Here is a 115,343-nt window from a genome sequence, read left to right as displayed (position 1 = left end):
CGCAGCACGGTTAGAAAGTGCCAATTTCGCCATTGCCTTCAAGTCTTCATCCGTATTTCTTAACTCTCGCCCCTGATCCTCCAGCAACACCGGAACACCTAAGAGTTCCATGGTTCCAATCGTGGCTCCCAATTGGGAACGGTTGAAGTCCGGCAGGAAGATGCTACCGCCCCCCAACTCAATTAGGCGACGTGCAAAAGCGGCATCCCGTTGAGCCAAATAGTCTCGTCCCAAGGTGAGAAAGTAATGAAGTAACAGCTTGGAGTACCAGCCTTCGTCATCCTTGGCGACCAATGGAGGCGTAACCGGGATACCATAGCGCAACTTTAACTCATGCTTGCGAAGTGCCCGTCGCTGGAATGGAGTCTTGACCAACTGTTTTTGCAGCGCTTGATACTGGCGCGCACTGAGATCTGGGGCGTAGGCGATCGCTTCACACTCGGCCTGATAGTTTTGCTCTCTCACCGCTGCGATCGCCATTGTGAGCGAATTCGTCTCCGTTTCACCTTCTTCCCCATCCGATTTTGAATGCTGGATGTTGGATGTTGGATTTTTTGCTAACCGCTCAGTCCCTACCTTTCCTAAGCCACCATCCCTCAAGGAATCTTCAACGATGTGATGACCTTCCGCTAGCAGTGCTGCCAGCACGGATTCTCGATACTTTTGCATCGAGGCGTTATGCCGAACAGCCATCTTGGCCCAACACAACAGAGATTCGGCCTGAAACCCCATCTCCAAATCATCCAAGGCATCAAAGTCCGATTGCTGTAATAACTTTATATTGAGCTGCGTCAGACTTTGCCCCGATGTGAGCAACCCAGGAATTGAAGTCGAGCCATTGCCAACCCGATTAAAACCATAAGCCGCCACCCAAAGAAACCGAGGCAAATTTTCACGCACTCGCCCCAGCGCCTGCCGCACTGAGTTCTCGCTTTGAATTCCTTGAGCGATACCCCAAACCGAGGTGAAATGCCCTCGCACATCGATACTCACTCCCGTTTCAATCGCCGGACTCGCTAAGACAATGTCATAGTTCGGCAAAACCTGATTCAGGTTGCTCATGCATCCATAAGCCGGATGAGATGGCTCGGCTAGGGATTCGGCATCAATACGCAGTATCTTGGCTGTGGGGAATCGCTGTTGCAGGTAAGCTTCCAAGGTGCAAGTCCCCCATTGGCTCCCCCGTTTCTGAGCCGAGAGACAGACAAAGGGTTTTCCCCCGTCTTGAATGTGCCGTTCCAAGTCTTGCACCAATCGTTCTGGCTTATTTTCTGTGTAGTGATGAACCTGCCAGGATTCACTCGCTCCGGGTTTCCAATCATTCTGAACAATCAAGGGTTTGACAGGAACGCCCGATAGAGAAATCAGGTAATCCATCGAGATGTCACTCAAGTCAGCATCTGCGACAAAAACCTGTCCTTCGCCCCCCAATACATTCTGCATCAAGGTTTTCAGCGATTTGAGAATGGATACCCGATTGTTACTACAGGTACTAGAGTCCAACCCATGCCACAAAACTTGCTCGACTTCATCAATAATGACCACCCCATCCGACCAGTTGAGAGCCTCGAATTGAGCTTGAGAGGTGGGATGCAGGGAGTCAATGCAAAGACCGTACCCTAATGCTGTACTGGAGTCTGAGCTACGCACCTCAGTAATATAGTTGAGTCCGAAACGTTGGCATAGAGACTCCACCAGTCGCACTCGATGACCAATCACCAAAACCCACTGCTTGCGCTTTAAGGCTTCTTTGACGATACCTTCTAAAAACTGGGTTTTACCCGTGCCTTTGGGAGATTTGATGCCAATGAGTTTGGCGTCTCTGGGTAGGGAAAGTTCTCCCAGATAGCGTTGGTTCACCTGTATATCGGCTAGATAAGTTAGGCGAGACAAAGACTGCGCTTTCCAAGTATCGAGCGGTACTGCCCTCTGGTAAGCTTCGTCTAATGCCGCCTGACCGTTTTCCGCAATGAGGTCATCGATTCCTTTCCCTTGTTCTGGGTTCCAAGTGATAATCTTGACGGAACAGCATTTTTGTGTTAATAAATAGCCCAGTTGTCGGACGGCGGCGTTGACGGCCTTGATAGTGGTGGGTTTTGAGTCTTGGTCGAAGGCAATATAAATGGTTCTCCCTTGGGTTGCCAGTTTGAGTAACTGGGGGATGAGGCGAGACTTGCCGATGCGATTTCCCTGTTCGTCTCGTGGCACGCGATAGCCACCGAATACTCCCGGTAATGCGATCGCTGCATAACCTCCTGTGAGTAATGACCCAGCCTTTTTGGCTCCTTCGGTAATGCACAAGGGAATTTCCGGGTGTTCGATCAGCCACTGCCAGAAGCCAAAATCCGGTTGCTTGGCGTCAATTGCTGCGGGTAGCACGGGGATTTTGTAGCGATCGGCAATGCGCTGCCATAGGTGAAGCGGAACGCGCAGAGCAAACAGTCCTGTGGGTGCTAGGGGAGGATGTTCATACTTAATTAACTTTCCAGCATTCCCACTACGACGAGGAACACTGGGTTTGAAACAGCCCCACAGGTCATCTTCTCCCGTGAGTAGGTCAATCCCGGAACACCACCAACCCCCCTGTTCTGTGTGTTCATAACGCTTGAGGATGTGATGGCTCACTCGACCATCATTCCGTCTTTGGAGTGCGTCGGCGTAAAGTAAATAGTCTGATGGGCAAGAGCCGTTTAAAGGTATAACGTTAAGGCGGGTTAGCTGGTCATCGACACCAGCGGCGTCCCACTCTTGGAGATAATTCACAGTGTTGGCGATCGTGTTGGTCATTGAGGCTTAAGCCTAAATACACTACATCTAGTGGGTAAGCTGAAGCTTTTACAAAATGAACACTAATTATAGAGCTTGTTGAGCAACACCTGGGGCGAGGGTCGATCTCATACACGAAGATTCATCATGAGGTCGGTGCATCCTCTTATCTTGCTTTTTTAGATAAGACGTGATAATTTTCGGGTATTAATACGGTATTCCGATTGAGTTACCGTAGTTTAAATCCAGGAAATTCCCATGAGCAAGGCAGATTTGGGCCAACTAGCCTGTCGGCACTGCCGATATTACCGAATAGAAGGACGGCGGGGTGGATACTGTCAGCTTTTTTGTGGCAGAGTACGAGGCATTTGGTCAGCCTGTTCTCTCGTCGTTCCACCCTTCGCACCCTCTTGGGAAGCACTGAAAAACAGCACAAGGACAGAGCCACAACTTTAACAGAAGTAACTTTTTCTTTTTAATTCACCTGCAACAATCACCTTTACCTGAACGGAGTATGCTGCTCACTGAATTGCGAACGATTTATGAGCGTGACCCAGCGGCACGCAACTGGCTGGAAGTTTTGTTTTGTTATCCCGGAGTACAAGCACTGTTATTGCACCGAGTGGCACACTGGCTATACAACATTAATATTCCTTTTGTGCCTCGCTTCATTTCTCATCTCAATCGCTTCTTCACAGGAATTGAGATTCACCCCGGAGCCAAAATTGGCAATGGTGTGTTTATCGACCATGGTATGGGGGTCGTGATTGGTGAAACGGCGATTGTGGGGGATGGAACCGTGATTTACCAAGGCGTGACGCTGGGGGGTACGGGTAAAGAAACGGGCAAGCGCCACCCGACTTTAGGCAGAAATGTCATCGTGGGAGCAGGTGCCAAAGTGTTGGGCAATATCCAAATTGGTGATAATGTTCGGATTGGTGCAGGGTCAGTGGTCTTGCGAGAGGTGCCCTCGAATCGCACGGTTGTAGGAATTCCTGGTCGCATTGCCCATCCATCCAGGGACGCCGCGAATTTTTTCAACCCTGAACATCTACCCGATGTAGAAGCGCAGGTGATTCGAGTCTTATTTGACCGGATTAAATCTTTAGAGATGCAAATTGAGAGTTTGAAGACTCAATCGACTTCCTATTCAGCGCCGCCAAGACGGGAATATTCCCCTCATTTATTAAAAGATGCTGATCGCTTCATTGAAGACTTTCTCGATGGTGCTGGCATATAATACCTTTTGGCCTGTGAACCGCTACATCTGGCTCTCACAAGATGTGAGGATGGCAACAAACAGGTCATAATAAGATGAGATACCCCGATGAAAAGTGTATAATTATAGTTTTGGGTATACTTAGTCAGGACACAAAAGAGGGAATCATATGTCGCGATATCGAGGCCCGCGTCTGCGGGTCGTGCGCCGTCTAGGCGATCTACCGGGTTTGACTCGCAAAACGCCCCGCCGCGCCTACCCACCGGGTCAGCATGGTCAAGCTCGCAGAAAGCGCTCCGAATATGCGATTCGACTGGAAGAAAAGCAGAAACTCCGCTTTAACTACGGCATTTCCGAAAAGCAGTTGTTGCGTTACGTGCGTAAAGCGCGTCGGGCAACGGGTTCAACGGGTCAATCTTTGCTGCAAATGTTGGAAATGCGGCTAGATAACACGGTCTTCCGCATGGGCATGGCTGGCACAATTCCCGCTGCTCGTCAGCTTGTGAATCATGGTCATGTGACGGTCAATGGTCGGATGGTTAATATTGCCAGCTATCAGTGCCGTCCAGGAGATGTGATTGGGATCAAAAATACTGAACGCTCTAAGCGCTTAGCCCAACAAAACTTAGAATATCCGGGACTTGCCAACCTGCCCAGCCATTTAGAGTTTGACAAGAACAATCTCACAGGTAAGGTCAATGGTGTCATTGATCGGGAGTGGGTGGCCCTGCAAATTAACGAACTGCTGGTGGTTGAGTTCTACTCACGGAAAGCCTAATGGGTTGAAGGTTGAAAGGTTGAATGTTGAAGGTTTTTTTGTGTTGAACGTTGAAAGGATGGAATGTCGAAATTTCATCCCGAATCACCTTCAACCTGCAAACCTTCAACCTGCAACCCGATGACTATCCTCCAATTTGCGACATGGTGCGCGTGTAAGTACCCGTCGTTCCAGAGTCTCGTTGTTTGAAGTTAGTCTCTGGTTTAATCATGAGCAAATGCCTGACCTGCGCCCTGAGGTCAACGGGCTCAACTCCGCTGCGAAGGGCGGTTTTGAGGTTAATCTGATTCGACTCATTCAGCAGACAAGGGCGTAACCAACCGTCGGCAGACAGGCGCATTCGGTTGCAGCGATCGCAAAAACATTCCGACATCTGACTGATAAATCCGAGAGTTCCCAAAGCACCGGGAATCTGGAAAATATCAGCAGGGCCATTACCACAAACAGTTGATTCTGTCAAGCCAAAAACCTCACGAATGCGCTGCCGCAATTCTTCAGATGGCACCCAGGCACGTTCGCCAAAGAGTTTGTCATTGCCAATCGGCATAAACTCGATAAACCGGACGTGCCAGTGGCGGTCAATCGTGAGGGCGGCTAAATCGAGGACTTCTTGGTCATTAACGCCCGGAATGACTACGACATTCAGCTTAAGAGGGTCAAAACCGACGCGGTGGGCGGCTTGAATCCCCTCCCAGGTTTGCTGCCAACGGGAACGTCCGCGATTACCGATAATTTTGTCAAAGGTTTCTGGGTTGAGAGAGTCGAGGCTGATGTTGATGCGCCGCAAACCTGCATCATAAAGATCTTGTGCCATGTCTGCCAGGAAAAAGGCATTGGTCGTCATGGCTAAATCTTGGGTTTGGGGAAGAGAGGCGATCGCACTCACCAAGTCCACAACACCGGGACGCAGCAACGGTTCACCCCCGGTTAGGCGAAACTTTCTAAATCCCACAGGGATAAAGACTTCTTTGAGCAACGTTAGCAGTTCTTCATTCGTCAGCAATTCTTGCCGTAGGATGTAGTCAAGCTCTGCTCCCTCCGGCATACAGTACTGACATCGGAAGTTACAACGGTCGATGAGGCTGATACGGAGATAATCTACCTGGTTCATATTTGCTTTTAAGGGAGCTCGTCTGTCAACCTTCTGGGACTGGCAACACTGAGTTTATTATCGAAAATTGATCTCTAAGATTACCTCGCTCTAACTATTGATTATGCCTAAGAACGCAGATCAATAATGGTTATGCTGCATTGAGAAGGTAGAACTTTTGACGAAATCCCGATTTGCCTCAGTATGTTTCCACAGTGCCTCAAGGTGAGCTGATGAGTATGGCATTCCATCCAGACTATAACTATCAAGTTGGGGGAAGTCTTCCCGTTGATGCTCCTACCTATGTCAGGCGAAAAGCAGACTCTGAGCTTTACGAGAGCGTAAAGCGTGGTGAATTCTGTTACGTTCTCAACTCCCGGCAAATGGGCAAGTCTAGCTTGCGGGTGCAAATAATGCAGCGCCTGCAAGCGGAGGGAATTGCCTGTGCTGCCATTGACTTGACAGAGATTGGTACATCCAACACCACCCCAGAAGATGGGAGAACCGGGTTCTGGCAAAACCATGACGCTGCTGGAATTCACCCGCGACTTGATTGACCGTGCACAGCAAGATGTTAATCTACCCCTACCAGTGGTGTTTAACCTCTCATCTTGGAAAGGTGGAAAGCAAACCATTGCCGCTTGGTTAGTCCAAGAACTGAACAGTCAATATCAAGTTCCCAAACAAACGGGCAGCAACTGGGTCAAGAATGGGCAACTGCTGCTCTTACTCGATGGCTTAGATGAGGTGAGGAGTGATATTCGGGGTGCCTGCGTTCAGGCATTAAATCAATTTCATCAGGCATACGGAGACACAGAGATGGTAGTGTGTAGCCGCCTCAAGGACTACGAAGCTCTGAAACATTGCCTGCACTTTCAAGCTGCCATCTATGTGCAACCCCTCTCCAGCGAACAAATTCAGCAGTATCTCAACAGCGTCGGTACCGGACTGGCAGCCCTGAGAACGACACTGCAAACCGATACTCAGCTGCAAGAGTTGGCAAAGTCACCCCTGATGCTCAATATTATGGCAATCGCTTACCAAGGGATGTGTGTCGAAAACATCCCTAGCATGAGCTTGGAAGAACGTCGCCAACATATGTTTAATGCTTATATTGAACCATAGATTGGCGCAACGAATCGCTGATTTGTATAGATTAAAATACACAGGAACTCTTGGTGTATTGGTAAAAGCCAAACAGTCAGGATATCTCTCAACCGTAGCACCAGTTATTAACATGCTTCGCAGTAAAGGTATGTGGTTGACTGACAAAATTATCAGTGATGTTCTGCGATTGTCAGGAGAGTAGGGTTTGACTCCCAGAAAACATGGAGCGATCGCACTTTTCCCTCATCCCTCTAACAACCGATCGCCTTATCTATCTCAATCACCTAAGAATAACCTGGCAAAATCCTCAGCCGCATCCGGGTTTAGCTGCTTGAGTGCGTTCTTAATTTCTACAATCACATCACCGGCAGGGTCTCTTTGCTCGTGTACCCAGCGATGGACATTTGAGCGGTCAACTCCCATTGTGACCGCCAGTTGGTTTTGGCTAATGCCGTAGGTTTCCAACACCTGTTTAAGCGCTTTGCCTGCTTTGCCCATGCCTCAGATTCTGTCAGAGGCAGAGAAACCCGTAAATGTTGACAAACTGTCAGCGTTCATGACCATCTAAATTTGTTGACATATTGTCAACAAATAATGGCATTGGGGTGAGCCTGGGTAAGGTACTGCTCACCCCAAATCAAAGAGACTCACTCCCGATTTCATCCCTCAAAACCAGTGACTTAATATCACTCAGTCCATCTCTAGTTGACAACACCCGCAAAAAATGACAATAAATGAGCCTCGGCGTGTCAAAATCTCGCAGTAGGAACTCTTGCGAATATGAGTTCACAGAATCTGTGAGTGAGCAGCTTAAGTGTATGGAAACGATGAATCGATTGGGTAAGCCGATTAATCTGTTGGCTGTAATTGCGATCGCTACCACCGGAATGAATACTCCGGCTATGGCAGGTACTGACATCGCATCCTCTGAGGAAAACTTACAACTGGCACAAGCCTCTCTGGTAGGACAGTGCCGTGCTGCCAAACAGCAAATCCCCATTTTCAGGGGATCTAACCCCACCAGTGAGACATTAAGACTTATATCGGCCAATGATGAAGTCATATTGGCCGATACTTCAGTTGGAGCCGATGGACTCATCCGCATTAGTGGGCCTGTCACAGGGTATGTACATGCCATCAACCTTAAGCCCTGTGGTGGCAACACGGAAATCCCTGCAATTAAAGACCTTTGCCGTCAAGTAATTCGCCCCTCTCAAGGTTTAGTGATTCGCAGACAACCCAATCCCACAGCCGCTCAGGTTGGTGGGATACCCTATCAAGGACGGATTACCCTGACTAGCAATCCTGCAACTAACAAAACAGTTAATAATCGTAATTGGGTAGAAATTGCCTTACCTGCCAAGGGTTGGGTTTCCAATGGTTTGGTGACGCAGCCAGAGAACAATTTAGCTTATTGTCCTTAAAGGATAATCAATAAACTTCTGGCAAAAATACCTCTGACCCCACCCCAATCCTCATCCTCACATAAGAGCTCCGGTCGCTCCGGTCCCCTTAATCAGGGGAGGGAGTTAGTTTTTGAAACATGCGATCGCAAACAACGGGTATGGTGGTTCTTCATCCACTTTCAGATTTTATTGACGGCAATGCTGCTGTCAGCCACTCATCTCCTAGCTATTACTATGAAGGACGTTGTCCTCAAAGTGGTGAGCGATTGAAACTGCCCCGCACCCCAACAGCAGAAGCGATCGCAAAAGGTTTGATGCAGCACCTTGCCAACAATGACCGTTATGCCCATGAAGGCAAGATGTATGGAATACTGCTGGTTGAACTCCCGAATGGCGAACAACGGATACTCAAGGCTTTCTCTGGTCTTCTAAATGGTCACAGCAGGGTTGAGGGCTGGGTGCCACCGATTCCAGGACGCCATCAAGTTGCCCTAGAAGAAGCCCGCACCTTGGCTGAGTTGGAGGCTATCAAGCAGGAACTGATTAGCCTGAAGCAACTTCCACAACGGCAGCATTACGAAACGCTATCTCGCGAGTTTGAGCAGCAATTGCAACAAATGAGCGATCGCCATCGAGATGGCAAGCACCAACGACAGCGAAAACGTCAGATACTCTGCGAAACACTCACAGGAGAAGCACTCACTCTTGCCCTCGAACAACTTGACGAAGAAAGTCGTCGGCATGGAATTGAGCGGCGGCAACTCAAACGTCAACAAAATGAAGGATTGCAACCCCTCAAGCAGCAAGTTGAAGCAGCAGATGCCCGGATTCGGGAACTGAAACAACAGCGTAAAGCCCTATCTCGTCAATTGCAGGCTCAGATGCACGCTGCCTACAGCTTGACTAATTTTTCAGGGCAATCTTTATCGTTGCAGCAATTGATGCCAGGAGGCTCGATGCCCACGGGTACAGGAGACTGTTGTGCCCCCAAGCTGATCCACTATGCCGCAACACAGGGACTCAAACCACTGGCAATGGCAGAGTTTTGGTGGGGAGAGTCCTCTGGGAATAAAGTTCAGGGAGAATTCTATGAAGCTTGTGCGGAACGCTGTCAGCCATTGATGGGATTTCTGCTTTCAGGATTGAAATCTAAATCCCTAACGCCCTTTGATCCCCCCCAGCCCTCCTCATCCTCACTAAAGTCCTCGTATGAGCTCCGGCGGTCGCTCCGGCTTAAAAAGGGGGGAGTTAATGATCCCCTCTCCTTGCAGAACAGGAGCTTTACTAAGGAGGGTAGCGGAGAAGTTTCTTTACCTATTGTTTATGAAGACGAATGGCTGATTGCGGTGAATAAACCCGCAGGACTACTTTCGGTACCAGGACGTTATCGTGATTGCCAAGATAGTGTCCTCAGTCGCTTGCGTCATCGGTTGCCGGATGGCATGGCAATTATGGCGGTGCATCGCTTGGATCAGGCAACATCGGGTATCCTCTTGCTAGCGCGTAATCCACAAACTTATCGTCAACTCAGTCAGCAGTTTCAGCAACGGCAAGTTCACAAGGTTTATGAAGCGATACTTTCGGCTTGGGTGACAACTGAGCGAGGAGAGATTAAACTCCCCCTGTGGGGAAATCCGGAGAATCGACCCTATCAACAAGTAGATGAAGTTCGCGGCAAACCCAGCTTGACTCGCTTCCAGGTGATGGCAAGGGAAGGAAACTACACTCGTGTCGAGTTTATTCCCCTCACCGGACGCACCCATCAATTGAGGGTTCACGCGGCTGATGCCAGAGGAATTGGGATACCCATTTTAGGCGATCGCTTTTATGGATGCCGTGCTGCTGCGAGTCGGTTACACTTACACGCGAGGGAACTTCGTTTCGAGCATCCGCAATCAGGACAAATCCTCCATTTACAGGCCAAAACGCCCTTTTAAAGCCCGATCAGCCGCTGGGCGTTTACGCTACATAATAAACCTCATGTCATCAAAAATGCCCAAGGAGTACCTGTGACCACACAGAGCAATCTGCAAGAAGATGAGCCTAACACGATTTCTCCTGAAATCTACGATGTTGTCGTAATTGGCGCTGGGCCTGTTGGGTTAGCCACTGCCATTGGCTTACGCCAGCGTGGGATTGAAAATATTTTAGTTGTCGATCAAACTCGTGCCTTTCGTCAGGTTGGACAGGTGTTAGATCTGCTCCCTAATGGATTAAAGTCTCTTAAATATTTAGCTATTGAAGCTTACGAAGAAGTTAAAAAAACTGGCAATAGGCTATTTAATCCTAAGCCATCTAATAATGAAGAGACGGCGGAAATAGGTCAAGAACTAAAACCTCCAAAGGCTTCACCTAGATGGGTGCAGAAAAATTTTCAGGGTCAGGAAATTTCCTCTATTTCTCTTAACTTCGATGATTGGTTTCAAGAATACGGAGAGGGTCGAGTATCCATCGCTTGGTATGATTTGCAGACGACCCTGAGAAACTTGCTTCCCCAAGACCGGGTGAGAGCCAATCACCGTTGTATTAATGTAGTGGAGGAGCCAGAGCTAGGCTGTGTCCGAGTCGATTGCATCTCTGATACAGGCATAGAAGCCAACCCCTATGCTCATTGGGTAGATGGACAGAAATTAGAGGAGATGCAGCCTCAGTATGAGGAGCAGATTTCTCAACCATTACACACTCAATCCATTCGAGCTAAGTTAGTTGTTGCAGCAGACGGAATCAACTCTACAGTTCGTAGAATTCTTTACGCCGATCGTCCCTACTCTGCTTTTGCACGTCCTGAATATTCTGGGTTTGCCGCCATCGGGTGTCGAGAAATTATCGATATTCCTAAAAATTTATGTACAGAACTTGAAGAAACATACTTTCAAGAATCACGAATTCTCACAATCAGTAATGATGAACTATCCGGAGATACTGCCGATATGGAATCTCCCAGGATAATTTTATTTCACAGACCCAGCGGTCAAGTTGGGTACATCATACATTTGGCTTTATCTCTGGACTCATTGCAGGGAAAGTCTAACTGTTCGTTGATTGATTTAGCTGTGCAAGAGTTGGAGAAGGCTAACTTTCCCAATGTCCTCAAGCAATTAGTGCGTCTATCTTCCCCTGATAATATGCTCCAGCGTCCGTACTACATTCACCGTGCGACTCTTTCAGATGCCATACCACTTCCTCGCACAGCTAATCCTCATCCTCAAGGTCATTCAGTCACCCTTCAAACCCCATGGAGTGATGGGCGAGTGGTATTGGTGGGTGATGCCGCACATGGAATGCCTCCCTTCATGGCTCAAGGGGCTAATCAAGGATTGGAAGATGCACTCACGGTTGTTACATTAATCGCGAAGATTGCACAGGAGAATCATTGGGATAATACACAAGCTCTAGCCCAAGCCTTCGAGAAATATGAGCAACTTCGTCGTCCATTAATGGTTCATATCCAACAGGGAACCTTGAAACCAATGTCCTACCGATCAGAACAAGAGCGGCAAAAGTACAACCAACAGGTGTATTGTCGAAATTTTGAGCAAGTGATTGAGGCATTGTTGTAGGTGGGAATCTATCGGTGCCAGCAGGTGATCTGCCTTCACTCAAAGGCAATCAACTGAAGGAAGAATGCGGCTCGGCTCATTACCCTCTTCATTAGACTTCTTGCATAAGTGGCAAAGCTCTAGGAGATAAGTACTCGTGCTACGTCATAACCATTGACTTGTGCCAGCTTGTCTAATGCAACAACTATTACCGTACAAAACTATACTACCCAGTGAATTTATAGATACTATCGACGGCTCGGTGTCAACTGTTAAGGCAGCCCGCGATGGTACCTACCGATTGGAATGTTTCGATTTCTCTATTACAACCATCAATATTAATCATGGGACGACTGCTGTTAATTAGCTAACCGTCTAGTAAATATAAATACCTGTAGTCTATGAATCTTGCATTCCATCGTGAAGATCAGCGATTGCGTAGTTGGATAGCTAAATTAGCATTTAAGCTTATGAAATTGCGTTTCATCCATAGAGGTTGGTGGCGAATTGTCAAGTATTTTTCCTTACTCGTGCTGGCCTTATTCATGACAATATTTCTGGCTGGTCATCCTATCGCTGCAATCGCGCAAAGCACATTGCCAGAGGCAGTCATACAAGATGCAATGCCAGAGGCGATCGCACCGCAACCGTTACAGGAAATTCGCGGGGTTTGGATGACTGAAAATGACCATGACATCCTCAGAGATCGCCCCAAAATGCAAGAGGCGGTGAGTCAGCTAACACGGTTGAATCTGAATACAATCTATCCTGTGGTGTGGAATTCGGGTTACGCGCTTTATCCAAGTGCCGTCGCTCAACGGGCAGACATCCAACCCTTTGTCCGCAAAGGCTTGCAGGGACAGGATATTCTTGCTGAACTCGCAAAGGAAGCTCATCGCCAAGGGTTGCTCGTGATTCCTTGGTTTGAGTTCGGTTTCATGACTCCCCCAACCTCGGAACTGGCATTAAATCATCCGGAGTGGCTGACGCAACGACGGAATGGCAACCAAACGTGGATTGGTGCGGCAGGTGAGGTGGTATGGCTCAATCCCTTCCTACCAGAGGTGCAAAAGTTTATCACCGATCTGGTGCTGGAAGTGGTGACGCAATATGATGTGGATGGCATTCAGTTTGACGATCACACCAGTTTGCCTAATGAATTTGGCTACGATCGCTACACCCTCGCCTTGTACAAACAGGAAACCCAGAAAAATGCGCCAGCCAATCCCCAAGATCCGGCATGGGTGCGCTGGCGGGCTGATAAAATTACAGCGTTTGTGACTCAACTCAACCAAGCTGTGAAACAGAGAAAGCCGAATGCCATTTTCTCGGTTTCCCCTAATCCCTATGTCACGGCTTACAATACTTATCTGCAAGATTGGCTGACTTGGGTGCGGCAGGGTATTGTGGATGAGCTGATTGTGCAAGTTTATCGCCCTGATCTGCAAAGTTTTGTGGAACAGATTAGCCGTCCCGAAATTCAAGAAGCGCAACAAAAGATTCCTACGGGAGTTGGTGTCCTGACAGGGTTGAGAAATAAGCCCGTTCCGATGCCACTGATTCAGAATAAAGTGCGGACGGCACGCGATCGCGGATTGGGTGTATCGTTCTTTTATTACGAAAGTCTTTGGGAGAATTCACCAGAACCTATAGCGGAGCGGGTATCTAACTTTCAAGCTCTCTTCAACTTACCGGCTTCTCGCGTGGCGATGAGATAACTTTGCACATTAAGAAGGCGCGATCGCCTGATTTAAAATGCGATCACGCCTTGTTGATGCAATTCGAGCCATCCTTATTCAAGCCGCTTGGGCAAGGGGAGAATGGTCATAGTGCTTCAGCAGATCAGCCGGATCATCGTAAATGGCGATCGCTCCCGATAGTTGCTCGTCACTAAAGCCACCGCAGCGTAGGGCAATCACACTCACTCCCGCTTGGCCTGCCGATTCAATATCGTAGGGTGTATCTCCTAACATCACCACTTTGTCAGGTTCCATTTGTGCTTTGCTCAAGGCGGCTTCTACGATGTCGGGGGCCGGCTTAGAAGCCTCCGCATCACTCGATGTGGTTGCTTCTTGAAGCAAATCATCGACTTGGGCAACCTTGAGTAAAATACCAAGCTCTTGAGTCGTCGCTGAACTGGCAATGACCAGATGCAGGCCAGATTCCCGCATCTTTAACACTAAATCCCTAGTGCCATTGGCGGAGGTAAGCTGCGGGCCAAATTTGTTGATGATCAGTTCTTTGCGCCGGTTAGCGATCGCCTTTCCAGGTCCCTCCTGATCGTTCAGTTCCGGCACCATCCTGGGAAGAACTTGGTCTCCCCCCATACCGATAAGAGGTCGCACTCGCTCAAAGGGGACTTCATAGCCATGCTCGGCAAATGCCTCAACCCAGGCTTGAGCATGAGCATCATTGCTCAAAACCAGGGTGCCATCAACGTCTAAAATCACTCCCTCTAATGCCATGAAAGACCTATGGTTACGTTTAATTTTCCGAGTGTGACATAGAAAACTAATTAACTCATCTTCCAATAAGAGGAGAAGGGTAACTCTGAAATTTAATCTATTCCTACTCTAAAGTAGGATGCTAGTTCTAATACGTTGCTTAAGTATAGGAGGAACTACAAAGCTGTCTAAGAAAAGCCATGAACGCCTTGGGTTTCAGAATTGTAACGGCGATTTTTCTAGTAAGTCTTCTTTCTGTTGCAGCCATTTACTATGGCGTTATCAATCCTTGATACATAAGAGAGTCTCAAAAGTTCAGGCTCAATAAACCTGTCAACAATCCGAGATTTTTTGATAACTCAAGTGAATGAAAAGCATCTCTGCTCAGCCTTTGAGCTGATTGTCACCCTTGAACTTTGCGAGTGTTACCCAAAACAGAGATGATGGGATTATTACCTCCTTGAAATTCCTGAATTCCTTGAGCAACTACTATTCTAAACAGCCCAATGCCTTCTCTCTCACTGCTCTCAACGACTTGCGAGGAGGAATTCTGGCTTGTTCTTACCTGGCTATCAATAACCTCAACCGCGACTTTATTGGCACTAAAGGGTTTTCCGTGGTGTTCCAACGTTCAGAACTTGGGGAAGTGGAACGGCGGTTTCCCTTCTTCAAGCCTTATCTAGAACGAGCGCTACAGCCTACCTGTAATGCGTTCTACCTCAACCCCTTGCTACTCAAAGAAGGCTCTCGCGTCGATCCACATATTGATCGCTCCCTGCGCTCTTATTGCAAAACGGTTGAACCTCCTGTAGTTGTCAGTGTGCTTTATGTACAGGTACCACTTAATTTGCAAGGAGGAGAGCTAGTGTTGCGTCGGCATAAACAGCAAGTCGGGCAAATTAAGCCACAAGTTAACACATTGTTGTATTTTCAGGGCGACCTGACCCATTCGGTTAATGCTGTTAAAACAACTGGGACTCGTCTAAGTTTGGTTTGCGAACAATACACTTTGAGTGACACTGTATTGCAAGAGATTCCCGCCTTTACAGTGGAGTCTAGGGCAATGAAGGTAAAACGGAAGTAAGTTGGGGGTTCCATGAAACCAAACTTTCGTCAAACCCCTTTAGGTAGTAATCTCCCTTTTGTTGTAGAGTTCGCTGATAACAGTGATTCTGTCCCAGGATGGACGGAACAGAGATACAGACTTGTATATCGTTGTATTACGTTGACAAATACAATTCTTAACGCTGTTTTCATTGTCAGCGATACATCACAACAAACTCAAAAAAGATTTTAAGGCATCATAATATGACCGTAGCTTTGAGTCCCGATCGTCTGATTAAAGGGATAACCAAAGAATTGTCATCGGCTGCTCAATCCCCCAATTATATCGAAGCAGAACAACAATTCATTCAACTACTAACCCATGAAAATTTAGACCAACAGGTAGATACTCGCCCTGAATTAGTCCGTGATTTTGAAGCTACGGTTGCCACAGCTCTCATCCGAGCTTACACAGAACATGTAGAAGTTGAGGAAGTAGAGGCAGCGCACTTATTTTTGCAGCGCATTCTATACCACATTAATCGACTCAACTTGTTCTGGTACGACGACTTGCGACACTACAAAAACGAGCGATCGTATTATTTGCAATGGCTGCGCGATCGCATTGAGTCTGTTTGGCAAGCGTGGGAACTGGCACAAATTGATATCGCACAATTACGGCAACTAGACGCCAAACAGGCACTCATTGAGCGGTGTGAGGCTGACTTGAATCCCACGTTAACAGAAAACAAGCAATATCTGCGGCAACACATGTCGCTGGCAGGATATCGGCATCTGTTGGCGCTCGCATCTTTGGATGGATTAGTAGAAGCAAGTCGTCTATCACGGATTTTGGGCGGTGCTAGCAACGAAGTACAAGCCACTCTAATTCGTGTGTTGCTGGAGGAATACGGAAATGGTCGCTTCACCCGTAAACACTCTACTTTCTTTGCCAAAATGATGGCGGAGTTAGGGCTTAATACTCAGCCAGAAGGATACTTCGATATCGTTCCTTGGGAACTTTTAGCCTGTATCAATCACAACTTCTTACTAACAGAATGTAAGCGCCATTTTCTCCGCTACAACGGTGGACTCACCTACTTTGAAATTGCTGGCCCTTCCATCTATAAAGATTACATGAGTGCCGCAGAAAGATTACAGCTTTCAGACACCGCGATGGGTTACTGGGAACTACATATACGGGAAGATGAACGTCATGGTCAGTGGATGTTGGAGGACGTAGCCTTACCTTTAGTAGACCAATACCCTGACGATGCCTGGGAACTGGTACTCGGTTATGACCAAGAAAAATGGATGGGCGATCGTGCCGGTGCAGCGATCATTCGAGCTGTAAAACAGGCAGAGCAATCTTCTGAATTTAGCATCAGTTGAAATAGTCCCTAGGGTGGTACCCAATACCCCCTCCTTGTGAATATAAACAATAAAATTTGTACCATGCAAGAAGCCTTATTAACCTCGAACACAGCCGTTCAATCCTATTCACCCAACAAAGTTTTCTTCTGTCCTGAAGAGTCTCAATTTTATTCCCAATGTCTTGAGAAAATGGTGCTCAAGCACTGCACTCGTTTTGATTCTGTTGTCGAGTTTGGTGCCGGAGATGGTAGTCCAGTCATTAGCGGTTTGCTGAACAGTCAATTTGATGGGTTTATTCAGGGTTATGAATTGAACTCTGCGGCTTGTGAACTCGGTCGGTCTAGAATTGAGCAATATCAACTCGAAGATCAATACACGATTCACAACAAATGTTTCTTCAAAAACTTTGCCTCGAGTGCCAGTTACCTAATTGCTAATCCTCCTTACCTGCCGGCTCCCGATGACAATCTCTATATGCCTTCTCTACATGGTGGTGAGGATGGCGCAACCATTACCAAACGGCTTTTATCCCTCGGTTGTGAGAATGTGATGTTGATGATTTCGGCTTACTCCAATCCAGTCGAGACCATCGATTATGCCATTGATCAGGGTTATCACGTCGTAGATTTTATGATTTCTCCGCTGAAGTTTGGGTACTATAGCTGCGAACCCAAAGTAAAAACAGCTATTACGGAACTGCGGAAAAATCGCAAAGCTTTCTATTCCCAAAATATTTACTTTTTGGCAGGCGTCTTATTTCAAAAAAAAGATGATTCCAACATAGATTTATCAGCGGAGCTACTCAAGGTAATGACGGCGTTGTAACTCTTTGAATCAGGTTGTAACCGCGATTAGCACTCCTGAAGGAGGACTCTAGAGTCAACCAGAGCAATCCCTCTGACAGAGGAGCTCGGTGAATGGAATCACTAATATTTTTGGTGAGTTGAATAGGAAAAGTTTAGTTAGGGTGCAGGAGCTGACGACAAGCTGCTTTGCGTCTACACACCTTGCTCACTCGTAGCCCAGTTATGTAGTTTGGAGACTCTCGGTTATGCGTTGGGAATTTGGTCGTAGAAGCACGAATGTAGAGGACAGGCGCGGTACCCCAATGTCAGGTCCGATGATCGGGGGTGGCATTGGGGCGATTATTCTGTAGGTGATTGTTGCGCTTCTGGGTGGCGACCCCAGCGTGATTTGGGAGCAACAACAACAAGAAGCGCCGAGCGATCGCCCCCGCACGGAGGCTCCTCAAACCCAAGGTTCTGGGGCCAATGATCGCATGGCTGATTTCGTTTCCGTTGTCCTAGCAGATACAGAGGATACCTGGCAAACGCTGTTTCGGCAAAGGGGATCAACTTATGTAGAACCCAAGTTAGTTCTTTTTTCGGGAGCCGTGAACTCTGCCTGTGGCTATGCTCGCTCAGCCGTTGGCCCGTTCTATTGCCCCGCCGATCAAAAGCTCTACATTGACTTGAGCTTTTATCAGGATCTGAAGACTCGCCACCAGGCACCAGGAGACTTTGCCCAAGCCTATGTGATTGCTCACGAGGTTGGGCACCATGTCCAGAATCTCATGGGCATTTCCGATCAGGTGCAGGCATTGCAGCGTCGAAGCGATAAAGTAACAGCGAATCAACTTTCAGTTCGGCTAGAGTTACAGGCAGATTGTTTTGCTGGCATCTGGGCGCACAATGCCCAGCGATCGCGGCAAATCCTGGAAGAAGGCGACATTGAAGAAGCGCTGAATGCAGCCAGCAGTATTGGGGACGATCGCTTGCAACGTCAGGCCAAAGGCTATGTTGTCCCGGAGGCGTTTACACATGGTAGTTCAGCCCAGCGAGTTCGCTGGTTCAAGCAAGGTATTCAGACCGGCGATCCGAAGCAATGTAATACCTTTGCCGTAGCAAATCCTTAAAATTGTTTCCATAGAGTCTGCAAATTTAGGTGCTGGAGTAATTGCTTCCGTAGCATCACTGAGAAGAAATTTTGTTGTTTCCTTGATTCAGTAATCGTACTGAAGAATTAAATAGCCGCCTAGCTTAGGCTATTTAATTAACAACTTTATTTCTTCTGTTTCCATGCAAAAGCAAAAAAATAAATTTAGTCACCTCACGGCAATAGAAAGAGTTAAACTTTCCTTTCCCGCACAGTTTTTATTGGATAAGAATCTTCTTCAAGGTCAAATATTAGATTTTGGCTGTGGTTTCGGCAATGATACTAAATTATTACAACAAAAAGGCTTTGATATCACGGGTTATGACCCTTATCATTTGCCGCAATATCCTACTCATAAGTTTGATACAATAATTTGCTTTTATGTTTTAAACGTTTTGTTTCTTGAAGAACAAGCTAAGGTTTTAATGGAAGTTTCGTATTTATTGAAACCGGGAGGAAAAGTTTATTATGCCGTGAGAAGAGATATAAAAAAAGAAGGTTTTCGAGAACATTACATTCACAAACGGCCTACCTATCAGTGCATTGTTAAACTTCCCTTTAAATCAATCCACCTAGACGAGTCTTGCGAAATTTACGAGTATATTCATTACAATCACCAAAGAAATTCATCTAACCATTGCATATTTTGCAACCCTCATAAAAATCTAACCTTACTAACAGAATCAGCAACCGCTTATGCTATATTTGATGGTTATCCTCGAAGTAAAGGTCATGTACTGATTGTACCTAAACGTCATGTAGCTAATTATTTTGAACTGCCATTTAAAGAACAATCGGCCTGCTGGTTTATGGCTAACCAAGTGCAAGAAATTTTAAGCCAAGAATTTCACCCTGACGGGTTTAATGTGGGCATAAATATCAATAGAGATGCAGGTCAAAAGATGATGCACGCTAATATTCATATTATCCCGCGTTACCAAGGTGATACCGTCGGCGCTAAAGGTGGAATGAGATATGTGATTCCTAAAAAACAGGAGAAATTAGCAGTAAAGAATCAAGTTCTTTGAGTTCTTGCTCCAGACACGGCAAAATAATAAGGAGGTTAACAGATGGAGTGGCTATGGCTAAGGGCAAAAAGCATAATCTCCAATGGCTTAAGGAAACTCTAGAACTCAAAGAAGACCATAACTGGGAATCAAAACCAGGAACTCGGATCTTTGTCGCAGGGCGAGGAGCGTTGCGCTTCGATGTGCCCGAAGATTGGCATTTTGAACCGGATACGAAATCGTTTCGGTTTCTCGACAAAAAGCCTCCGAATGATGATTGCCGCTTAGAAGCTTCTTTCAATTTATTACCCCCTGGCAACTGGGCAGATTTTCCGCTGGTTCCGCTCTTAAAAAAGACGGTTCGAGAGGAGAAGCGGAATGTCATTGAGCGAGGAGAAGTGATTCAATTCAAACGCCAAACAGCCCGTATCGTTTGGACTCAAATCAAATTTATTGACCCCCAAGAAAACCGCGAAGCCTATTCCCGCATTGCTATTGGGTTGGGTTCTGGAGTTCAGTGTTTGATTACGTTTGACTATTGGGCAGATGATGCCGAGCGCCTGATTCCCGTATGGGACACGGTGATGGAATCGTTAGTTCTAGGGCTTTATATCCGCGATCCTCGCACAGGATTTGCCTTCCCTGATTAGACGTTGCAGGATTAGCAGGGGTTCAGCCGATGGGAGCATAATTGCGATCGCAACCAGAAAGACAAGGATCGGAATAATCTGCCCATACGCACCAAGGATGTAAATTACACTCAATCCGACTAGCGACCATTTAGCTGTTTTGCAAAGTGCTCTCATTGGCTTGCCCATAGATAGTAGAAACTTGAGACAATAAATATATTCGGCATCAGAGCTTCAAACTATGGTTCAAGTCCCTACGAAACCATTAACCCTGGCAGAGTTTTTGCAACTACCAGAAACTGAACCTGCTAGCGAATACATCAATGGTCAAATCATTCAAAAACCAATGCCTCAAGGAAAACACAGCACAATTCAGGGAGAACTGATTACAACAATTAATGCGGTAGTCAAGCCGCAACGGATTGCTTGGGCATTTCCAGAACTCCGGTGTACCTTTGGTGGACGTTCCATCGTGCCAGATATTGCTGTTTTTACTTGGAATCGCATTCCCTTGGATGAAGAAGGTGATATTGCCAATGTTTTTGCCGCTCATCCAGACTGGACACTTGAGATTTTATCTCCAGACCAAAACCAGACGAAAGTAATCAGTAATATTCTGCATTGTCTCAATTCAGGTTGTCAGATGGGTTGGCTGATCGATCCAGCAGAGAAATCTGTGTTTGCCTATCCTGCTTCTCAACAACCCATATTTTTGCAAGAGTCAGAGCAGTTACTCCCAACTCCAGAATTTCTTGCAGATTTAAAGTTAAGCGTTGGTGAGTTATTTAGCTGGCTGAAACCCGGTAATGTTTGAATTACCAGTAATATCTGATTTTGGCTATAAAAAGCCTATTGAAAAATACGTTTTTTAACCATTCACTTGCGTTTTAAAAATAAGCGGCAGAGAGGCAAGTGTGTAAGTTCTATTCTTCAAAGTCTAATCAAAGCGAGGGGGTAGTTCAGATGGGGAGAGAGTATCCGGGTCGGAAGGTGACGGCGAACCGCCAGGAGAGAGCAAGGGCGACGCTGTAGGCGAAGGAGAGGGGGAACCTGCGGGTGAGGAGGAGGGGGAACCTGCGGGTGAGGGTGACGGTAAAGGTGAGGAGGAGGGGGAACCTGCGGGTGAGGGTGACGGTAAAGGTGTTTGAGAAGTAGAGGTTGGAGAGGGAAGGAGTAACGGGGAAGGGGGTGGTGGCGCAGGAGGAGTTGGGGAGAGTGTGGGTATTCCTGGAAGACGCATGGGTATTTGTTGAGTCGGTGCTGCGGGAGTCGCGACTGGTTCGGGTTGTGGGGGGATAACCGTTTCAAACGTCACAGAACGGCTGAATTCCTGACCCGTCCCATTGGTTACTTTAAGTGTTACGGTTTCACTGGCAGGTTGCTGACTTAAAGGATATGCGATCGCACCCACAGGCGGAACCGTTCCCGGCGCAGGCAGAATCTCCACTTTCATATCTTTACCCCCCTCTACTTGCCAGGTTAAAGCGAGGGGTCTGATCGGCCTTTCTGGATTAATTGGAACCAAATATTTACCCCCCGCATCCTTACCATTGACCTTGAAGGCGACAATCTTAATCGGGACTATAGTCGGCAAAATTTTAATCGTATCTGTCTTGACTGAGATTGGCTTTTCTTCCTCTCCTTTCTTGGGAACGGCTGTGAGTTCAAAGATATAATCACCGGGTTTGCGAATGCCTGTCGGTATATTTTTGCAGATTAATTCTTGGGGGAGTTGACAAAATTCTTGCAGTTCTTTAGGAATTCCTTGACTGAAGTTGAAAGGTCGCAATCCACTAATGGCTGAGCCATCAGGTAATCGAGCAATAAGTCTTAATTCTTTGAGTTGTTCTGGGTTGTTAATCTTCCAATTCAGGAGAATCATATCTCCCGGAACAGAATTTACTCCCGGCTTCTGGGCGGGCACGGAGACACCGCCCCTACTGCTAACACTGGCTTCTTGGTAAATGGGTTTTGTTGATACAAATTCGCTAATTTTTGGGGGTTCTACGGATTGAATTTTAACCGTATTGGTTTTCACCGAATCTGCGGCGGTGTCTTTTTTCCGTTTAGAAAATACTTTGAGTTCAAATACATAATTCCCGGCTTGACGTGCTTCCGTGCGGACATGTTTGCAAATTAGCATCGCCCGGATGATGCAAAATTCTTTGAGCTGGTTGGGAACACCTTTGCTGAAATCGTAAGTTACAGGTTGCACAGAAGCTGACCCATCCGGCGACTGACCCGTTAATGCGATCGCCTGAATTTGTCGGGGGTTACGAATTTGCCAATTGAGCTGAACAAAATCACCCTCTGCTTCTTGGTAGGCTGGGTTATCTGAAGAGAATTCCACAATCTTGGGGGGGGCAGGGGGTCGAAAAAACAGCCACCAAATCAGAAATGCGATCGCAGCCAGCGTGCCAACCCCAACCAACAACACCAGCAAAAACTGCCACCAAGGACGCGGTTCCCACAGCAAAGCGCCTTGGGGCAAATCGTTCGGCACAGGCAGCAACTTTGGGTCTTCGAGTTCGACGCCAAAGTGGATCAGTCTGCCACCCCCATAAATTGGACGACGCCACCACTGAGTCGGTTCTACCTCTAGGGCAACAATTCCCACCGATCCCGGCAGTATCCGAACCTCAACCGGTTCCAAGGTATAGGTACACAGGTTGTCTTCATCAAAACTAATCGTGCGGACGATAATGTCCCGTTCCGTATTCCCCGCATTCGTCAACCGGACTTCAAATAATCCAGCCGACCGTTTCACCTGACCCAAGAGTGTGCGAAGCTCAACTGTAATCAGGTAAACCGGGAGAACCTGGAGGTAGATAACATCCAGCAGCACCGCATCCAGATGGTTGGCAGATTGTAAGCGGAGGGTGGCAAAGTAATTCCCCGCTAGCGCATTGAGTGGCGGGTGCAACAGCAGGACAATTTCGCCCTTCGCACCGGGGTTGAGGTCTAACCCATCACTCGTCGTCACTAAACCCGGTAACTGTAAGCCTTCGGGATAGCGTACCGTAAACCAGCTTTCCTGCAAATCCGAACAACCCAGCCAAAAACGGTCTACCCGATCAGAGCGGTTATCCACTAAAACCGTAACCTGTAGCGGTTGTCCGGGTTGGATGACAAGGGGTGCAACTGAGCTAGTCGCGGGGATAACCGTAAACGTGGGGTCGCTAACCGTTACCGCATCCTCAATCGCCGACAAAACTTGGAGGCGCTGGGAGTAACGAATCGGAGTATCTTCGGGATAATGTTGCGGCGCATCTACGACAAGCTGGTAGTGATAGGTACCCGCTAAAGTTTGCGGCGGTACCTGAAACTGAAACACCACCTCACTCGTCGATTTGGGGCTTAACGCCAGCCGCTCAAAAGGCGAATCACACCACTGACGCAGCATCTGCGACACTTCATCAATATAGATATCGATTAAGGCACTCTGATTCCCCTTATTACTGACAGTGACACACAGCTCAAAAGTTGACCCGGCGATTACAGCATAATCTCCCGATGGATTAGGAATCACCGCCAGCGGTTTACCCGGTGCTAGCGCTTGCTGGATAGTTTGAGGTAACTGCTTGATGCCTTCTTTGGAAGCAAGACGAATGCGGTAGAGTGTCTCACCATCTACTTCTATTTCCTGGACAAAGCCCTGCTCCATCAAATCGTACAGTGCGATCGCAGCATCTCCCTCATCCTGCTCCGTATTCGCAGCAACATCGTGCAACGCGCAGTCTCCCTGACGCATCATCCATTGCACAACTCGCCGTTGAGAGTCAGGCAACATGAGGATATCGCCCATGCTTAGACCTTTATCTTCTTGGCGTTCTGTCCCTATAGAACCGACATCGCGTGTCTTCCTCGCCATCGTTGTGACTCCTGGCTTCTGTGGCAATTAGCGAACCGCTTCACTGGTACCCCTTTAGGGCAATCGCTCCGATTGAGAGAGAATTCTCTACCTTCCGTCACTTTCCCTGTTCAAAACACAAAAAACCAACCTCCCTCTCTCTCTTTCTGTTTCTTTCTCTCCTCTGCGTTCTCTGTGCCTCTGTGGTTAATTAAAACCAAACTTCCCACCCCATCTACTTGCAACCTGTATTACTCTTTTCCACACGACGCAACCTCACCCCATGGTCATCACTACCACTCACCACGAGAATATCTTCCCCCCGTAAAATCAGATTCACATCATTAATTTTGGTGGGAAACTGATCCAGTTTTCTGCCATTCAAGAACTTGAGATCGCGTGCACCATCCATCGTCAAAGGCCAAAGCATCTCCCGTCCATCATCTCCAGCACTGGCTAAATAACACCCATCTTTGCTCAGGTTCACAGAACGCACGGGTTTACCACCATGACCCGTTGACCATTCATCTAGAATTTCACATTTAGTATCCTTCGCTAAACATTGGCGCATATCCCATAAAGTAATATTTCCCTGATTATCAGCCGTTGCCATCAGATTCGGCTTATCACCAGCGACGGCAAGACTCTGGATATAACTATTTTGGTCGCCTTGCCGATAGGGGACGCGGCGGATTTTGTTGGACGTAATATTCCACACGACTAATCGGTTATACCGTCCGCCAATCGCTAAATTTGTTCCGCCTGTACCCACTACTGCCAAATCATACACAGCAAAGTCAGATTTGAGCTTAGCCAGAGGCTTTTTGCTATTACTCAGAGCGTTTGATGCTTCACCTTCCAAATCCCACGCGAGGATTAAACCACTACCATGACTGCTAAATAGGTAGCGCGAGTCTTTCGTAAACTCCAAATCTAAAACTCGGTCATCTCTGTCATTAAAGAAGAACTCTAACGGTTCTTTGCGATTCGCCAACACATCCCACAGTTGAATCTCCCCATTCTCCAACCCAGCGGCGACAATGTCGTTGTTCACCGGTTTAAAGCGAACGACACGCACCGCTTTACCCGTCCGTCCAAACACTCCCATGGGTTTTAGCTGATTACCTTGAACAGTCCAACGGCGGATGGTTTGATCGGCAGAACCACTAATCACGCGATCGGCTAATCCATTGAAGCGCACAGAGGATACAGCCGCCGTGTGTCCCTGAAAAGGTCGAAACAACAGAAATAACAGCAGCAGTAGCAGCAGTCCTCCCAGGACTTGCAGCGCAAAAGGGATAATCGGCAAAACCCGTAATTCCAGAAATTGGGTATCATTGCGTAAATCTAACCGCCGATCTGACAAAATAGCGGTGACTTCCAACAGCAGTTTTTCTCGGATACCCCACCGGGGACGTGGTTTACTGACTAACAAAAGAGCTGTGCTCGTCTCACCGGGACGAAGTTCCGTCTCTGGCGGAATCACCTCTAAATTGCATTTCTGCCAATCCTTACCCTGAATTTGAATGCTGGCAGCGGAGCATAAGTTACTGGCATTCTCAAATTGCAGTTCATAAGTTACAGGTTCCGTGTGACGCCTGAAGCGCTTCCTGCCTTTGGCTGGGATAGTTTGCTGCTGAGGCGTGCAACTGAAATCTACATAACCTGTCGGCAGAACCTCAAGGGTGCCTTGGTCGCGCACCACAGTTCCTTTGTGGTGCGTTGCCTCAATGGTAAAGGGGTAGATTTGACAGGGAGATAGGGCGATCGCATCTGGAGGTTGGCAGTAAAAGATTACCTCAGTTTGTTCGCCTGGGTCTAATTGCAACCGTTGTTCAGCACCCTTGAGTAACCAAGATGACTCCACTCCTAAAAAACTGAGCATGACATCCATCGTCTGTTGATTCGGGTTCAGCAACCGCACGGGGATTTCCACCTGTGCTCCTGGTGCCGCCTGAAATTTTCGCACCGGCAGGTCAATTTTTAACGGTTTCGCTCCCGTACCCTCTTGTACATACAGACGCAAAACTTGCCGTTCCTCATCCCGGAGTTCTAGGGAGAAAACCCGCACCGTGAGGTTCATCATGCCGGCAAAGCCGGGTACGGGTGAATCCGTAATGGTCACCAGGAATTTGGTACTATCTCCTGGGGGTTTTTTGGAACTGACTTCCGGGGAGAGGGTGTACCAGCGAAAACTCGGAGTAGAATCAGCGCCAGCCGCCACGACTTCTAATTGAAATGAAGCAAAGCGATCGCTATCATTATCAACTGTCACTTCAAAGGTCGCCGGAGGGCCACCGGGTCTGAATTTAAGTACCTGTGCAGAGACTTTAATACTGATGGGATTGTCTGCCATTTTAATCAACTAGAGCCTTTGGTTTTGCTTCTAATCGTTTTGGATTTTTCCTGTAAAGATTTAAGGTAAGCCATTTCACTGGTTTTCGCTTGTGTCCGAGCCTGAGTTTGGTCGCTTTTATTCCGAAGTTGTTGTAATTGTTGAGCAAAGCTTTGTTCGCGCACATAGATAGAATGAGCCATCTGCTGGAACAGCCGTGCTAATTGACCTAATTCGTCAGACTTTTTAGACACTTTTTCCAGACTCGCTAGATCGACTTCTTCATTTTCTTCCATCAGGAATTGCTCGCTGCTAATTTTTTGGGCTAATCTTGCCATCGGTCGAATCGGCTGAATCACAGCCTGCTTCAACAAGAAATTAATCAGCAAAATTACCAGGGCAAAAATTCCGATAAAAATGCCCATAACTAACGATAAATTATGGCGGGCGGCTGCAAAAATTTCTTCAGAAGGAACATAAATCGTTTGGCTACCTAAAACTTTATTCAGCTCCCAACCAAACCCATGTTCCGCGCCATACGTCGCGAGTTGGCTTTTAGGTGCAGCTTCGGGTGTACTATGACAGCGTAGGCAACTCTGTTTTTTAATAGTAATCGGTTGAGCATAATAAAATACTTCTTCTCCCGATCGATTTCTAAATCCCGATACTTCTTTTAGATTTGGATCTTCCCGAAATTGCTTGACAAGGTCTACCTCAAATTCATCTACATAATCCCGCAAATTGGTAGGATTCAGTACAGCATCTTTGTAAAAATAGTCTTTATACGCTGCATCTTGGCGGAGAATTTCAAAGACTTGCCTCACCGAGTAACTCGGAATGGATTGAGGAATAAATTTTGGATTTGTTTCTACCCTAGGTGCTACGAGGGGGTTAATTTCATTATTGGTATAAGTTCTCACGGAATTCATTAATCCCATGAGAATCTTTCCTTTATATGCCACATCTGCTTCAGCTCTTTGCAGGGTGGTTTGCGATAAAATTGCTCCACTAATGGCAATAGCGCTAATAAATACCAGGGAGAGAAGTAGTGTAAATTTTGGAGCGAGTTTAAGATTAGTCAACATAAAAACTTAGCCGTCTTATTTACTCCAATTTGTCATAGATATTCTTCAATCCTCTCTGCTTCTTGGGTGGAGTAGAGGATTCTCTGCGAACACTTGCATTTTCCATCTGTAGCGCCTGCATCATTTGCCTGCGACGCCAAGCAAAATGCAGGATATTAATTCCCATTTCTTGAGCGGTTCGGATGGTTTCTCGTGGCAGAGAAAGTTCTTCATCTAATCCCCAAGCCGATGATAAATTACCGATCGCAAAGATGATTCCACCCCCAATTAAGATTTGCGTCGGTTGTTCCTCAATGGTAGGAAGCGCTGAAAATAGAAAGGGTTGTGTGCGTAAGGGATGGTTTCGGTTTAAGCGTTCCAGAGATTCTAAAGACATCTCTAGCCTTTGGGCGAAGTCTTTCAATAATACAGAGATATGGTCAATTTTTTCATCTAATTCGGTTTTTACACTGGCTAGTTCAGTCTTTAACTCCTGGCGAAGAGTTGACAGTTCAGCATCTTCTGCGGTGTTTGAGTTGAGTTCTAAATTAGCGATCGCTTTTTGTAACTCTTGCTTAACAGCCGTGAGTTCTTTAATATGACTGCCCTCCGTCGGCGCTTCCACCAAGAGAGTTCCACCGACTTCTAAATACTGTCTTAATATCTCCCATTGACGCTCTTTCAGTAGTTGGAGTTGTCGATAATTTAAGAACAGTAAGTCATAATTTAAGAGTTTGGCTCTTTCTCCCTTGTCCTCTGGTTGCAACGTGACTTGCCCAATCGCTGAATCTCCTTCTAAACCTGGGTAAAGTGCAGCTACGGACTGAAGCAAATAAGAAAGATTCGATAAACTTTTTTCATCAGTAATAGATGTGGGATTAACTTGGGCAATACTCACAACCCCTTGGGAACGCGATCGCGCTTGAGTGCGGTAACGTAAATCTAGGGAGTTAGACGCAGGAAAAAAGACATCGGTTGGATTTTGTAAGGGCGGTGATTCCACACCAGCCACAGCACCGGGTTCTAGTAGAATTCGGCACAATTCCACCTCTAAGTCACCCGGTGGATTCGTTTTTTCATCAATCCGAAACGTTTCCTGAATGATTTCACGCTGTTCTTTCCGGCGTAATTTCTCAGGATTAACGTAACTGACTACCAAGTAGACACTTATAGAGTCTGGTGTCAGATTTTCTGAGGAAATCCGAAACTCAATCGGTTCAGGAACCACAATGGGATTCCCCACCAAATCAATAGCAATTCCCGGTTGAATTTGCAACCAACGCCCATCGCGATATTGGGCAATCACCTCCGTAGGTGGGGGAATTAACCGCACCCCCAAACCGCAGACAATTCCGGGTTGATTGAGGGATTGGTAATGAATATTTTGACGTTCATGGTGGTACTCATGCGCCCGACGCCAGCGATCGGCATTCATCAACAGACCATCACGAACCTGAACACGCTCTAAAGGCTTAATCGGGGGAGTAGGAAATAGCTGAGTCATATGTTATTTATTATTTACTTCTTGTTATTTAGGCTTCCAAAAAACCACGATCAACCTAGAAAAGTCATCCAGATTTAATCAAGACTCACCAATCACAAATTCACCCTAACATCTGCTAAAACCTCAGAAAAATTCCTCTATCCCTCTCCTCCTATCTTCCTTCCTCCGTGTGCTCTGTGCCTCTGTGGTTTGTTAAAAATTAACACCCCCTAACCACCCCTTTCGATATAAAGTTCATACGTACAAAAAGCCGGTTTCTCCTGGTCAATAATGTACCGAACCAACGATTCATCCACCTGAAAACCCGAATCAGGGCGCAGGGTAACAATAAAGTGAAACGGTCGTCCCCCGCCAATAATCGAATCCTCCCCCATGCGAGTCGTACTCAAAACAAAGCCATCTCCAAAAACTTCCTCAATTCCGATGTGCTTATCCGGTTCTTGAGGAATATCCTCATCCAACGGCAAATCCGTATAGAGATGCAAATAGAGACGCAAACCCCGCCGCGTTCCTCTCCAACGGTAGATTTCCATCGCCTGACGAATCAGACGACGCTGCTTCTGGATACTCCAGCGCGGGTCCATCGGCCATGCCACCCAATGCGCCAAAAAGGGTAGCATGGCTTGGGGTGCCGTCAGAGGGTCAAGGTAAGCCCACAGAACATCCAGACTCTGGACGGCAGGTTCAAATGCCTGCTCAAAAATTTTCAAGAAGCGACCGATAAAGTCAACTTCCCGGTAAAGCGCTGGCAGAAAATTCAGGTACAGACTGCGGGGACGCACATACAAGTTGAAGCCAGCCGACTCACAAACTCTTCTATTGGTGAGAGAGGCATCCTCCCCTGCTAAATCTTCAGGTGTGTAGTAGGCAACTAAGCGACTGCGATAATCCAGTATCAGAGACTCATCCTGGAGTTGGTTATCCTCAAAGAAATCAGGAGATGCCTGAAAGTACAGCACAGCCTCCATCCTTTGCCCAGGGAGGAGTTCGCGTCCCTCCATGCCAATTTGACACCACTGGGATGGAAAGTCCCCCTCCACTTGTAAATCTAATTGCAGCGTGCGCCTGCCCACGTTTTCTAGCTGCACCAGCATTTCACTCGGTTCTCCAGGGCGCAAGAACACATTACAGCCCGTCGTCAATGTATCCGTCGCCATCGTACCCGCAAGTTCTCCGCTTGGCGTGGGTGTCGCCTCGGAGAACTGCATGGGAGTCAGCCGTAGATACAAACTTTGACCAGAACGTGCTTGAGTCATGAATGTCGGATGTTATGGCAGAAGGTAGAGGGTAGAAGGTAGAAGGCAGAAGGCAGAAGGCAGAAGGCAGAAGGCAGAAGGCAGAAGGCAGAGGGTAGAAGATTTATTACTGCTAAGTGGTCGCAAGAGCCGTTAAAGAAAGTCCTAACCTTTATGCCGACAGCTATATAAACTCACGGGCTAACCTTCAACCTACTACCCTACTCATTGGATGAGGTTGATAACATGACCGGATCGTAAGCGATTATCTGCCCAAGAGCAGACTAACCCTTGAGGGCCGGGATTAATTACAGGATCTAAAGGCAAAGTCCGCACCCAAGTCTGATCGTGTTGGCGAATCTCAAACAGTTGAATCACACCGAGATAACGTACCCCAGGCGTTTTCTGGAACAGGGTGACAATATCCGAAGGATAAACCGGACGCCCGAAAGGCCAACCCGTTCCATCGGGGCCGCCTGTTAGGGGATTGAAAAAGCGGTACAGGGCAACCCGGAGCTTAAATAAAATGTCTTCTTGGGCGCGGTAGTTATTGTACTCCGGTTCTAGGGCTACTTCGGTTTGTACCGAGACTCCGACATAATCCGGTTGCTGACAGCGCACTTGTACGCCCAAGAGTCGCCGCTCGTCCAGGTAAGATAGCACCTGGGATTGTAGTCGAGGCGTTAGGGCAAAGAATTCGGGCGGGATGCCTTCGGCTCTGGCGATCGCTTCCGTATTCGCTTGCGGGACAACTAGCAGACGAATCAGTCCCGCCTCATCAACCGAGGTGGGGGAAAGACAACGGGCACGAGCCACTGAACCTTTACCGGCTCGTAGGGTTAAGGTCTCGAAATCCTCTAGGGTGACGGCGCGATCGCGGGTTCGCAACATGGCAGGCACTCGCATCACGGCTTCTTCTAAGGATTCGGCATCGGCTCCATTGCGGGCGGGGGTATGGTTGATCACCCTGGCGACGTAAGGCACGGCAGACTTCGGCACAGTCAGGCTTGTTCGCTGCACATTACCTTTTTGACCGCCCCCCGTGCGGTAGGCAACCATGCGGATTTTAGAGCCTCTGGGCGGAACCGCACCGAATTGACGCTCTAAGGCATTGAGGTCTTGAGCTGTAATCTCTTCTGCAATCGAGCGATTGCTCCCCATCGGTAGATACGAGCGAGAACGGAGGAAGGTTTGCTGCTGGATTTGGCTGGGTTCGCGAATTAAAGGGCCAAACTGAACGACTCCTGTGCGTGAATCTATGGTATAGTGCAAATCCTCTCCTTTAGAATTGGCAAAATCCGTCACTTCATGCCAGGTTTGGGGTAATCCCCCCGGTGGTTCAATCAGGATGTATTCATCCTCGCGGCGCGTTAAAACGGGAACGCCTTGCAACTGGAACGTCTGACCCGGTGTTCCATCACTTTCTCCCATAAGCTCATTGCGAACCAGACTACTTTGACTGGCTGCCACCGTGCCTCCGATCGCCCGCACGGATAAAGCGACGATTCGGGGAGAACTACTGTATCCAGGCTGACCTAAATTCGGTGGAGTGTAGATGCAGCGTAGCCAGAGACCCTGGTAAGTGGTAAAGCGAGTTACAGGCCAATGGGTCGGCAAATGCAGGACAAGGTCGGCACCTTGCAGGGGATTCCCCCCTTGTTCTCGGATTTCACTAAAACTAAAGCCGCGCGTGCCGTCGTCTGTTTCTTGGATTAGAACAGATTGCCAGTAAGCACCATTCCAAGCTTCCCAACGGCGGGGAGGTGCGTCGGGATTAATGCCGGTGGGTGTGGCAGCTTCTCCTTTAAAGGTGACAGCCAGAACGTTACCCGCCAGTTGGTGTTCGGGGTCGAATACGAGATAAAAGCTATTTCCGGGTTCAGGTTGTTCGTTGAACAGCGCCAGTTCCCGACCTTCCCATTGTCCATCCGATCGCTGCGTCCATAAATTGGTGAAGCGATCGCGCAAAACTTCCGGTTCCTCGTCCACCGTCTCTGCCGTGAGAAAGTGGCGTAAGCTGGGACTGCCAATCGTTAACGGCTCATCCGTGCTAAAAACAATCGCCTCCTCCGTTTCCGTTCGCACCGTTGCCACTTCCGTTCCTCCCGGAATCGTGTAAGGTTCTGGTAGCGAACTGGTTAGGTAAAAGGTAATATCGGTTTGAGCGGGGACGGGTGCTTGCAGGCGTACCCCGATTAACTCTAGAAACGTCACATAGTTCCGTAGGGGAACCCGATTGAACCGCAGCAACATTTGGTCGGTTAACCAAGCAAACAGTTCAATCAGCGTGACACCCGGGTCACTGGGATTGTAATTCGTCCACTCTGGACAATAGCGAGGAATGCGTAAGATGCACTCTTCGACTAAGTCCTTGTAGGTGCGATCGTCTAAATTAGATTTCGGTAATTTCGGTAAAAAATCAAATTCCACTACTCCTGCTCCCCTCCCGGTAATAGAAAGAAAGGATAGACCAGGCTACGATTATCGTGACTGTCTTTCGGATGATATTCAATAATCACATCGACTCGACCGCGCAAGGGATCGGGGTCGGCTCTCACCTCATCAAGTTCGATACGGGGTTCCCACATCTCCAATGCTTCCTGTACGTATAGACGGATCAGGAGTAACGTTTGAGTATTCATCGGCGCAAAGGTCAATTCAGATAAACGCGACCCGAATTCAGGCCGATACACCCGTTCTCCTAAATCCGTGCGTAGAATCAGCCAAATGGATTCTTCGATATTGCGTTCTGCGGAACTGAGTTGGATACTGCCTTGGAGGTTGACTCGTAGCGGAGACGCCCATCCCGTACCCAGGTAAGCTTTTTGTCCCTCTGGGCTGTTCTGTTGCATCCTTGATTACTCCCTGCCCGGTACGGATGCCAAGCTATCAGACTAAGCGGGTGTATACTATTCGCCAAAAGTCGAGGACAGCGTTCATTTTCATTTGAGCGGTGAGGCGATCTACGAAGCGCAGCAGCGCTTCGCTATCGCGAAATTCTTCCTCGTTGATATTGTGGGTGATTACCCTTCAAATAGCTATTTCAAAAGATAGATAAGCCTTTGTACTTGCAAAGGGATAATTAGTATAACGGACGTTACATTGTGTCGAGCTATAGGAGTCCGTCCTAAAAACCATGCCACTCAAACGAGCTTTTGCGATCGCACAACCGGAAGTCAGCAAGCTGATTCGTGAACTCCGGCAGTTAACAGGGTTGACCCAGGAACAGTTAGCAGCGGAACTCGGTGTGGCGTATGGAACCATCAACCGCTGGGAGAACGGGCATATGCAGCCCTCTCCACTAGCATTGAGGCGGATTCGAGCGCTCATTGACGAACTCAGCCATTCCTCCTCTCAAAGCGATCGGGATGGGAGCAGGGAGCTTCTGACTCACTACTTCTCGCTGGAACCAGGACTGTGACGAAGGAAGTGGTAGAAGAAACTCAGCGTCAGAGTGAAGAGCGATACCGCGCTATTTACGAGCAAGTCATCATCGGCATTACACAAGTTGACCTCACCGGACGCTTTATCAGTGCCAATCAGCGGTTTTGCCAAATCGTTGGGCGCTCTGAGGAGGAATTGTTGACACGGCGAATGCAGGAAATTACGCATCCCGATGACTTGGCACATAATATAGTCTTGTTCCAGCAAATGTTAACGGAAGGAACGAGCTTCGAGATCGAGAAGCGCTACATCCGTCCCGACGGTTCGCACGTATGGGTGCGGAATTATGCTTCGTTGATTAAAGATGCCGCCGGTAAGCCCCAGCGCGGCGTCGCTGTAACAGAAGATATTACCGCTCGCAAACGAGCTGAACAACGTCAAGCTGCCCAGTATGCCGTTACCCGCACGTTGGCTGAGGCAACCAATCTTGCTTCGGCGGTGCCAGCCATCCTGCAATCGTTGTGCTCAAGCTTGGGATGGCAACTGGGAGTCATTTGGAGTGTAGATCGTCAAACTCACACCCTGCACTATGTCAATTGTTGGTACGCGCCCGCTGTGAACGCGCAGGAATTCATTGAAGCGAATCAGCAGACTACCTTTGCTCATGGTGTCGCACTGCCAGGGCGCGTCTGGGAAACTCAGCAACCGCTTTGGCTCTCAGAACTCAGTGATGATAACCACTTCGAGAGAGCGACGGCAGCAGCTAAAGGAGGATTGCACGCTGGATTTGGGTTCCCCATTCAATTAGGTGACGAAATTTTAGGGGTGATTGAGTGCTTTAGCAATCGCATCCAGGAACCCGATGAAGACCTACTTCAGATGATGGCAGCGATCGGCAGTCAAATTGGGCAGTTCATGGAGCGCAAGCGTACTGAGGAGGCATTGCTAGAGAGCCAAGCACTGTTCCAGAGCTTTATGAACCATAGCCCTGCCACAGCCTTCATTAAAGATGAAGCGGGACGCTTCCTCTACGTCAATCGATTAATCGAGCAGGCTTTTAATCGTCCCTCAGCCGATTGGATTGGCAAGACAGATTTCGACCTGTTTCCCACCGAAGCCGCGCAGCAGTGGCGCGAGAATGACTTAACCGTGCTGGAGACTAGGCAGACTTTACAACTGTTGGAGACAGCTCCCCAGGAAGATGGAGAACACTATTACATGTCCTTCAAGTTTCCTCTGCAAGATGTGGCTGGACGATGCCTTGTAGCAGGGATGTCGATTGATGTGACTGAGCGCATCCGAGCAGAAAAAGCACTGCAAGAAAGCGAACAGCGCTTGAAGCTTGCCCAACTGGCTGCTAATGCTGGAACGTGGGACTGGGAGATTGCCACAAACAGCGTGAACTGGTCGGAGGAATACTATCGGCTGTATGGACTCGATCCGGCAACAATCCCCTCCTATGAAAACTGGCTGGCATCGGTGATTGAGGAAGACCGCGAACGGGTAGATCGAGAGGTACGCGAAGCACTAGAGCATCGCACGAATATCAACTTTGAATGCCGTACCCTTCACCCAACAGGGGAGCTGCGATGGTTAAACGTGATCGGTCAAACCATTTACAACACTGAGGGAAACCCAGAGCGGATGGTTGGCATCGTGCTAGACATCACCGATCGCAAGCAGGCGGAAGTAGAACGCGAACGGTTGCTGCGCGAACTGGATGCCGAACGTGCCCGCTTTGAAGCGGTACTCCGACAGATGCCAGCAGGGGTGATTATTGCTGAAGCTCCTTCAGGCAAGTTGATTTTAGGAAACGAGCAAGTTCAGCGCATCTGGCGTCACCCGTTTTTGCCATCAAGCGATGTGGAGCAATACCGCGAGTACAAAGGCTTTCACCCCGATGGGCGACCTTACATCCCTGAGGAATGGCCTCTGGCACGTTCCCTGCTTACAGGAGAGGTTGTTAATGGTGAGGAAATTCAGTTTTTGCGCGGTGATGGCACCTATGGCACGATGCAGGTTAGCTCTACCCCAATTCGTAATCCGGATGGAGATATCGTTGCAGGCGTCGTTGTCTTTGATGACATTACCGATCGCAAACAAGTCGAGGAAGCCCTACGGCAAAGTGAATTAAGCTTCCGGACTTTGGCAGACACTATGCCACAGTTATTTTGGACGACTCGACCTGACGGTTATCATGAATACTTCAACCAACGTTGGTACGAATACACGGGCATGACTTTGGAGCAAACCCAAGGTTGGGGCTGGAACCCTCTGTTACACCCGGACGATCGACAACGGGCGTTGGATATCTGGAAGGAATCGCTTCGCACAGGCAAAGAGTATAACATCGAGTACCGCTTCCGACGAGCTAGTGATGGACAGTACCGTTGGTTTTTGGGTCGGGCGTTCCCGCTGCGGGATGAGGAGGGACGAATCGTTAGATGGTTTGGCTCCTGTACGGATATTCACGACCAGAAATGCGCCCTTGAAGAGCGGGATCGAGCATTAGAGCAAGAACAAGCTGCCCGTCAGGACGCTGAAAGGGCTAACCGGATTAAGGATGAATTTTTAGCAGTACTCTCTCACGAGTTGCGATCGCCCCTCAATCCCATTCTGGGCTGGGCGAAGTTGCTGCAAACCCGTCAGTTTGATGAAGGAACGACCAAACGCGCCATTGAAACCATTGAGCGCAACGCCAAGTTGCAGAGTGAACTAATTGAAGACCTGCTTGATGTCTCGCGCATTCTGCAAGGCAAAATGGTTTTGAATGTTTGCCCTGTCAACTTAGTGAGTGTCATTGAAGCTGCCTTGGAAACCGTGCGACTGGCAGCCCAGGCAAAGGGCATCGAGATTCAAAAGGTACTTGCTCTAGATGTCGGACAGGTTTCTGGGGATTCTGCTCGCCTTCAGCAGGTTGTTTGGAACTTGCTCTCGAATGCCGTCAAGTTCACGCCGTCAGGGGGACGGGTAGAAGTACGCCTTGAAAGAGATGGCGACTATGCCCAAATTCAGGTCAAAGACACTGGCAAGGGCATCGCCAGAGAGTTCCTGCCACATGTGTTTGACTACTTCCGTCAGGAAGATGGTGCCACCACCCGAAAATTCGGCGGGTTGGGATTGGGATTGGCGATCGTCCGCCATCTCACAGAACTACATGGAGGTACTGTCGGCGCAGAAAGCCTAGGAGAGGGACTGGGAGCAACGTTCACGGCCAAATTGCCGTTGATGGCGATCGCTCCACAGACAACTCAAGAGGATAGATCGTCGGTTGAAACGTTTAATCTAAACCAATTGCAGATTTTGGTGGTCGATGATGAAGCCGATATGCGGGAATTGGCACTCACAATTCTTGAAGACTATGGAGCCAAGGTGAGAGTCGCTGCATCGGCAATGGAGGCATTCACTATGCTCGACCAGTTCAAGATCGATGTTCTGATTTGCGACATTGGTATGCCGCAGGTCGATGGTTATATGTTTATGCGTCAAGTGAGACAGCGATCGCCACAAGCCGGTGGAGAGATAAGAGCGATCGCTCTGACTGCCTATGCTAGCGAAGTGAATCAACAGCAAGCACTTGCAGCAGGATTTCAAAAACATGTCGCTAAACCAGTTGAACCCAATAAGTTAGTCGAGGTCATTGCTACTGTAGTTAAGGACTATGACAGCACATTGGCTGCCAAGGGATGGCAATGATACCCGTGTCCCGTATCGGTGAAATAGCGATCATCATCGGGCGAGCGCATTAAGTTGAAGGTAGAACGCGATCGCGAAATCAAACTTCAACAAGTAACTTCTGCATCACCAGCAGCAGCTTTCGGGAATACACTTCAAGTGAATTGTTAGAACACAACTGGTGAAAGCAATTTTCTCAATTTACGCCAATCGATTCTCGCAAACGCTTAGTGCTCTGCAAGCAGCTTGTAAATCTCACGCTTTCCTTGAACCAACAGATCGCGTACTCGATTGGCTTGCTCCAAATTGCCACTTCGAGCAATTTGTGTGACAGCATCATTTAACTGGGTTAAAGTATGCCGCAACTCAATCAATTCAGAAGGCTTGCTTTCCGTAAAACTGTCGTCGGTGTTTCTTGAATGAGATTGCTGGTTGCGATCGCTCAAGAATTGTCTGCCACTCTCTGTAATTGTATAAACCCGCTTGCCAACAACATCCTAATACTTGATAAGCCACAAGTAGCTGTTGCAGGAACATTCCTACGATTGTCACACTACGCACCCTGGCTTGGTCTTATCAATGAATCGACTGTAGAACCTACTGGAGACTCATCGATGAAAGTATTGATTGCTGGTGCAACAGGTGTATTGGGGCGGCGATTAGTTCAGCCGTTACGCGATCGCACTAGGACTGCAATCGCCTTAGTACGAAGTGCAAAAGGAGAACAGATCGTTCAATCCCCTGGCGCGGACACCCGCCTTGCTGAAATAGGTTTGCACCTAAAGCAGTAGCACATCACCGTAATATAACTTACTCATTAGAATCCTGATCATTCTTTCTCAACCGCCTTCCCCGCTTTTGTAATTGCTTTAAATAGTCGTCTTCTTCTGCGGCTGGTACTTCAGCATCTTGAGGCGTTGGTGTCACTTCATTCTTCTCTATTTCTATCGGTTCAGCTTCTTCCCGAATGGGTATGATTTCATCTGGCTCTTTACCGGACTCAGAAGCATTATCAACTTCTCTATTTCTGCGGCGATTTTTTCGCAATTCTGCCGCTTTTTGCTGTAACTCGGCAAAAGATTCGGTTTCGGTAATTGCTGCTACCTGCTGCTGCTTTTTCTCTTCATCAATTTCGATATTCAGGACGAGTTTTTTCACTCCCTGATAGATAGCTTTCGCGTATCCTCTCTCGATTAAAACAACTGTGATTGCCGTTGCCACCAACCCGATCATGGGTGGTACTAGGGGTACCCACCCAGAATTCAGAAACAGAACGTAAGTGACTCCATATAATACCCCCACCCCGATTACGACTCCTAACCCAAACAGCCATAATCGTCGGATACGCCATGCCAAGAGTCCTCCCACTACTGACCAACCCAAAATCCACAGAATTTCGGATCCTTCCGACCAACACCACATCAAAGGGCGATTGTTTAAAACAGTGCTGAGAATTTGGCTAACATGCTGAGCATGAATCACAACCCCTGGCATTTTCTGGCTGTCTTGCAATCCTGCACTGTAAGGAGTGTAGAAATCGTCTTTGGCTATTGGGGTTGTATAGCCAATCAGAACAACGCGGTCTTTGATTAAAGATGGGTCGATTTTTCCATCGAGTACTTCACTCACAGAAACTTGCTTAACCGCATTCTTCGGTGAGCGGTAATTCAGCATGATTTGATAATCAGATGCCCCCGCATTGTGATAACTTCCAGCGTTATCTGTTAAGCGATGGAATACGGTTGAACCAATTTTGAGTTCCCCTTTTGGAGTCAGATCGGGTTGAATATTTTGCCCTTCTAAATACAGTAGAGCTAACTGAAAACCAAAGGAGGGAATTTGGTTTTCAGGATCGGGAATATTACACAGATGTTGAACCGGTGGTGCAACTTTAGGAGGGGTAGGCGTTGAAAGTAAGAGACTGCGGCGCAGGATTCCCCCTGCATCGATGGGTAAATCGGCAAAACCCACTCGTTCCTCGGTCACACCCAAAGCGGCGGGAACTCCTGGTTGGTCAACCGAACTCATTTTGCAGGCAGCAATAATGTTTTCGTCCTGCTTGAAGATTTTTTCTAAGGCAATCCGACCTTGGGGACTGCCTTGAGGAACATCTCTTAAGATATCTACGCCAATGGTTCGGGGTTGATATTCCTGTAATTTCGCCAACAGTTGAGCAAGGGTTTCGTCCTTGATCGGGTATTCTTTACGAGTTTGAATGTCTTGCTCCGTTACACCGACGACCAACAAGCGCTCATCTGGGCCTTGATCCGGACGCGATCGCATTAACTGGTCATAAGACCTTAATTCCATTCCCTCCAATGTGCCGAGCTGCCGCAATCCAACCACCACTCCGGCTACAACAACACTGGTTAAAATGACCGATCGACCAAAGGCTAATGCGCCTGTCGTTGTGCCGTTGTCGTTGGAAAACAAAGAGCGAATTTTTGTAACAAAATTGTTAAACATAATGAGCTTTGCATCCTCAAGAAAGGGAACCTATTGATTAGAAATTAATTTCGTGGCATAAATAAAATAATTAGTAATTAAAACTTTAAAAAATGCTCTGTTATCTGTCAAGATTTTGCTCAAATTTGCTCAAATTTAGGAGAGCATTATGGTTGTTGTCTGAGAAGTTAAGTAATGTTACTCACTAATGAGATAGTTGAGAATTTGGTCCAGAAAGTTTATAAATTCTTGTGAAGCGATTGAGGAACTTTACTGGAACTTAAGGAGTCTTTTTTGAAATCTTTTGTATCGTTGATTTTTTGCTCAATTTACCCCAGTAAGCTCTAGTTCTGGAAGTTACATCATGGTGATCCAATCTTATCCCCGACTCACGGTAGTTTCTCTTGCTTTATCTCTGGAGCTAGCGCTGAGCAGTATTTTGCCAGCTATAGCGATATCTCCCTCAACTCAGCAACAGCATTCAGAACCATCGCCCCAGTCAGTTCTCGCCCAGCGTCGCGCCCGTCTACGCTTCAAAGTACCCGGTATTCGTCCCTCCCGAAGATTAGAAGGGGGAGCTGCACGGGGGGGCTGCGGTATTGACGCTGCCGACAAAATTCAAATGAAAGCGTTGCTTCCGGATACTAACATTGGCTTAACAACCACAGGAAAACCCACATTCTTTTTTCAGATTTCTCCAACCTCTGTAGAGGAAGGCAAATTCCTTTTGCTCAATGCCAAAGATGATACGATTATTTATGAGCAAACCTTCCCACTCCCCAAGACGGGTGGAGTTAGGAGCTTTACTCTTCCCGCTGATGCTGAAGCCTTACAACCTGGAAAAGAATATACCTGGGAATTGGTAGCCAATTGTGACCCTGAAGATCAAAGAGGAAATCCCCGTGTGCAAGGGTCTATTAAACGCATCCCACCCAGTCAGAAACTGACAAGTGATTTAGCAAGGGCATCCTTGCGCGATCGGGCTGCTGTTTATGCCGAGGCTGGCTACTGGTACGATAGCTTAAAAACCATCGCTGACTTACGCTCTACTAATCCTAATGATTCCACTCTAATAAACGATTGGAACGATTTGTTAGAATCGGCTGGGTTAAGCAAACTTGCTAAAGAACCTTTACTTTAGTGATGAAGTATAAAGGATGAAGTCTGAAATTTAGAAGAGAGAGAATTTTTCACTCTTCATCCTTGACATTTCATTCTTGATGACAGCTATTTTAGCTTTCTAATTTGATTCACCCAGCGTCGTCGTTCAGGATGTTCTAAGCATAGAATATCCTCTAAAGACCAGTGAAAATGAAACGCAATAAAAGCTACCTCCTCGTCCAGTTGTTCTGAGGGGTAGCTTAAGATTCCCCCGACAGGGAAAGCTCCACACTAAAGGGGTTACTGCATTGCGGACACTCAACAGGAATATAAGCATTACCCTGTTGATTAATGCGATTGTAAAACTCTCGCAAGTAAGCTAAATCGCGAGTAAAAAGTTCTTCTAAAAGTTCAGGCGTTACTGAAGAGAGACTGCCTAAACGGATAATGACCCGCGAGAGCATCACCAACACCCCATAGGCTGAATCCCGCTGAACACGGGAGTCTTTTTGCACACTAATTTCATCTCTAGCGGTTGCCAGACGCATCACACCTTGGCGATGAACAGCCCCTTGGGCATCAACTAAGCCTCTGGGGAGAATAAAATTAAATTCTGTACGGATTGGATTTTCACTTCCCATGAAAATAAGCGTTTGAAGTTAGACGAGTTCTTCCCATCAAATATTAAATTCAGCTAACTTGTAAAGGTTCAGATGGAGGGGGAGTGGTTTCTGGTAGCCCAATCGTTTCCGGTTCCAGTTCATTAATCTGGCGATAAAATTTCTGGAGATAATTTAGGTCACAAGCAAAAAAGCCTTCGACAACGGCAGGATTAACTTCCTCTAAAGCGCCAAGGCGGACAATCACGCGGGACAAAATCAGGACGGTTGCGTAAGCGGGATTCGATTTAACACGGGGGTCACGCATGGGGACAATTTCATCCATTGCTCTGGCGAGACGCATCACCCCCTTACGGTGGAGGTTGCCCTCTCCATCGAGATAGCCCTTGGGTAAGGTAAATTCAAACTCAGTTTGCAACATTGTGTTTTATTTGACCCGCGTAAACTCCTCAACGGCTAATTCCATCTCTTCGATGGCAAAATCCTTGCCACCCGCCTTGACATCAGAAATTTTAAAAGTAGTCGGCCAACCCCCCAAAAATCGAAATCTTGCCTGCTCTTCACTTCCCTGGTTATAGATGACTAAATCGCCATTTTTACGTTGCTTTGACCAACCCCCTTGCTCAACTTCATTAAACCAGTTCCAAAGGGTGATTGAAGATGTCATGCCTCGGCGCAAAATCAAATTATTACTTTTGACATTGCCAGGAACTTTAGTCCGAACAACTCGACCCGCAGTAGTCCCAGCCTTGCCCCATTTTTGAGGAGTCACCTCACAAACTTCGATCACCTCTTGAGTCCGTTTGAAACCTTGGCACTCCATAAAATAAGCATCTACTGGTTCTACACTACCATCCAGTTTGAGTTCCAGGTAAAAACGATTAGTGGTGAGAATTTCTAATTCAGGCATGGTTCCCTCCCTGAGTCAGCTCATTGGCTTTTGAGCCTACTCATTTTAATTGTTGATACTCGCCTTTGAGGAAGCTCTAAGGGAGACAGCCTTGCACCTCCACTGCTACCAATCTATCCGGCAACCTGCCAGTTAGATAGGGCTATCGCAGCGAGGAGCAAGTCAATAAACTATTTGACACGGAGAATTGAATGGTATGCAAACTCTACCGTTTCTGTGGCTAGCTCTTTGCTAGATGGATCGAATTTTGACGATTTATAACTAATCGGCATTATCCCCGTCATATTCCAGCGAGCCGCCTCCTCACCCGCTTGGTTGTACAGAATCAGGGAACCCGTTTTAAGCTCCCCTTTGTTTTTCGACCCTCCTCCAGCAATTGCTTCAGAGTGCGACTCTTGATGCCATTTGACAAGTCTGTCGTCTTCAACAGAAGCAACATACACAGCAGTTATCGTCCCATTACTGACGCCAGTAACAGTAGCCTGAATCACACTTTTTCCTCCCTTGCTTACACCATAGGAGGTTGTATCCCCAGCAGACTCCAGCGTAATCTTTGGTCCAGTACAACTCTTCAACACTAAATCTTCTAGACCATCAAACTGGAGGTAAAACTTAGAACAAGCAAGAACTTCACCTTTAGCCATAGGTTATTGAACTCCTATTTAACTAACTACAGTTGGTTGTAATTGACTTAAGGGGCTATTTCACCCGATTCATTTGCTCGCAGACGATTTCATACTTCTCGACGACCAAGTCGGATTTGTCGGTAGCCAAATCGGCTAATTGATAGGACTTAATCCAAGCTTTAGTGATGTTCCAACGTGTTACTTCTTTATCGTCTGAATCGTAGCCGACAATTGAACCATCTCTACGGTTTCCGTTCCAGGCTCCGTCACCTCCATCACTTTTGGGCATAGTAGATTTCATCCAGTTGTAGAAATCCATGTCCCCTTCAGCGATATAAACTTCAATCGTGAAGTTGGGATTTTGCTCCCAACCTGCCGAGGTAGTTTGCCAAAGTGTCATTCCGTTTTTCGATGAAGCTAAAGGGGTTTTGTGACCAGCCGTTTGCCCCTTAAAGTTCAGCTCCGTTACACTCTTGACCATCTTCTGCTCAAGACCCTGAAATTCTACGTAAAACCTACTAGTAGGGATTGCTCTGAGTTCAGGCATTGTTCAACTCCTTGTAAACTCTATACACTAGCTAATTTTTGTTTTTTGACATTTCTTGTTGGTTAGAAGGTGTCAGGTTTGAGGAATTTGAAACCTGACACCGGACACCTGTTATTGGTCAGGAGACCACTGACTGATGCGGAAGATCACAAATTCAGCCGGTCGGACTGGACAGACACCAACTTCGATGTACAAACGACCCAGCATCATTGTCTCAGCGGTGTTAAGTTCCCCATCACACTTAACGAAAAAGGCTTCTGCTGGCGTAGAACCAAACAATGCACCTTCACGCCAAAGTCGCTCTAAGAAATTATTAACCGTCCGTTTCACCCGTTCCCATAAATCCATGTCGTTAGGCTCGAACACGACCCACTGAGTCCCCAACTCAATCGACTTCTCGATGTAGCTAATCAGTCGGCGGACACTGATATAACGCCATTCTGTCTTATCAGGTTCTACCAAGGTACGTGCCCCCCAGATGCGGATACCCCGGTTCGGGAAGGTGCGGATACAGTTAATGCCGATGGGGTTCAACAGCTCCTGTTCGCGGAAATTGCAGTCATAAGCCAGACCAATTACCCCACGAGGAGTTTCGTTAGCCGGTGCTTTGTAGACTCCGCGCGTTTCGTCAGTACGTGACCAAACTCCCAACATATGACCACAGGGAGGAACTAAAATCGGTCTGCCGCCATTACGAGGATTGGCAACTTTAATCCACGGATAGTAGAGTGCCGCAAACATCGAACGGCGGTTGAATTGATTTAACCACTGCACGACGTGCTGAGGCTTCACTTTATCCGGCGGCGTGTCGAGAACCACCATGCGGTTGGGCGGGTTGGGGGAGGAGTTTTCGCACAGGCTAATCATCAGCTCCATGATGCCGTGAACCTGCTCAATATCCAATACACCCGCTTCGTAGGCACGCATCAAGTCGGGACAGGCCAGCATGGTGATTTCGTCAATCTCGAAAATCCCTTGGATACCTGTACGATCATCCTGTACCCCCTGCACATCTTGTGGCAAACGCTCTGCTGTTGGCACGATGGGGGGAAGACTCACCTCATAGCGACCATTGGCGGGGCGTCGTGCTAAAGGTTGTCCAATTTGGGACATATCGGTAACAGCCACAAACTGAGACTCTTGAAGTGCCGTAGCGACATAATTGGCTACCCCAGGCTGAGCTTCCCGGTTCATGGTTAGATTCTCGTACCGTTCCAGTTCTTCCCCATCCCGACTCAGCACGACTGTAAAATATTCCCCGGTGTTGAAGGGGGCGTCTTCCTCTGGGTTTTCAGGGGGTATGGGTTCACCAGGAAGAATCGCCACATCGACTCGTCCATTTTCTACTTCTTCAGGCTGCATGGTGAACAGCAGCGCTGGACGGTTACCTCCCGATGTTTTAATCTTGAGTCCGGTTTCCTCTGGTGGGGGTGGCTCTGTACCCGGTAGTTGAGTGCCGATACTCACTATCCAACAGCGCCCTCCTCCATTTAAGAACCAGCCGTTGACAGCAAAGGGCAAGTAGGCATTGTAGTTTGTATAGCCATCCGAGCCTTGTTTTGCGAAATACTCCAGGTACTGGCTCCAGCTAGTGACTAGCATGGGTTTACCCACTTCGGCTTCACCGCGTATATCCTCGGTAAAGCCAACAAATCCAGCTATATTCGTTTGAATACCTTCAATTGGGCGGCTACCTCGGTCAATTTCTTCGACGTAGACACCAGGAGCAAAATAATCTAATCTCGCCATGAGTGGTCTTCCTGTGTTGGGTAATAGATGGGCAACGGGCAGGTTACAATCTTGCCTTTAGCTGGTCAGAGTCAATCACACCTCCTTGAAGGTAAAGTTCTGGATTAACAGGAGTGTCTGGAAGGGTGAAGGGTATTGTTACCGTCACGTACAAAGCCGGACGTAATGGCACACCCAACGCACTCCATAGCGCTGCTGTATCTGGGGCATGAGCTGTAGAAACAGTTAGTGATAAGTGACCGTGACCTCGTAACTCACAAGCAAGTAACTCCTCATTTAGGCAACGATGCTGCAACAGCAGCATTAATGCCTCTGACAGCAGACGCTGTTCCCCTAAGGCGGTATAGTCCCAGGCGCTGACTAGAAACGACACATCAAACCACAGGGTTGAGCCGTTCACTAGAGCCGCTTGCAGTTGACCTGGGTTATGGCTAGACTCTACCTGCCGCTCTAACTGCTGCACCTGGCTGTTTGCTCGTAGGTCATAGCAATATAGGTTTAGCCCTGGTTCCGCATTCTTTCGCCAACTAGGGTGATTGAAATCAATTTGCTCGGTACTGATTAGAGAAGTCCCCCCAGCCAGGATTTTTGCCAAGGTTTGGGCAACAGCAGGGATCATGAAACTGGGTTGGTAGACAGTACAGGATATAGATTAGATATACGCTGAACTTCTGGTTATTAGACTTTGGTCGAAATTTTAAAGAATTGTGTGATAACGGGTTACTGAGCGAAAGTTTGACTAAAGTAGAATTTTCTTCCTGATGTAGGTTGACTATTCGACACCTATTGGTAGGGGTTGTATACAGCTCTACATTCAACAGAAGGGACTCTAGGATCTCAATGTCAGGGAACTCAGCTATGAAGGGTAGTCAGCAACCATTGGCTCAAGAGGAGCAGCCATCGTCCTCCACAAGCTCTTCTCCCTGTACACCTCGCTCTCTGGATACGAGGCATGTCTTACAGCAGCAAATTCAACAGTTCGCGATCGCACTGCCAGTTGTAGCCACTTGGGTTGTTTACACCGACCCGGATCAGGACAAGCGCCAATCGCTTGTTCACTATACACCCAAGCCCGGTTCCTCTTATCCTGATTTAACAGACCTAGAATCAGAGGGATGGTTGTTCGAGTCCCTGCCCACCTTGACGCTAAGAGAAGTTTTAACACTCGATAGTAGTCTGAGGGCGTTTGGTTGTCTCTTGGATTTGTATCACTCCCAAGCTGAGTATTTGCTCTTATGGACAGATGCGCCTCTTTCTGATCATCAAAAACATTGGGCAGAGCAGCAAGCACAATTTTTGATGAACTATTTAGTGATGAGTCGAGAATGTTCTCGTCAACACACAGAAATTCAATTATTGGAGCAAGTCGTTCGACGGGCAGAACATCAGCTACGTAATCCCTTAGCCTTGATTAGTCTTTATGCAGAAAATTTAACGCTGGGTTCGCCTGCTGGTACGATGAAAGACCAAGCCAAGCTCATTGGTGAAACCGTCCATGATCTGAGTAGCAGCTTAACTGATTTGCTCTCCTGTGGACAGCAAGCCAAACTACATGTTGCCCCTCATGACTTGGAGAGCATTGTGCAAGAGAGTATTAAGGGATTGCAACCTTGGTCAGAGAAAAAACAGGTACAAATTGTCTGTGATGAAACGCCTGTTACCTTAGCGGTTGATCGCTGGCAGATGAAGCAAGTTTTTGACAATCTGCTCAGTAATGCGGTGTATTTCAGCCCGCAAGCCGGAAGGGTGACGTGCAATTGGATGGTGTTTCGAGATGAAGTCCTCGTTAATATTTCCGATCAAGGAGCAGGGCTTTCTGAAGAAGACCTGAAACAGGCGTTTACTCCCTTCTATACTCGGCGTCCAGGGGGGACAGGGTTAGGTTTAGCGATCGCAAAAAAAATCATTCTCGACCATAAGGGCAGCCTGTGGGTGCAAAACCTTTCCAGTGGTGGGGCACAGTTTTCCTTTTCCCTCCCTCGCTCCTAAACTTTTTACCCAACGGGACTGAGGGTTTTTTAGGCTCAGGCAATGGCTCTTAGATTCTTTGCATAAATGACCCAGGAGGAGGTGATAAGTTTTACAGTTACGGAGCTAGAAACCAACTTTTGCTAGAGTTCGACCAATGGTTTATCTCTGTAAAGTGGAAGAAAAGTGAGCAGCTCCCCTGTGAACAAGAGAGGTATCACTAATGACCACCCCTCAGCCGATTTCCATTCTGTTAGTGGATGATGACCAGCGCTTTCGCAAGGGATTACAAACCTTGCTTGACTTTTACAACAATAACGGGGCGTTTCGATTTGAGATCGTCGGTGAAGCCGCCTCGGTGGAGCAAGCACTCAAGTTGGCAGTGGAGCAACATCCAGCTTTGATTCTGCTCGATCTGGAGATACCTCCCAGTGATGGAATAACAGCACTGCTCCGTCTAGGAGAGTTGTCTTACAAAGGTAAAGTCCTCATTTTGTCAGCTCACCGAGAAGACGAATGGGTGTTTCGGGCGATGCAGGCCGGAGCTCATGGCTATGTATTTAAAGACCGGATTGCCAGTCAGTTGTGTGAAGCGATCGCAACCGTCATGAATCATGAAATCTATCTGGCTCCAGAAGTTGCTACGCACTTTTTCCGACTGTTTCACTTCTATTCGGGACGTTCGCTTCAGGCTTGTGAATCCATTCACTTAACCGAACGGGAGCGGGAAGTCTTACACTGGTTAGTCCAGGGAGCGTCTAACGAACAAATCGCTGAACATCTTTACATTACCGTTGCTACCGTTAAAGCTCATCTAACTGCCATCTTTGAAAAACTAAAAGTCACCAGCCGGACTCAGGCCATTGTCAAAGCCTTAAAACTGGGTTTGGTTTGTGCTTAATGGCACGTCCTGTGATATTGGAACACTATGACGAAAATCCTTACCCTGAAAGAAGTCCGGCGAGGAAGTGGGTCGGTTCAACCAGCCAATCACTCGCCTAAATCGGTTTCAACAGCGCGGCTTCATCTTTCCTCCTGAACCCCGAACAGCCATGAGTAATTATTTGGCGATCGCCACAGTAACCGCAACCTTGCAAAGAACCTTGCAGGCAACTGTACAGGTAGACGTAGATGGCGCAAGGGTAACAACCGTTCGCCCCGATAGTGTCGGGAGTGGTACGCCAGAAACCGGGGTTAACCTTTATCTGTACAACGTTGCTCACAATCCGGCTTGGGGCAATGCGGATCTACGCACCCGTAACTCAGATCGAGAATTCCTCAAGCGCCCGTTAGTGGCACTAGACCTGCACTACCTAATTAGTTGTTATGGTAATGAAAATGAGTTGGAACCCCAACGCCTGATGGGTAGTGTTGTTCGCACGTTCCATGCTCGTTCCGTCTTGACACGGGAAGTTATTGAGGACACAGTAGCCGACTCCACCTATAGTTACCTAGCGGATTCTAACCTGGCAGATCAGGTGGAGACGGTAAAATTAATCCCCTTATCCCTTTCGATGGATGAGTTATCTAATTTATGGTCTGTGTTTTTGCAGACGCCGCACTCTCTATCCGTGGCTTACGAGGCCAGGGTTGTCTTGATTGAAAGCGACGATATCCCTCAAAGAGCCTTACCCGTGCGCGAACGCCGATTTTTTGCCGCGCCGAATCAGCCCCAGATCGAACAAGTCATCCCTCAGGCGGGGAGGCTTCAGCCGATTTTGGCGGATAGTACATTAATTATCCAAGGTCAGCGGTTGCAGAGTAACATCACACTTTTAAGTATTGGTGGGGTGAAAATAACGCCCCAGCAAGTCAGTACAAACCAAATCGTCTTACCCCTTTCCTTGCTGCCTCAGGGTTCGTTACGAGCGGGTGTGCAAAGCTTACAGGTGATTCATCCTAGACCAACCGTTACACCGATGGGACGTAATGCGAGAGTCCCTTCCCAGGAGATACGCGGCATTGAATCGAATGTAGCCGCTTTTGTAGTGCGCCCGACTGTTCGGGACACCAGCCTCTCAAACTTAGACGAGACTGCCGATGACTTACGTACCGCTCAAGTGACGGTGGAAATTGATCTGCCGATCGCAAAAACGCAGCGAGTGGTATTGCTGCTTAACGAACGCTCCATTACAAAACCCGCCGCTTATCTCTTTGATGCCTTACCCCGAACAGAGGACACTAACTCAATCACATTTTCCCTCTATGATGTAAAACCTGGAGAGTATCTCGTGCGTGTACAGGTGGACGGTGCCGAAAGTTTACTGAATGTGGATACCAACTCCAATAGTCCGACCTTTGAACAATATATTGGCCCTACCGTAGTCATCCCATGAAGGGTAACACCAAGAACAATTGGCACGAAGCGAACCAGCAGTCTTTAATGACAGCACTGGCTGAGGTGCGTGAGGCATTAAAGGCCAAAGTTAAGGGAGAGGGAGACACGGAGAATTTTTCAACCTCTGCTCCTGTCTCATCGGCTCCAGCATTAGATCAAGTCTGTACGACCTTTGGCTTGTCGTTGTTTGAGCGGGATGTACTGCTGCTGTGCGCTGGGATGGATTTAGATAGCAATTGGGCTTCTTTGTGTGCAGAGGCTCAGGGTGACTCCAAAAAAAATTATCCTACCTTGAGTTTGGCTTTGGCGGTGTTGCGAGAACCGTGTTGGAATGCCCTGACTCCGGCTGCCCCCCTGCGGCGGTGGCGGCTGATTGAATTGGGGACTAGCACTGCTCTCACGACTGCGCCTTTACGGCTGGACGAGCGAATCTTGCACTATCTGGCGGGGGTTCCGCATCTGGATGAGCGGTTGATGGGGATTGTGGAGTCGGTGCGCGTTCCGAGTTCTCTGATCGAGTCGCAGCGGCAGCTAGCTGAGCAGTTAGCCGCAACCTGGCGGCAGGCATCGGATGTACAGGCTTTACCGATTGTGCAGTTGTGCGGGGATGAGCTGGCGAGTAAACGCGCGATCGCTGCTGCTGCCTGTAGTCTGTTAGGGTTCAATTTGGATGCCATATCGGCTCATGCTATCCCCACTAGCAGCAATGAACTCTATCAACTGTTCCAGCTATGGCGGCGAGAAGCCGCTTTGAGCAAGTCAGTTCTCCTGCTGGATTGTGATGATACCAATACAACAGATACGGCACGAGAAGATGCGATCGCACTTTTTATCGAGCGGATTAGTAGTCCACTGATTGTCACAACTCGCGATCGACGCCCCCCAAAACAACGCCCTATGGTGACGTTTGATGTCCATAAACCCACAACAAACGAACAGCGTGCGATCTGGAACCAGGCTTTGGGCGAAAACGTTTCAGAGCTAAATGGGCTAGTCGATACCTTAGTGTCACAGTTCAATCTCAATACGCCTGGAATTCATGCCGCTAGTGTTCAGGCAATGGGGAAATGGAACACACAGGAGACGGGACGCCAGGAAGACGAAGGGAACGCGAGTGATGCTCAACCTGAGAGTCAACACTCAGCCCTCAGTACGCTTTTGTGGGATACCTGCCGAGCTCAAGCTCGACCTCAGTTGAATGACTTAGCGCAACATATCGAATCTTCTGCCAGTTGGAATGATTTGGTGTTACCAGAAAGAGAGCGCCAGATTCTGCGCGACATCGCCGCCCATGTCCGTCAACGGGCTAAGGTGTACGAAGGTTGGGGCTTTGCGGGGAAAGGTGGACGAGGTTTAGGCATCAGTGCTTTGTTTGCGGGTGCTAGCGGTACGGGTAAGACGATGGCGGCGGATGTGCTGGCGGAGGAATTGCGGCTTGACCTTTACCGCATTGACTTAAGTTCGGTGGTGAGTAAGTATATCGGCGAGACGGAGAAGAATCTTCGCCGTGTGTTTGACGCCGCTGAAGGAGGTGGGACAATCTTACTGTTCGATGAAGCGGATGCCTTGTTTGGCAAACGCTCTGATGTCAAAGATTCCCACGATCGCTACGCCAATATGGAAGTGAGCTACTTGTTACAGCGCATGGAAGCTTACCGAGGTTTGGCGATTCTCACAACTAACTTGAAGGATGCATTAGATACGGCCTTTCTGCGCCGCATCCGTTTCATTGTCCGCTTCCCCTTCCCAGACGCTACCCAGCGAGCAGAGATTTGGCAGCGCATTTTTCCCCGTCAGACGCCAACGCAGGATTTAGATGTGAAGAAGCTCGCGAAACTCAATGTTGCGGGGGGAAATATTCGTAATATTGCCCTCAATGCTGCCTTCTTAGCGGCGGATGCTGACGAGCCGGTGGGGATGAAACATTTGTTGCAGTCGGCTCAAAGTGAATACATGAAGTTGGAAAGACCCCTAACCGATGTTGAAGTGAAAGGGTGGGTTTAACACCCTGCTCCTAGTGCAAAAAGGCAGTTCGTGTAGCGTTCTCCGTAGGAGTAGGCAGGAGGCAGAAGGCAGGAGGCAGGAGGCAGGAGGCAGAAGTAAAGAAAAATTCTACAGTAACCTTATTAAGCTTTTTAAACTGGATAGTTATTTCCGCCACGCTCAACTATAGCCCTTGTCGATTGGATGCCATACATTCTGACCTCTCTCCTACTCTATGAGTGAGGTTTTGATTCTTCTGATGTACACCCGCGTAACTGAGTACTTCTATCGTTACTCATTGGAGTAAAGTTTTTTTGATTGAAGCAGCAGTCTCTTCTGGTTTTCCAGAGGAGGGAAACAATAAAACACTCTTGATTTTTGGGTTATCCACTAATTCTTTTAAGCGAGACAACTGCTGATCTGAAATCGCTACTCCCTCATATTTTTCGGCATAATCTAGCTCTTGGGTAAAATTAGCATCGTTATAAGTTTGAATGAAGACTCGATCGACATTCCAATTTGACCAATCAGCGGCGAAATAACGTTTGCCCCAATAAGGATTATGATGGCAAAGGTCGAAACTAACCTTTGGGTTAGCTGTCTTTATGTCAGCTCTCATTTGTTGCACAAAATTAGTCAAACCGGTCGTGCGATCGACCTTGCCGGGTAAGTCAGCATGATAACCCAGGTAATCATCCCACTGAACTGCATCGATGGTGGGATACTTTTGGACAAACTCTACTGAGATTTTTCTGAATAAATTAGCAACCTCTGGAATCTCTACATCCAGTACATAATGATCGATGCCAGCGTAGGTTTTATCGACCCCAGGCACAATCCATCGTTTAGAGATTGCCTCATCAAAGATGGGGCTATTTTTATCGATTTTAATCCCTTTCTCAAAATAGGCATGAACTTGCATTCCCTGCTTGTGCGCCTCATCAATCAACCAATCTAACCATTTCTCTTGAAATTGGTTGGGACAACTTTTGTATCCGAATGTTTGCTGCATGACTTCGCTGTTATACATCGTGCAGCCATTACCCCAGACTCCATGAATAATTGTATTTATTCCTTGAGAACGATAATAACGAACTCGTTCGCGAATCATTCGTTCATTAGCATTATTGGTCGCTTGATACCGACTTAAATAAATTCCCCTGATTGCCTTTTTCTCCCAAGGAGTTTCGGGGGATGGTGATTTATTGAGGGTTACGGATGAGGGTGGAACGGCTGGCTTGGTTGCTGGTGTCTTAGTCGGAATCACTGGCTCCAAGGGAGAATTGGCAATCTGTACTTGCTGCGTCGGTGCAGGAGCCAAATTAGGAGGGGTTGGTTGTTGATTATTTTGTTGATTATTAGGCAAAATTTTGCTGATGCCTAGCTTATCTATAGGCAAAATTTTGCTGATGCCTAGCTTATCTATAGACAAAAATTGGCTGATACCTAGCTTATCTAGATTGCGAAAGCCCCAATAACCAACACCTACCAAAACTAGGATTAATGAAATTGGTATACTTCCACATCCGCATCCATTGTTTTCTTTTTTAGGTGGCATGGCAACAAAGCGTGATTGTTCAACTTGGACAGCAACTCTCTTTACTGGATTGGGGCAAACTCTAGTAACCGATACTCTTGAAGTGCTCAGGAATAATTTCGGGCAAAAGGTGCTGCATCAAGCAACTTCACTTTGCGATCGCGCAATTCCGCACACAGACGGAAAAAAGTCTGGGCAACCACGGGCGGAGCTTTAGTGAGGAGATTGCCCCTACAGGTGGCGTTCGTGCGTAAGTCCTGATGTGTTAATTTTTATTCGCCTTTCGGCTACTAGTTTGGGGGGGATAATCCACACTAGTGCAGCATGGCGGAAATAACTATCCAGTTGAAAAAGCTTAAAAAGCTTACTGTATAAACTTTCTTTCCTTCTGCCTCCTGTCCTCACTAAAGCTCCGGTCTTCCTTCTGCCTTCTTGTACTAGTATGGACATCATGGCTCTAGGCTGAGAGGCAACGTTGGCGATGGATACCCGACTGCAAAACCAGGCGAAAACTGCTTCAGCGCCCTCCGTTTCGCCTGTACAGACGGGCTTATTCCAGCCGCGTCCTTTTGCTGACTCCGAGCAAGAGGCGGCTGAAGCGAGTGACTCATTCCACCAGTCACCTGACCGACAAACCCAACTGGAACCCACTTCACACTTCGGTCACAACTTTGGTCGAGTACAGGTACAGACCAATACACCATCATCCATCCAAGCGCAGCTGGTCAACAGACAGCCAGAAGAGCAGCAGGACGAAGAGGAAGCTAATGAGATAGCAGAGCCACTCAAGATGATGGCTCCACCTGTGGGCGAGCCAATTGAACGGGAATCCTCACAAGAGTCAATTCAGATGATGCCCCAACTGAGTTGGCTCACTCCGGCTATTCAACGCCAAGAGCAGGAAGAAGAATCGATTCAGATGATGCCTCAACTGGGGTTGTTTGCTCCGGTTATTCAACGCCAAGAGCAGGAAGAAGAGCCGATTCAGACGATGCCCCAGTGGGGTATGTTGCAACGATCGCCCCAAGAGGAAGACGATTTACCCATGCAAATGATGCCTCAATGGGGTGTCATCCAACGCCAGAATTCGGAGGGGGAAGAAGAGCCGATTCAAATGAAATGGCTTCAGGCTAAGCTTGTTGTCGGAGCTCCAGGGGATAAGTACGAGCAGGAAGCAGACTCGGTAGCAGCTCAGGTGATGTCCATGAGCGTACCATCGACTAATTCCGTGCCAATTCAGCGGCAAGGAGAGGGAGAAGAGGAAGAGACAGAGCCACTGGTGCAAAGGTCGCCTTTGGCAGCTTCTATCACTCCCTTAGTTCAGCGCCAAACTGAGGAGCAAGAGGAAGCGATTCAAACCAAGTCGTTGCAGCAACGGGGGGTAAAGGGTAACGCTGAGGCGGGTAGTGATGTAGAGAGTCAGCTTAATCAGAGTAAGGGCGGAGGTAGTCCTTTACCGGATGAAGTGCGATCGTTCATGGAGCCTCGCTTCGGTACTGATTTTAGTCAGGTGCGGGTGCATACTGACTCGACGGCTGTCCAGATGAACAAGGATTTGCGTGCTCAGGCGTTTGCTCATGGCAGTGATATTTACTATGGTGCGGGGAAATCTGCGGCTAAGGATGACTTGACGGCTCATGAGTTGACCCATGTGGTGCAGCAGACGGGTGCTAAGACGCTCCAGCGAAAGCCAATTGCCAGCCTACAGTCGAATAAAGAAACTCTTCAAGCTAAGAAAATTCCCGATCGCCAAGCCGAAATTACCCAAAACAAGCAGCCGGGAGTAAGCTCAGGCATAGGGTGGCTTATCCAAGCTAAAGCCGACCCCGGTCAGATTTTAGAACAGCTAAAAAATACACCACCAACCAGTGCCCCGGCGGGATACGACCAAGCGCAAGCGGCTTCGGCTGGGGCGTTGGAGGCACAAAAGCAAGAACTCCAACAAAGCTTACCTAAAATTCCAGCACCGACAGGGTTGCCAGCCCATAAATCTGGGTCTAAAGAAACTCAAGCCAAAGGAATGGCGGCTAGTGGAAATAAGGAAACTTCTGCTGCGGGAGCGACAAAAGATAAATCTGGTCAAGCTGCAAAGGCATCTAAAATCGAGGTCAAAGAAGCACCTCCGCCTCGCCCGATAAAACCTACACAATTAGCTGGTGGAAATGGCGGAAAACCAGCCGCCGGGAATAGCGATGCCAAAACTGAGCAAACCGGGAACTCTGATCCACAGCTAAGTCAAAGCGCTCAAAAAGAACTGGCAAGCGTTCGACTGGATACTAGTCAAGTTAGCACTACGATGGGAGCCAAGCCTACAGTTGATCTGACGGGTGAAGCTAACCCTTCACAAATGGATTCAGAGCAACGCGAATCCAGCAAGCAAGTGAGTGCGGCTAAGGCAGAAGCTGCCAAAGCAATTAACAAAGACTTTGGTGAGAATAATATCTTCCCTGAAGATAGCAAGGAAACACTTCAGGCAACTAAAGCCCTCTCAGCAGCACAGGCTCCTGCGGGCAAGAAAGGCAAAGTGCCTGTGGTTCCTGGTGAGGTCATGGGTAGTCTTAATCAATCCTTATCTCCAGTCCTGAAAGAACGTATTGGCGCAGAACAGCAAAAATACACCGTTGGCAAGCAGAAGTTTGATAAAGATACCACCCAAGCCAAGAAAGATTCGGATAAAGAAATTGCCAAACTGAATCAAGAAACCAGCCAAAAACAATTAGAGGAACAGAAGCAGGCGAAGGCGGAGGTGCAAGCCTCCAAACAGGAGTGGCAGACAGAACTTACCAAAGCTGAGAAGGACTATCAAGACAAAGCTGGGAAAGCAACTCAAGACCAAAAGAAAAAAATTGACCAGGAGAAACAGAAAGGAGAACAAGACGCTGCCAAGCACATAGAAGACGCTGAACAGAAAGCGGAACAAGAAAAGCAAAAAGCTGAAAACGAAGCCAGTCAGAAAAAAGAAGAAAAGAGCAAAGAGTCTGGCGGTTTCTGGGGCTGGGTTGCATCGGCAGCTACTGCCATCATTGATGGCCTCAAACAAGCCGTCAACTTCATTTACGATAATTTGCGGAAAGCGGTCAAATTCATATTCGAGCAGGCCAAGAAATTGGCAATGGCTGCTATCGATTTGGCACGCAAGGCGATTGTTGGGTTAATCGAGGGTTTGGGAACTATTCTCAAAGGGCTGGTCAATATCGTCTTTGCTGCGTTCCCAGAGATAGCCAAGAAAATCAACAGCAAAATTGATAAAGCGGTTAACAAAGCTGTAAACGCAGTCAACACAGCCGCAGATTTGTTGAAGAAAGGTGTTGCCGCTGCTCTGGATTTCCTGGCGAATGCGTTAGATTCCTTGCTGGCAGCTATCCAATCGCTCTACAACGCTGTTTTCGATGCGATCGGCGCAATTATTGAGGGTGTCAGGAAACTCTTGGAGGGGTTGGGTAACTTGGTAGAAGCGGCGCAGCAGATGCCTGGTCACTTCATGGGGCAGCTATCTGAGGAAGTCCTGGGAATGGATCTGTCGCAGCCATTGGCGTTTGAGCGTTCTAAGGAAGACTGTGCCAAGTGCGATATGCCAGCAACGGCGAAGGGCGGCGATGCTACGGCAGCTACGGCAAAGGGCGGCGACGACAACGCGGCGCTGTTGAACAAGACTCAGTTTACAGAAGATGACTTTGCTGTAGACCAGGTTGCGCCGTTTGATGTAGACCCGGAATTCGTCGCTTCGCTGAATCTTCAGGAGGGTGGAGAGGTTGAGTTTGGTGAGTCGAACGACCCAGCGAACTCGATGGAGGCAATTAAGGCAGAACTGGGTGGAGGAGAGACAGAGGGTGATGTACCCGCTGGTGCTGTCGCAGAGGGTGAAAAGGCTGCTGGCGGGTGCTGCGATGATGAACAAAGTGCCGAAGCCAAACTCCAAGAGATGATGGGACAAAAGCCCGAAGGTGCCGAGGCAACCCAGAAGCAAGGTCAGCCAGCCAAGGAGGGCGATATTCCCGCCAGCATGAAGACCATTGGGCCGCTCACGGTGGGGCAGCGAGCGCGGTATATGGCAAACCAAATGATGGAGGGTGTCAAGCAGTGGTTCTCTGCTAACTGGCCCGCTTTACTGGCAGGTGCGATCGCAGCGCTGGCGGCGTTTGTTGGTCTTAACATCTTGACGGGCGGTGCAATTACAGCCGCACTACCACCCCTGATGCAGGTATTTAGCGTTGTCATGGGCGGCGTGGCACTAGCAAATATCGCGGGTCATGTTGGTAGTTACTTGAGCCAGGGTTGGGCGGGTAATATTGGTGGGGCTGCTAAGAGTCTGGCTCGTGGTTTGGCTGCTGGTGCGGTTGAGTTAGTCTTCGCCCTGCTGTTCAATGCTGGTGCTGTCATCAAAGCGCTCAAGGGTGGTCTCAAGGGAACCGTGAAGGCTGTGAAAGGAGCAGTTAAGAACACGGTCAAGACGACTGTCAAGAGTGTTAAGGAGTTGGGTCAGATTGGTCTCAAGGGAGCGAAGACGGCTCTCAAGAATGGCAAGATTATGCTCCAGGGGGTCAAAGGCGGGTTCGCTAAGGGTGCGAAGTCGCTGGATGATCTGGCAAGGCAGCTAGTGGGCAAGTTGCGTTTCAATAAGTTCAAGATTCGACTACAGGGACGCAGAATCAAGCTTTTGGGGCATATAAATCCTTGGGTTTTGTTAGGGGATGGCTCTGTCGATTTTGTTGAGTCCACAAAGTTGGGACCAAAAGGAAGCCGCCGTCCGAAAGTTGGCGAAGTTGTCAAGGTTAACGGAGAGGATGCGATAGTTGTCGGCGGTTTCAAAAACAAGCCAAGTAAGGCTGTAAAAGAGTTGCTTGATAAGGCTGGTGAACCCTTCGGACAGAAAACGAACCAGGTTTTGTTTGAGCGTCTCCAAGGTCTAAGTCCAGAAGAGATCAGAAAACTTACGACGGAGTGGTTCCAGCCACTGGGTAAGAAGTCGGTAGTTATCGACACGAACACGGCCATTGCTTTGAACAAGCGGGCACTAGATCCATCCTCCTTACAGCAAGGGGAGAAGGCTTTGTTAAAGCGTATCGATGCATTAGAAGATATAGAAATTCGGATAGGAGACGTTGCTGTAGGAGAGGTGAAGACCGGAACAGTCCAATGGAAAGGATTGCCTTTAAGTGTCACTCGTACTAGTCAAGATTACAAGGATCTTCTAGATGTGCTTGAAAATCCTAGTCATTTGGTAGGACGTGGCAAGGGGGTCAACGATCGGTTGATTGTAGCTGACACCTTCTTCTCAAAGACCAAACCAGGTGTTAAGCCTACGTTTACCACCCATGACCCAGGAATATATAACAACCTTTTGAGGATCAAGGGGGAGCTTCCTGAAAAGCTAGGGAAGCCTGTACCCCAGGTATATGCTGATGGTTTCGATGTAACTATTAATGGGAGAACTATTCGAGTCCTCCCACTTCCGAAGGTATAAGTGAAAGGAACTCTCAAAATGGGGTACAGCCTTGACTATTTTGTAGAAAACCTCCAGTGTCCTGTTTGCGGAAACGTATCAGAGGCAGATGATTCCACCAATATGTGGACATATATCCGGGATGAGCCGGAGCTAGCTTACCTGGGCGTGGGTCACTCCCTCACAGTACACCCAGAAGCTATGGAGGAGAGAGGTTATCTGACTGTCCAGCCGCTTCATCCTGGTCAGGAGATCCGGATTCTCCAGACGTGGGAATGTCCATTTTGTGGTAAATCCTTTAACTGGGCAGAAATTGTGATCTGTGAAGGAGTTATTGAGAGCATTTCCGCAGTTGCGCTAAATCGTGAGGTGTTGGAGCGGGCCAACTTCATCTCAACTGAGTCTGTGGACGTAGCTGCAAGACTGACAAATAGCTCCATCGCTGACCTGAACATTGCAGAGGTGGTACCGATTCTTTTGGAACAACTGTAGGCAGTCCTGATTTAGCTAAACTAGGAACGCAGCAGACAAAAGTGGTTCAACGAGAATGTAATTTCGGTCGTGTACGGCTGATTCATATAGTGGGCAGACTTTTTCTAGGCTGTTGGGAAGATGAGTGCAAAAACTGAACATTGTCACTTAGACAGCGAACTGACGCTACACGATCGCACCACTACCCCCCTAACCGTTCGCACAGTAGCTCTAACTCTGATAAAGCAAGACGACGAAGTAATCGAGTGCCGTCTCACCTTCCAGGTAAACCCCCAACTCTACCAGCGCATCGAAACCGAGGCATTGTTCAATCTCAAGCCAGAAGTGCGCCGTCCCCTCTCTGCTGGCAACTTCCTACCCGAACCGGACATCGAAATTGAAATCGGTCTACAGCCCAATTTGCTCCCACAGCCGATAGAACGCGCCGCAGACGCAAACGTTGCTGCAACCTATATCCTGAATCTGAGCCAAGAACAACCGGACAACCCACTGCTATCCACCGAGAGTTGGTTGGCACTATCCGTCAAGCAACAACAGGAGTCCGGTAAGACAGGCTACCGTACCCTCTGGGCTGATATTACTGCATCGGCTTTTGTCCAAGCCGCCACTTCCGGTTCCAGCGACCAAATGAATGATGCTCTAGCCAACTTCTTCAAAGAGTCGATAGAAGCCAATCTGCCTGCTGTGACACAAGAAGCCACTTCCCAGATAGTTGAGGAAATGACCCATTACTTCAACCAAGTGGCTGATACCAGTCTGAACGGGTTAACGAAGAGCGTACCAAGCATCTTGCAAGAGGCACTAGAGGCAGGGTTGAAATCCCCCGCTACAGACAGACAATTTTTTGAGGAAATCGTCAACTTCTTTGAAGAGGATGACTGGCCCTTCGTCCAGATTGAAGGAGAACCACTGTTGCAGATGGTTTTCCAAGGCGACAATGGAAAATGGACTTGCTATGCCAAAGCCAGAGATGACCAAGAGCAATTTGTCTTTTACTCCGTTTGCCCCATCAATGCCCCAGACTCCAAGCGGCAGGCTCTAGCAGAATTCTTGACTAGAGCCAATTCAGGCATGATTATCGGCAACTTTGAAATGGACTTTGAAGACGGAGAAATTCGCTACAAAACCAGTATTGACGTTGAAGGCGACAGTCTCAGTTCAGCACTAATTAAACGCTTAGTTTATTCCAACGTCATGATGATGGACGCATACCTGCCGGGGATTATGTCCGTCCTCTATGGTGATGTGGAGCCTAAAGATGCGATCGCCCAAATCGAAAGTCAGCCAGAGTAATTCCCTGCTGCAAAAACCTGTTCAGCCGTTAGCTGTAACTCCTTGAATGTAGGGGAGATAATGTAATCGCTGCCCCGAAATTGACAAGGCTTCTGGTACTGATTCCCACTAGCTGATAATAGGTAAATTGATATTGTCGGCTGCTTTGGATTACCAATATAATCCCGACCCCCTAAGCCCAAATAATCAACAACCCAGTATTCAGGGATACCCATTGTGCTGTAATCTTCCACTTTTCGTGCGTAGTCATTTTGCCAGTTAGTACTGACGACTTCGACCACCAGTTTGACAGAAGTTCCTAACGTGATTACAGGTTCATCCTGCCACAAAGGTTCGTTGGCGATAGCGGCTTTATCCAGTACCACTACATCAGGACGGAAACCTGTTGAAGTTCCCAAAGGTTTGATTAAACAACGGGCAGGTGTAAACCACCGGACACTCAGCCGATCTATCTCAACATTAACTTTCCGCAGGACAAAAGCCGCTACCTCTTCATGAGGGCCAGTTGGTTCCATATCAATCAGTTCCCCATCAATCAATTCGTATCGCTCATTATCTCCATATCGAGCGACGAACTCATCAAATGTCAGGAGTTTTGAAATAGCTTGTGTCATAGTCTCGCACCTCCTCAGAAAGCCCGCTTTTGAGACATCCTTTAAGACTGACACCATCAGGACGAAATAGTGCCAAGCTTACAGCATTTCATCTATGTTAATCGTTCGCCAGAAAACCCATCTTACCAATGGCATTCCAATGAGACAATTTTACCTGCCTGGGATTATGTCCGTCATCTATGGTGATGTATTGCCAGAAGCTGTACAACACTGAAGTAAAGGTTCTCGATCAATACTGCTCAGACCTGCATAATCTAACAACTCTTTCCAATCATTCGCTAGAGTTGGATCGTTAGGATTAGCCAATCGCAAATCAGCTAGAGTGTTGAGGCTATCGTACCAAATACCTTCATTAGCGTAAAGCTTTGTGCGTTCTTGTAAAGGTGTATTTCCTAGATCGTTTGCAAGTTTTTGACTAGGTTCAATTCGTTTAATTGACCCCTGTATAGATGGATTCCCTCTTTGGTCGTCAGGGTCACACAGTACTGCCAATTCCCAAGTATATTCTTGACCAACTTCTAATGCCTCCGCATCAGCAGGAAGAGTAAAGCTCATAACTCCCCCTGTATGAGTTAGTGGGAAAGTTTTCTTATAAAGAATAGTGTTACCTTGGGCATTAAGCAAAAGAAACTTTGCTTCCTTTATAGAAGTAGGAGAAATCTGAAAAAAGAAGGTTGGTTTTTCAGAAGTAGTTAAGCCGATGCTGCTATTAGGTAGCAACGCCTTTATCTGTAAGTTTTTAACTCCATCAGAGCTACAGTTACCTCCTCGTGCTGCCGCCCCGGAGAGATTTCGAGACGGTCTAATATTGGGTACTTTGAAGCGAAGGCGGGCGCGGCGTTGCGCGACAAGTTCGCCATGCGGGGCAAGATTTTGCAGTTGCTCAGGGTATTGATATTTTGCCCTGGCAGGCAAGATACCACTAGTCGCTAGCTCTAAAAATAAAGTGAGTGAAACTAAGGTGAGTCGCTGATAAAATTTGATGACCACAATTCCCAACCCCCTAACTACCAAGGACTACCAATCATTGTGAATCCAGACCAGTAATTGGGATGAGAGAAATCTACATCTCCCAGCTTTGCCAGTTCCGGTGGCAGAGGCACATTCTCTCCTGTAGTTTGTAACACCCCACCCGTCACGCGAACTTTTCCCTTGAGCATCGCCAGTTGTGCCTGCCGCAGCGCCTCAGATTTACTTGGTGCTGTCTTCAACTGCTGATAAAACTCGGTCATCAGTCCTAACGTGCCTTCATCACTGATGTTCCACACACTCCCTAAAGCTGACTTAACGCCCGCTTGCACCGCTAACCCCCCAAAGCCCAATTCCGCCTCCCGATCGCCCAGTGCCGTGCGACAGGCACTCAGTACCAATAACTCCACAGGCGGGTTATTCCAACCTAATTGCCGCAGTTGGTTGAGCGATAGCTTACCGTTTCCTAGCTGAATGTAAGAATTACTCGGTGCCCCAGGTTTAAAGTGAGCGTGGGTAGCTAGGTGAATGATGCCGAAAGGCTTCTGGCGGCGCTGGGTTTTCAGATTGCCTAAAGTAAAAGCGTTGTTGAGGTAGGACTTACCCTGCCACAACTGTGGAGTGATCAGGGACAACTCCAGTGGTACTGCTGGTAAAGGAATTTCATCGATGAACTGCGACATCCCCATCGCCAGCACTTGAGACGTTTTGATGTTCTGGTAGCGGGTATCCGTTAAGCTGAAACTGGGCATCATACCCACACTGTATCGCTCGATCAAAAATCTCCGACCATCGTAGAGGGCAGCCAGTGGCACGGAACGCAAGCCCACATCCGTGACATACACAAGATTTTGGATGCCTTGCGCTTGTAAATCCGACTCGATAGGTGCCACCAGCCATTGATAAAGTTGCTGCGCGGCTGGTAAATAGTCCTTGCTCGGTTGCCTTGGATCGGTAACATTTCCTCGGAATGTTTTAGCCACTTCCAGCACTTTGGCTCGTGTCGTGTCCGGCACAAGCTGCTGAATTTGCTTTCCCTCTGCTGTCACTAAGATGAGCTTTAATTGATCGTCCTCCTTCGGGGTGCGATTGAGCAGGCGTTGAGTTTGATTCTCAACTTGTGGCTTAACCGAATCTTCTGCCGCCTTTGAGGCTGAGGTCGCGGGTACGAATATGGCATAAATCAGTGCTGATTTCATGCCCGTAGCTCTCTGATTCTTGCGAAGCGTCCCTCGAGCTTCTTCTAAGGATTTAATCTGAGTAGGTTTTAGTCCTAGATATTGCTCAAACTGCTGAGCTAAGAACTCCTCAGCTTCAGCAAAAGCCGCATCAATCGTAAGCGTATCAACTGAGTCGAGACTTATGGCTGATTTTGGTTGCCGTAATGGCTGATTCAGGGGATTGATAAACACCGTTTCGTTGAACACAAACGGAGTAATGATACGGATGTTGCCCAGAGTAAAAGGGCCAGGAAACGATCGCAACGGTGAAATTGTATCGATTCCATTACTCAGAGCGCCAGTAGTCCCGTTAATTGTTGGATTCCCCACATCAAAAGGAGTTCCCAGCAATCCGCCGCCATGCCGGATTGTAATTGAACCGCCTCCAACTCCACCCGCTGTAGAAATGCTGGCTGCTAAGCCATTTCGGTCGGTGAAACTGCCAGTCGCCCGGAAAAACTGGTCAGTAGTAATATCAACAGTTCCCCCCGTGCCCGCCCTTCCCCCTTGGGCATTGATCGAGACAACTTGAATGCCATTTTCAGGGTCGAGGAAGACATTGCCAGCGTTACCCGAACTAGAACTGGAGTCGATCAATCCAGTAATAATGCGATCGCGAGCCGAAACACGAATAGAGCCGCCTTGACTGACACCTGAAGCGGTCACATTACCACTAATTATCGCTCCCCCATTGCTGTTCAGGATAATATCCCCTCCAGCACTTGCCGTACTCCCTGAGGTTATATCCGCCGTGATGATATCACCTTGGGCATTGAGAGTAATATTGCCGCCTGCCTTAGTGGTAGAAGAAGAGTCGAGCATACCCCCAGACGAGTTAATCGTTGCCCCAGTTAGGCTAATGTTCCCGCCATCGGTTCTCACGCCTCCCCCAACATTTAAAACCCCAGGACTCGTGAGGGTAAAAGCTCCACCATTGGTCAAAATATTAATCGCACCAGCCAAAGTGAAGTTAGAGGCGAAACCGAAGGACAGGTTTCCGCCACCAGTATTGATTGTAGTGCCTTGAGGAGACTCAACAATATTGCTCAGTGCTGTCTGTTTCCCAGCCAAGATATCTGCACCATTGGTAGAAATACTGGCTGGCAGGTTAACGATTCCAGGAGTGTCAAGGGTTAGCGCCCCTCCTCCCAGCCCAGCCTGAGAACCGAAGCTGACAGAATTCTTAAAGATAATGTCGCCCGCTGCATTAAGTGCGATCGCACCGCCTTCACTGGTGGTAGATGTAGAGTCTAACTGACCCAAAGTCAAGGTGCTGCCGCTCGTGATGGCAATATCTCCGCCCTTACCATTCTCAGCAGAGGATACTAGAATCCCTCTACTGGTATCAATGGCTCCTGCTGTGCTGGTCAGAGAAATATTAGCGCCATTCCCGCTACCCCCATTGACGGCATAAGCCCTCAGATCCGCAGTGGTGATATCATCTTTAGCTTGTAAAGCGATCGCTCCGGCATTTCCAAACGTTACTCCAGCATCTAGAGTCCCAGCACTGGTATCAATCGAGCCTGCTGTGCTGGTGAGAGAAATATTGCCGCTTCTCCCGGTTGCTCCCTGAAATAGCAAAGACCATACGTCGCCAGTGATGATATCGTTCTGAGCGTTGAGAGTAATAGACCCAGCATTGCCATTATTGGTTCTGCTATCTAAAAGACCGCCCTGAGTATTAATACCACCACCACTACTGGTGAGGGTAATTGTCCCACTATTGCCATTAGCAGTAGAACGTGATGTGATGGAGCCTGTAGTAATATTGCCAGCACCAGAAAGAGCGATCGCTCCACCATTGCCATTAGAAGAAGAGTTGAGAGTACCTGCTGTGGTGTCAATTGCACCACCACTGCTCGTCAGGCTAATCGTCCCACTATTCCCTGTGACCCTAGTCCTCGATAAGATGGAGCCTGTCGTAATGTTACCAGCCGCAGAAAGAGCGATCGCCCCACCGTTACCAGAACCATTATTGCCAGCATCCAAGTTGCTCTCGCTGGTGTTGATAGAGCCTGCCCTGCTGGTGATGGAAATGTTACTACCATTCCCTATGCCATTATCTCCTACGAAAGAAATGACATTACCAGTAATGCTGATATCGTTCTGACCAATAAGTTTAACGGCTCCAGCGTTTCCAGGATTATTATTAGCAGGGTCAAGGTTTCCCACTGCTGTATTAATAGCCGTGCCAGCAGGTAAAATACCTGTACCAGCGAGTGTAATACTACCTCGCGAGTCGATCGTAATTGAGCCAGCATCACCACCATTCAATAAACTGGTATTAATCCCTCCAACTTGAATCGCTCCACCGGGTAAGGAAAGATTAGGAAAATACTGATTGGTTAAAAAGACATCTCCTCCGTTATTGACAATACTGCCGATCCTGATATTGGCACTGGTTGGATTACCAGGAGTAGGATTCCCAAAAAATCTAGTTGTTCCAGCCCGTACATCTAGAGTCGGTTTCGTAGTACCCGTGAGTGACAAAGAGGTGCCATCGGATAGAGTAACAGTGCTGTTGTTAAACGGGCCGCCAGCGCCGGAAATTGTCACAGTTCCTGGAATCGTTACACTACCCCCTGCCAGAATTTGCAGTGAAGCTCCTGAGTAATTGGCGAGACTAAAATCCCCTTGTACCTCAAAAACTGGGTCATTCGGACTAAACAAACTCCCTAGAGTTCCATCTAACTGTTCAACCCGGAAATTACCGCCGACTCTGAAGTAGGCATCGCCTCCTACCGTGTTAGCAGAACGCAACACCATATCCCCACCAGAAAAGAAGCCACTGGCAGGGTGGCTCAAAGCAAAAATATCTACTTCTTGGTTACCCTGAACCTGCAACGTTCCTCCAGCTTGGACATTCACGGAATCTGTCGCACTATCGCGCACCCGCACTGTATCTCGTGCCACTAGCTTTAAGTCGCCCGTTGTCTTTAGCTGACTCTCCACCAAAGTCAAGTCCTGTGCGGCAGATAGAGTCGCCGTATCGGCTGTCAATTTCTTCGCTAGTACATCCCCGTTTTCTACCGTGATGTCAGAACCCGTCAGCACCACTTGACCCTGGCTGTTTACCGTCATTTTTGTAGCACTACCCACATCTCCACCTGTCAATAACTGGGGGAGAGATAACACTGAGAAATTCTGAGGTAGGGGCGCAAGGCTTTGCCCCCCAACATTGGCATTAGCAAGCGGTTGTATCTCCAAGGAGAGCAACTGTCCTGATTGACTCACACGCACCAAGTTCTCACCTGGAATAGCAGCGACAATGATTTGTCCGCCTGGTGCATTGAGTTGCCCGGTGCTGACAACAGTGCCGCCTAATAACGTTAAATTCTGCCCTTGACTCACAGCCAAGTTGCCAGCATTGACAATACTTCCTGGCTGCTGCATCGTAAAGGCAAAAGTACTGGGCGTCCCATCAAGGGCGCTGTAACTATTACTACCTATGGCATTAAACCAGTTCTTGCCAAAGCCAATCCCGTTAGCTGTAGTTGCCGTGAAGGCAGCAGGGACATTCAAGCTGGCACCTGTGCCAAAGACAATCCCAGCAGGGTTCATCAAGAATAAATTGGAATTGCCGCCAGTCACCTGAATTAGACCGTTAATGATGGAAGGGTTACCGCCAGTAACGCGCCCCATAATATTCTGAATATTTGGGTTGGAGAGAAAATTAGCCGTCTGATTGGCGTTAAGACCAAACTGGGTGAAACTGTGAAAGAGATTCGCTCCATCCCCTGATAGACTACCTCCCGTGATGTCCAGCTGGTTACCATTAGGGGTAACGAGGGTGTTGGTGCCATCAGCGGCAGGAACTATAGGTTGTGCGGACAGGGGTTTGGCTGTAATGGCTCCTGCCAAGAACAGAATTAGTAGCAGATGACGCATTCTTTTCATGGCTGGTTTTGCCTGCTGAAATACTGTGACAGAGCCTTGTTTCGTATCCAGCCAGTCGGCTTCTATGACCCTGCTCCCTGAGAGCCATGAGCCTGAGGATTAAAGCGGGTACTGTACAGCTTTAGCTAATGGGCACAGTCGCAGCTTCAGGCTTGCCTAGTTTTACTTCTAACCAATTGAAACTTTTTCTCCAGTTCTGAAATCCCTCTAACGAAGGATTTTAACTATTCTGCAATGTGGGGATTGCTCGATGAAGAGAGAATTGTGATTGTTTGTCGCGATCGCAAATCTTCGACTTTAGAACTAAGGCAACAGGATTGAAAAGGGCTTACTATTATACCAAGTTCCAAAACAAAAGCAATTAGCTCACGGCTGGCACAACTCTTAGAGGGAGGACTGCTCAAATGTATACAGGACAGCGAATCCAGAAAAGAACCCGAACACAGTCCTCTTCATCAGCAACAGAAGCCGACTTGTTCCAACATCGCCCTTTGAGCAACGAGACTGACCAGAACCCAGCAGACCTCGAAAACCAAGAGACCCCAGACCTCCAAGCCCAATCAGAGAGAGCAGCCCGTTTTGGTCACAACTTTGGTCGAGTCAAGGTACAGGATAGTACACCAGGAGACATTCAGTTTAAGCTTGCGATCGGTGCGCCAGGGGACAAATACGAGCAGGAAGCTGACTCAGTAGCGGCTCAGGTTATGAACATGAATGCCCCAACTAGCCAGCAGCCAGTTCAGCGCCAGGGAACGGAACCAGAGGAAGACGAGGTGCAGATGAAGCCTCTGGCGAGTACGATTACGCCTCTGGTGCAACGACAGGAAGAACCACCAGCACCAGAGGAAGAACCAGACTTACAAGCCAAACCTCTGGTGCAACGACAGGAAGAACCACCAGCACCAGAGGAAGAACCAGATTTACAAGCCAAACCTCTGGTGCAACGACAGGAAGAACCACCAGCGCCAGAGGAAGAACCAGACTTACAAGCCAAACCTCTGGTGCAACGACAGGAAGAACCACCAGCACCAGAGGACGATTTAGGCATACAACCGAAACGATCGCCCCAAGACTCATCAACTAGCAGCCATAACACCAGTGACGATTTGGAGAATCAGCTCACCAATAGCAAGGGTGGAGGTAGCCCTTTACCCGATGAAGTGCGTTCCTTCATGGAACCTCGCTTTGGAGCTGATTTTAGTCAGGTTCGGGTACATACCGATAGCCAAGCTATTCAGATGAATCAAGCTGTGCGGGCACAGGCATTTACTCATGGCAATGATATTTACTTTGGTGAGGGGAAGTCTCCAGCGATTTCTGATTTGACAGCCCATGAGTTGACCCATGTGGTACAGCAGACGGGTGGTATCAAGCTACAACGTCAGGTTGCACCTCCTCAAGCCGCACCTCCTCAAACTGCACCTCCTCAACCTGATCCGAATCAAACTGTCAATCCGATCGACCCAGCAAAAATCACGGCAACAGTTGGGGAGCTACGCAAGAATATTGTGGATGGACCTTCTGAGCTAGAACAACTAAAAAAGCCTCTGGCTGGTAAGTCTGCTGAAGAACTCGACGCCATCAAGAAAGAATACCAGGCAAAGTACGGCAAGGATTTCGACTCTGCCCTCAAGGATGCCACCCTCGACCCCGCCAAAATCAAAGCGGCTACAGATGCCCTATTCAAAGCGATCGATGGTTGGGGAAGCGATGAAGATACAATTCTTAAAACTCTCGCTGGAAAATCCAAGGCAGAGGTAGCAGCCATCCGTAAAGAATACAGCGATCACTATGGCAGAAATCTTGACAGCGATATAAACAGCGAGTTGTCGGGGAGTGATAAGCAGGAGGCTTTGGCTCACCTATCAGGTGACAAAGCCAAAGCGGCTGTGGAAGCGTTGTTCAACTCAGCCGGAACCTTTAATGATGACGAACAGAAGATCGAATCAACTCTGATGGCATTAGCACCAGAGGATCGCAAGAAGATTCAGGAGATGGCGGCTCAAAATCCTTCCGTTAAGGCAAAAATTGATAAGGTTCTGGGCAACTTGGGAGGCGAGGATCTGGAAGTAACCAACGCACTGCTAGAAGATAAGCAAGGTGAAGCAGCGGCTATTCGGATCAATGAGGCACTGGATGGTCTAGGAACCGACGAAGAAGCCGTCTATAAATACTTAGAGGGCAAAGACCCCAAAGAAATTGAAGCGATCAGAACAGCCTACAAAAACAAAACTGGTCGGGAGCTGGCGACTGATATCGTTGATGACTTCTCCAGTGCTGAGATGGACATAGCGTTAGGTCTCGAACGAGGAGACAAAGCCGCCGCCGCTGCTGGTCGGATTAAAAATGCAGGTATTGACAAACTACTGGGTACTGACGAAAAGGGGATCTACGACCAGTTAAAAGGTAAGAGTCCGGAAGAGCGCAAGGCAATCATCGATGCCTACGAATCGGCCTACGGAAAAGGCAGCTTCCAGGAAATGCTCAAGGACGAGTTGAGCGACGACGATCTGGAGCAGGCAAAGCAATTTGCCAAGGATGGACAACTCGATCCAGTATTTGCCTTAGAGCTGGCGACGACAAAAAGCCTAGGAACCGACGAAGAGCTGCTCAAGGAAACGCTCAAGGATAAGACCGCCGATGAGATCAAAAAGATCCGGGAAGACTACGCCAAGAAAACCAACGGTGGCAATCTCGATGTGGATCTGGCAGGAGAGATAGACGGTCGGGATGCCTTTGAAGTCGGTCAATTGCTCAAGGGCAAGCCCCAAACCGCAAAGGAGCATTACGACCGAGCGATGGAGCGCTACGAATTCGAGCGGGGTGAAGGCTCAACCGCCTTCTCGCAAACCATGATGGATTTATCCGAATCAATGGGGATGCACTCGAAAGGCGAGCAGCTAGAAAAGCAAACCCAACGCCTGCGAGAGATGTTCGACGAAAACGGCGAACTCAAGCCCGATTTTACCCAGGAAGATGTCGAGAAGCTGGCGGGGTATCAGGAAACGGATGCAACGAACTACAAAGATGCCAAAGAAGCCGTTGGTAATGCTGTTAGCACGGTCGGAACAATTGCCGTAGCAGCGCTAGTGACAATTTGCACTAAGGGGGCGGCAGCTCCCTGGCTAGTTGCAGTTATTTCAGGAGTGGCTGCTGGTGGTGCGAATATGGCACTGAAGTACGGGATGCAAGGTGCGGCTTATGGTGGAGAGGATATCGCGATTGAGGCACTGACGGCAGCAATCTCAGTAGCCCTGGGAGGTGCCTTAGCCGATAAAACTAAATTCCTGGCAAAACTTGAGGATATTGTCAAGGGTTTAGGCGAGGATATGGCGAAGAAAGTGGCTCTAGAAGCTCTCAAGGGAACAGTGAAAGGAGCAGCTATGGGGGCACTCAAGGAAACGATGAATGATCAAAATTGGCGTCAAGGTCTTGCAGAATACCTGGAAGGTATCGCTAAAGGAGCCACTGTGGGTGGGGTTGTCGGTGGCGTAACGAGCGCGGCAACTGCCACGGTCAAGGGGGGTCTGGATCAGAAAACGTCATCGGCGATGATTGAGGCGGGCGCGGGTGTGGTTGGTGCGGCTATTGGTGAAGGAGTTGGTGCGATTAAGGGTGAATACAAAGGTCGCTTAGAGGATTTGCTGGGTCGCTTACTCGTGGCCGGTGTCTCTGCCGCAGCGGAAGATAAAGCCACAAGTGCGGCTAGCGAAGCCCGACTCAGTGCGATCGCTAAAATGGTCGTTGCCATAGGCGATGATATGCCCAAAGTGCAGCAGTTTCTCGAAGCTCAAGTCAAATACCTGGAACCAGAAGATAGAGCCAAGCTAAATGAGATCATCCTAACAGAGGTGAGGAGAAACGAGCCAGACATGAGCCAGAGCCAAACCCCTAATCAAGCCGACTCCCAGTTATGAAAGCCCCTTCTGATCCACTGAATCAGGATATTGAGAGACGTGCGGCCCAACTGCTGACAACCTTCTTTGGTGCCAACCGGGAATCCCTGCGACAGTTCTCTCAAGAACACCTGTGTCCCAAGATTGAGGACTATGAACGAGTCTTTCAGCCTGACGCTGTGCAGTCAGCGCGGCTAGGATACGAACTTATCTGGTCAGAGTCACCCTTTCCCGAACCCAAGCTGGGTCAGGAGCAGGTGTTAGTCTATTCTGCGTTGGCTGAGGACTTGGGCAGGGAGTCAGAACGTAGCCAGTTGTTTCCCGGTGGATATCAACGCATCGCTCACAACTTGCTACCACACCGGATTTGGCTAGCGTGGAAGTACGTGAAGCGGGGAGAACATAGCGGTATGGCTTACGACGGGTTAGTGTGGCTGGAGGGTCGCTTTGCCTGGTTTCCTAAACCTTGGCGGGTGTTGTAAAGCACGGTCATAGCTATGGCAAAGAAAAAGAAAAAGAATCTTACCAAAGGTGTATTTAAAGAATTAGGTCGGAGGGCAAGCAGTGAGGCAGAGGGTAGGCGAGATTACGTCATCAGTACCTTCAGAAGCCGACTGGAAAGCTTGGTGCCAACGCAATTACGCTGGCTATTTCCATTCGTTACAGAGTTCAAGCCCACTCTAGAGGACGAAGAGGAAGAAGCAACGGTTGGTACGCAGGTAAAGGTTGCTGAGTCCCCGAAAGCCCCTCAGATTGTTGAACCACTCTACACCCAGTATCGTTGCCGTTGGGGTGACCCCTTAACCTGTGAATATCTCCAGCAAACCGTGCAGCAAAGCCCGGAAACCAAGTCTTGTCGAGAATGCGGTTTTCCAGCTACCTTACCCGAAAAAGCGGAAATCCGGGGCAGTCGCGGCAGATATCGAGTGGAACGCTTAATCGGGCGTCGGGGAATGGGGCGCTTATATCAAGGAACCCAACTCTCTAACAGTCATCAGGTTTTGATTAAAGAGTATCTCCTCCCCGACTATTGTTTTAATCAGGAAGAAGCTAATGCCCGAAAGGATGCTTTCAGACTCAAGGCTGGAGTGAATTTAGCCGATGGTCGAGTCCAGGATTTTCGCTTGTGTCACCCTTGGGAAGCGATCGCAGACCACAACGAGGAACGCTGCTACCTTCTAACTAAGGGCAATTTCGACCTCTACCCCACTTTAAGTGAATACCTTGCGCTGCATGGTGCAATGAGTGCGATCGCTGTACGCCAAGTCCTCAACCAAGTCTTGCAAACCCTGGAATTTCTCCACACGCAAAAATTCCGTTTTCCCTCCGGTCAGGTACAGTTGGGGATAGCCCATGGCAATCTGAGTCTCGATAGCCTGCTGATTGCCAAGAATCAAAATGGGGCTGCGGGTAACGGTTTGAACCATGTGGTTGGTTTAAATTCGGAAATACTGAATACCGATTTCTTCATTTATGTCTGCGATCTGGCTTTATGGGAAAGCCTATTTGACCCCAAAGGAGATTGGGGACAGGGGACGAGAGAAAATCCAAATTCAACCCTCAACCGTCACAATTCCCATCACCCATTACTCATTCCTAATCCTTCAGCCGCACAAGATTTAGTGGCTTTAGGATACATCGGTTTTTACCTATTGGTAGGTGCAAGAATTAACCCGGTTGATGGTCAACTTTTTGACCCCAAAGATGACCAAAATTGGCCTCCCGTAAACTTTACCTTTAAGGTGTTCCTTCAGCGCTTGATGGGAATTGGTATTCCGTTTGAGAGCGCACAAATTGCTCGTCAAGCCTTGTTAAAACTACCGCCGGAAGCACCTATTGTTTACCCGGTGGTGCAGGCTGTTTTAGAGGAAGAGGAAATCGTCAAAACTCCTCGCATTCTTTGGTTTCTTTTAGGTATTCTTGGTTTTGGCTTGCTTGGGCTGCTGATTTGGTGGCTCTGGCCTAAACCTCAAGTCGCTGAAAGTGCTGGGGATGAACTTTCACTTTGCTGCATTAATAAAGTGTCTGCAATTCCTTCTGGAAAATTTACTTATGCAGCGGAACAGCAGGGAACGTGGAATTATACGGTTCAGCAGAAAAATCTGGTATCAGATGGCAAAACCTTAGAAGAAGAACTCGAAAAACGTCAGCCTAAATTACAGTTAAATTACCAACCGCAAGATTCAACTCAAACGGCATTGGCGAAAGTTAGCTCTGAAGAAACAGACTTTGCTCTAACCAGTCTAATTAGACCATTACCCATTGAAATGGAATCGCAAACCGTTGCCTACGATGGTTTGGTTGTGTTTGTTGCCTTTAGCTACTCCCAACGAGAAAAAAGTCTGCCTCAAGCTTTAAACGGGCAAATCACTTTTGAGCAATTACGTCAACTCTACACGGGTCAAATAACCAACTGGAGAGAACTCGGTGGCCCTAATCTAGCCGTCAGACTCTACATTCCCGATGAAACAGAAGCTGTACGCATCTTTGAACAACGAGTTCTGAAAGATAACCAAACCATCCAAAGCTTTAGAAAGTTACAAAGAAAGGGTGACCCACCTGACACATTTACCAATTCATGGGTTCCAGAAATTTACAGATTTCCTACCTTTAAAATGTTACGGCAGGTGATTCAGGACTTTGAGTCTGATGGGGCTGGAATGGGTGCGATCGCATTTGGCAAACTCAGCCAAGTTTTTGGTCAATGTTCTGTTTATCCCTTAGCCCTAAAAGAGGGAAAAACAGACTTTGTTCATCCTTTAATCCAAGATAATCAGCAACCCGTCAATCCCACAACGGATCTGTGTGAACATAAAGGAAGTTATTTTCCTAACCTGCAAGTTTTCCGGGACAACAGCTATCCTTTAGGGTATCCGTTAGCCGTCGTCTATCCGAGAGATAATAGTCGCCCTCCGGTTGGTGCTAAGTTTGCTGAAATGCTACGAACTCAAGAGGGTCAGCAGTTGCTCAGTAGAACTGGACTGATACCCTTGTATCCATTAGTACTCAAGTGAAATCGGTAGAAACAAAGGATTCGAGCAGCCAACATCCCGCATTAAGAGCCAAATTCGACCTTTGGCTACTGTTCGGTATTCTGCTGTATTTTTAAAGTGAGAGTGAGTTTTTATTATTTATCATGGTCGCCGATTTTTCTGGACAGACGCACGCTCAGGCCATGACCAGTCTGGGAACAGAACCTTCCTTGAAACCGATTGGTGATATCTCTGTTCCAGCCGGTTACGCAGCCCCCGCTCTTATGCAAAGCAAGGGTAAAACAGAAGATCTAGCGAAAATCTCCAAGGTAGCTGGGAAGGTTCTGCAAGACCCCTTACTGATGAGGTTACTGAGTGACCGAGTCTATAAACTGATGCTAGAAGACCTACGCCGTCAGCAGGAACGGAGTAGAAACTATGGAGGGTTTTTGTAATGACGAATAGTCAAAACCTAAATGGTAAAGTAACTCACGAACTCAACTACGTTACAGCCAATCGCTTTTATGTAGAGATTGAGAGTGAAATCACGGCATCTTTTACAGAGTGCGCGGGTTTAGGTGTCCAGGTGGATAAGGAAAGTTACTTTGAAGGCGGTGTCAACGATCAGCAGCGAATTTTTCTCAAGCAAGCCAAATTTAGTGATGTGACACTCAAGCGCGGCATTACTAATAATTTGGTCTTCTGGAATTGGCTCAATCAGATATTAGACTCCAACAGTCAAAAAGAACGTCGCAATGTGAATATTCTGGTGTTTAACCAGTCTGGAGAAACCATGCAGTGTTGGACACTGATTGGTGCTGTACCTGTGGGATGGAAAGCACCTTCGCTACAAGCTAATTCCAACACAGCCGCTATTGAGGAGCTTACCCTAGCCTACGAGGGCTTGAAGGTTGTTACTAATTCAAACAGCGGTAAGGCTAGTACCAATATTAAACGTGATGGATTGGGATATTTCCCCAGTCATTAACCTATGCCAGAATCCTCCCCAGACAACCGATTCAGTTCCAGTGATTCTCAGGGAGAGACAACCTCCTGGCAACCTCCTCTTGGTTTGCAACAGCCTTTAGTTATAGCCAATCCCTTAGGGCAAAACTTCCTGTCGCCGCAATTTCTGTCCCCTTTGGGAGCGCAGCCTCTAGGCGGGGGTAATCCTTTAGGAGCGTCTGATCAAGCCTTACCCGATTACAATCTGTCAGAGAATTTTTTCCAGGATTCCCCGTCTTTGGCTGAATCTCGGTTATCTCTGAATCCTCCAGAAGCCCCTGTGACGGCGGCGGCTACCCCAACAGCCGGGATGGATAGCACTCAAGTGAACATCCAACGCTACCCTGCGGAGACTCCTACAGTCAATGGGCATGAAAATAACCCAATCCCAGCCGCACCGGATAGCCTGAGCGAAGCGGAACGTCGTCTGCTGGGGCACGATCAGGCACAAGTTACAACCCAGGAGCTACAACTCGCTGCACCACATGATCAACTGGGAGGATCAGACACAGCACCGCTCAACCCAACGGTTGTACAACCTCAATTAGCAACAGAACCTTTGCTCCAGAGGGAAATCGCGATTCCAGAAGCCCCTGAAGTCGTTAAACCCATAAGAGAATCATCGGTTTCTCAGCCAGAACCTAGAGTTCAGATACCGGAAGTGACTGAGGAATCATCAGCGATCGCCAACGCTAACCCTAGTGTGATGCGTTCAGCCGACTTGAGCAACGTGCCATCCCCTCAGACTTCAGCCGTTGCACCGTTGCCGTCACTAGCCGCAGATCATTTGTCGGGCATTGAACCAATTGTTAGTTCTCAAGCTGAGTTGTCGCCAGTTCATGCAATTGAACCAGCTCAGGACACCGAGCTAAATACACAAGATGTCCCTAGCGTTCCCGTGCAACGCCAAGAGAATGAGGCATCTCCATATCCATTAGTTGAATCGTTACCCTTACCGAGTCAAGCCCTTCCAGACATATCCCAACCCCCTGAATTCTTAGCGCAGACTCAGGCAACGGTAGACTCGCCTCCACCGATTAACCAGCCGACTGCTGAATCCCCATCGGCGCTCGCACCCGTGTTAGTGAGTGATAGCGTGAACGTACAGCCCTCTGTGCAGCCAAACAGCGACAGCGAATCCTTAGCGATCGCAGAAACATCAGACTTACCCCAATCAACACAAGGAGCATCCGCAACAGCGGGGGAGAGTCTTCAAGAGTCAGGGATTACATCCTCTGAACCAACTGTTGTTCAAGCATTTTCAGAAACAGAGTCTTCGGCTTTAAGCCAACCCGCTGCTGCGCCCATCGAATCTCCGGTACTAACAGAGCCAGAACCTCACCAATCTTCAACGATAGGCGAACCCGTTGCTGATTCCTCAACCCCATTCGCCAAACCAGAGCTGGAAACAATCACACCGAGTTCCTCCCCTACCCTAGAACAACAGCAGCAGACAACAGAAACCCCAGGCTTGGATACAGACGCTGCGCCCAGCCATTCACAAATTGTACAGCCCCGACTAGAAAGAGAATCGTCCGCTCCCGCTGATATCACTTCCTCAACTACTCCAGAGGCGTCGTCAATTCAAAGACAGGCGCTTCCTCAAACACAGGAAACGGCACCAGGTGCGATCGCACCTACACCAGAAGAGGCGATCGCTCCCGCTGATATCACTTCCTCAACTACTCCAGAGGCGTCGTCAATTCAAAGACAGGCGCTTCCTCAAACACAGGAAACGGCACCAGGTGCGATCGCACCTACACCAGAAGAGGCGATCGCTCATTCCGACATCACATCCCCAATTGCTCCACAGGAATCTGGTATTCAAACACAGTTACTGCCGGAAACACAGGAAACGACACCAGACGCGATAGCACCTACACAAGAAGAAGCGATCGCTCCTCCCGATATCACTTCCCAAACGACTCTACAGGAATCGGGCATTCAAAGACAGGCGCTTCCTCAAACAGAGGAAATGCCACCAAGTGCGATCGCACCTCCACCAGAAAAAGCGCTCGCTCCCGTTGATATAACTTCCTCAACTACTTCAGAGGAATCGTCAATTCAAAGACAGCCGCTTGCGGAAACCGAGGAAACGGCACCAAGTGCGATCGCACCTCCACCAGAAGAAGCGCTCGCTCCCGCTGATATCACTTCCTCAACGACTCCAGAGGCATCGTCAATTCAAAGACAGCCGCTTGCGGAAACCGAGGAAACGGCACCAAGTGCGATCGCACCTACCCAGGAAGAGGTTATCGCTCCCGCTGATATCACTTCCCCAACGGCTCCACAGGAATCTGGCATTCAAAGACAACCGCTTCCAGAAACAGAGGAAACGGCACCAAGTACGATCGCACCTACACCAGAAAAAGCGCTTGCTCCTCCCGACATCACTTCCTCAACTACTCCAGAGGCGTCGTCAATTCAAAGACAGTTGCTGCCGGAAACACAGGAAACGACACCAGGTGCGATCACACCTACACCAGAAGAAGCGATCGCTCCCGCTAATATCACTTCCCCAACTGCTCCAGAGGAATCTGGCATTCAAAGACAACCGCTTCCAGAAACAGAGGAAACGGCACCAAGTGCGATCTCGCCTCCACCAGAAGAAGCGATCGCTCCTCCCGACATCACTTCCCCAACTGCTCCACAGGAATCTGGTATTCAAACACAGTTACTGCCGGAAACACAGGAAACAGTACCAAGTGCGATCACACCTACACCAGAAGAAGCGATCGCTCCCGCTGATATCACTTCCCCAACTGCTCCACAGGAATCTGGCATTCAAAGACAGGCGCTTCTGCAAACACAGGAAACACTACCAGGTGCGATCGCACCTACACCAGAAAAAGCGCTTGCTCCTCCCGACATCACTTCCCCAACTGCTCCAGAGGAATCTGGCATTCAAAGACAGGCGCTTCTGCAAAAAAAGGAAACAGTACCAAGTGCGATCACACCGACGCAAGAAGAAGCGCTTGCTCCTCCCGACATCACATCCCCAACTGCTCCACAGGAATCTGCCATTCAAAGACAGCCCCTTGCGGAAACAGCTCCAGTGCAGACGACATCTACGCCATCAGCTAGCGAGACAGAGTTACCTTCTACCATCAGCCCAGCCATAACCACAGACTCTACCCTGGTTATGCCAAAGGCTTTAGCGGATGAAGCGACACCTGTTTCCTACCCTACTGAGCCAGAACCCCTTCAGCCCACAGAAATTTCTCAACTCGACGAAAATTCGTCATTAACAGAGCCAATCATCCGACAACCTCTGTTAGAAAGTGATGCTAACTTGCAATCAGAAAGATTGCCGACTGCCAAGAATTCCGAGGAAGCACAGGAGAATTCTCCTCAAGTCTCTGCCGCCTCAGCCAATAGTCCTCCTCTTCCAACCCATCTGCTACAAACAAAAACAAACGTGACGAGAGATGAGTCCTTTAACCAGAACCAAGACGTTCCTCAGTTGCCAACTGTTTTGGAAAATTTAGTAGGAACACGCCATACATTACCCCTCATCCAACCCCTGAATCAACACTCACAACAATCGTCATCGCTCTCTACGGCATCAACTCCTGAATTCTCAAGGGAGCCATCAAAAATTGTTCAATTAATGCCAGAACCCTCACATCGGCTTGTCGTGCCAAGCACAACATCTTCATCATTACCTGAGAATGGCTTCAATCAATCTCTACAATCAACCGTAAAAGTTCCACCTGTGAGCCTTGATACTGAACCTTTGACCCTTCGACGAGCCAGTGATGTCATTCCTAAGACAACTCCAGATTTTAATCAACAAACTCAACAACTAGGGAGATCTACATATACTAGCGAGATACCCAATTCCTGGTCAAGCATTGCTGACTTACTGGAGAATACGACAACTAATTCCTCCCCAGCCTTTGGAGGAGAAACTCCCATACAAATGGCGTTTAACGATTCAAGAAACCAAGCGCCTTCGGATTGGCAAGAATCCACTCATTGGGAAAACCTAATTCCCGAATACTCCCGTTCTTCTGATGCTTCATCAACCTTCAGCCAAGAAACTTCTATCCAAAGGTTTACCACAGAAGAAACTTCGGTTCAAGATGACACTTCAGTCGCCGAAAATCCTGCACAAGATAAGGATGCTCAAGACGAAGATGAGCAAAACTTGGAGATATTAGCGCGGGAAATCTATAGTTTAGTACAGCAGAGGTTAGCCATAGAGCGAGAGCGTTATGGTCACTATTATAGAGGCTGATTATTGTAGTGAACAATTGGATTAATTGAGGAATATTTGAGGAATTAGGAGGATAGCCAAATGACACTAGAAAAAGCAAAGCTCATCGCTGTTTATCAAGGCGAGGGGGAAGACATTGAATTTATGTTTAATCCCAACCAACTGGCTTTTACTCGAAGCATGAACTTAGAGCAAGCGAAAGGAGCCTCTACAGGTAAAGGTAACAACAAAGTTAGCTTCAAACATCCAAATCCTTATTCCCTCAAAATTAGCAATATCCTGATTGATACCTACGAAACTAAAGATGGCAACGTCCTTGACACGATCAAGAAATTCAAACTAGCTGTTGAGTTTATCAACAAGGGGAATGGCAATGCTAAGGAAAAACGACCTCCTATCTATCTCTTTACCTGGGGTAAACATAATTACTTGCGTTGTTTTGTGAAAACTTTTAGCTTTAAGTTGACTCTGTTTCGCCCAGATGGTACACCAGTTCGAGCATCGGTTGATTTAGATCTCGAACAGGTAGACTTACCAAACCCCCAACCCGGTCAGCAGACACCTAGCCCCAGCACAAGCCTACGTAGAGATCAAAACCGAGAGGCTTTTTTGTCGTAGACTTATACCTCACCCTAGTCATTGACTGGCAAATCAGCTAACAGTAATTATTAGCGCTCTCCAACAAGGAATTAAGCCTGGATTAAGCTTTCTAGAGGTATATGTATGCATTATGTAGCCAAACCGAATTTAGAGATCGATGGCAAGGAAGCCTCTGATGACTTAATGGAGGACATTTTGCAAATCTCTGTTGAAGAGAGCCTCCACCTCCCAGGAATGTTTACGATCGTTATCCAAAATGCTTATTCTCCAGGAAGGAAAGAAGATAAGCCGTGGAAGCATCAAGACTTGTTTGCCATTGGCAAGCCGATCAAGATTGGTTTCTCTTCCAGCACCACAGCATCCCATGAGTTTGAGCAGGAGGAAAAAGGCTACGTTCTAGAAGGGGAAATTACAGCGATGGAAACCCACTTCACCAGTGGCTCCCAGGCTCCCGTCATTATTCGCGGGTACGATGTCTCCCATCGCCTCAACCGGGGACGCCACAACCGCTCTTTCCAAAACATGAAAGATAGTGACATTGTCAATAAAATTGCTGGGGAAGTAGGAATCCCAACGGGCACAATTGACGACACGAGTGGACCTTATGGCTACGGTGATATCAATGGTGCCAATGGCTACGTTTTTCAGAACAATCAAACCAATCTGCAATTCCTTCGGCAACGGGCGGCTCACAATGGCTTTGAGTTGTTTATTCAGAATGGCAAGCTGAACTTCCGTAAACCCAAAGTAGATCAGTCCTTGCAACTGAAGTGGTTAACAGAGTTACATAGTTTCAGTGTCCGTGTCAGTAGCGCCCAACAGGTGAGCGAGGTTGAAGTCAGGGGTTGGGACTATGACAGGAAACAGCCCATTGTGGAAACGGCAAATAGAGAAAAGGTATGGACCCAGACAGAGAATGGCAAAGGTAGTCAGACGAGTAGGAGCTTCAAAGGTCAACCTCCCACACCTAAAATGATTGTCGTGGATCAGCCCGTCTTCAGTAACGATGAGGCGAAGACAATTGCTCAAACGCTGTGTGACGAGTTAGGCGGAGAGTTTGTCCATGCAGATGCTAAGGCTGAGGGTAACCCAGAAATCCGACCGGGAAAGGTGGTGGAACTCAGAGATATGGGCAAGTATAGCGGCAAGTACTATGTCACAGAAACCCGTCACTTTTTTCACGAGCGAGTTTACACCACCGAGTTTAGTGTGCGGGGCTTGCGAGGGGGAAACCTCCTATCAATGTTGTCACCCCAAACTCCCCGCCAAGCTGGACAAACTCCCTTAGTTGGCATTGTTACCGATAACCAAGATCCGAAGAAGTGGGGTCGAGTTAGAGTCAAGTTTCCCACTCTGACTGAAGAACACGCTAGTTACTGGGCGCGAGTTGTGGGAACAGGCGCAGGATCTAACCGGGGGTTTGACTGCCTGCCGGAAATTAACGATGAGGTACTCGTTGCCTTTGAGCATGGTGACATTCATCGCCCTTACGTCATTGGTGGAGTTTGGAATGGCACAGATGCCCCACCGGAGCGGGTAGATAATAGCGTTGTGGGTGGCAAGGTGCGTCTACGAACCTTTAAAACTCGAACCGGTCATAAACTCCAGTTTGTGGATGAGGATAAAGGTGCAAGTAAGAAAGGGGTTTATATCGATACCGTCTACGGTCATCAAGTCCGCTTAAATGACACTGAAAAATTTGCAGAAATCAAAACAAGAGATGGTCATTATGTACGCTTAGATGATCAGAGCAAAAAGATTGAAATCAAAACGAGTCTAGGAGGTTTAGCCTCGATTACCATGAGTAGCCCAACGGGTGAAATCAATATCAAAGCAGGTACCCGACTCACCATCGACGCCGCGCAAATCGATATTACAGCCACAACCATCGTCAATGTTAGAGGTGCCATCATTAAACTCAATTAGAAACAGGAGTTCTTATGAGCAGACCCGCTGCTAGAATTACCGATACGGTCGCGCATCCGTTTCCCCCCGCTTTGACTGGAAGTCCCGGTAGCCTCAATGTGTTCATTGGTGGTTTACCTGCATGGCGGGGTATACCCCTAGCAGGAGCAGCCGCATTGCAATCGGCTAAGCAAGCGGCTGACATGGCTATCCGAACGGCTGAGGCAGCTACACTTGCTGCTGCGGGTACGCCAGGTGCTCCTGGGGCGAAGACGGCGGAGGAAACCACGAAGGCGACGACGGCGGCAACGATGAGCAGCGCCATTAAGGGTAGTGCAGGTGGTGCAGATATTCATCTATGTACTACACCTTTGCCCCTTCCGCCCCATGGGCCTGGTGTGGTTATTGATGGCAGCGCCACTGTTTTAATTAACAATCTCCCAGCCTGTCGTATGGGTGACACCATTGTGGAAGCTGTTGGCCCACCCAATAAAATTGTTCAGGGCTGTCCCACTGTTCTGATTGGTGGGTAGTGTCGAATTCCCACATATAACAAGTAGCCAAGATATAGATATATCTTGGCTACCCCTGAACGCTGAAATCAATTGTTTAAACAATAGTAGCAACAAAACAAATCTCAATGAGTGATTTCCTCCATTGTGCAACCGGAGACGGAGTTGCTCTAAAGTACAAGATTTAGAAGCATCGCTCCCTATGGGTAAGAATGTGGGTAATAATAAGAGTGCCTGTGGAATTTAGAAAACCCCAACTCGACCATCATCTTTAAGATAAATGGAGCGATCGCCTGGAGGACGCCCACCGAGACGCACTTCTATCCGTAGAGTTCTAGCTTTGGGTTTCAGGATATTCACCTTCAGTGGGACTCCGATCGCATCCCATACCACTACCGAGAAATTAGGTTCTGTCCTACCTCCCCGTCCAAAAGACAGCACCTGTCCCGGACGAATAGCAACAGGGTTAGTACCAGCTATTTTTTGCAACTGAACTGCACGTTGAGTCAAGTTAACAACTTCAACAGTAATGCGTTGTCCCGGTATAAACTTGATGGGCTGCTGCCCACAACTGCTACGCGCCACACAAGTCCCCGCCGTTGCAATGGGGTAGCGTTCCATCAGACCCATGAATAAAGTTGTGGTCACTAAGACAACCGATAGAAGTTTGTACATCCGAGACATAGGGGAGCGTGTCAAAAGAACACTATTGGATTTTAAATGAAAACTCTATCGTTGGGGAGAACCCCAAACAGTGAAAAACGGCTATTTGTTTACATGATTAACTCTAGCCAGCCGATAGCCTGTAGGTCATTTGTGTATTAACTCTTTAATTCTAAATTTTTTCCGGGTATCCCTCTGGCGGAGTCAAGATAGCCGCCGAAAGAGTCCGGACGGATAGAAGGACTATCGGTAAGTAATAGCGTCTCCCTGTTACAAGGAGAGGTAAGACATTGAGGATGGCCACCCTGATGGGGGGGGGTACCATCGCCTTGAGCTAGCATCGTCCCTAGCGAAGCCTGCAACGTTAGGTATTTTTGACTAGGGTATTGCTATATGTAACTAGAGTAGTAGAAAATACCCCAGAAAGTCCTTTCCTGGAAATGTGAAATGAACTTAACATTTCTGTCAGGATAGGAGAGCCGCCGAAAACTTGAAATGAATGTGAGGATGTTTACTGTGAAATCAAAAATCTTCGTTCTAGTTCTACTGGGCATGGTGACAACGCTAGCCGCCTGCCAGCCAAAAGAAGAAACACCGACGGATACCACTACTCCGGCAGGTACCATTTCCCCAGCAGAGACCCCCGCAGAAACGACTACTCCGGCAGAGACCCCTGCGACCACAACGACTCCAGCAGAGACCCCAGCAGGTACAGGTACACCTTCTCCCTAATCTCAATAATCTCTAAAACTGTCTCTCTAAGCTAGAGACATATTGTGCCAAAACCTCTAAAGCAGCCGCAGTTGGGTATTCGTGTTCTCCCCCATCTGTTGGCTGCTTTGATTTTGACTAAGCTGTACGGCCTCCAGATCAGCGATGTCTAACCAAGTTTCATTCTCCCCGGCCAGTAACCGATGGGCCGCCTCCATCATCTCCTTAGAGATATCCTTGAGGTCTTGACGGTTTTCTAAATAGGTACACAGAGCATCCATCGGGTTAATGCTACTCCCGACACCCAGTTCGGGTAAGCGAGGACGAGCTAGCTGACTGATTAACTCCGGGCGAATGCTGTAGCTGTGGGCGTCACTCAAGGATTGATGGATAGCAGTATTGTCGATTAAGTCCAGTTGTTCAGAACGCAGCTTGTATATCAGCCGCACGACGGCATCTTGAATCTTCTTTTTGCCAATCGCTTTAATTAATGCGCTTTGAGGCTCGGTAGCTTCAGAAACATCCATCTCGATTGTCCGGAAAGGACGTACTGGCAACGGACAAAATTCCCACTGAGCACGACCTCGTGCCAACTCAACTAGCACATAACCCTTATCTTCTTTTTCTTCACTGAAGTCTACCCGCTCAATGCTGCCAGGGTAAATGACAGGCGGGTCATTGGAGGGGTTGAGATTTTGATGTCGGTGGACGTGTCCCAGAGCTACATAGTCAAAGCAAGGGCGCGTCAGCATGGAAAGGGGAATTGTGAAACCCTTGCCCACTGCTAGGAAACGCTCAGCTCCTAAGTTAGCGCGGTCTGCCATTAAGTGAGCCAGAAGAACGGTTGGCACTTCTGGGTCAAGACGCCGAATTTCAGCTTCTAATACTGGGTCGAGGCGCTGGGTTAATAAATCATTGACCTCAGCAAGCGCTAAACCTTCGGTTTCTGGGCGAGTCAGGAGGGTGGAACGAGTCAGCCAAGGGAGGGTAATCACCTGGACGAGGCCGTTGACGGTTTGGATACGGTGAGTGGCGATCGCATCCCCGACGACAAATCCAGGCACACCTAAAGTACGATAGATGCATAAACTAGCCCCCCCTTGACCTTGGGAATGCTGGTCATGGTTGCCCACTAGCAGCACGGTGGGAATTTCGGCATCCACCAAGCGGCGAAACTGGCTGGCAAAGGCTTCCTGAACATAAGGGGGCGGTGTCGCATCGGGAAAGGCATCTCCTCCGAATAACACAAGATCGACAGGTTCAGAAATGGCTCGGTCAATACAGATCGAAAGAGTATTGACAAAATCTTCTAAACGTGTATTCAAACCCGTGGTGGGGTTAATCCGTCCGTGGGAAAACCCACTTCCCATGTGGATATCGGATAGGTGAAGGATTTTAATCATGCTGTTTGGTTAATTGTTCTAGAGCCTCGCTAATAACCTGCCGTTGTTGAGCGTCGTAGCCCCAGCGTTGGAGAAATGTTTGGTAGGAACCTTCTCCTGTCGCGGCACTTTCATGCAAGGCAAGAGAACGCTCTTGCACCTGAGGGAGTTTAAGCTGTTCTATGAGGTGGGTTGTTCGCGATCGCACTCGATCAGACCTTTGAGCCATCTCTTCGTTGCCCTTGCGGCGATGAGTTACAGCTTGTGCGGCTGACATTGCCAAATTTTTCACCAAAAGTTCTGCCACAATATCGGGCGATGATTGTAATGCCTGAATCACTTGAGGTGAGGGATTATCCGCTAACGTTCCCTCCGAGGTGAGGTAAGTGACAAAAAAACCTCTGGCACCGTTTTCACTTTTCACTAATTGGGCAATCGCATCAGAAATTTCTGGTGTTGATAGTTCACCCGCCGCCATTTGGGACATTAAAGACTGGGTGAATGCGATCGCTTCTTCAAAGGTTACTGTTTCAGGACTATTCACGCGGCTGCTTCTACGGGTGCGTTCTGTTCAATTTCTCATACTGTTGATGATACTCAATTGTCGCGATAATCTCTCTTGTTCAATCCCTGAGCACCATGAAGTAGGAAGCGTTTTCAGAGTTCATACTTTAAAACAGGCTTCGCGAATTAATTGGTCTATTTGTGCTGCCACCTCTGATGAGGTGCCATCCCAATAATGGGTATGGGCACCACCACCCAGACAGAATTCCCGTCGGGTACGGTTCTGATCTTCTGAAATAGAGGCAGGGCGATCGCGATCACCACTCCCAGTCGTATGTTCATCATCCCCTACAGCAGGTTTACACCACTGGTAATCGCAGATATCACTGCGCCACAAATAGCGTCCAATATAGTCCCCACTGCGGAACGTGTTGACCCAACGAGTGATTCCTAGCAGCTCCTTGGGATTTGGCTTCTGATTGTTATAAATATGCTGAGGCTTGTGTGGCTTTAGCGTCCAGGGAGATTGGTCATAGTGACGCGCCCAGTTGTATAGATGGGGAAAACTGATACCGTAAAGCTGGCGGAGTGGACAACCCATTGTGAAAAAGTAAATGGGCAGATTGCCATTCACTAACCTGTCAAGTGCGGGGTCAGTTTCACGTTTAGTTTCACGTTGGAGAAAGCGCAAGAGGTCGGCGGTGATTACAGTTCCCTGGCTATGAGCCACGATTAATATGGCATCATATCCTTGCTCATCCCGTGGATCTTTCCAGCAACAAAGGTAACGCAGCACAGAAACATAGCGGGAATAGATGCGAGCGCTTGGGTTATTATCCAGGGGGTGTAAGCGCATGTAATTATCAACATCAAGGGTGGTATCCAGTACGCTCCGGAACCCCAACAATAGCGTATCTAATCGGCCCCGAAAGGCCAATAAACTCGTTGTAGAGGCAACCAGGAATGTAGCGAATATTCCTAAAATCTCTTCAGTGATCCAGGAGTAAGCGGCAATTTGGGGGTTCAGGAGGTAATAAAGGTATCCCAAGGGAAATACAATCGCCATGCAAACAACAAAGCAGTTGCCCCACCCATTCATTAATTGGAACCCATTCGTCAGCCACTGCCCAAACAACTCAGAGACTCGATCCTCCGATTTAGGGGAACGAACTTCAGCCCAAGCCATGGGAAAAAGCGACCACAAGGCCATAAGTACGGTTAGTAAGATGCAGCCGAGTACAACGACAAAAGCTGGTGAAGCCGCAGCAATAATCAGCTGATGAATAAACTCTGGCCCTGAAAAGGAAATTGGGTTCTGATGAGGGATAGGGAACTGGAACCGTGGAGTGTAGAAGTGAGCCTTGGGTAATAAGCGAGAACCCACCCGATCAAGGGCACCTAAGAGCGTTAAAGTCACAACGATAAATAAAGCTGAAGGCACTGCCAGTGTAATACGTCCTGTCCAAGCTGCACGCTCTGCACGTTCGCGACATCCCTGATTATCTTCATTCTCAAGGTTAGGGTGGTTAGCCGTGCTTGTCCATACCGCTATGCAACCTAACAATCCTGCTGCAATTTGTAAAATAAAAAACGCACACCAGCAAAGAAACAAACCAATGTAAATCACCTCAACTGTTTTAAAGGCTGCATCGGTAATTCCTTGATGGGAATCTTGAGCAGATAACAGCAGTTTTGTGATGATTCCTGCCAAAAATACGCCTATCCATAGCGCAACTTTATCTGCATGAGGACGACGACGTGCGTACTCTCCCATGAGCAGTAACATGATGAAAGCGGATAAGGCACACCATGCAAAAGCCAGAAATCGGTAATAACCGAGCGGCATCCACGGGTTAAAACTTCCCTTGAGCAGAAAGTAACCCAGTCCTATCACCCCTAGTGCTAACAAAACAGGGGGTATAGCCCACAACCAAAAAGGTGTCTTTGGGTTAGGCCAAAATAACCCATAGGCACTCAAGGCAGCGCTAATAATCGCCAAAGAACACAGGGCAATGATGGGTAAGTATTGAGCCGGAATATTGCCTGGAAGAGTGATGGGCGCTATTAACAGCAGGTACAGATTCAGAATCGGAATAAGCATAGACAGCACTTGCGCTGCTGCGGCTTGCGTCTTGCTATACCACTTCCACCCTGTATTTTTATACTCCTTGTCAGCCGACTCCACCGCATGAACGCCGAGACTGCTCAAGTGAAATAACAGTTGATAAAATTCTCCCAGAATACGGACAAAGCCAGTACCCAATCGAGAGAGATCGGCCCAATACATTTCGTAGATATGTACATCGGGTTGAGGCTGATTTCCTTGTCCGAGACGTGAACCCTCCAGTCGCACAGTCTCGTAAGTCGATTTCACCCCCTCACCTTTGTATTGATGTACCTGCTTCCAAATAAATTCATGACCATTATGATCCAGCGTGTTTTCAATATGGGTCAAACACTCTGTATGGTTTGGCTGAGCATCGGGAATTTGATCACAGTTTTGCAGCTGTTCGGCTCGAATGGGGTTCTGTTTAGGTGCTGGCTCAAGCTTAGGTGGATTTTGAGACACAATCACTGGACGAACCCCAATCCGCAGGGTGCTTTCTTCAAAAGGGGTATATTGAATCTGCTTGTCAGTCGGCTTGGAGTTTAAAAGAAGATTTGCCATCGCTCGTGCAGAATCATGGGGTGATTGATCGGCAACACCGTGAACGGCAATAACGGCGATTTTGGGTTGACGTTGACTTGGAGCTTCCCCCATTGCATTCCCTCTGTGTTTTTTATATCTGTTAGTGGTTTTAACGGCGTATTTATGCTTATCTTCCTTCACTCTTACGAGGAGCTTTGGAGAATATTGACTTCTCCAATCCCTGCTCTAAAATTTCCGCAATAGATACAAAAATTAAAGTGGGTCGTTATCGGCTGTCTCCAATTCTTAGAGCATCATATTATTTCCGTTAACACTGGATTTAACTTAGATTGAAGTGCAAAAACTCTGCGCCCCTTGGCGTGACCCTTTGCGACCTCTGCGTTAAAAAAATCTAGTATTTCAATGCCAGATGAAATGACCACGTATCAGTAATAAACCTTCTGCCTTCTGCCTTCTGCCTTCTGCCTTTTCCTATATCCTCAGGATATAGAGGAAATGGGCGGCGAGACGGCGATTGGTAATTTAAACCAGAATGTTGTCCCTTCTCCCAAACAGCTATTAACACCAATTTCGCCACCGTGTGCTGTTATGATTTGACGACACAAATAAAGCCCTAAACCTAAACCAACAGAGTGACGTTTTTGTTGGCCTCGAAAATATAAATCAAATAGTTTCTCACATTGCTGTGGACTCATCCCCACACCATTATCCATCACTGTGCAGCGCACCCAATCGCCTTCTAACTTCGCCTCCAACTTGATGTTTAATCCAGGTGGGTTGTGATTCAGCGCATTAGCGATCAAGTTTTGATAAACTCGCGATAGTTGTAAGGGATCGGCATTAACGAGGGAAAGTTCGTTGGGGATGAGATTGGTGAGAGTCGCCTGTTCTTTGGTGAGCATGGGTTGCAAGTCGGCGATCGCCGATTGAACCAACAAATTTAGTTGTAACGGTTGGCAGTGAACCACAACTCCCCGGACTTCAGCGGCGTGGGTTTCAATCAGGGAGTTGATCAGCTCTAGTTGGCGCTCGCTACTTTCGGCAATTCGCTCTAGGATAGAACGAGCAACCGATACCTTTTCTCCCGGCTGTTTGAGCAAATTCCTTAATACCATTAATATCCCCAATACAGGATTCCGCAAGTCATGCGAAACCGCCTGGAGAAACACACGCAACTGCTGACGGGATTCAAATTCTCTCTGTTGGAGTCGTTCGTATAAGTACACCCCAAGGTTGCAGATAAAGCAAAGCCAGAAAAAGCTCAAAGCTACTTGGGCATTAACAACTGATACGGGTATTCTTTTAATATCAGGGTCAACGAGACCAAAAACCAGATTCATACTAAAGTAGTAGCCCACCGCACCCACCTGCGAAATGAGGTGGAGAGTCCAGCGCACTGGTATCAGTGTCGCTTGAATGGGAAACATCATGAACCAAGAGAGAGTATTGAGTTGCGCTTCTCCTCGCAACGTGGCTTGGATTTGTGAGAGCAAGGTGATAGACCAAGATAAGCCTAAAAAAAGGACTTCTGGATAACGACGCGCTTTTTTGATTCTCAGTAAAGTCAAGCACAGCAGGACGCATAACTCTGTGGCTGCAAAATCGATTAGCCACGTCAATATTTGTGCCTGACTCACGGCATCCCTCGGATCACCTGTGGCATTAACCGTTGCTGCGGCGAACAGGCTCATGATCACAAACGTGGGATAGGCAATCAGGGTAATCCACGCCGCCAAATGCAGTCTTTCTAAAAGAAAGCGGTGCCGCCACTCTTTGTATTCGTCTGTGATCGTGTCAGTCTGAATTTTTCTTAAATGCGTTGCAATGTGTTTGATTAACCACGTTTTTGCTATTGCCTTGAGAGGTACATTCAGCTGCATCTTACCAGGAAAATAAGGGGATTTGATTCGATGCTAATGTCCGACTTGAATACTCATCTTAGGCTCAAGTTCGGTAATCGCAAACCTAACCTTAGTAAGGGTGAAGGTTAAAGATTCAACAAGTATGAAATATACTTTTTCCTCTGTTAGCAATAGCTAATGATTTTGTGCCTTTGTTAAAAGGGTGGACTCAGCTTTTCCAATTTTACCAAAGTTGTTTTAGGAAGGCATTATACCCTGTCCTCACCCTCATCTCCCGCACCTTGCTCCCTGCCCATAACCGCAGATTTAGTAAGGAGATGGGGTTTCCAGACGGGAAGAATTTTATGAAGAACCCATTCCTACTAAGAAATTTATCTGTTCCCAGAGTCTGTGTTCCTGGAAATCAGAAATGACCATAGCCGCCCCCACTGCCGAGAGGACATTGGGGTCATAGGTAGAAGCAACGCCAATCGTATAGATTCCGGCTCCTACAGCCGCCTGGATACCGGAGGGGGAGTCTTCAAAGGCAATTGCCTCTGTTGCAGAGATGCCTAACTGATTAAGGGCAAGCTTGTAACAGGCGGGATCAGGCTTGCCTGCTGTTGCATCTTCTCCAAGTACAACGGTATTAAAGGTATCTGCGAGCTTTAACACCTTGAGTAAAAAGTTGACATTTTCAGCAGGTGCATTGGTAACAACAGCTTTTTGTAAACCCTGAGCCTCAATCCATGCCAGCAGATCGAGCAGTCCAGCCAGGGGAGTCAGGCTCAAAGCAATTTCTCGAAAGCGAGCTTCCTTGCAGTCAGCCAATTGGCGTCCAGCCTCAAACGATAGCTGTGGTAACAAATCCTGAATAATGAGAGGGTTAAGCCGTCCGCTAATCTTGGCTTTATAAAATATGCGATCGATTTCCATCCCATAGTCTCGTAAAATTTCCTGCCAACTTTGGTAGTGCAGGGGGTCAGTGTTCACGAGAGTACCATCCAGGTCAAAGAGAATTGCTTTGAGCATGTTCTGAACGAGAAAATTGAGCTTTGTTCTACAAGAAAAGCCGACGCTCTAAATAATAATTGCCCCTGGCGTGATGGAGTGTTTCATTTTAATGATGGGTTCTAGCGAAGCAACTGAGGATAAATCTGTCGCCATGCTAATACAGAAAAGACACTAATCCACAACAGCAACCACATTAATTCTAAGAACCAGTATCCCGGTAACCCTAAAGGCCAGCGCAACAGGTCAATGATGGACGCTAAAGGCAAAACTCCTGCTATGTTACCGAGAACGGGTGGTAGTGTGGTACGAGGAAAGTAAGTACCGCAGAGCGTAAACATGGGAACGATGAACAAGAAAATCGGCACATTAATTTGATCGATGGTTCGCACCGTTCCCGCCGTACACAATCCCATCACTGAAAAAAGTAAGCTTCCCAATATGAGTAAAGGCAGAGATATGAGAAAATGCCAACCAGAGTAGAGTCCCCACCCAACAGCCACTAAACCTGTTAAAACACCTGCGATTGTCCCTTTGGTAGCTGCCCATAGCCAATCCCCTAAGAAGACTTCCGTGAAACTTAAAGGGGCTGTTAGTAAAGCTTGCCAAGTTTTTTGATAACTTAGGCGGATAAAACTCCCAAATGCCCCTTCAAAGAAGGACTGAAATAGCACCCCAATCGCCATCATTCCCGGCGCAATAAATTTTAAATAGGGAATCGTTTGACCGTTGTAGGGGACATCTCCTACAAGAGGGGTTAAACCATACCCAAAAGCCACCAGATAAAGTACAGGTTCTGAAATGGGTAGCAAACTATTGATGAGCCAAGTTTTTTGGTAAACCCTAGCATGTCGATGCCAAACCGAGTAGACTCCCCAAGGAGTTACAGCAATTCCTTTCATATGAAGTATGAAGTGTAAAGTGTGAAATATGAAGTGTGAAACTAATTACGGGCTTTTCCTGTTTTCAGGCTTAATCCTTGACACTTCATGCTTTATTCAAGTGATTTTCCCGTTAATCGTAAGAACACATCTTCTAAATTAGTGCGGCGACGTGTCAGGCGTTCGGGTGCAGTAGCACTGAGTTGTTCCCACATTGACTGCGGATTGTTTACAGGTAATCCAATCAAGTGACTGTTGCCAAAGGGACGATACCAAGTTCCTGCCTGAGTCGCCAATTGTTGCAGAGTTTGTTCATCAATGCCCTCAATTTCAACCACTTCTCGACCCACCGTGCGCTCAATCAGTTCTTCTGGAGTGCCTTGGTCGATCATTTTACCCTGCTGAAGTAAAATCAGGCGATCGCACAATCGTTGCGCTTCATCCATGTAGTGTGTGGTCAACAACACTCCACAGCCACTCTGTTTGAGTTGGCTAACCAATTTCCAAAAGTCTTGCCTCGCATCCGGGTCTAGTCCAGTGGTTGGCTCATCCAAAAACACCACTTGAGGATTGTTAATCAAAGCCCGTGCTAAAACTAAGCGCCGCTTCATGCCGCCAGACAACTCATCTACACGATTGCTGCCATAATCTTGCAGCGCTACCTGAGCGAGTAATTCACCCGCCCGCTGGCGTGCGGCTTTGCCAGTGATGCGGTAATGATGGGCAAAGTAAACCAAGTTCTCAAAGACCGTAAAATCCGGGTCGAGATTATCTTCTTGAGTGACAATTCCCATCGCTGCACGGGCGATGCGACCTTGAACCTGTACCTGATGTTGCCCTAGTTGGACAAACCCCCGGCTGGGAATCACAGAACCATACAACATTCCCACGGTTGTTGTTTTCCCCGCACCATTAGGGCCAAGAAGACCTAGAATTTCTCCAGGATTGAGAGTAAAGTTAACGCCTTGAACCACCTGTTTTTGACCATAGGTTTTCCATAGGTCATAGGCTGTCAGTGCCATCGGTTGGGTGATTGGGCGTGGAGATGCAAGTCTCATACGTTTTTAGCTGTTAGCTCTCGGCTTTAAGCTTCTTTCTGATTGTACTACAACATGTAATTAATCATATATTGTCTAATTAAAATCTCTGCTGAGTGTGAAAATTGCCAGAGTTTAAGATCAACGTTACTGACAGGACATAAAAAGATAGCCCCCTTTTTCAAGGGGGCTTGTTCATGATGCGTAAGTCTTACCTAACCCTACAATAGGGATTCAAGAACACACTTCATCCAACTGGTTCATCCAACTGGTTGATTGACAAAACCTTAACGCATTCCCAACAAAATTAGCGTCTGGGTCAAACCAAAGGTTAGTTGATTGACAAACACCGCTCACGGGTTAGGCAATCACCAGGTAACACCAGATGCTAAGTTTTAATTAGCTGCGTTCCAGATTTTTCAGCTAGGGTTTGACCTTATTCCTTATTAGTGACTTTATTAATCAGGTCTTTCGCTCCGTCTAATAAGCCGTTATCGTTAGAAGTCTCTTCTTCGTAAACTTTCAAATCCTCTTCATAAATTTCCTCTAGACCTTGTTTGGGATCGCTACTAATTTCCTCTGTTATTGCATCGTAAGACTCTTGCGGAGGTGCATCTGGAAGCCCTAGCCCCTCATTCTGGGTGTAAGCGCGATTGATGCTCTTGCCTCCCGCTTGGCTAATAATTTTTTGTTGTACCTGTAAGGGTTGACCCGCTAAAGCAGGTTGATTGGCAAAAATAAATAAACCTGAAACGCTCAATAAGCCCATTAAACCAAACAGTAAAATGCGTTTGCCTAAGGCTCCCCAAACTGTAGAAAAAAGCTGCTGCATATAAAACTCCCTTTTTTCGTAGGATTCTAAGATTCACAAGGAAAAATGACGAGCGATGCTGTCTTGAGGCTTAAAAACCCCAAAATAAAGCCCTGGAAGATCCTACGATTCTGGCAGTAATCATCTCTTCTGCCCAAAGATACATTCAAGCCATTTCGATAGTTACAAATTTTTACGGCCTGAGGGACAGCTAACTATAAGAGTGTTGGCTTCAAAGCTTCTGGTTGCATCGTTTGCTCAAAAGCATTCAGTATTAATTCAGGAATTGCTCGTGGTCGCATAGCTTTTGTGTCTACCCAAACCCACAACGCCTCAGCCGTTACGAGTAGTTGTTCCTCACCTTGCTGGCGGATTTCGTAACGCCGGATGGCACGCGGCCCTCGTACTTGTTGCAGCCAGGTTGTGACTTCTAAAGTATCACCCGCTACGGCTGGGCGCAGATACTCTATTTCTATCCGTCGCATGACAAAGACGCAACCCAGTTCTTCGTAACGCTTGTGACCGAACCCAAGAAACTCCGAATGCTCGATCGCCGCCTGCTCTAGATAGTGCTGATAGACTGCATTATTGACGTGTCCTAAGGCATCCATTTCGTGATACCTAACCCGTAGCCGAGAGGTAAATTTCTGTGTCATTGGGCTAATATTCTCGTGACTCGGTTAGCTACCTAGAAGCTACTCAAAGTTGTTGTCAGCCAACTCCCCTGACAGAGCGAACCGGATAAATCAAGGGCACAACAGACTGTGCCCCTATAGTAATCTGATCTGGTAACAATCAGGGAGTAACTTCCGGTAGTTTGCAACAATCGCAGGACTATCGTTAGGTGGCTTTTACCAAAACTGAATCTCCTTCAATCTTGGCGTTGTAAGTGGACAGAGGCTTCTTCGCCTGCCCTTGGAGAACTTTGCCATCAAGACTAAATTCAGCTTGATGACAGGGACAGACAAAGGCGTTCTTACCGGCCTTCCATTCGACGGTACAACCTTTGTGTGTACAGATAGGATTAACCGCCGCAATAGCCTTTGGGTTAGCGGAGTTGCTGACGACAAGCACAGAACCTCCAGCAAACTCTTTATTGAGAAGTTGACCCTTTTGGTTTAACTCGGCAACAGTGCCAACAGACTGAAATCCATCAGTCCTTTTGGACAGCGTGGGGGATTCCGATTTTTCGGTTTTGGGAGAACAGGCTGTAAGGGCAACAGGTAAGGAACTGGCGAGTCCACCAATCCCCACCCACATCAAAAACTCACGACGGTTCATAGATAGTTGTTCGTTATTTGCGGAAAAAGTCTCTTAATTAAGAAGAAGAGGTTTCCTCCATCCCCTCTCATCCTTGATAACTTTCGCTCTGGCCAACTGTAAAGAATAGGCTGAAAGTCTCGCTGAAAAGGAAATTTCAGTCAATGGGATTGCTTAAGGGGCACCAGCCTTGCTGCTCACTCTGATACCCTGAATCTACCGAACAACTAGGAAAAAAATGAGTAGTGGGCTTGGCGTACACAGTTGTGTCATGATTTGTCCTGGCATCCATGAACCACAACTGACTCAGGATTTTTTAGAAGCATTGCAACGTGACGAAACCCATCATTTATCGAGTGGCTGGACGAAAAAGGTTTTGATATTTCCGACTCAGGACTATCCAGCTTACTCCGCTATGCATATTTTGCAATTTTTGCAGCACCATACCAGTCAAACGACGCCAGTCATTTTTATCAGTTTCAGTGCTGGTGTGGCGGGTGCCATTGGTGCCGCTTGGGGGTGGGAGTTGTTGGGCGGTAAGGTAAAAGCTTTTATGGCGTTTGATGGTTGGGGTGTTCCTTTATACGGCAATTTTCCCCTTTATCGGGTCAGCCATGATTACTTTACCCACTGGAGTTCAGCCCTACTAGGTGGTGGGGCAGAGAGTTTTTATGCTGATCCAGCGATTGAGCATCTAGACTTGTGGCGATCGCCTGATCGTTGCCCAGGTTGGTGGCTTGGGCGCACAGCCGCAGATAATGCTGAACCCACAAAGCACACTACTGCCGCGCACTTTGTCAACCAATTATTGCAGCTTCATCGGGTCTCTACATAACAACCCCGCCGCAGGCAGGAGCGGGGCAACTGTCAAATTTTCGTCAACTAGAACTTATCATTACCGACACAAAAGGATTGTCTGCTCACAGATAGATATTTTGATTACAGCCTCTTGTGTGAAAAATAAAAGTTTCTTACGCAACAGTCTAGTCGGTAGACATTTCACCTAAACTCTTAATACGAACTTTAGGGTTGCAGATGATTGTTACGTTGGTCAGCTTGAAGGGAGGTGTCGGAAAAACCACCTCCGCCATCCACATTGCCGCCTATCTCCAAAAGAAAGGTCCCACTCTCCTAATTGATGCCGACAAGAATCGGTCTGCTTTGGTTTGGGATCGGGAAAGTCAACTTCCCTTTAAGGTGGTGAGTGAGGCTGCTGCCCCCAAATTTGTGAAACAGCATCAATATATAGTGATTGACACCCAAGCCCGTCCTTCTCATGAAGAATTGAAGGATTTGGCGGAGGGGTGTGACTTGATGATTCTGCCCACCACCCCCAAGGCGCTTGATATGGATGCCCTGACTAAGACGGTGGAACTCCTAGATGGGTTGAACGCCAAATTCAAAATCCTCTTGGCTCAAATCCCTCCCCGTAGTTCGGTGGCGCGTAACATTCGGAAGTCTTTGGAAGAGTCGGGTCTAGATGTGTTTAAAGCCGAAATTCCTCGGCTGGTTGCCTTTGAACGCGCACCCATGAAGGGGGTGTTGGTGAAAGATTATCCCGATGCGCGATCGCAAACGGCCTGGGAAAGTTACGAAGCCTTAGGAAAAGAGATTCTGCCATGAGGAAAAGGCAGGATTTAAAAGGCTGATGTGGCTTAAAATGGCATAATCCTCTGTCCCGGCCTGCAAAAGCCTCTTCCCTTGCAACTTAAATGCTGATTTGTTGACTGCATTTCTACACGGGTATGCACTCAACAACGGAAATCCAAGCGATCCCCAATCTGACATCGCTACCGTACCGCAAACTCTTTTGTCGAATTGCTCAAAAGCAACTCGACAGGGATCGCTACCCCTATTAAACTGAAATATTAACTAAAGGTCAGTTACACAGCATACAATACAAAACTTAATATAGAACATTCATTATGGTGAGAGGTTATTCCGTGCGTACCCCAAGCATCTCCAAGACACAGACCCCAAGACCAATTCATTGCATCACTCGGCAGACGGGTGCATATGCCTTAATTGATAGCCTTAAGCGTCATGGCGTTGAGCATATTTTCGGCTATCCGGGCGGAGCGATTCTGCCGATCTATGACGAGCTATACCTCTGGGAAGCCAGAGGTGATATTCAGCACATCTTAGTGAGACACGAGCAGGGAGCTGCCCACGCCGCTGACGCTTATGCCCGTGCGACAGGTAAAGTCGGCGTTTGTTTTGGCACCTCAGGCCCCGGCGCAACGAACCTAGTGACCGGCATTGCCACGGCTCACATGGACTCGATCCCGATGGTAATTATAACCGGTCAGGTAGGCCGTGCATCGATCGGCACTGATGCCTTCCAGGAAACCGATATCTATGGAATTACGCTGCCGATTGTCAAGCACTCTTATGTCGTGCGTGACCCCAAAGATATGGGACGGATTGTCGCTGAAGCCTTTCTAATCGCCAGTACAGGTCGTCCGGGACCCGTCCTAATTGATGTGCCGAAGGATGTTGGCTTAGAAGAATTTGACTATGAGCCAGTAGAACCGGGTACGGTTCGGTTAGTGGGCTATCGTCCAACGGTCAAGGGTAATCCTCGTCAAATTAACCAAGCCCTGAATCTGATTCGTCGGGCAAGGCAACCCCTGCTTTATGCCGGAGGTGGGGCTATCACCTCTGGGTCTCATCCTGAATTGCGGAAACTGGCGGAAATCTTCCAAATTCCCGTGACAACCACGCTGATGGGTAAGGGCGCATTTGACGAATCCCATCCTTTAGCTTTAGGAATGCTGGGGATGCATGGCACCGCCTACGCCAACTTTGCCGTGAGCGAGTGTGACTTGCTGATTGCAGTGGGTGCGCGGTTTGATGACCGAGTAACCGGTAAACTCGATCAATTTGCTTGTCACGCCCAAGTGATTCACATCGATATTGACCCCGCTGAGGTTGGGAAAAACCGAGCGCCGCAAGTGCCGATTGTGGGGGATGTACGGCAGGTATTGATGGACTTGTTGCGCCGGCATGAGGAATTAGCCATTCCACCGGAACCCAGCCAAACCCGGGAGTGGCTGGCACGGATTAACCGTTGGCGTGAGGACTACCCTTTGCAGGTACCTCAACATGCCGATAGTTTGTCGCCTCAAGAAGTGATTGTAGAATTGGCGCGTCAGGCACCGCAGGCTTACTACACAACCGATGTGGGTCAACATCAGATGTGGGCCGCGCAATTTTTGAAAACGGGGCCACGCCGCTGGATTTCTAGTGCGGGCTTGGGTACGATGGGTTTCGGCCTCCCGGCGGCGATGGGGGTCAAAATCGCACTGCCGAATGAGCAGGTGATTTGTGTCGCTGGGGATGCCAGCGTTCAGATGAATATTCAAGAACTGGGCACCTTGGCGCAGTACGGCATCAACGTGAAGACGGTGATTATTAACAACGGCTGGCAGGGGATGGTGCGTCAGTGGCAAGAGGCGTTCTATGGGGAACGCTATTCCTGCTCCAATATGGAGGCAGGAAAGCCGGACTTTGTGAAGTTGGCCGAGGCTTATGGCATCAAGGGCATGGTGATTAAGAGTCGGGATGAATTGAAGGATGCGATCGCACAAATCCTAGCTCACGATGGCCCCGTTGTAGTGGATGTCCATGTCAAGAAAGACGAGAACTGTTACCCCATGGTGGCTCCAGGCAAGAGCAATGCACAGATGATTGGTTTGCCAGAACGTCCCAAACTCGATAAAGCGATCGAGTTAGTCTATTGCACCAACTGTGGGGCTAAAAATGTGGCAACGAATAACTTCTGTCCGGAGTGTGGCACAAAAATCTAAGTTGACTCTGCTTAAGTCAGCCTAAAAATCAACAATTCCCTGCACACAAGCAGGGTTTTTTTTGCTCATTTGCCCTTTCTAATCAGGGTACGGGGAAGGGGAAATACAAGAAACAACTTTTTGTCGAATGAGCTAGACAAGATAAAAGATACTTGCCCTACTTTGACCTCATGCCAGAATTTTTTACAACCTTTTCGAGTACAGTCGGGTTCATTCCCCACGGACACTGCTATCTCTGGAAGCCAGGGTTAGTTTGGCTCCATGTCGTAAGTGATTCTCTGATTGCGCTAGCCTATTATTCAATTCCATTGATGCTGGTCTATTTCGTCCGCTCTAGACGAGATGTACCGTTTGACTGGATTTTTCTGCTGTTTGGCACTTTCATTGTTGCCTGTGGCACGACTCATGTGATGGAAGTATGGACACTCTGGCACCCTACCTACTGGCTATCTGGGTTGATCAAAGCCATTACTGCCTTTGCCTCTCTAGCGACAGCGGTGTTACTAGCACAATTGCTTCCTTTCGCACTAGCTCTTCCAAGCCCTGCACAACTGGAGGCGACAGCTCTTTCGCTAAAAAACGAAATTACTGAGCGAAAGAAAGCAGAGGAAGCCCTACAACGAGTAAATGAAGAGCTAGAATCGAGGGTCGCACAACGAACCGCCTCCTTAGCTTTAACCAACTCCTCCCTGCAAGCTGAAATTAGCGAGCGCTTTCGAGCAGAGGAAGCCCTACGCAGGAGTGAAGAGCGTCTGCGCCTCGTGTTGCAGAATATGCCTGTAATGCTGGATGCCCTTGATATTGAAGGAAACGTGATTATCTGGAATCAAGAATGTTCGCGGGTAACAGGATATTCGGCGGCGGAGATTATTGGCAACCCCACAGCGATGGAATTAGTGTATCCCAATGCTGCCTATCGTCAGCAGATGATTACCAAATGGGCAGAGCAGGGCAATTGCTACCGCAATTGGGAATGGGACCTCACCTGTAAAGATGGCAGTATCAAGACAATCGCTTGGTCGAATCTCTCAGAGGAGTTTCCGATTCCAGGCTGGGCAGCTTGGGGCATTGGTATTGATGTCACTGACCGCAAACAGGCTGAAGAGGCGTTGCGGCAAGCCAATCAGGAATTAGAAAACCGGGTGGCTCAACGCACAGAAGCCTTGAAGAAGAGCGAACACGCCCTTGTCGAAGCCCAACACCTCGCCAATTTGGGAAACTGGTCGTTTGATGTCCTCACTCAGGAGAGTGCTTGGTCTGATGAAGTCTTCCGAATTTACGGACTTGACCCCACCCAACCCGAACCCACCTACGAGCAGCATTTACAGATCATCCATCCAGATGACGTAGAACTGTTCCAGCGTAATGTGGAACTTTGTATCACTCAAGGCAGAGCCTACGAGCATGAAATTCGGATTTTTCGACCCGATAGCGCAACGGTAGCGACGCCAGGAGCGTCTAGTTCCATGCGATATACCTTGAGGAGGGGAAGGGCTGTGTTCAATGAACAGGGGCAAGTGGTTAAGCTGTTTGGCACCGTGCAGGACATTAGCGATCGCAAACTTGCAGAGGAGGCCCTACAACAGGCGAAAGTTGCCGCAGAAGCGGCCTCCCAAGCCAAAAGCACCTTCTTGGCGAATATGAGTCACGAACTGCGTACCCCCCTCAACGCGATTCTTGGCTTTTCCCAATTGATGAATCGCGATACTAACCTCAGTCCCGAACAACAGGAGAATCTCAGCCTGATCACGCGCAGTGGCGAACACTTGCTCACCTTAATCAACCAAGTCTTAGATTTAGCCAAAATTGAGGCAGGACGCACTACCCTCAACGAAACTGCCTTCGACTTAATTCAGCTACTTGACGACTTGGAAGATATGTTCCAACTCAAGGCGCAGGAGAAGGGATTGCACTTGATTTACGATCGCCCTACAGCCTTCGGCATCCCTTCGGGCGGGCGCTGCGCTACGCGCAATCGCTGTGATGACGTTCCCCAATATGTGCGTGCGGATCAAGTCAAATTGCGTCAAGTCTTGATGAACCTGCTTTCTAACGCGATTAAGTTTACCCAAGAAGGCGGTGTTTCGTTGCGGGTGGCTCGTCGTCAGCGAAACCAAGTCAGTACTCCGTCGTCAGGAGCAGAACAACCGATTCAGGAGCGAGGACAACTGACACTTTACTTTGAAATTGAAGACACAGGTCCCGGCATTGCCCCTGAGGAGTTAGATAAACTCTTTCAAGCCTTTGTGCAAACCCAGACGGGTGCTGAATCACAGCAAGGGACTGGCTTAGGGCTGATTATTAGTCGGCAGTTTGTTAAACTGATGGGCGGCGACATAACTGTCAGCAGCTCTTTGGGGCGCGGCACCACTTTTAAGTTTGATATTCATCTGGGCGTAGTGGATGCCACCGCCATCAAAACCAAGCCACCTACACGCCGAGTCATTGCTTTACAGCCCAACCAACCAAGTTATCGCCTCCTGATTGTGGACGATCGCTGGGATAACCGCCAACTGCTGATCAAACTGCTCAATCCCCTTGGCTTTGAAATCAAACAAGCAACCAACGGCATTGAAGCGATTGAACTTTGGTCGAATTGGGAACCGCACTTAATCTTTATGGATATGCGGATGCCAGTGATGGATGGCTACGAAGCAACCAAACGAATTAAAGCCACAACCCAAGGTCAAGCTACAGCAATTGTCGCCCTGAGTGCCAGTAACTTTGAGGAAGCACGATCTGTTGTCTTTTCTGTTGGTTGCGACGACTTTATCCACAAACCTTTCCGAGAGGCAGACATCTTTGACGCCCTGCACAAACATCTTGGAGTGCGCTACGTTTACGATGAACCCCCCATAGAACCGAATTCAACCCCAACTCAGACTCTGACTCCAGAAGCTATAGCTGCCTTACCTGCCGATTGGTTGGCATCCTTAGAGAAAGGCGCAATTGAGGGCGATTTAGATTTAATCCTAATCCAAATTGAACAAATCCGCTCTCAAAATGACGCTTTAGCCAACGCTCTAGCTTCTTTAGCTAAAAAGTTTCAGTTTAAGCAACTACTAACCCTAATCCAACGAAAAATGAATTAGATATGAGCCAAGAGCCATATACTCCATCAAAAGAGAGTATTTTAATTGTTGATAATACTCCGGCTAATTTGCAACTTTTAGCTCAGATGTTATCTGAGCAAGGCTATAAAGTAAGGATGGCACAGGATGGAACAATGGCTCTGATGTCTGTCGAGTCATCTCCCCCTGACCTGATTTTGTTGGACATCATGATGCCCCAACTAAACGGCTATGAAGTTTGTTCTAGATTAAAAACTTCTTCTCAAACCAAGGACATTCCCATTATCTTCATTAGTTCTTTGAATGAAGTATTTGATAAAGTCAAAGCGTTTGAAGTAGGTGGAGTGGACTACATCACCAAACCCTTTCAAGTCCAAGAGGTTTTGGCTCGTGTCGAGCATCAGTTACACATCCGCCGACTTTCTCAGCAATTAAGCGAGCGAAATGCACAACTGGAGACGGCAAACCTGGCACTGAAAGACGAAATTCAGGAGCGCCAGCAGGTTGAAGAGTTGCTGCGTTCTACGCTTAAGTCTTTAGAAGTCAAAGTTCAGGAACGTACAGCCGAGCTAACTAAAATTAACCAATCCCTACAAATTGAAAACGCTGAACGAAAACAAGTCGAGTCAGAACTGAGGAAATTCTTCAAAGATTTGTCATATCTCAAATTTGCTTTAGATGAAGCCGCTATTGTAGCCGTTACTGATGCTAAAGGAATCATCACCTATGTTAATGATAAATTTTGCAATATTTCTCAATATTCCAGAGAAGAAGTTATTGGAAAAACTCATCGTCTTATTAATTCTGGATATCATCCCCAAGAATTTTTTAAAGACCTTTGGACAACAATTTCGGCAGGTAAAGTTTGGAAAGGAGAAATCAAAAATCGAGCTAAGGATGGAACGTATTACTGGGTTAATACTGTTATTGTTCCGTTTCTAGATGACCAGGGGAAACCGTTCCAATATTTAGCCATCCGATTCGACATCACCTCCCGCAAGCGGATGGAGTTAATGCTTCAACTAACACAATTTTCTGTACAACAGGCATCCGATTCGATTTTTTGGGTTGACTCGGATGCCAAAATATTACGTGTTAATAAGGCAGCTTGCCACTTGTTAGGCTATTCAGAAGCAGAATTGCTGTCTCTGAGCGTACCCGATATCGATGTAGACTACCAGGCTGACATTTGGCAAGTTCACTGGCAGGAACTTAAAGAACACGGCAGTTTTACATTTGAGTCTCGCCACAAAAGGAAGGATGGAACGATAACACTCACTGAAGTTAATGCCAACTTTTTAGAATTTGAGGGCAAGGAATACAATTTCGCTTTTGCACGCGACATCACTGAGCGCAAACTCACCCAACTCAAGCTGATTCATACCGAAAAAATGTCCAGCCTCGGACAACTCATTGCTAGTGTCGCCCACGAAATCAATAACCCTGTTAATTTCATCGGTGCCAACCTCAGCCATGTAGATGACTATACGCAGGATTTACTGGCTTTAATTGACCTTTATCAGCAGGGCTACGTCCACAGTTCTCCTGAAATCCAAGACAAGATAGAAGAGATTGACTTTGATTTTTTAATAGAGGATTTGCCTAAGACTTTGTCTTCAATGAAGATGGGGGCTGAGCGCATTTATGAGATTGTGCTGACGTTGCGGAATTTCTCCCGGCTTGATGAAGCGCAAATGAAATTCGTCAGCATTCATGAGGGAATTGATAGTACTTTATTGATTTTGCGCGATCGCCTGAAAGAAACACATGATCATCCGGCTATTTCTATTATTAAGGAATACGGCAACTTACCTTTAGTCGAATGTTATGCCGGACAGCTAAATCAGGTATTTATGAATATCCTGAGCAATGCGATTGATGCCCTGTGTCAACCCGACCCGGATGATTCACCAGACGGGATTGAAAACCACCTTCCTACTATTACAATCCACACAAAAATAAAAGACAGTAATTGCGTGGAAATCAGTATTCAAGATAATGGACGGGGGATGACTGAATCTGTATTGGTACAACTGTTTGACCCCTTCTTTACCACTAAAGAAGTGGGTAAGGGGACAGGCTTGGGATTATCCATCAGCTATCAAATCGTCGTAGAAAAGCATGGGGGGAAGCTGCAATGTATCTCTGCGCCTGGGCAAGGGGCAAAGTTTCTTATTGAGATTCCCATCAGGCAAAGTAGTCAGTCTTAACTGAAGTGAGTACTCTCTTTAATCAAGGGCAACATCACAGTAAACGTTGTATGCTCTTTAAGAACGCTTTAAGCAATTATTGCCCTAATCGAACCACAAACGAATTAGATATGAGCCAAGAGCCATATACTCCATCAAAAGAAAGTATCTTAATTGTTGATGATACTCCGGCTAATTTGCAACTTTTAGCTCAGATGTTATCTGAGCAAGGTTATAAAGTAAGGATGGCACAGGATGGAACAATGGCTCTGATGTCTGTCGAGTCATCTCCCCCTGACCTGATTTTGTTGGACATCATGATGCCCCAACTAAACGGTTATGAAGTCTGCTCTAAATTGAAAGCTTCTGCTCAAACTAAGGATATTCCGATTATCTTCATTAGTGCCTTGAATGAAGTGTTTGATAAGGTAAAAGCATTTGAAGTAGGCGGGGTGGACTACATCACCAAACCTTTTCAAGTGCAAGAGGTTTTGGCTCGTGTCGAGCATCAATTGCATATCCGCAGGCTCACTCAGCAACTTTTAGAGCAAAATACCCTCCTGCAACAGGAAGTTCATCGGCGTGAGATTGCAGAAGCAGAAGTTCGTAAATCACTCTCTAAGGAACAAGAACTTAACCAACTCAAATCCTACTTTGTTTCTATGGTGTCTCACGAGTTCCGTAATCCCCTAACCACAATCTTAGGTTTTGCTGAATTAATAATAGATTTTGATCAACAATTAACTTCTGAGAAAAGACAGGAATACCTTCGTCAAATTCAAGAATCTACTCGACGGATGACCGCGCTGTTAAATGATGTGCTGACTATTGGGCAGGCAGAAGCGGGGAAACTAGAATTCAACCCCGAACCGCTAGATGTCGAAGAATTCTGCGGCCATTTAGTTGAAGAACTAAAACTGGGTAATAGTGTCCAGCATATAATCGCCTTTTCCCGCCCAAGTCAATTGACCAAGGGTTGCATGGATAAAAAATTGCTGCGGCAAATTCTGACTAATTTGCTCTCAAATGCAATGAAGTATTCATCAGAAGGTAGCACCATCACATTTGACTTGGTTTGTCAGGATGGAGAGGCAATTTTACACATTAAAGATGAGGGAATTGGAATTTCTCTAGAAGACCAACAACGATTGTTTGAATCGTTCCAGCGAGGTAGTAATGTTGGGAAAATTTCCGGAACGGGATTAGGGTTAACCATTGTCAAAAAAGCCGTGGATTTACACGGCGGTCAGATTGCGGTGAAGAGTGAGGTTGGCGTGGGAACAACTTTTAGCGTTGCAATTCCCTTGAATAACCCAAGCCAATCTGATGAAAAAGAGTCAGATTAACTGCTATAAGAAAAACTCTACTTCAACGCTCAACAAATCACTTTACCTAGTTGATAATCCTCCGTCTGGGCTTGTATGTAACGATAGAGTCGATTCAGGGCGTTCACATAGGCATAAGCCGATGCCACCACAATATCGGTATCCGATGCCTGTCCAGAGAAAATTCGCTCCTGATGCCTGAGGCGAATCGTCACCGTTCCCAGTGCATCAATGCCCTGTGTCACCGATTGAACCGAGAACTCAATCAGTTGATTGGGAATCTGTACCAATCGATTAATCGCTTGATACACCGCATCCACCGGCCCCGTACCCACAGCAGCATCTGTACGAATTTCCCCACTGGGGTTCACAATCGTAACCGTTGCCGTCGGGCAGGCGCAGTCGCCACAAATCACCTGCACATGTTCAAGTTGAAAGCCTTGTTCCATTTGAGGCAGTGTTTCATCGCGGACGATCGCTTCTAAATCCCAATCGGATACTTCCTTTTTCTTATCCGCTACTTCTTTAAAGCGATGAAAGGCTTTATTGAGTTCATCTTCACTCAGATTAAAACCCAACTCTTGTAAGCGAGTGCGGAAGGCGTTGCGTCCGGAGTGTTTCCCCAAAACAATTTGGTTCTCCGACAAACCAATGGCAGCCGCGTCCATAATCTCATAGGTTTCTCGGTGCTTGAGGACGCCATCTTGGTGAATCCCGGACTCGTGGGCAAAGGCGTTTGCGCCAACAATTGCCTTATTGGGCTGAACCAAAATTCCTGTAGATTGGGAGACTAAGCGAGAGGTTTTGTAAATTTCCTGAGTATTGATGTGGGTGAGGGGTGCGTCAGACTCAACCGGACGACCGAAATAAGGGTTGAAATCTGCCTTGCGAACCTGCAATGCCATGACAATTTCTTCCAAGGCGGTATTTCCTGCGCGTTCGCCAATGCCGTTAATCGTGCATTCCACCTGACGGACGCCGTTTTCAATCGCCGCTAGGGCGTTGGCGGTGGCTAAACCCAAATCGTTTTGGGCGTGAACGGACAGGATGACGTGATTGCTATTCGGGACATTTGCTCGAATCCCCTGAATCAATGCCCCCATGTCTTTGGGAGTGCAGTAGCCGACGGTGTCGGGGATGTTGATGGTGGTTGCACCAGCCGCGATCGCACGTTCTAATACTTGATACAAGAACTCCCGATCAGAGCGAGTGGCATCCATCGGCGAGAATTCCACATCCTCGACAAACGACTTGGCATAGGCAACCATTTCTTCTGCGATCGCCAATACCTCACTTCGAGACTTTCTCAACTGATGCTTGAGATGAATGTCTGATGTAGAGATGAATACATGAATTCGGGGATGGGCAGCCGGTTTCAAGGCTTCTGCCGCCGCTTGAATATCTTTGCGAATCGCTCTGGCTAGGCTGCAAATAACCGGCCCACCGGGCACTCCAACTTTTTGTGCAATGGTTCTTACTGCTTCAAAATCGCCAGGACTAGAAATCGCAAATCCCGCTTCTATCACATCCACCCCAAGGAGAGCCAGTTGATGAGCGATCGCCAGTTTCTCTTCCACATTGAGGGTTGCGCCCGGTGACTGTTCGCCATCCCGTAGCGTGGTGTCGAAGATAATCACTCGGTCGGGTTGAGGTTGAATGCTCATAACTGTCTGCTCCCGTAATTTCAAGCAAAGGGACGATTAGACAAGGTGTCTGTTCTTTGGATATTGTAGATTGTATACAATATACATCATAAAGTATGAACTTAGGTGACCTAGCCGCTAACGTGCTGCAACAGCAACGCAGTACCCCCGACTTAATTGCTGATGCCTTGCGAGAGGCGATTTTGCGGGGTATTTTTCAGGAAGGGCAATCCCTGAGGCAGGATGAAATTGCAGCTCAGTTTGGGGTGAGTCGTATCCCCGTGCGGGAGGCACTGCGGCAATTAGAAGCAGAAGGGTTGGTGACGCTGCAACTCAATCGAGGGGCAACCGTATCGGCACTTTCTCCAGCACAAGCACAAGAAATTTGTGAGATTCGCAGCGCCCTAGAAACGACAGCAATTCAACTAGCGATTCCCCAGTTGACGGAATCTGATTTAGAAAAAGCAACATTAATTTTGGATGCCACGAATCAAACGACAGATGCAGCACGTTGGGCGACACTGAACTGGGAATTCCACGCAGCACTTTACACTCCAGCCAATCGCCCTCGGCTATTGACCATGATTAAAACCTTACACGTTAATATCGATCGCTATGTGCGGCTTCAGATGGAGAAGATGAATTACTTGGAGAAGTCGCAAAAGGAACATTACCAACTACTGGATGCCTGTCGTCAGCGAGATACTAAAGCGGCTGCAAAGGTGCTGAAACGACACATCGACACCGCAGGAGAGCAACTGGTGGCTTACTTAGAACAAAATAGAAGCGATCGCTAAAATTGTGCGATCTGCGCGACGCTTCGGCAACGCCTGCCGTAGGATGCCCGAAGGGCTGTAGGGCGAACGCAGCAGCGCTTCGCTATCGCTCCAACTCATGAATTGAATATTAAATCCCCTAACCCACCCTCACCAATATCAACAGACCAGCACATGGTAGTAACTTTAACAATGCCCTGTACGCTTGTAACAATGCAAGGCTTTATTCGTGAACAGTTTGGCATAGCCCCTTATGCCTGGGGAACGATTTTCTAGATCGCTAAGTCCAACTTGACCCTGTTGGCGGGTTTTGTGCTCGCTTCTCTTGACTTGGTTACCAACTTCTTCAATCCATGAGTTCAGTATTCCAATTTGATGCTTGGATTTTCGTATCTAACTCTCGGCACTCTCTGGAAAATCGATCCGTTTGCGTTTGCAGTTCGGCAACATTAACCGTACTGAAAGACTTGATTTCAGAGGCACTATACCGCTCTTGCTGATAAGCGGCGGCATCAACTAGAGAAGTATATACACTACGCTTGAGCAAGAGTGTATCTCTCTGAGCCAAAGCATCAGATATCGTCATCCCCTCTTCCAGATTGGTGAGCGAATTGGTTTTGTTGATTCTCTTAATCAAGTCTACCAGTTGATTAATCGTCGCGTCTAACTCGGCAATCAGTGCTTGCGGCTGTTCGGGAGGCGTTTCTCCTTCCTGAACTTTAGCACTTCTCACTAATCGTTGCCGCAACTGTTCAATTCTTTTTTGACAATCCGATCTGAGGATTAACGCTTCAGCCAACTTCATCGCTCATCATCTCCCACATTACCAATAAAAAATAAACATTTTCTAAAAAAACCCTTAATTCTATTCTCTCTGCGTCTCTGTGTCCTCTGTGGTTCATTTTTAAAAACTTAAACTTACCAGCCGATATAGGAAATTATATTTAACCATACGTTTTAAGGGTGAGCATTGCCCACCCTAACTGGCGTCTTTACTTTTCGATTCCTTCACCTAATCCAAAGCGGACAAAACGACGGACTTGGACATTTTCACCAAGTTGAGCAATAGCTTGCTTCACCAGTTGTTCTACCGTGATGTTTGGGTCACGAATGTAAGGTTGATCCATCAAAGAAGTTTCCTTGAGGCGCTTGTCAATTCGTCCCTGAACAATCTTTTCTTTGACCGTATCAGGCTTGTTCGCCAAGTCATCCCGTCCTATTTCGATTTCTTTTTCCTTATGCACTATTGCGGCTGGGATATCTGCTACCTTAACGTATTCCACATGCGGACAAGCTGCAACTTGCATGGCGATATTGTGTACCAGAGTTTGAAACTCCTGAGTGCGAGAAACGAAGTCAGTCTCGCAGTTTAGTTCTACCAGAACACCAACTCGACCAGCCGTATGAATGTAGCTGCCAATTAGTCCTTCTGTCGCCACGGGGCGTGGTGAACATGTGCGAACGAAGTTCTTCTGCCGCAGCCATGCGATCGATTGAGTCATATCGCCATTATTTTCTGTGAGTGCCTTTTTGCAGTCCATCATTCCGGCACCCGTTTTTTCGCGCAAATCTTTGACTACTTTTACAGATACTTTGGTCATTTGGATTATCTCCAAAAAAAATCGAATTCACCTATCGCACTACGTCCCGATGCGCCATCACTCCTCCAGTCTTCTCAGAGGTGGTCATCAACTTGTGCCAGACTGGACTAGAGCTTTTGTCCACGAACACCGAAGTAGACTTGGTTACTGGAGAGAAACTTTCGCTCCTGCTAATTCCAGTTGTTGCTTGATGTCTTCAGCGGCTTCGAGTTCAACAGCTTCTTTTACCACTTTCGGTGCTGACTCCACAAAGTCTTTTGCTTCTTTCAAAGCTAAACCCGTAACAGTTCGTACTACCTTAAGAATCGCAATTTTCTTATCAGCAGGGACTTCTTCTAGCACCACGTCAAACTCAGTCTGTACAGGTTCATAACCTATCAGAATCTCTGGCTGAATTGGAATTCCAGGTATTACCCTAGTTGTTGAAGCATCAACACCAAAAGTCTCTTCAATCTGCTTAACAAGTTCAGATGTTTCGAGTATCGTTAAAGATTTTAACTGATCAAGAATTTCCATCGTCTTAACAGACATGGCTACCCTCCTATACTTCCTATAAAAGATGAATAATTAATCAATCACTCGCTTGGTTACCCTACCCGTTTTATGGATGGGCACTTCGCGCAAGTTAAGAAAGCTGTTTGTTCCTACGCAGGAATTATTCGCGCAGTGTTCCCAAAGAATAGATGCATAATCTTTAACGCCCGTCAAGGGCCTTTCCCATTTGGCTAGTATGTAAACTTTCTAGCGGCAGGGCGTGGAATAGAAAACGAATAAAGGTTCCAATCTTTTGGCTGAACGCCATATATTTATACTACATAAATACTACAAAAACTGTCAAGGAATGAGAAAAAATATTTCTCGCTCCTGTCCTTGAGGGATACTCTCAGGTCAGAATATCCCTAAGATATTCAGGAGATCAGCGATAGAGATACCGTCCTGTGAAGATTACGCCGTCCCCAATGGATATGGCATCATGCATTCCTCACGCCGACCCGTAGCAATTGATTTATTTGCCGGTGCCGGTGGCTTTTCCCTAGGGATTGAGCAGGCGGGATTTGATGTCGCCGTAGCGGTTGAACACGACCCGATTCATGGGTTGGTACATGCCTTTAACTTTCCCCAGACCAAGGTTTTATGTGCAGATGTCGCTCAATTGTCAGGTCAGGACATTCAGAAGGCTGTGGCAGAGTGGGCCGCAAAGAACAGGCAACGAAGCAGAAGCAGCCATGCTCCTGTCTCGAAAATTCCCATTGACTTAGTGTTTGGTGGCCCTCCTTGCCAGGGATTTTCGACCATCGGCAAACGCCAGATTGATGACGTGCGTAACACCCTGGTGTTTGAGTTTTGCCGCCTTGTGAAAGAACTCCAGCCTCGCTACTTTGTGATGGAGAATGTACCGGGCTTACGGATGACGAAATACTCCTCTATCCTAGAGCGGTTGCTGAGCGAGTTTAAAGCCGCTGGGTATGAGATAACGGAACCCGTGCAGGTGTTGAATGCTGCGAATTTTGGTGTACCGCAGCAGCGGCGGCGGTTATTCGTACTGGGTAGTCAGGTGGGATTGAACAAACTCGCTTATCCTGAGCCAGAACTGCGATCGCCCTCTGAATATATAACCGTAAAAGATGCGATCGCAGATTTACCCAACCTCGATGATTTTGATGAACTCCACCATACAGACTCTATTCAACTAACCCCAGAACAACTGTACCCAATGCATGAACAAGCGACGCTCTACGTCAAACAACTGCGGGGTTTGTCCTGCGAGGTGAGTAATTTTGCGTATTCTCGATGGTGGAATCCAAAAGCGTTGACGAGTTCCATGCAAACTCGGCACACTGAACGGTCAATTGAGCGTTTTCAGGAGACACTACCAGGAAAGATAGAATCGATCAGTCGCTTACGACGCCTAGATTGGCATAAACCTTGCTACACCCTAAGAGCTGGGACGGGTTCAGATCGAGGTGCCTATACCTCCCCTCGTCCCATTCATCCTGAGTACCCACGAGTAATTTCCGTGCGAGAGGCAGCGCGACTGCACTCATTCCCCGACTGGTTCCGCTTCCACATCACCAAATGGCATGGCTTTCGAGAAGTAGGTAATGCGGTGCCTCCACTTCTAGCACGAGCCTTGGGTCGCCAAATCCTTGCCGCCTTGGAATTGAAACCCTTGGTACCAAAGGTTTCCTTAGAACTCGGCAATCCTCAGTTGATCAGATTTAGCCAGCTGCAGGCATCCAAGTATTGGAAAGCACAGAGCGATGATTGTTGATACTGTAATGATCGCGGTAGTACTGCGTAACCTGAGTAATCCTAGTTAGAATTAAATTCTAGATAATTCTCAGTTAGTGATTCAGATCACAATGTGACAGAGTGTCTGTCACATATCGTTACAGAAGTACATCACAGGAGCACTAACTCCCGATCACTGAAGATCAAGGTAATTTACCGCATAGTAGAATCACAGAGCTTTTAAACAAACTAAGGAATTATGAGACAGGCTGAAATTTGCTTCCCAAAATTCCCCGTTGAACACCTGGCTAATCGCATCATGGGTCTTCGCAAAATTACTCGAATCGACCAACATTTATTTATGTCGGCTCTCCTCTCTAAAAAAGCTCTATCGTTAGAAGAACAAAACCTCGTAGAGAAGGTTTATCAAGGTTTGAATAAGGGATGGATTAAAGTAGTGGACTAAATCAGTAAAGTCTTCTTAATTTACCAAAAAGCCACTCCTTACCATTTATTTTTCTTTTATCAATTAACTTTCTAGGGTGCATCCCCATTGAGCCGTTTCAGCCTGATATGGGCGCTCTAAAAGCTTACAAAAATGAATGCCTGCTAGCTTCCAGAGGCGACGATCTAAGTTAACAAGCCACCCGTAGAGAGCAAACCCAACAAAAATACGATAGTGGCAGCCAGAGAAAATAACGTCATTAACCCGGCAGGCATAAAAGCACGGGTTTTGAAGAAGCGAATGACGAAGACGATAAAAAGAACCAAACCCAAGAATGTTGCCAATCCCAACCCTACTAAAGGAATTTGGCGACAGATGAACCAGGCAATGAGTAATGCTATCCCACTTCCTACACCGCTAAACAGGGACACTTGGCTCTTTGCTTTGACATACCCCATTACACCGCCCAGTAGGACAACGACTCCGTAAACAAGGATAGACCAGGTCGCAATTACAAACAAATTGTTCATTTTATTAAAAATCGCTGGTGTAGCACGTTAGCGTAGAAAGCGAGGAATTTGGAGATTTACGGGTATGAGCCTACATGATGCGTTGATGTTAGGACTATTACTGAGTCCTGGTCTTTTACTGTCAATCGTTATTATGCTTACTTTTGCCGCTGGTGGCTAGTCGAGTTGTTTGACCCCTACGGGTCAGCAAGTCTCAATCAGCAAAGTCACTTCCCACTTAAGATAAGAGTGGAACACAAACACCCTACAGCCTGACTCACACTCAGCATCCCCCGTAATCTGTTGAGGTGCTACGGGGGACTTAAGGAATTTCCAAAAGCACGGTGTTTACTGCTCAGGTCGTTTGGCAGAGTTATCGGATTTTTCACCGTGACGGGGTTCTCGACGCAAAGGAACTGAGTCGATGAGCGCTGTTTCCAGTTCCATCCGTTGCTCCATCTGACGCAAGAAGTAGCCAGTCATCATTGCTGAAGCTAGCAATCCGGCTAAGTTTTCCCGATCAGTGGTAATTTGGACGTTGAAGTTTTCTGAAGGCAGCATCCCAACCAGTCCCTGAACGTTCTGAGAGATGATTTGTTGAATCTCTGGGCTAGCGGATTTGGCAACCCGCGACAAAACGTCCGGAGATTGGTGCTGAAGATAGTTCAGCAGTGGGTTAGCTTGCTCATCTTCCGGTTGGGAACTGAGAAAGTCAGGGTTAAATACCATTAGGAATCTCAGGTTTTGACTTAACTTAGTTTCTACTCTAAACGATTGTGCCGTCAGGCGGCTTCTGATTTTTGTCTTAAATCGTAGTTCTTTAGAAATAAATTTTGATAAAAAACTCTTTATCAAGCAATAATAAAGCGTTATTCAGGACTGGGACTGCTTCTCTAAGGGGGGGAGTAGTTGCTCTAGTTCAAAGTGTTCATGAAATTTATCCGTGACTTGTAACCAGTAGGAACGACCATCGGTTTGACGGCGTCTCTGGACAAATCCTATCGCGATCAGTTCTTGGATATGTTGGTAGGCACCACTGCCTCGGAGTTCGATCAGATCCGTTTGTGCAATGGTTTTTTTGAGCGCAATTGCCGCTAAAGTTCTCAAGGCACCCACACCCAATTCAGCGGGAACTAAGTTTTGCATTAAGTCTTGAAATGATGACCTTAACTGTAAGCTGTAACCGGCAGGTGTTTCAATCACTTCCAGGGCGCTATCTCGGTGGGCATAGTCTGCCATGAGTTCAATCAGGGCGTCTTCAATAGTGTCCTTGTCGCATCCAGCAAATTCAGCAATTTCTGCGATCGACAAGGGCTTTCCCTTCAGGTAGAGTATGGCTTCTATCTGGGTCGCTAGGCGAGGCATGAACGATTTTTGATTCTAGATTTTGGATTTTAGATTTTGGATCGAGGGCTACCAGTAGAGTGGGCAGTGTTCACATCTTATCTAATACTTGATAGCGCTTCATTAGTTTAAACGCCAACGAGATTTCATCAAATAAGGCAGAGGACGGAGGGCAGAAGGCAGAAGGGATATTGCTTGTACAGTAAGCTTTTTAACCTTTTTGAATGGGTGGATTATTTCCGCCACGCTGTACTAGCCCTCTGCCTTCTTCAATCGTTCCCATTCCCTATTTCCTCAGCCCAATTGGCGTCCGGTACGCTCAACAAAGATATCTTCTAAGTTAGAGGGACGAACCATGATACCAGTTTTATCCGGTAAGCTATCCAAGTAGGCATTAGCTTGTGCTAGATCGGGAAAGAATTTGTACTCAAAACGCTCCCCAACTTGTTTCATCACCAATCCCTCCCCATGTTGCGCCTTGAGTTGTTGGAGAGTGCCGAGTTCAATTAGCTGTCCGGCGTCCATGATTCCAATCCGATCGCATAAAAACTCCACCTCATCCATATAGTGAGTGGTAAGTAACATCGTCATCCCCTGTTTATTCAAATCGCGAATAATTTCCCAGAGGCGGCGGCGGGTTTGGGGGTCGAGTCCTACGGTGGGTTCATCCAAAAACAAAACTTTTGGTTCGTGCAACAGTGCCCTAGCAATTTGTAGACGGCGCTTCATCCCACCCGAAAGGGTTTTGACTAAACTATCGCGTCGGTCTGCCAATTCTACATACTCTAACCACTGATTAATCATCCGCTGACGCCTGGGATTAGGAATGTGATGCAGACGTCCGTGCAGTTCCATGTTTTCCCAGACAGTAAGGTCGGCATCTACGCTAATTTGTTGCAATACAACGCCGATATTCTCTTTCACTTGTTGTCTGTTGCGTACAACGTCGTAACCCGCCACCTCAATTTGACCGGAACTGGGTCGAGTCAGCGTGGTTAGCATCCGAATCGTAGTCGATTTACCGGCACCATTGGGGCCAAGCAGGCCAAACATTTCTCCTGATTCGATGGTGAAGGAGAGGTCGTTAACAACGGGGACTTTGTCGTAAGTCTTGTGGACGTTCTGAAGGGAAACGGCAGATGGCATAGATGCCTGTAGGAGATAAGTCAGCTTTACGAATCATCATATCTTGCGTTGCTAGGAGAGTGGTTGAAACCCACAGCCTTTCTCTGCAAACAAAATAGAGCATTATATCACAAAAAGTTACTTTGGCCAATAATAAAGATGACTTTTGCAAGAGACATCCATGAGCGTAGCGCTCACACTCCAGAATGAAAATATAATTATCTCTAGAGACTGGCGTAGAGGTCGGCTTAGACAATAGTGCATTGAGCCTGAGCAA

General features: G+C 47.8%; 89 protein-coding genes and 1 pseudogene (1 of these 90 running past the window's edge). 47 read left to right on the top strand and 43 right to left on the bottom strand.

Features of this window, described 5'->3' with window-relative positions; all coding sequences use genetic code 11:
• Positions 1-2,787, bottom strand: the 5' portion of a protein-coding gene (locus tag NDI48_23090; protein ID MEP0834054.1) for a DUF3854 domain-containing protein. 321 nt of this gene lie to the left of the window's left edge; only the first 2,787 of its 3,108 coding nucleotides appear in the window; the start codon lies at positions 2,785-2,787; its stop codon lies beyond the left edge, outside the window.
• Between the two features lie 237 nt (positions 2,788-3,024).
• Between NDI48_23090 and NDI48_23085 the strand changes: the two genes are divergently transcribed.
• The 3 genes from NDI48_23085 to rpsD all read left to right on the top strand — a co-directional run bounded on the left by NDI48_23085 (position 3,025) and on the right by rpsD (position 4,763).
• Positions 3,025-3,222, top strand: a complete 198-nt coding sequence (locus NDI48_23085; protein MEP0834053.1) for a hypothetical protein — start codon at positions 3,025-3,027, stop codon at positions 3,220-3,222.
• Positions 3,223-3,280: 58 nt separating this feature from the next.
• The gene (gene cysE, locus NDI48_23080) at positions 3,281-4,006 is read left to right on the top strand and encodes a serine O-acetyltransferase (GenBank protein MEP0834052.1); all 726 of its coding nucleotides are present in this window, start codon (positions 3,281-3,283) and stop codon (positions 4,004-4,006) included.
• Between the two features lie 148 nt (positions 4,007-4,154).
• On the top strand, positions 4,155-4,763 hold the full coding sequence (gene rpsD / locus NDI48_23075; GenBank protein ID MEP0834051.1) for a 30S ribosomal protein S4: 609 nt from the start codon (positions 4,155-4,157) through the stop codon (positions 4,761-4,763).
• A 124-nt stretch (positions 4,764-4,887) separates the two neighbouring features.
• Here the strand turns inward: rpsD and moaA are convergent, their stop codons facing one another.
• Positions 4,888-5,874, bottom strand: coding sequence for a GTP 3',8-cyclase MoaA (gene moaA / locus NDI48_23070; GenBank protein ID MEP0834050.1), 987 nt, complete (start codon positions 5,872-5,874; stop codon positions 4,888-4,890).
• Positions 5,875-6,086: 212 nt separating this feature from the next.
• Between moaA and NDI48_23065 the strand changes: the two are divergent.
• The 3 genes and pseudogenes from NDI48_23065 (at position 6,087) to NDI48_23055 (ending at position 7,162) form a co-directional block, all read left to right on the top strand.
• Positions 6,087-6,347 (top strand): annotated as a pseudogene (locus NDI48_23065) (AAA-like domain-containing protein).
• Positions 6,348-6,375: 28 nt separating this feature from the next.
• Positions 6,376-6,978 (top strand): hypothetical protein, encoded by a 603-nt coding sequence (locus tag NDI48_23060; GenBank protein ID MEP0834049.1) that lies wholly within the window; start codon positions 6,376-6,378, stop codon positions 6,976-6,978.
• Positions 6,959-7,162: a DUF3368 domain-containing protein gene (locus NDI48_23055; GenBank protein MEP0834048.1), complete on the top strand. Its 204-nt coding sequence runs from the start codon at positions 6,959-6,961 to the stop codon at positions 7,160-7,162. The genes NDI48_23060 and NDI48_23055 overlap by 20 nt, the downstream gene beginning before the upstream one ends.
• A 74-nt stretch (positions 7,163-7,236) precedes the next feature.
• On the opposite strand, the gene NDI48_23050 is transcribed toward NDI48_23055, so the two are convergent.
• Positions 7,237-7,458 carry a helix-turn-helix domain-containing protein gene (locus tag NDI48_23050; GenBank protein ID MEP0834047.1) on the bottom strand — a complete coding sequence of 74 codons (222 nt, stop codon included), beginning with the start codon at positions 7,456-7,458 and terminating at the stop codon, positions 7,237-7,239.
• A gap of 320 nt (positions 7,459-7,778) precedes the next feature.
• Here NDI48_23050 and NDI48_23045 point away from each other — a divergent pair, with 320 nt between their 5' ends.
• The 4 genes from NDI48_23045 (at position 7,779) to NDI48_23030 (ending at position 13,623) form a co-directional block, all read left to right on the top strand.
• Positions 7,779-8,384 (top strand): SH3 domain-containing protein, encoded by a 606-nt coding sequence (locus NDI48_23045; GenBank protein ID MEP0834046.1) that lies wholly within the window; start codon positions 7,779-7,781, stop codon positions 8,382-8,384.
• A 119-nt stretch (positions 8,385-8,503) separates the two neighbouring features.
• A complete protein-coding gene (locus NDI48_23040; protein MEP0834045.1) occupies positions 8,504-10,303 on the top strand; it encodes a pseudouridine synthase in 1,800 nt (599 codons plus the stop codon).
• A gap of 72 nt (positions 10,304-10,375) precedes the next feature.
• The gene (locus tag NDI48_23035; protein MEP0834044.1) at positions 10,376-11,926 is read left to right on the top strand and encodes an FAD-dependent monooxygenase; all 1,551 of its coding nucleotides are present in this window, start codon (positions 10,376-10,378) and stop codon (positions 11,924-11,926) included.
• 449 nt (positions 11,927-12,375) lie between these two features.
• Entirely contained in the window at positions 12,376-13,623 is a 1,248-nt protein-coding gene (locus NDI48_23030) for a family 10 glycosylhydrolase (protein MEP0834043.1), read from the top strand.
• A 78-nt stretch (positions 13,624-13,701) separates the two neighbouring features.
• Here the strand turns inward: NDI48_23030 and NDI48_23025 are convergent, their stop codons facing one another.
• Entirely contained in the window at positions 13,702-14,370 is a 669-nt protein-coding gene (locus tag NDI48_23025; protein MEP0834042.1) for an HAD family hydrolase, read from the bottom strand.
• Positions 14,371-14,758: 388 nt separating this feature from the next.
• On the opposite strand from NDI48_23025, the gene NDI48_23020 reads away from it, so the two are divergent.
• The 7 genes from NDI48_23020 (at position 14,759) to NDI48_22990 (ending at position 21,152) form a co-directional block, all read left to right on the top strand.
• Positions 14,759-15,433, top strand: coding sequence for a 2OG-Fe(II) oxygenase (locus NDI48_23020; GenBank protein MEP0834041.1), 675 nt, complete (start codon positions 14,759-14,761; stop codon positions 15,431-15,433).
• Positions 15,434-15,657: 224 nt separating this feature from the next.
• The gene (locus NDI48_23015; GenBank protein ID MEP0834040.1) at positions 15,658-16,785 is read left to right on the top strand and encodes an iron-containing redox enzyme family protein; all 1,128 of its coding nucleotides are present in this window, start codon (positions 15,658-15,660) and stop codon (positions 16,783-16,785) included.
• A gap of 63 nt (positions 16,786-16,848) precedes the next feature.
• Complete coding sequence (locus tag NDI48_23010) at positions 16,849-17,592, top strand: SAM-dependent methyltransferase (GenBank protein ID MEP0834039.1); 744 nt, start codon at positions 16,849-16,851, stop codon at positions 17,590-17,592.
• A gap of 331 nt (positions 17,593-17,923) precedes the next feature.
• Positions 17,924-18,682 carry a zinc metallopeptidase gene (locus NDI48_23005; protein MEP0834038.1) on the top strand — a complete coding sequence of 253 codons (759 nt, stop codon included), beginning with the start codon at positions 17,924-17,926 and terminating at the stop codon, positions 18,680-18,682.
• A 163-nt stretch (positions 18,683-18,845) separates the two neighbouring features.
• Positions 18,846-19,730, top strand: coding sequence for a bifunctional class I SAM-dependent methyltransferase/HIT family protein (locus NDI48_23000; GenBank protein ID MEP0834037.1), 885 nt, complete (start codon positions 18,846-18,848; stop codon positions 19,728-19,730).
• 53 nt (positions 19,731-19,783) lie between these two features.
• Complete coding sequence (locus NDI48_22995) at positions 19,784-20,359, top strand: hypothetical protein (protein MEP0834036.1); 576 nt, start codon at positions 19,784-19,786, stop codon at positions 20,357-20,359.
• A 220-nt stretch (positions 20,360-20,579) separates the two neighbouring features.
• Positions 20,580-21,152, top strand: coding sequence for a Uma2 family endonuclease (locus NDI48_22990; protein MEP0834035.1), 573 nt, complete (start codon positions 20,580-20,582; stop codon positions 21,150-21,152).
• A gap of 123 nt (positions 21,153-21,275) precedes the next feature.
• Here NDI48_22990 and NDI48_22985 read toward each other — a convergent pair whose 3' ends face one another.
• The 7 genes from NDI48_22985 to NDI48_22955 form a co-directional block, all read right to left on the bottom strand.
• Complete coding sequence (locus tag NDI48_22985; GenBank protein MEP0834034.1) at positions 21,276-24,209, bottom strand: hypothetical protein; 2,934 nt, start codon at positions 24,207-24,209, stop codon at positions 21,276-21,278.
• A 214-nt stretch (positions 24,210-24,423) separates the two neighbouring features.
• Complete coding sequence (locus NDI48_22980) at positions 24,424-26,544, bottom strand: WD40 repeat domain-containing protein (GenBank protein MEP0834033.1); 2,121 nt, start codon at positions 26,542-26,544, stop codon at positions 24,424-24,426.
• Positions 26,545-26,549: 5 nt separating this feature from the next.
• On the bottom strand, positions 26,550-27,608 hold the full coding sequence (locus NDI48_22975; protein MEP0834032.1) for a DUF3365 domain-containing protein: 1,059 nt from the start codon (positions 27,606-27,608) through the stop codon (positions 26,550-26,552).
• A gap of 19 nt (positions 27,609-27,627) precedes the next feature.
• Positions 27,628-29,091: a DUF4159 domain-containing protein gene (locus NDI48_22970; protein MEP0834031.1), complete on the bottom strand. Its 1,464-nt coding sequence runs from the start codon at positions 29,089-29,091 to the stop codon at positions 27,628-27,630.
• Positions 29,092-29,300: 209 nt separating this feature from the next.
• On the bottom strand, positions 29,301-30,347 hold the full coding sequence (locus NDI48_22965) for a phage tail protein (protein MEP0834030.1): 1,047 nt from the start codon (positions 30,345-30,347) through the stop codon (positions 29,301-29,303).
• Between the two features lie 204 nt (positions 30,348-30,551).
• The gene (locus tag NDI48_22960) at positions 30,552-32,756 is read right to left on the bottom strand and encodes a putative baseplate assembly protein (GenBank protein ID MEP0834029.1); all 2,205 of its coding nucleotides are present in this window, start codon (positions 32,754-32,756) and stop codon (positions 30,552-30,554) included.
• Positions 32,756-33,178: a GPW/gp25 family protein gene (locus tag NDI48_22955; protein ID MEP0834028.1), complete on the bottom strand. Its 423-nt coding sequence runs from the start codon at positions 33,176-33,178 to the stop codon at positions 32,756-32,758. Before NDI48_22955 ends, NDI48_22960 begins: the two co-directional genes overlap by 1 nt.
• A gap of 284 nt (positions 33,179-33,462) precedes the next feature.
• Between NDI48_22955 and NDI48_22950 the strand changes: the two genes are divergently transcribed.
• Positions 33,463-33,747 carry a helix-turn-helix domain-containing protein gene (locus NDI48_22950; GenBank protein MEP0834027.1) on the top strand — a complete coding sequence of 95 codons (285 nt, stop codon included), beginning with the start codon at positions 33,463-33,465 and terminating at the stop codon, positions 33,745-33,747.
• Entirely contained in the window at positions 33,744-37,406 is a 3,663-nt protein-coding gene (locus NDI48_22945) for a PAS domain S-box protein (GenBank protein MEP0834026.1), read from the top strand. The genes NDI48_22950 and NDI48_22945 overlap by 4 nt, the downstream gene beginning before the upstream one ends.
• Before the next feature lie 206 nt (positions 37,407-37,612).
• Here NDI48_22945 and NDI48_22940 read toward each other — a convergent pair whose 3' ends face one another.
• Positions 37,613-37,831, bottom strand: coding sequence for a hypothetical protein (locus tag NDI48_22940; protein MEP0834025.1), 219 nt, complete (start codon positions 37,829-37,831; stop codon positions 37,613-37,615).
• 168 nt (positions 37,832-37,999) lie between these two features.
• On the opposite strand from NDI48_22940, the gene NDI48_22935 reads away from it, so the two are divergent.
• On the top strand, positions 38,000-38,176 hold the full coding sequence (locus NDI48_22935; protein MEP0834024.1) for a hypothetical protein: 177 nt from the start codon (positions 38,000-38,002) through the stop codon (positions 38,174-38,176).
• 19 nt (positions 38,177-38,195) lie between these two features.
• Here NDI48_22935 and NDI48_22930 read toward each other — a convergent pair whose 3' ends face one another.
• Positions 38,196-39,851 carry a CHASE2 domain-containing protein gene (locus NDI48_22930; GenBank protein MEP0834023.1) on the bottom strand — a complete coding sequence of 552 codons (1,656 nt, stop codon included), beginning with the start codon at positions 39,849-39,851 and terminating at the stop codon, positions 38,196-38,198.
• Between the two features lie 343 nt (positions 39,852-40,194).
• Between NDI48_22930 and NDI48_22925 the strand changes: the two genes are divergently transcribed.
• On the top strand, positions 40,195-40,971 hold the full coding sequence (locus tag NDI48_22925; protein MEP0834022.1) for a DUF928 domain-containing protein: 777 nt from the start codon (positions 40,195-40,197) through the stop codon (positions 40,969-40,971).
• Positions 40,972-41,191: 220 nt separating this feature from the next.
• Here the strand turns inward: NDI48_22925 and NDI48_22920 are convergent, their stop codons facing one another.
• From NDI48_22920 to NDI48_22890, 7 genes are all read right to left on the bottom strand, one after another.
• Positions 41,192-41,572: a phage tail assembly protein gene (locus NDI48_22920; GenBank protein MEP0834021.1), complete on the bottom strand. Its 381-nt coding sequence runs from the start codon at positions 41,570-41,572 to the stop codon at positions 41,192-41,194.
• Between the two features lie 49 nt (positions 41,573-41,621).
• Entirely contained in the window at positions 41,622-41,972 is a 351-nt protein-coding gene (locus tag NDI48_22915) for a hypothetical protein (GenBank protein MEP0834020.1), read from the bottom strand.
• Positions 41,973-41,978: 6 nt separating this feature from the next.
• Positions 41,979-42,461: a phage tail protein gene (locus NDI48_22910; GenBank protein ID MEP0834019.1), complete on the bottom strand. Its 483-nt coding sequence runs from the start codon at positions 42,459-42,461 to the stop codon at positions 41,979-41,981.
• Between the two features lie 170 nt (positions 42,462-42,631).
• Positions 42,632-43,105 carry a phage tail protein gene (locus NDI48_22905; protein ID MEP0834018.1) on the bottom strand — a complete coding sequence of 158 codons (474 nt, stop codon included), beginning with the start codon at positions 43,103-43,105 and terminating at the stop codon, positions 42,632-42,634.
• Between the two features lie 55 nt (positions 43,106-43,160).
• A complete protein-coding gene (locus NDI48_22900; protein MEP0834017.1) occupies positions 43,161-43,634 on the bottom strand; it encodes a phage tail protein in 474 nt (157 codons plus the stop codon).
• Between the two features lie 111 nt (positions 43,635-43,745).
• On the bottom strand, positions 43,746-45,383 hold the full coding sequence (locus NDI48_22895; GenBank protein MEP0834016.1) for a phage tail sheath subtilisin-like domain-containing protein: 1,638 nt from the start codon (positions 45,381-45,383) through the stop codon (positions 43,746-43,748).
• A gap of 43 nt (positions 45,384-45,426) precedes the next feature.
• The gene (locus NDI48_22890; GenBank protein MEP0834015.1) at positions 45,427-46,002 is read right to left on the bottom strand and encodes a DUF4255 domain-containing protein; all 576 of its coding nucleotides are present in this window, start codon (positions 46,000-46,002) and stop codon (positions 45,427-45,429) included.
• A 239-nt stretch (positions 46,003-46,241) separates the two neighbouring features.
• Between NDI48_22890 and NDI48_22885 the strand changes: the two genes are divergently transcribed.
• The 4 genes from NDI48_22885 (at position 46,242) to NDI48_22870 (ending at position 51,693) form a co-directional block, all read left to right on the top strand.
• Positions 46,242-47,372 (top strand): HAMP domain-containing histidine kinase, encoded by a 1,131-nt coding sequence (locus NDI48_22885; protein MEP0834014.1) that lies wholly within the window; start codon positions 46,242-46,244, stop codon positions 47,370-47,372.
• 202 nt (positions 47,373-47,574) lie between these two features.
• Positions 47,575-48,252, top strand: a complete 678-nt coding sequence (locus tag NDI48_22880; GenBank protein MEP0834013.1) for a response regulator transcription factor — start codon at positions 47,575-47,577, stop codon at positions 48,250-48,252.
• Between the two features lie 67 nt (positions 48,253-48,319).
• Positions 48,320-49,687 carry a DUF4255 domain-containing protein gene (locus NDI48_22875; GenBank protein ID MEP0834012.1) on the top strand — a complete coding sequence of 456 codons (1,368 nt, stop codon included), beginning with the start codon at positions 48,320-48,322 and terminating at the stop codon, positions 49,685-49,687.
• Entirely contained in the window at positions 49,684-51,693 is a 2,010-nt protein-coding gene (locus tag NDI48_22870) for an ATP-binding protein (GenBank protein MEP0834011.1), read from the top strand. Before NDI48_22875 ends, NDI48_22870 begins: the two co-directional genes overlap by 4 nt.
• Before the next feature lie 274 nt (positions 51,694-51,967).
• On the opposite strand, the gene NDI48_22865 is transcribed toward NDI48_22870, so the two are convergent.
• Positions 51,968-53,230 (bottom strand): family 10 glycosylhydrolase, encoded by a 1,263-nt coding sequence (locus NDI48_22865; protein MEP0834010.1) that lies wholly within the window; start codon positions 53,228-53,230, stop codon positions 51,968-51,970.
• Positions 53,231-53,690: 460 nt separating this feature from the next.
• Between NDI48_22865 and NDI48_22860 the strand changes: the two genes are divergently transcribed.
• The 3 genes from NDI48_22860 to NDI48_22850 all read left to right on the top strand — a co-directional run bounded on the left by NDI48_22860 (position 53,691) and on the right by NDI48_22850 (position 60,437).
• Entirely contained in the window at positions 53,691-58,673 is a 4,983-nt protein-coding gene (locus tag NDI48_22860) for a DUF4157 domain-containing protein (protein MEP0834009.1), read from the top strand.
• A gap of 18 nt (positions 58,674-58,691) precedes the next feature.
• Positions 58,692-59,144, top strand: a complete 453-nt coding sequence (locus tag NDI48_22855; protein ID MEP0834008.1) for a hypothetical protein — start codon at positions 58,692-58,694, stop codon at positions 59,142-59,144.
• A 120-nt stretch (positions 59,145-59,264) separates the two neighbouring features.
• Positions 59,265-60,437 carry a YbjN domain-containing protein gene (locus NDI48_22850; GenBank protein ID MEP0834007.1) on the top strand — a complete coding sequence of 391 codons (1,173 nt, stop codon included), beginning with the start codon at positions 59,265-59,267 and terminating at the stop codon, positions 60,435-60,437.
• Here NDI48_22850 and NDI48_22845 read toward each other — a convergent pair.
• The 3 genes from NDI48_22845 to NDI48_22835 all read right to left on the bottom strand — a co-directional run bounded on the left by NDI48_22845 (position 60,425) and on the right by NDI48_22835 (position 67,137).
• Entirely contained in the window at positions 60,425-61,051 is a 627-nt protein-coding gene (locus tag NDI48_22845) for a Uma2 family endonuclease (GenBank protein MEP0834006.1), read from the bottom strand. The genes NDI48_22850 and NDI48_22845 overlap by 13 nt on opposite strands.
• Positions 61,052-61,228: 177 nt before the next feature.
• Positions 61,229-62,041, bottom strand: coding sequence for a DUF928 domain-containing protein (locus NDI48_22840; GenBank protein ID MEP0834005.1), 813 nt, complete (start codon positions 62,039-62,041; stop codon positions 61,229-61,231).
• 17 nt (positions 62,042-62,058) lie between these two features.
• Positions 62,059-67,137, bottom strand: coding sequence for a CHAT domain-containing protein (locus tag NDI48_22835; GenBank protein MEP0834004.1), 5,079 nt, complete (start codon positions 67,135-67,137; stop codon positions 62,059-62,061).
• Between the two features lie 404 nt (positions 67,138-67,541).
• Between NDI48_22835 and NDI48_22830 the strand changes: the two genes are divergently transcribed.
• The 9 genes from NDI48_22830 to NDI48_22790 all read left to right on the top strand — a co-directional run bounded on the left by NDI48_22830 (position 67,542) and on the right by NDI48_22790 (position 82,267).
• Positions 67,542-71,054: a DUF4157 domain-containing protein gene (locus NDI48_22830; protein ID MEP0834003.1), complete on the top strand. Its 3,513-nt coding sequence runs from the start codon at positions 67,542-67,544 to the stop codon at positions 71,052-71,054.
• Complete coding sequence (locus NDI48_22825) at positions 71,051-71,515, top strand: hypothetical protein (GenBank protein MEP0834002.1); 465 nt, start codon at positions 71,051-71,053, stop codon at positions 71,513-71,515. Before NDI48_22830 ends, NDI48_22825 begins: the two co-directional genes overlap by 4 nt.
• A 15-nt stretch (positions 71,516-71,530) precedes the next feature.
• A complete protein-coding gene (locus NDI48_22820) occupies positions 71,531-74,047 on the top strand; it encodes a substrate-binding domain-containing protein (GenBank protein ID MEP0834001.1) in 2,517 nt (838 codons plus the stop codon).
• A gap of 122 nt (positions 74,048-74,169) precedes the next feature.
• On the top strand, positions 74,170-74,460 hold the full coding sequence (locus NDI48_22815; protein MEP0834000.1) for a hypothetical protein: 291 nt from the start codon (positions 74,170-74,172) through the stop codon (positions 74,458-74,460).
• Complete coding sequence (locus NDI48_22810; GenBank protein MEP0833999.1) at positions 74,460-74,993, top strand: phage tail protein; 534 nt, start codon at positions 74,460-74,462, stop codon at positions 74,991-74,993. Before NDI48_22815 ends, NDI48_22810 begins: the two co-directional genes overlap by 1 nt.
• A 3-nt stretch (positions 74,994-74,996) precedes the next feature.
• Positions 74,997-79,250: a hypothetical protein gene (locus NDI48_22805; protein ID MEP0833998.1), complete on the top strand. Its 4,254-nt coding sequence runs from the start codon at positions 74,997-74,999 to the stop codon at positions 79,248-79,250.
• 60 nt (positions 79,251-79,310) lie between these two features.
• Positions 79,311-79,847 carry a hypothetical protein gene (locus tag NDI48_22800; protein ID MEP0833997.1) on the top strand — a complete coding sequence of 179 codons (537 nt, stop codon included), beginning with the start codon at positions 79,311-79,313 and terminating at the stop codon, positions 79,845-79,847.
• Positions 79,848-79,952: 105 nt separating this feature from the next.
• The gene (locus NDI48_22795) at positions 79,953-81,755 is read left to right on the top strand and encodes a VgrG-related protein (protein MEP0833996.1); all 1,803 of its coding nucleotides are present in this window, start codon (positions 79,953-79,955) and stop codon (positions 81,753-81,755) included.
• A gap of 14 nt (positions 81,756-81,769) precedes the next feature.
• On the top strand, positions 81,770-82,267 hold the full coding sequence (locus tag NDI48_22790) for a PAAR domain-containing protein (GenBank protein MEP0833995.1): 498 nt from the start codon (positions 81,770-81,772) through the stop codon (positions 82,265-82,267).
• A 222-nt stretch (positions 82,268-82,489) separates the two neighbouring features.
• Here NDI48_22790 and NDI48_22785 read toward each other — a convergent pair whose 3' ends face one another.
• Complete coding sequence (locus NDI48_22785; protein MEP0833994.1) at positions 82,490-82,930, bottom strand: hypothetical protein; 441 nt, start codon at positions 82,928-82,930, stop codon at positions 82,490-82,492.
• Between the two features lie 495 nt (positions 82,931-83,425).
• On the opposite strand from NDI48_22785, the gene NDI48_22780 reads away from it, so the two are divergent.
• On the top strand, positions 83,426-83,641 hold the full coding sequence (locus NDI48_22780) for a hypothetical protein (GenBank protein ID MEP0833993.1): 216 nt from the start codon (positions 83,426-83,428) through the stop codon (positions 83,639-83,641).
• A 56-nt stretch (positions 83,642-83,697) separates the two neighbouring features.
• On the opposite strand, the gene sbcD is transcribed toward NDI48_22780, so the two are convergent.
• From sbcD to NDI48_22730, 10 genes are all read right to left on the bottom strand, one after another.
• On the bottom strand, positions 83,698-85,023 hold the full coding sequence (sbcD, locus tag NDI48_22775; protein ID MEP0833992.1) for an exonuclease subunit SbcD: 1,326 nt from the start codon (positions 85,021-85,023) through the stop codon (positions 83,698-83,700).
• Entirely contained in the window at positions 85,016-85,546 is a 531-nt protein-coding gene (locus tag NDI48_22770) for a hypothetical protein (GenBank protein MEP0833991.1), read from the bottom strand. Before NDI48_22770 ends, sbcD begins: the two co-directional genes overlap by 8 nt.
• 120 nt (positions 85,547-85,666) lie before the next feature.
• Positions 85,667-88,267: a hypothetical protein gene (locus tag NDI48_22765; protein MEP0833990.1), complete on the bottom strand. Its 2,601-nt coding sequence runs from the start codon at positions 88,265-88,267 to the stop codon at positions 85,667-85,669.
• Positions 88,268-88,635: 368 nt separating this feature from the next.
• Entirely contained in the window at positions 88,636-90,036 is a 1,401-nt protein-coding gene (locus tag NDI48_22760) for a HAMP domain-containing histidine kinase (protein ID MEP0833989.1), read from the bottom strand.
• A 324-nt stretch (positions 90,037-90,360) separates the two neighbouring features.
• Complete coding sequence (locus tag NDI48_22755; GenBank protein MEP0833988.1) at positions 90,361-91,029, bottom strand: HAD family phosphatase; 669 nt, start codon at positions 91,027-91,029, stop codon at positions 90,361-90,363.
• Between the two features lie 101 nt (positions 91,030-91,130).
• Positions 91,131-91,910: an ABC transporter permease gene (locus NDI48_22750; GenBank protein ID MEP0833987.1), complete on the bottom strand. Its 780-nt coding sequence runs from the start codon at positions 91,908-91,910 to the stop codon at positions 91,131-91,133.
• A gap of 92 nt (positions 91,911-92,002) precedes the next feature.
• A complete protein-coding gene (locus NDI48_22745; protein ID MEP0833986.1) occupies positions 92,003-92,947 on the bottom strand; it encodes an ABC transporter ATP-binding protein in 945 nt (314 codons plus the stop codon).
• A 415-nt stretch (positions 92,948-93,362) separates the two neighbouring features.
• Entirely contained in the window at positions 93,363-93,758 is a 396-nt protein-coding gene (locus tag NDI48_22740) for a hypothetical protein (GenBank protein MEP0833985.1), read from the bottom strand.
• A gap of 194 nt (positions 93,759-93,952) precedes the next feature.
• Positions 93,953-94,393: an acyl-CoA thioesterase gene (locus tag NDI48_22735; GenBank protein MEP0833984.1), complete on the bottom strand. Its 441-nt coding sequence runs from the start codon at positions 94,391-94,393 to the stop codon at positions 93,953-93,955.
• A 184-nt stretch (positions 94,394-94,577) separates the two neighbouring features.
• On the bottom strand, positions 94,578-95,018 hold the full coding sequence (locus NDI48_22730) for a ubiquinol-cytochrome c reductase iron-sulfur subunit (protein ID MEP0833983.1): 441 nt from the start codon (positions 95,016-95,018) through the stop codon (positions 94,578-94,580).
• A gap of 217 nt (positions 95,019-95,235) precedes the next feature.
• Here NDI48_22730 and NDI48_22725 point away from each other — a divergent pair, with 217 nt between their 5' ends.
• The 6 genes from NDI48_22725 to NDI48_22700 all read left to right on the top strand — a co-directional run bounded on the left by NDI48_22725 (position 95,236) and on the right by NDI48_22700 (position 105,412).
• Entirely contained in the window at positions 95,236-95,832 is a 597-nt protein-coding gene (locus NDI48_22725; protein ID MEP0833982.1) for a hypothetical protein, read from the top strand.
• Positions 95,833-96,032: 200 nt separating this feature from the next.
• A complete protein-coding gene (locus NDI48_22720) occupies positions 96,033-96,620 on the top strand; it encodes a ParA family protein (GenBank protein MEP0833981.1) in 588 nt (195 codons plus the stop codon).
• 302 nt (positions 96,621-96,922) lie between these two features.
• On the top strand, positions 96,923-98,806 hold the full coding sequence (gene ilvB / locus NDI48_22715; GenBank protein ID MEP0833980.1) for a biosynthetic-type acetolactate synthase large subunit: 1,884 nt from the start codon (positions 96,923-96,925) through the stop codon (positions 98,804-98,806).
• A 170-nt stretch (positions 98,807-98,976) separates the two neighbouring features.
• Complete coding sequence (locus NDI48_22710) at positions 98,977-101,898, top strand: ATP-binding protein (GenBank protein MEP0833979.1); 2,922 nt, start codon at positions 98,977-98,979, stop codon at positions 101,896-101,898.
• Positions 101,899-101,900: 2 nt separating this feature from the next.
• Positions 101,901-104,087 carry a PAS domain S-box protein gene (locus NDI48_22705; GenBank protein ID MEP0833978.1) on the top strand — a complete coding sequence of 729 codons (2,187 nt, stop codon included), beginning with the start codon at positions 101,901-101,903 and terminating at the stop codon, positions 104,085-104,087.
• Positions 104,088-104,197: 110 nt separating this feature from the next.
• A complete protein-coding gene (locus tag NDI48_22700; GenBank protein MEP0833977.1) occupies positions 104,198-105,412 on the top strand; it encodes a hybrid sensor histidine kinase/response regulator in 1,215 nt (404 codons plus the stop codon).
• Positions 105,413-105,441: 29 nt separating this feature from the next.
• On the opposite strand, the gene NDI48_22695 is transcribed toward NDI48_22700, so the two are convergent.
• Positions 105,442-107,055 (bottom strand): 2-isopropylmalate synthase, encoded by a 1,614-nt coding sequence (locus tag NDI48_22695; protein MEP0833976.1) that lies wholly within the window; start codon positions 107,053-107,055, stop codon positions 105,442-105,444.
• Between the two features lie 95 nt (positions 107,056-107,150).
• Here NDI48_22695 and NDI48_22690 point away from each other — a divergent pair, with 95 nt between their 5' ends.
• Complete coding sequence (locus NDI48_22690; protein MEP0833975.1) at positions 107,151-107,831, top strand: GntR family transcriptional regulator; 681 nt, start codon at positions 107,151-107,153, stop codon at positions 107,829-107,831.
• 325 nt (positions 107,832-108,156) lie between these two features.
• Here NDI48_22690 and NDI48_22685 read toward each other — a convergent pair whose 3' ends face one another.
• The 3 genes from NDI48_22685 to rplL form a co-directional block, all read right to left on the bottom strand.
• Positions 108,157-108,615 carry a DIP1984 family protein gene (locus tag NDI48_22685; GenBank protein ID MEP0833974.1) on the bottom strand — a complete coding sequence of 153 codons (459 nt, stop codon included), beginning with the start codon at positions 108,613-108,615 and terminating at the stop codon, positions 108,157-108,159.
• Between the two features lie 187 nt (positions 108,616-108,802).
• On the bottom strand, positions 108,803-109,411 hold the full coding sequence (locus tag NDI48_22680; GenBank protein MEP0833973.1) for an elongation factor Ts: 609 nt from the start codon (positions 109,409-109,411) through the stop codon (positions 108,803-108,805).
• A 144-nt stretch (positions 109,412-109,555) separates the two neighbouring features.
• Positions 109,556-109,942 (bottom strand): 50S ribosomal protein L7/L12, encoded by a 387-nt coding sequence (rplL, locus tag NDI48_22675; GenBank protein ID MEP0833972.1) that lies wholly within the window; start codon positions 109,940-109,942, stop codon positions 109,556-109,558.
• 442 nt (positions 109,943-110,384) lie between these two features.
• On the opposite strand from rplL, the gene NDI48_22670 reads away from it, so the two are divergent.
• Positions 110,385-111,683, top strand: a complete 1,299-nt coding sequence (locus NDI48_22670) for a DNA cytosine methyltransferase (protein MEP0833971.1) — start codon at positions 110,385-110,387, stop codon at positions 111,681-111,683.
• A 219-nt stretch (positions 111,684-111,902) separates the two neighbouring features.
• The gene (locus tag NDI48_22665) at positions 111,903-112,109 is read left to right on the top strand and encodes a hypothetical protein (protein MEP0833970.1); all 207 of its coding nucleotides are present in this window, start codon (positions 111,903-111,905) and stop codon (positions 112,107-112,109) included.
• 164 nt (positions 112,110-112,273) lie between these two features.
• On the opposite strand, the gene NDI48_22660 is transcribed toward NDI48_22665, so the two are convergent.
• From NDI48_22660 to NDI48_22645, 4 genes are all read right to left on the bottom strand, one after another.
• On the bottom strand, positions 112,274-112,618 hold the full coding sequence (locus NDI48_22660) for a TMEM14 family protein (protein MEP0833969.1): 345 nt from the start codon (positions 112,616-112,618) through the stop codon (positions 112,274-112,276).
• A gap of 327 nt (positions 112,619-112,945) precedes the next feature.
• The gene (locus NDI48_22655) at positions 112,946-113,326 is read right to left on the bottom strand and encodes a DUF760 domain-containing protein (GenBank protein ID MEP0833968.1); all 381 of its coding nucleotides are present in this window, start codon (positions 113,324-113,326) and stop codon (positions 112,946-112,948) included.
• A gap of 144 nt (positions 113,327-113,470) precedes the next feature.
• Entirely contained in the window at positions 113,471-113,962 is a 492-nt protein-coding gene (gene scpB, locus NDI48_22650; protein MEP0833967.1) for an SMC-Scp complex subunit ScpB, read from the bottom strand.
• A gap of 273 nt (positions 113,963-114,235) precedes the next feature.
• Positions 114,236-115,087, bottom strand: coding sequence for an ABC transporter ATP-binding protein (locus NDI48_22645; protein ID MEP0833966.1), 852 nt, complete (start codon positions 115,085-115,087; stop codon positions 114,236-114,238).
• Between the last annotated feature and the right edge of the window lie 256 nt (positions 115,088-115,343).

The organism is Microcoleus sp. AS-A8 (assembly GCA_039962225.1).
In the GTDB taxonomy this organism is placed as follows: domain Bacteria; phylum Cyanobacteriota; class Cyanobacteriia; order Cyanobacteriales; family Coleofasciculaceae; genus Allocoleopsis.
This window is presented reverse-complemented; position numbering and strand designations above follow the sequence as displayed.

Bases quoted from the DNA above. Each gene is read 5' to 3' on its own strand.
- NDI48_23085 (MEP0834053.1), top strand. From the start codon at position 3,025: ATGAGCAAGGCAGATTTGGGCCAACTAGCCTGTCGGCACTGCCGATAT.
- cysE (MEP0834052.1), top strand. From the start codon at position 3,281: ATGCTGCTCACTGAATTGCGAACGATTTATGAGCGTGACCCAGCGGCA.
- rpsD (MEP0834051.1), top strand. From the start codon at position 4,155: ATGTCGCGATATCGAGGCCCGCGTCTGCGGGTCGTGCGCCGTCTAGGC.
- moaA (MEP0834050.1), bottom strand. From the start codon at position 5,874: ATGAACCAGGTAGATTATCTCCGTATCAGCCTCATCGACCGTTGTAAC.
- NDI48_23060 (MEP0834049.1), top strand. From the start codon at position 6,376: ATGACGCTGCTGGAATTCACCCGCGACTTGATTGACCGTGCACAGCAA.
- NDI48_23055 (MEP0834048.1), top strand. From the start codon at position 6,959: ATGCTTATATTGAACCATAGATTGGCGCAACGAATCGCTGATTTGTAT.
- NDI48_23050 (MEP0834047.1), bottom strand. From the start codon at position 7,458: ATGGGCAAAGCAGGCAAAGCGCTTAAACAGGTGTTGGAAACCTACGGC.
- NDI48_23045 (MEP0834046.1), top strand. From the start codon at position 7,779: ATGGAAACGATGAATCGATTGGGTAAGCCGATTAATCTGTTGGCTGTA.
- NDI48_23040 (MEP0834045.1), top strand. From the start codon at position 8,504: ATGCGATCGCAAACAACGGGTATGGTGGTTCTTCATCCACTTTCAGAT.
- NDI48_23030 (MEP0834043.1), top strand. From the start codon at position 12,376: ATGAAATTGCGTTTCATCCATAGAGGTTGGTGGCGAATTGTCAAGTAT.
- NDI48_23025 (MEP0834042.1), bottom strand. From the start codon at position 14,370: ATGGCATTAGAGGGAGTGATTTTAGACGTTGATGGCACCCTGGTTTTG.
- NDI48_23015 (MEP0834040.1), top strand. From the start codon at position 15,658: ATGACCGTAGCTTTGAGTCCCGATCGTCTGATTAAAGGGATAACCAAA.
- NDI48_23010 (MEP0834039.1), top strand. From the start codon at position 16,849: ATGCAAGAAGCCTTATTAACCTCGAACACAGCCGTTCAATCCTATTCA.
- NDI48_23000 (MEP0834037.1), top strand. From the start codon at position 18,846: ATGCAAAAGCAAAAAAATAAATTTAGTCACCTCACGGCAATAGAAAGA.
- NDI48_22995 (MEP0834036.1), top strand. From the start codon at position 19,784: ATGGCTAAGGGCAAAAAGCATAATCTCCAATGGCTTAAGGAAACTCTA.
- NDI48_22990 (MEP0834035.1), top strand. From the start codon at position 20,580: ATGGTTCAAGTCCCTACGAAACCATTAACCCTGGCAGAGTTTTTGCAA.
- NDI48_22985 (MEP0834034.1), bottom strand. From the start codon at position 24,209: ATGGCGAGGAAGACACGCGATGTCGGTTCTATAGGGACAGAACGCCAA.
- NDI48_22980 (MEP0834033.1), bottom strand. From the start codon at position 26,544: ATGGCAGACAATCCCATCAGTATTAAAGTCTCTGCACAGGTACTTAAA.
- NDI48_22975 (MEP0834032.1), bottom strand. From the start codon at position 27,608: ATGTTGACTAATCTTAAACTCGCTCCAAAATTTACACTACTTCTCTCC.
- NDI48_22970 (MEP0834031.1), bottom strand. From the start codon at position 29,091: ATGACTCAGCTATTTCCTACTCCCCCGATTAAGCCTTTAGAGCGTGTT.
- NDI48_22965 (MEP0834030.1), bottom strand. From the start codon at position 30,347: ATGACTCAAGCACGTTCTGGTCAAAGTTTGTATCTACGGCTGACTCCC.
- NDI48_22955 (MEP0834028.1), bottom strand. From the start codon at position 33,178: ATGCAACAGAACAGCCCAGAGGGACAAAAAGCTTACCTGGGTACGGGA.
- NDI48_22950 (MEP0834027.1), top strand. From the start codon at position 33,463: ATGCCACTCAAACGAGCTTTTGCGATCGCACAACCGGAAGTCAGCAAG.
- NDI48_22935 (MEP0834024.1), top strand. From the start codon at position 38,000: ATGAAAGTATTGATTGCTGGTGCAACAGGTGTATTGGGGCGGCGATTA.
- NDI48_22930 (MEP0834023.1), bottom strand. From the start codon at position 39,851: ATGTTTAACAATTTTGTTACAAAAATTCGCTCTTTGTTTTCCAACGAC.
- NDI48_22925 (MEP0834022.1), top strand. From the start codon at position 40,195: ATGGTGATCCAATCTTATCCCCGACTCACGGTAGTTTCTCTTGCTTTA.
- NDI48_22920 (MEP0834021.1), bottom strand. From the start codon at position 41,572: ATGGGAAGTGAAAATCCAATCCGTACAGAATTTAATTTTATTCTCCCC.
- NDI48_22915 (MEP0834020.1), bottom strand. From the start codon at position 41,972: ATGTTGCAAACTGAGTTTGAATTTACCTTACCCAAGGGCTATCTCGAT.
- NDI48_22910 (MEP0834019.1), bottom strand. From the start codon at position 42,461: ATGCCTGAATTAGAAATTCTCACCACTAATCGTTTTTACCTGGAACTC.
- NDI48_22905 (MEP0834018.1), bottom strand. From the start codon at position 43,105: ATGGCTAAAGGTGAAGTTCTTGCTTGTTCTAAGTTTTACCTCCAGTTT.
- NDI48_22900 (MEP0834017.1), bottom strand. From the start codon at position 43,634: ATGCCTGAACTCAGAGCAATCCCTACTAGTAGGTTTTACGTAGAATTT.
- NDI48_22895 (MEP0834016.1), bottom strand. From the start codon at position 45,383: ATGGCGAGATTAGATTATTTTGCTCCTGGTGTCTACGTCGAAGAAATT.
- NDI48_22890 (MEP0834015.1), bottom strand. From the start codon at position 46,002: ATGATCCCTGCTGTTGCCCAAACCTTGGCAAAAATCCTGGCTGGGGGG.
- NDI48_22885 (MEP0834014.1), top strand. From the start codon at position 46,242: ATGAAGGGTAGTCAGCAACCATTGGCTCAAGAGGAGCAGCCATCGTCC.
- NDI48_22880 (MEP0834013.1), top strand. From the start codon at position 47,575: ATGACCACCCCTCAGCCGATTTCCATTCTGTTAGTGGATGATGACCAG.
- NDI48_22870 (MEP0834011.1), top strand. From the start codon at position 49,684: ATGAAGGGTAACACCAAGAACAATTGGCACGAAGCGAACCAGCAGTCT.
- NDI48_22865 (MEP0834010.1), bottom strand. From the start codon at position 53,230: ATGCCACCTAAAAAAGAAAACAATGGATGCGGATGTGGAAGTATACCA.
- NDI48_22860 (MEP0834009.1), top strand. From the start codon at position 53,691: ATGGATACCCGACTGCAAAACCAGGCGAAAACTGCTTCAGCGCCCTCC.
- NDI48_22855 (MEP0834008.1), top strand. From the start codon at position 58,692: ATGGGGTACAGCCTTGACTATTTTGTAGAAAACCTCCAGTGTCCTGTT.
- NDI48_22850 (MEP0834007.1), top strand. From the start codon at position 59,265: ATGAGTGCAAAAACTGAACATTGTCACTTAGACAGCGAACTGACGCTA.
- NDI48_22845 (MEP0834006.1), bottom strand. From the start codon at position 61,051: ATGACACAAGCTATTTCAAAACTCCTGACATTTGATGAGTTCGTCGCT.
- NDI48_22835 (MEP0834004.1), bottom strand. From the start codon at position 67,137: ATGAAAAGAATGCGTCATCTGCTACTAATTCTGTTCTTGGCAGGAGCC.
- NDI48_22830 (MEP0834003.1), top strand. From the start codon at position 67,542: ATGTATACAGGACAGCGAATCCAGAAAAGAACCCGAACACAGTCCTCT.
- NDI48_22825 (MEP0834002.1), top strand. From the start codon at position 71,051: ATGAAAGCCCCTTCTGATCCACTGAATCAGGATATTGAGAGACGTGCG.
- NDI48_22820 (MEP0834001.1), top strand. From the start codon at position 71,531: ATGGCAAAGAAAAAGAAAAAGAATCTTACCAAAGGTGTATTTAAAGAA.
- NDI48_22815 (MEP0834000.1), top strand. From the start codon at position 74,170: ATGGTCGCCGATTTTTCTGGACAGACGCACGCTCAGGCCATGACCAGT.
- NDI48_22810 (MEP0833999.1), top strand. From the start codon at position 74,460: ATGACGAATAGTCAAAACCTAAATGGTAAAGTAACTCACGAACTCAAC.
- NDI48_22805 (MEP0833998.1), top strand. From the start codon at position 74,997: ATGCCAGAATCCTCCCCAGACAACCGATTCAGTTCCAGTGATTCTCAG.
- NDI48_22800 (MEP0833997.1), top strand. From the start codon at position 79,311: ATGACACTAGAAAAAGCAAAGCTCATCGCTGTTTATCAAGGCGAGGGG.
- NDI48_22795 (MEP0833996.1), top strand. From the start codon at position 79,953: ATGCATTATGTAGCCAAACCGAATTTAGAGATCGATGGCAAGGAAGCC.
- NDI48_22790 (MEP0833995.1), top strand. From the start codon at position 81,770: ATGAGCAGACCCGCTGCTAGAATTACCGATACGGTCGCGCATCCGTTT.
- NDI48_22785 (MEP0833994.1), bottom strand. From the start codon at position 82,930: ATGTCTCGGATGTACAAACTTCTATCGGTTGTCTTAGTGACCACAACT.
- sbcD (MEP0833992.1), bottom strand. From the start codon at position 85,023: ATGATTAAAATCCTTCACCTATCCGATATCCACATGGGAAGTGGGTTT.
- NDI48_22765 (MEP0833990.1), bottom strand. From the start codon at position 88,267: ATGGGGGAAGCTCCAAGTCAACGTCAACCCAAAATCGCCGTTATTGCC.
- NDI48_22760 (MEP0833989.1), bottom strand. From the start codon at position 90,036: ATGCAGCTGAATGTACCTCTCAAGGCAATAGCAAAAACGTGGTTAATC.
- NDI48_22755 (MEP0833988.1), bottom strand. From the start codon at position 91,029: ATGCTCAAAGCAATTCTCTTTGACCTGGATGGTACTCTCGTGAACACT.
- NDI48_22750 (MEP0833987.1), bottom strand. From the start codon at position 91,910: ATGAAAGGAATTGCTGTAACTCCTTGGGGAGTCTACTCGGTTTGGCAT.
- NDI48_22745 (MEP0833986.1), bottom strand. From the start codon at position 92,947: ATGAGACTTGCATCTCCACGCCCAATCACCCAACCGATGGCACTGACA.
- NDI48_22740 (MEP0833985.1), bottom strand. From the start codon at position 93,758: ATGCAGCAGCTTTTTTCTACAGTTTGGGGAGCCTTAGGCAAACGCATT.
- NDI48_22735 (MEP0833984.1), bottom strand. From the start codon at position 94,393: ATGACACAGAAATTTACCTCTCGGCTACGGGTTAGGTATCACGAAATG.
- NDI48_22730 (MEP0833983.1), bottom strand. From the start codon at position 95,018: ATGAACCGTCGTGAGTTTTTGATGTGGGTGGGGATTGGTGGACTCGCC.
- NDI48_22725 (MEP0833982.1), top strand. From the start codon at position 95,236: ATGAGTAGTGGGCTTGGCGTACACAGTTGTGTCATGATTTGTCCTGGC.
- NDI48_22720 (MEP0833981.1), top strand. From the start codon at position 96,033: ATGATTGTTACGTTGGTCAGCTTGAAGGGAGGTGTCGGAAAAACCACC.
- ilvB (MEP0833980.1), top strand. From the start codon at position 96,923: ATGGTGAGAGGTTATTCCGTGCGTACCCCAAGCATCTCCAAGACACAG.
- NDI48_22710 (MEP0833979.1), top strand. From the start codon at position 98,977: ATGCCAGAATTTTTTACAACCTTTTCGAGTACAGTCGGGTTCATTCCC.
- NDI48_22705 (MEP0833978.1), top strand. From the start codon at position 101,901: ATGAGCCAAGAGCCATATACTCCATCAAAAGAGAGTATTTTAATTGTT.
- NDI48_22700 (MEP0833977.1), top strand. From the start codon at position 104,198: ATGAGCCAAGAGCCATATACTCCATCAAAAGAAAGTATCTTAATTGTT.
- NDI48_22695 (MEP0833976.1), bottom strand. From the start codon at position 107,055: ATGAGCATTCAACCTCAACCCGACCGAGTGATTATCTTCGACACCACG.
- NDI48_22690 (MEP0833975.1), top strand. From the start codon at position 107,151: ATGAACTTAGGTGACCTAGCCGCTAACGTGCTGCAACAGCAACGCAGT.
- NDI48_22685 (MEP0833974.1), bottom strand. From the start codon at position 108,615: ATGAAGTTGGCTGAAGCGTTAATCCTCAGATCGGATTGTCAAAAAAGA.
- NDI48_22680 (MEP0833973.1), bottom strand. From the start codon at position 109,411: ATGACCAAAGTATCTGTAAAAGTAGTCAAAGATTTGCGCGAAAAAACG.
- rplL (MEP0833972.1), bottom strand. From the start codon at position 109,942: ATGTCTGTTAAGACGATGGAAATTCTTGATCAGTTAAAATCTTTAACG.
- NDI48_22670 (MEP0833971.1), top strand. From the start codon at position 110,385: ATGCATTCCTCACGCCGACCCGTAGCAATTGATTTATTTGCCGGTGCC.
- NDI48_22665 (MEP0833970.1), top strand. From the start codon at position 111,903: ATGAGACAGGCTGAAATTTGCTTCCCAAAATTCCCCGTTGAACACCTG.
- NDI48_22660 (MEP0833969.1), bottom strand. From the start codon at position 112,618: ATGAACAATTTGTTTGTAATTGCGACCTGGTCTATCCTTGTTTACGGA.
- NDI48_22655 (MEP0833968.1), bottom strand. From the start codon at position 113,326: ATGGTATTTAACCCTGACTTTCTCAGTTCCCAACCGGAAGATGAGCAA.
- scpB (MEP0833967.1), bottom strand. From the start codon at position 113,962: ATGCCTCGCCTAGCGACCCAGATAGAAGCCATACTCTACCTGAAGGGA.
- NDI48_22645 (MEP0833966.1), bottom strand. From the start codon at position 115,087: ATGCCATCTGCCGTTTCCCTTCAGAACGTCCACAAGACTTACGACAAA.